Genomic DNA, 115343 nt, shown 5'->3' with positions numbered 1-115343 from the left:
CAATAATAATACTCTGTATAAGGTGCAAGCTTTTTACACCAGTCCACTAAATGCCGAGAACAAAAGTAATCCTATTACCACTACTATTAATTTTGAAAACACCCTTAAAAATCAAGTGATATTTGCGCGGGTAGAAACGGCAAGAGGATGTTATCATATTTGTGAATTGCGCCTTGAAACTACAGAAAATCCTAAAACCAAAATCAACTTAATTAATTGTCCTGATACCGAGGGTTTTGTAAGATACAATTTAGTAGATGCCACTACCCAAATTGAAAGCATGTTTAATGCGCCAGGAAAACGGATCAACTACTATCAAACTGCAGAAGATGCTTTAAAAGGAGAAAACTCCTTACCCATTAATATCCAATTTAATGCTGAAGAATTGCCTTTAATTCTATTTGCGAAAATTGAAAACGCAACAACTTGTATTGGCATTATTGAAGTTGAATTATTAGCTGCTCCTCAACCAAAAATTAAGGCATATGAAGAAATTGTACTATGCGAAGCGGTAGATGAAATCACGCTAACGACCAAACTAAAACCTTCTAATTCTTATCGGTTTTTATGGAGTACAGGAGAAACGACGCCACAAATAAAAATACAAGAAATTGGTGAATATTGGGTAGAGGTTTCTCAAACCACTAGTATTCAAGAAGAAGAATTTATTTGTAAAAAAATAAAAGAATTTAAGGTAATCCCTTCTAGCCTTCCTAGGTTGAGTTATGAGCTGCTACCTCCATTTGGTAGCGGCAGAATAGCCATTAAAGCTTCTGGAACGGGCAGCTATGCGTTTGCTATTGATCAAAATCAAGACTTCTCCACTCAATCAGCCTATACGCTTAGCTTGGGAGAGCATATCATTTATGCTCGTGATCTTTACGGATGTGGTACAGCAAGCATAAAAGTTAATATCCCAGGATTTATGGCATTTTTTACTCCCAATCAAGATGGGGTCAATGACGTTTGGCGCTTACAAGGTATAAGTCGGCAAGACCCAAACATCGAGTATGTTTTGATATATGATCGTTATGGCAAGCTAATTCATCAAATGAATCCTTATCAATATTGGGATGGTAACTACAACGGCAAACCTATGCCCTCTAATGATTATTGGTTTATAATACGATTTAAAAATTCACGTAGTTTTAAGGGGCATTTAACGCTAAAACGTTAGCGGTTTTAGTATGTTTGAAGTGAATGAGATTTAAAAAATCCGCTTGACGGAAAAACAAAAAAAGGGTGAAATTTAATATAAAATCAGATTTTAAACCGACTGGAGATCAGCCTCAGGCGATTAAGCAATTGGTAAATGGCTTAGAAAATGACGAAAGATACCAAACCTTGCTAGGTGTAACTGGATCTGGAAAAACATTTACAGTGGCCAATGTGGTTGAGCAGGTACAAAAACCGACTTTAGTTTTGGCGCATAACAAAACCCTAGCGGCGCAGCTTTATAACGAGTTTAAAACTTTTTTCCCGAATAATGCGGTTGAATATTTTGTATCGTATTACGATTATTATCAGCCAGAAGCATACATTCCAACCTCTGGTACCTATATAGAAAAAGATTTATCTATAAATGAAGAGATTGAAAAGTTGCGGTTAAGCACAACTTCTTCTTTGCTATCAGGTAGACGAGATGTACTCGTGGTGGCATCGGTAAGTTGCTTGTACGGTATTGGTAACCCAATTGAATTTCAAAAGAATGTTATCTCGCTAGAACGCGATCAAGAAATATCGCGAACCAAATTGTTGCAGCGATTGGTTCAAAGTTTATACGCACGAACAGAAGCGGATTTTCAACATGGTAATTTTAGAATTAAGGGGGATACAGTTGATGTTTTTCCTGGTTATGCCGATAATGCCTTCCGGATTCATTTCTTTGGTGATGAAATTGAGGAAATTGAGGCTTTTAACCCTGTAAATAATGAGATACTAGAAAAATATGAGCGGCTTACTATTTACCCCGCCAATATGTTTGTTACCTCACCCGATGTTTTGCACAATGCGATAGACCAAATTGCTTTAGATTTAGGAAAACAAGTGAGCTATTTTCAAGAAATTGGAAAACCTTTGGAAGCAAAAAGATTAGAAGAGCGTACTAATTTTGATTTAGAAATGATAAAAGAATTGGGGTATTGCTCTGGAATTGAGAATTATTCGCGCTATTTAGATGGAAGACAGCCAGGGACCCGCCCTTTCTGCTTACTGGATTATTTTCCTGACGACTATTTAATGGTTATTGATGAAAGTCACGTAACGGTACCCCAAGTTGGTGCAATGTATGGTGGAGATCGATCGAGGAAAGAAAACCTGGTTGAATATGGATTTCGTTTACCAGCAGCCATGGACAACCGCCCGTTAAAGTTAGAAGAGTTTGAAGCCTTACAAAACCAAGTAGTATATGTTAGTGCTACACCTGCAGATTATGAATTACAGAAATCTGACGGTGTATATGTTGAACAGGTTATTCGACCTACTGGTTTACTCGATCCTATAATCGAGGTGCGCCCCAGTTTAAATCAAATTGATGATTTGATAGAAGAAATTCAGGAACGCGTAGAAAAAGATCAGCGTACCTTAGTTACCACCTTAACCAAACGAATGGCTGAAGAGTTAACCAAATACTTAAGCCGAATTGATATTCGCTGCCGCTATATTCATAGTGATATAGACACCCTAGAGCGAGTAGAAATTATGCAAGATTTACGAAAAGGTCTATTTGATGTTTTAGTAGGCGTAAATCTTCTTAGAGAAGGATTAGATTTGCCAGAGGTTTCACTGGTAGCCATTCTTGATGCTGACAAAGAGGGGTTCTTAAGAAGTAATCGATCGCTTACGCAAACCATAGGACGCGCAGCGCGACACCTAGAAGGCAAGGCGATAATGTATGCCGACAAAATTACCCGAAGCATGCAAGAAACAATTGATCAAACCGAATACCGTCGCACCAAGCAAATCAATTATAATAAAAAGCATAATATAACTCCGCAAGCACTGAATAAATCATTAGACAACACCTTAGCTGGTAAAAAGGTAGAGCCGTACAGCTTTAAACCAGCTGAAAATTTAAAAGCGGCCGAAGAAGAGGTTATTTATTTTAGTGAAAACCAGCTAGAAGACCGTATTAGAAAGGTAAGAAAAGAAATGGAAAGCGCAGCTAAAGAATTAGACTTCATGGCTGCAGCACGATTTAGAGATGAACTTAAAATGTTACAGCAAAAATTAAAGGATAAAAAAGAATAACCCTCAAAATTTCATTTTTGAGGGCTATTATTATTGGTAACCTTGAAAATTATGCAACTTCTATTAATCTCTTGCCCGAAATTGTTGATTCTTCTTTTTTAGGTAGGATCACACGTAGAATTCCTTGTTCATATTTTGCTTTGATCTTACCAACGTCAATAGAATCTGGTAGAGTAAAAGACCGTTTAAACTGACTATAATTAAATTCCCTACGCGAATACTTTGGCTTTTCGGGTTTCTCGATGGTCTTTGTTTCTGATTCAATGACCAATAAATCTTGTTTCAATTCTATTTTAAAATCTTCTTTAACTTTTCCTGGAGCAGCTAATTCAATTTCAAATTGATTTTCATCATCGATAATATTTACTGCTGGAATTTGAACTCCCAAACTTTTTGCCGCACTTGAACTGAATCTGTCTTCTTGAAATAAATCTTCAAAGGCTGTCTTTAACCAAGGATTTGTCTGCTTTACTAAACTCATAATGTATTTATTTATTTTTCTTGTAAGTAGTCAAATTAAATACCAATTGCTATAACCTGCCATTTTGTCGTTAAAACTTTTTAATTAATGTCATTTTGTCATTACTATTGAAGGTTTATGTAAAAATTAAGAAGTCCCCTACCAAACAAATTGTATATTTCTATTACAAACTTCACCTATGCGTAATCTTTATAATAAACTAGTTGCTTTCTTTCACCGTATTGAAGAGAATATAGCTTTTTACCCCTCTATTATTAGTTTCTTAGGCTTCAATTTTGCTATGTTGATGCTTTATTTAGAGAAAAGGGGAGTTTCAAGCTTTGTGATCAAGTATGTTCCAGAGTTGGTGATCAACAATGCAGATACCGCCAAGACTCTTTTAAGTTTTTTAACAGGAGGCATAATATCCATTATGGTTTTTAGCTTCTCAATGGTTATGGTTTTATTAAATCAAGCATCTAGTAATTTTTCTCCTAGAGTTCTTCCTGGGTTAATATCGAAACGTAATCATCAATACGTCTTAGGTTTATATGTTGCTACTATTTTATACAATACTTTTACCCTTGTAGGCATAAACCCCAAGGAAGACAGTCAATATCAATTACCTGGCTTTTCGGTATTATTAGGAATCATATTTACAGTAATATGTTTTGCTGCATTTTTATATTTTATTCATTCTATCTCGCAATCAATTCAGGTAAACCGCATTTTAGAAAACATATTTAATGACGCTAAAAACAGATTAAACCGGTTAATCGAGGGAGAACAAAAAAATCATAAAAGCAGCTTTCCAAACACCGACAGTTGGCAAAAGTATTATAGTACAGAAACGGGCTATTTGCAAACCTTTGCATTAAACAATTTAAAGTTGCTTTGCTTAGAGAATGAAATTAAACTTAAAATATTACCGCTTAAAGGCGCCTTTGTTTTGGAAGGAGTCCCCTTATTTCAGGTAAACAGATCGATAGACGATGAATTAAAAGAAAAAATATTAGAGAACTTCAACTTCGCTCGAGGCGAAATTGTTTTAGATAATTACGCATTGGGCTTTAAACAAATAACTGAAATTGGTGTCAAGGCCATGTCACCAGGCATCAATGATCCAGGAACAGCTCTAAATACCATAGACTATTTAACCGAGCTATTTGCTTTACGGATGAAAAAGCGAGATGAAACCATAATATACGAAAGTGATAAGGCATTGGTTTTTTTAACCACGGTAAATTTCGCTGAGTTATTATACCAGGTACTGGCGAGTTATAGAACTTATTGTAAACATGATATTACTTGTGTACAAAAGCTTTTAATTATGCTTAAATACCTTCTCCTTCAAAAAAATGAAGACAATTGCTTCAAAGAAAATCTTTTAAAGGAGGCTAAAAATATTTACCAAGATGCGCAAGAGGCTCTCACAAATGATACCGATAAAAATCGTATAGGAGAACTTTACCAAGATATCGTTAATATATCAAAAGAATAAAGTTATTTTTGCGTTTCAAGAAACTAAACCTATGGGACTAACAAATAATGACGTTTTTAAAAAACTAAGAGTAGCACATAAATTAAGAGATGATGATATTATTAATATTTTCAAGCTTGTAGATTTTAAAGTATCCAAGAGTGAATTGAACGCTATTTTCAGAAAAGAAGACCACCCAAAATATATGGAATGTGGTGACCAATTTTTACGAAATTTTTTGGACGGACTTATTATTCATCTTAGAGGTCCGTTACCCCCAAAGCGTCCAAATAAATCTGAAAAAAGAAAATAGAACTTATCCTTTTTTATACAAACCGAATTTTATAGCGAATTTTACACCTAAATTGAATTCAGTTTCTATAAATTTTAATTAAAAAAAACCTCAATGTTTGCATTGAGGTTTTTTAATACGTTTTAAAAATCTTTAGCTTAGTACTTGTTGTACTTTATCTGCGGCTTCTTTAAATTGTACAGCACTCTGTACGTTTAATCCGCTACTATCAATTAATTCTTTAGCAATATCGGCATTAGTACCTTGCAATCTTACAATAATTGGCACATTAATGGCGTCTCCCATATTTTTATAGGCATCTACAACTCCTTGGGCCACACGGTCACAACGAACAATTCCACCAAAGATATTAATGAGTATAGCTTCAACTTTCTCGTCTTTCAAAATTAATCTAAAAGCTTCTTCTACTCTCTTAGCATCTGCTGTTCCTCCTACATCAAGGAAATTAGCTGGCTCTCCACCTGCGTGCTTGATCAAGTCCATTGTTGCCATAGCAAGTCCAGCACCGTTAACCATGCACCCTACATTACCATCTAAATCAACATAACTTAATCCTGCCTTACGCGCCTCAACCTCTGTTGGGTTTTCTTCGCGCTCATCACGCATAGCTGCGTAATCTTTGTGACGGTATAAAGCATTGTCGTCTAAAGTTACTTTGGCATCTACTGCCATAATTTTGTCGTCACTGGTTTTTAAAACCGGGTTGATTTCAAATAATGAAGAGTCTGATTTGTCATAAGCTGTATACAAAGCCGTAACAAATTTGGTCATTTCTTTAAAAGCAGCTCCAGACAAACCTAGGTTAAAGGCAATTTTTCTAGCTTGGAAAGGTAAAATTCCTGTGGCAGGATCAATTTCTTCAGTAAAAATTAGATGCGGAGTTTCTTCTGCTACGGTTTCAATATCCATACCTCCCTCTGTAGAATACATAATCATGTTTCTACCATTAGCACGGTTTAGCAACACAGACATATAAAACTCATCTGGTTCATTATCTCCTGGGTAATAAACATCTTCTGCAATCAATACCTGATTTACCAATTTACCTTCTGCAGAGGTTTGCGGAGTAACCAAGTGCATTCCTAAAATTTCATCAGCAATATTTTCAACTTCTTGAAGGTTTTTAGCTAATTTAACTCCACCTCCTTTTCCACGACCACCTGCGTGTACTTGAGCCTTAATAACGTGCCAGCCTGTTCCTGTTTCTTCGGTTAGCTTTTTAGCTGCGTCAACAGCTTCTTGAGGTGTATTGGCTACTATCCCGCGCTGTATGCGCACGCCAAAACTATTTAGTATTTCTTTTCCTTGATATTCGTGTAAATTCATAATCAGGTTTTTCTTATCGTTCGAATTTTGTTTAGCAAAAATAACAAAAACAAACAGCATGTAGAAATATTTTTTTTACAAAGAAAAATAATATTCTTAACTGCTTAATTTTGCTTTCATGTACTTTTGATTTATGAATGATTTCAACACAAAAGAATTGCTTTTTCTAGCCTATGCTAAAATGCATTTTGGAAAATACAAAGGTTTCTTTTTGTCTGATATCCCCGAATCTTATTTCGTTTGGTTCGCACAAAAAGGATTTCCTAAAAGCAAATTAGGCCAACAAATGCAAGCCGTTTATGAGATAAAAATAAACGGATTAGAACATTTATTAAAAAATTTAAGGGCCCGTTACCCCAATCCATATAGATAAAAAAAGACTCGGGAAACCGAGTCTTTTTTTTAGTTTAATTATTTTTTCTTGGCCTGCTGCTGTTGACGCTCAGCTTCCTCCATCATCTCCTGCATTTTCCTCGCAAATTTACCTTTCTTTTTGGCTGGCTTCTTTTTGTTTTCTTGGATTTTAGCATGAATTTTATCCTCGTCAATTATGAAATTTTTAATTACAAGCATAATTCCTATTGTAATTAAGTTTGAGGTTAAATAATACAATGATAGCCCACTTGCGTAGTTGTTAAAGAAAAACAACATAAACAAAGGAGAGATATACATTATAAACTTCATATTCGGCATTCCTGGTTGAGAAGCTTGCATAGTCTGCCCAGTTGTCATCATCATGTAAATGAAGATGGCAATAGATGCAAGTATAGGAAATAAGCTAATGTGGTCTCCATAAAATGGAATATGGAAAGGCAATTCGGCTATAACATCATAACTCGAAAGGTCATCTGCCCAAAGGAAACTTTCTTGACGAATACTAAACGCACTCGGAAAGAAATTAAATAAAGCATAAAATACAGGAATTTGTAACAAACCAGGTATACAACCGCTCATTGGGCTAGCCCCTGCTTTATTATACAACTTCATTGTTTCCTGTTGCTTTTTCATAGCGTTGTCTTTATACTTCTCATTAAGCTCGTTGATTTCGGGTCGTAGCACTTTCATCTTTGCTTGAGAAACATACTGCTTATATTGTACTGGAGACAATAATATCTTAATCGCTATGGTTAAAACTATAATGGCAATACCTGCCGGTAAAAATCCGCTAAGGAGATTAAAAAAACGTATAATAAAATACTTGTTAATCCATCCGAAAATACCCCAACCTAAAGGCACAATTTCATCCAAGTTACGCTGATAATTGTCAAGTATTTTATAATCGGTAGGACCGAAATACATATTCATGGTCTCATTAAATTCTCCCCCTTTTAACGCAATAGGAAATTTAGCTTCAAATGCTTTAGTGTAAACGGTATCTATTTCTTCATCTTCTACCAAATTTTTCGAAATAAAAGTCCCGTTTTGAAAAGGATCATCAGTAAGTAAGATAGAAGAGAAGAAATGCTGTTTAAAAGCTACCCATGAAATTTGTTTATCCTCTTCTTGCTCATCTTTTCCTTGCCCGGCATAATCTGTATTGCCATCTTCGAACTCCCATAAAATCTCGGTATACCTGTTCTCATAAGAAATGCTTTTTGCACGTCGGTAAGCGGTTAAAGACCAATCTAGTGCAATATCTTTATTTTGAACTACCTGATTTAAACCTTGTGAGCGAATAGCAAAATCTAACATATACTCTCCTGGTTTCAAAGCATAGTAATACTCTAAGTATTGATTTTCTGACACCTTTAACCTAAAAGATGCTTGTGCATCATTTTGGCTTTTTTGAGGCTCAAAAAACATATCTTTAGTATTGATGTTACGATTGTCTTGAGTGGTAAACGAAAGATTAAACGCACTATTCCCGTCTTTGATTAAGTGTACTGGAATAGAGTCATAGGTTTTAAAATTTTTCAGTTTAGCTGATACAATTTGTCCACCTTTGTTACTTATGATTAATTTTAAAACATCATTCTCTATGGTGGTAGTTCCCTCTTTTGCCTTAGCCGCGGCATAACCAAAAGCACCTAATTTTTCTTTAGCTTGTGCGATAGCTAATGAATCTTGGCTTTTTGGTACAATTTCTTCAACAGCTTCTGATTTTTGATTTTCGTTCTGGGTTTGCTCCGTTACTTCTGGTGTTCCTTCTGTGGTAATAGTAGTTTGCTCATCACTATTGTAATAAAGCATCCATAGCAAGATACCTCCTATTAGAAAAAAACCGATAAGCGAGTTTAAATCAAATTTTTTATTTTCCATACATTACATTTAAATCTTGTTCAATCTGTGAACAGTATCTATATTTTTTAATTCTTTTTTGTTGCAAAATTCTTTGCCGCTTCTACAAAATGAACAAAAAGCGGGTGAGGATTGGCCACGGTACTTTTATATTCGGGATGGTACTGCACCCCAATAAACCAAGGGTGATCTTTTAGTTCGACAACCTCTACAAGACCTGTCTTAGGGTTTATCCCTGTGCTTAACAAACCGGCTTCTTCGAGCGCTGCTTTATACTGGTTGTTATATTCATAACGATGTCTATGCCTTTCGCTAATCTCTTCTTGTTGGTAAACCTTATATATAAGTGAATCTGGAGTTAAAGCACAATCCCACGCTCCTAATCGCATAGTTCCTCCCATTTGTGAGATATTCTTTTGATCTTCCATTATATCAATTACAGGAAATTTCACATCTGGCTCCATTTCTGTGCTATTGGCTCCTTCTAGATTTAATACATTGCGCGCATACTCGATTACGGCCATCTGCATACCCAAACAAATTCCTAGGAAAGGGATTTTATTTACTCGCGCATATCTAACCGCCTCGATTTTCCCGTCAATTCCTCGTTCTCCAAAACCTGGAGCTACCAAAATACCGTCTAATGATATGTTTTTATCCTCGTATTCTTTTGAGAAAAATTCAGCGTGAAGACTTATTACATTTACTTTAACCTCATTTTCGGCACCAGCGTGTATAAAAGCCTCGAGAATAGATTTATAAGAATCTTGTAATTCTACATACTTACCCACTAGACCAATATTTACTTCACTTTTCGGATTTTTATGCCGTTGCAAAAAGGCATTCCATTGCGTTAAATCTGGTTCAGATTTTAAAGGAAGCGCCAATTTACTTAAACTGATTTTATCAAGACCTTCTTCTAGCATATGATTAGGAACATCATAAATAGTTGAAGCATCTATAGATTGGATAACCGCCTCTTCTTTTACATTGCAAAACAATGCCAATTTTCGTTTTAGGTCATCTCCTATCTCGTGTTCTGTACGACAAACTAAAATATCTGCATTTACACCACTCTCCATCAAGGTTTTTACACTGTGTTGTGTGGGCTTAGTCTTAAGTTCTCCTGCAGCAGATAGATAAGGAATTAAAGTTAAATGAATTACCAATGAATTGTTATCGCCTAATTCCCAGCGTAACTGGCGTACACTTTCTATATAAGGCAAAGACTCAATATCGCCTACGGTTCCTCCTATTTCTGTTATCACAATATCGTAATCTCCAGAGTTACCGAAAATTTTGATACGTTCTTTAATTTCATTAGTGATATGAGGAATTACTTGGACGGTTTTACCCAAAAACTCACCTCTTCTTTCTTTGTTAATTACGCTTTGGTAAACACGACCCGTAGTAACATTATTGGCCTGTGAAGTATTGGTATTTAAAAATCGCTCATAATGCCCCAAATCAAGATCTGTTTCCGCTCCATCTTCAGTAACAAAACACTCACCATGTTCATACGGATTCATCGTACCCGGATCTATATTAATATAGGGGTCTAATTTTTGGATAGTAACTCGGTATCCTCGTGCTTGTAAAAGTTTTGCTAATGATGCTGCGATTATTCCTTTTCCTAATGACGAAGAAACACCCCCGGTGACAAAAATGTACTTGGTTTGTGCCATGATAAATTGATTAAATAATGTCTATACGGGGCGCAAAAATACAAATATTATTGACAATATGGCTTTATATTTTATCAATAAAACAAAAAAGGAGGCCTACTGGGCCTCCTCTCATTTTGCAATCTTCTGTATACTTATGGTAAAGCAGGTAAAATTACTTTATCAATGGCGTGAATTACTCCGTTACTTGCTTGAACATCGGTCACAATAATATTACTTACTCGACTATTAGGGTCGGTTATCGTGGCATTACTTGCATCGATTGTAATCATCTCACCTCCGGCTGTAGTAACAGCTCCTGAAGTTAAGTCTGAAGCAGTTACATTGGCCCCTGTGATAACGTGCATATTTAAGGTAGCTTCAAGCGTAGCTGTATCTATATCGGCTAGGCTATCAGCTCCCAATTCGGTTAATAAATCTGCAAAAGCATCATTGATAGGTGCAAAAACAGTGAAAGGAGCAGGATTCGTTCCATTCTCTGTGCTTAACAAATCCACGTAAGTGAAACTAGTTTCTCTTGTTAAAGCTGATACTAAGGTCTCAAAAGTATTATCTGCAGTCGCAAAAGTTCCTATAGTTGGTAATGCGACCACTGCATCAACAGCATGAATAATTCCATTTACCCCTACTACGTCAGCAACAATTACATTTGACTGTCCGTTTAAGGTTACCCCGTCTTCTGTGTTGATATACATACTCAACTTATTAGAAGTAGCGTCAAAAGTAGCCTCTGTATTTACATACATTGTGGAAAGCTGTGTTGAGGCAACCGAACTTGCTACCACATGATTTCTTAAAAGATTATCTAGCACAGCGCCACTAACATCGGGAAGTGTTACCCCTAAATCATTTAAAAAGGTATCAAAAGCGTTATTAGTAGGTGCAAATACAGTGATATCTGCAGATGGATCTGAAGCTAGTCCAAGAAAGTCGGTAGTATTACCTCCGTTTCCTAAAGCAGTAACTAAGGTATTAAAATTATCATTGTATATTGCCAAATCAGCAACAGTGGGCAGAGATAATACGGTTTCAATTCCATGAATTACACCGTTATCAGCTTCAATATTTGGGGTAATTACGGCTGTTGCTCCGTTTAATTCTACACCGCTACTTGTATCGGCATACAAACTTAAATAGGCTTGAGAATCTTCTTCTAAACTTAAAGTTGAATAATATTGCGTTTGTAAATCTGCCGCTTGCAAGCTTCCTGGTACAACGTGATATAATAGTACTTGGGTTAGCACATTGGTTGGAACATCATCTAAGTTTGCAAAACCATTATCGCTCAAAAAGTTTTGAAAAGCTTGATCGTTGGGAGCAAATACGGTATACTCTGAGCTACCTTGAAAGGTACTTACTAAATCTGTTTTGATCAAAGCGGCTTCGAGTACAGAATAATTTTCATTGGCTATCACCACATCGGCAATAGTATTGTTCATTTCGGGCGGTAAATTTCTTGAGCCATCGTCATCGTCACTACACGAGTAAAAGGAGAAACTAAGCGCCAGCATTAAGAGGGGTAGTAAACTGATTCTCTTCATAGTATTTTTGATTTAAATTGATTAATAATTCAAATCTAAAACATTAAAAAAAAGAATAGTGTTTAACTTTTGTTAATAAACATTAAACAAAGTTAATTGTTTAATAAAACACTGTCAATTGTATGAATAAACCCATTTTTACTATTTATATCTTGCTCAATAACAGAAGCTTCCATTCCATTTTCATCGGTTAATTTACAAGTTGATATAGATTTATTGATAGTAATTACTCCTTGATTATTTGCAATCGAACTGGGTAATTCTTCAATTTTTAGTGCTGTATTCTCAAATAAGTGCGTCATTAAGAGAGTTTCTAAAGTACCAGCATCAATATTATCAATATTTAGTATACCAGTTGCATCTTGGTTACTGAAAAAAGTATCAAATGCCAAATTATTAGGTATAAAGCACGTAAAGTTAATATTGTTTGTGCCAGATAATAGTGATTTATAATCGCTTAAAGCGGAATCGGTTCTAGTTGCACCTTGTACAAAGGTAGCTAGATTTGGATTAGACTCAATTAAGCTCCAAAGACTTGGTAAGGCTAAAATATCTGAGCAGATGTGCATTACACCATTTTTCCCTACAATATTTTGCGTGCTTACACTAGTTTTATTATTTATAAGTATTCCCGTGGTAGTATTAAAAAAATTACTTATCATAGTATTGTCCCGATTGGCTTCGCTATATCTATATCCCATTGTTATGGCGTCAGTATGTAAAAATCCCTGATAGAGATGATTCTTGGCAAATTGTTCTTTTTCTTGTGCATTTAAATTTTGATTTTGTAGAAATACAGCAAGTTTGTCGGTATCTGGTGCAAATAAACTCTGTAGCGCTTCTTGTTCTAAAAGTGGTAATAAACCTAAATCATCCCATAAATTAAAAAAGCCCACGCTTTGCTCATCAAAACTTAAAAGATCTGCTAAACTAGGTACTATTAAAACTTCATTTAAGACGTGAAGTACACCGTTATCTACTTCAATATTGGCCTGCACCAGTTGTGCAGAAGCATTAAATGATAAGTCTGTATCTTTTTTAAGGTGCAAACTTAATGGATAGCTGACACTATCGTTCAATCTCAATTGTGCAGCCGTGGTTAAAAATCCAGTAGTAGTTTGACTCGTATCTACCTTTTCCAACAACAAATGGTAATCAACTATTTCTTGGGCTTCTTGTTGCGTAAGCGCAGATAAATCATTCATTCCATTTTTGGTCAAAAATTCATTTATAGCTTGATTGGTTGGAGCTAAAAAGGTATAGTTCCCCGAGTTTCCATCTAATTTACCTTGGTAATCTGCTTTAAAAATTAACTCAGTTAACTGAGAAAATTCTTGATTTTTGCTCAAATAATTGATTATTGAGTTGGTGCCTTCGATAACATTATCATTGTCATCTTCATCACAAGCCAAAAAAAATACGCTTAATAGAAAAATTGGCAGTACTTTTGCAAACCTAAAGGAGAAACTAAATCGATTCATTTATAATTTTTTTTAAAGAGCAAGATACAAAAAAGAAAACTTATGAATTTAAGTATTATTCCATTCTATATATTGGTTTTTTTATCCTTTACGGATTCAAGCTTTGCCCAAGAGAAAATCAATCAATTTGATCAAAACGGAAAGCGTCACGGTCGCTGGATAAAAAAATATGAAAAATCAGATCAAATCAAATACGAAGGACAGTTTGAACATGGTAAAGAAATTGGTGTGTTTAAATTTTACAAACCCAAAAGTGGCACTCAGCCTGTGGCTAGCAAGACTTTCCAAGCCCATACCGATACCGTAATTGTTGAATATTTTAACCGATACGGAAATACAGTAAGTAAAGGGAATATGATTGGTCAGAAAAGAGAAGGTATCTGGTTATACTATCATAAAAATTCCGATCAACTTATGCTCGAAGAACATTATAAAAACAATCAGCTTCACGGGCTAAAGAAAACCTATTTTAATACGGGAGAATTGGCTCAAATAGAAGAATATAAATATGGTAAATTAAACGGTGAGCTTAAAATCTTTGGTGCCAATAAACAATTGCTTCAACATTACACTTATAAAGACGGTAAATTACACGGTAAAACAAGAATTTACGATGCCGCTGGCGAGCTTATCTCAAAAGGAAATTATAAGCATGGGAAGAAAGATGGCATTTGGCTTGAACGGCAGGATGATGGTAATTACAAAGAAATCCAGCATCCTTTACCTCTTTTTAAGAACACAAAAAAATAAAACACTCAACAAAAAATGCAAAATAAAAAGAAAGCACGCGTTATCGTAGGCCTTAGCGGAGGAGTTGATTCTAGTGTAACCGCTTACTTGTTAAAAGAGCAGGGCTATGAAGTAATTGGCCTTTTTATGAAAAACTGGCACGACGATAGCGTTACCATAAGTGATGAATGCCCTTGGTTAGATGACAGTAATGACGCCATGCTTGTTGCAGATAAGTTAAATATTCCATTTCAAACTATAGATCTAAGCGAACAATATAAAGAACGTATTGTAAACTATATGTTTAAAGAGTATGAGGCTGGACGTACTCCAAACCCAGATGTACTGTGTAACCGTGAGATAAAATTTGATGTTTTCTTAGACATTGCTCTTTCCTTGGGTGCAGATTATGTCGCAACTGGGCATTATGCGCGAAGAGCAACCGCTTCGGTTAATGGCAAAACCACTTACAAATTGTTGGCTGGAAAAGACAATAATAAAGACCAATCTTATTTTCTTTGCCAATTATCTCAGGATCAATTAGCCAAATCTCTCTTCCCTATTGGCGACTTACAAAAAAGCGAGGTACGTGCCATTGCTAAAGAACAAGGTTTAATAACAGCTAATAAAAAAGACTCACAAGGTTTATGTTTTATTGGTAAGGTAAGACTGCCAGACTTTCTTCAGCAACAGCTAAAACCAAAAACAGGAGATATTGTTGAAATTCCTAGCGATTCACCCCTATATCAAAACCAAGGTTTAGAAAATCAAGAATTGACTTATTTAAGCGAGAAATATAATTATACTACAGAAAATGGAAAAAAGGTGGGCGAACACAACGGTGCGCATTTCTTTACCAAAGGTCAGCGCAAGGGTCTTGCCGTAGGAGGAACACCAGAACCGCTATTTGTTTTGGAAACAGATGTCAATAAAAATATTATTTATGTGGGGCAGGGTAAAAATCATCCTGGGCTTTATCGCCGTGGTCTTTTGGTAAAACCTCAAGACATTCACTGGGTTAGAGAAGATTTGAAATTAGGCTTGGGTGAAAGTTTGGCGGTGAAAGCACGTATTCGGTATAGACAACCTCTTCAGGAGGCTAAATTACATCAAACGAAAGAAGGACTTTATGTTGTTTTCAAAGAAGCGCAATCTGCTATCACAGAAGGGCAATTTGTAGCTTGGCATATGGATGATGAACTACTAGGGTCGGGAGTTATCGGATAAGATGGTGTACCTATAAAATTCTAAGTATATTTAGCAAATTTTAAAAATTAACCGAATGCAGATTCATAATAATAGAATAACCAAACTATTTAATATAGAATTACCCATAATACAAGCCGGAATGATCTGGGCCAGCGGCTGGAGATTGGCCAGTGCCGTTAGCAATGCAGGTGGTTTAGGAATAATAGGGGCTGGTTCTATGTACCCAAATGTACTTCGTGAGCATATCTTAAAATGTAAAGCAGCAACCGATAAACCTTTTGCGGTAAATATGCCTATGCTTTACCCCGACTTGGAAGAAATAATAAACATTATTATTGAAGAGAAAGTACCAATTGTTTTTACCTCTGCTGGAAATCCCAAGACATTTACTCCATTGCTTAAAGAAAAAGGAATCACCGTGGTTCACGTAGTGAGCAGTGTGAAATTTGCGCTTAAAGCGGAAGCCGCCGGTGTAGATGCAGTGGTTGCAGAGGGTTTTGAGGCTGGAGGCCATAATGGTCGTGAAGAAACTACCACTTTTACTTTGATCCCTATGGTGAAAGAAAAATTGAATATCCCGTTAATAGCAGCAGGAGGAATTGCCACAGGATCAGGAATGTTGGCGGCTATGGTTTTGGGTGCAGATGCCGTACAAATAGGAAGTAGATTTGTAGCAAGTGAAGAGGCTTCTTCACATCAAAATTTTAAAGATAGTGTGGTAAATGCGCAAGAAGGTGACACCGAACTAACCCTTAAAGAGCTAGCCCCAGTACGTTTATTAAAAAATAAATTTTACGAAGATGTGAAATCCCTTTATAGCAAATCGCCAAGTAAACAAGAATTAATTGATTTACTAGGTAGAGCTAGAGCTAAAAAAGGAATGTTTGAGGGAGATTTAGAAGAGGGTGAATTAGAAATTGGTCAAATAAGTGGTCTTATTAATGATATACTTCCTGCAAAAGAAATTGTAGAACAAATATGGACCGATTATCAAAAAGCCAAACTCGCAGTTAAAGACCATTTTATATAAAAAAAAGCCTGGTAATTAAAACACCAGGCTTTTTTATTATTTTCTTTAAAATAACTAGGCATATTCAAAAGTAATTTCCTTTTTCAAATCGGGATGTAGGCTGTGGTAAACCGGACAGGTATAACCGATGCGTTCTAATTTTTTAGTCGTTTTTTCATCAAACTTCTTATTAAAAATAACCTTTACTTTTATACAATCAATACGCCTAGGATTGCTTTCCATAAATTTTTCAACCTCGGCTTTGGTTCCGCTTAAATCAATATTGTTTTCATTAGCATAAATGCCCATAATAGTTAACATACAACTAGCTAGTGCGGAAGCTACCGTATCGGTGGGTGAAAAAGCTTCGCCTTTTCCTTGATTATCTATTGGGGCATCGGTTATCAACTCAGAATTACTTTTGAGATGAATACTATTTACCCTCAAGTTTCCTAAATAAGTTAACGCTATTTTTGTCATTTTAATTCTCTACAGATTGAATTTGTAACTCCTTATTGTATTGTAAAATATAAACCGCGTTATTAAAATACCCGCCAATCAATTTTTTGTTATAATTAAACTGATTTTCCACATATTCTGTGGTTTGATCAAGGCTTAGCGATTCATAAAAATCAGAGAAGTTAGCTTTTCTTAAAATTGCATCTAATGTTACATCATACCCACGAATAACATATTGATTGGGAGACAAACCATAATCTTCCCGATATATTTTTACAAACTCATCTAAAGGATCTTGATTGTACTCTTTATTAATAGCAGCGTAAGTGAAGTTTAAATTTCCTAAATAAGTGCTAGGTACTTCACTATCGTATAAATCATTTTTATTGGAAGTAAACAGTTGAATGTCAAAAGTTGAACGCAGTGTATTTAGATAAGACGCGGCATTACTTACAGTGGCCATATCATCTGATTCAAGAATAAACCAATTTGTTCTATTCTTATCTAAAACACGTGCTAGATCACTTTGCTGTAAATACTCTTTTTGCAAGTTTACTAGTTTTGCCTCAGGCAATGTATAGAGTATTTTTGATTCTAAATACCCCTTACCCTTATCAGCTAAAACGACAACATTTTTATCTGCACCATGCAATTTAATAAAGGAAATTATAGATTGCTGCATCATAATATCTGTTGGGCGGGTTTGAATTAAATTTACACCACCATTAATTTCACCGCTAGAAATAGGACTTAAAACAGGGATTTTTTTTGATTCTAATAGCTTGGACGCTGTTTCAACGGTTTTTGTAAAAAATGGTCCAACAACAAAGTCAACTTGATCAAAATCATTATTGTTTATAATACTCGCCACCTTTTGCGAATTTCTCTGGGTGTCATACACTTTAGCCTCAACTGTAATCCCGAGTAATTCGGCTTTACGGATGGCAGCCTCAACCCCACTATAAAAATCTAAGGCAATACGCAATACTTTATCTTTCTTTAATACATCAGCTTTATTACCATCGTTAATGTTATCTAAACTTAAGGGCAACATAACAGCTACCTTTTGAGTAGAATAATCACTAATGTTCTCTGCTAGGTTCACTTTGTCTGTAGATAAACCGGCAACTTGCACATTCACTTTCTTAGGTAATTTTATTTGCATACCTTCTTTCAAACCAGACTGTTTCAATTGAGGATTCCAAGCATAAAGTGAATCGGCTGGTACATTAAACATTTTGGTTAACCTAAAAATAGTCTCTTTTGGTTTCACCTCATAATTAAAAAAGTTTAAAGGCGCTTCATTTTTATTAGTTAGTGCCTCTTTATTCTTGTTCACAATGGTAAGCAACTGTCCGGCCTTTAAGTCTAACAATGTGGGATTAAGTGCTTGCAATTGCTCAACACTTAATCCATATTGCTTGGCGATCCTATATTTTGTTTCACCTGGCAAAACAATATGTATGATATTACTAAAACTAGAGTTAGTTAAGGATTCATTGAAATTAGGTGTGCGCTTATCTTTCCTAAAAATAGGAATTTTAATGGTTTGCCCGATAGCTATATCGGTTTCAACCAAATCGGGGTTGTATTGTTTAAGTTCATCAATACTTAAATGATTTGCTTTTGCGATGCTATATAAAGTTTCTTTAGCTTGAATTTGATAGCTTTTAAAACTTAGTTGTTTGCTTTCTTCATTTAGTTTAACTTTAGGTTCTTGCGCAGGAATTACCAACACCATATGGTTGATATTTCGCTTTTTGGCATCTGGATTTAATTTATAAATCTCATCGACACTCACCTGATAATGGTTAGCAATTTGCTCCAAGCTTTCTCCTTTTTTAACCTCATGCGTACGAAAACCTTGAGCCACAGCTGAAGGGAAAATCAGTAATAAAACAAACAAAAAAAACATATTAAATCTAGTCATAACACAGGTAAAATTTATTCCCATTCTATTGTAGCAGGTGGTTTTGAACTAATATCGTAAACTACTCTATTAACGCCTTTTACTCTATTTATTATGGTGTTTGATATTTTTTGTAAAAAATCATAGGGTAAATTAACCCAGTCGGCTGTCATACCATCGGTTGATTCTACCGCCCTTAAAGCTACAACTTTTTCGTAGGTGCGCTCATCACCCATTACTCCAACAGAATTTACTGGCAGCAAAATAGCTCCCGCCTGCCATACTTTGTCGTAAAGATTCCAGTCTTTTAATCCTTGAATAAAAATATAATCAACTTCTTGCAAGATTCGTACCTTTTCGCCGGTAATATCGCCTAAAATTCGAATAGCCAGTCCGGGACCGGGAAATGGATGTCTTCCCAACAATTCTGGATCTATGCCCATTTCGGCCCCCACCCTTCTCACTTCATCTTTAAATAGCATGCGTAGGGGCTCAACGATTTTAAGTTTCATAAAATCGGGTAAACCTCCCACATTGTGATGCGATTTGATGGTAGCTGAAGGTCCGTTTACCGAAATAGATTCAATTACATCTGGATAGATAGTACCTTGCGCCAGATAAGTAACGTCGGTAATTTCATGTGCTTCGTCGTCGAATACATCAATAAAAGTATTTCCTATTTTCTTTCTCTTTTCTTCAGGATCACTTATACCTGCCAAAGCGTCTAAAAATCGTTTTGATGAGTCGACACCTTTTACATTTAAGCCCATACCCTTGTATTGATTCAATACATTAGAAAACTCATCTTTACGCAGTAAACCGTTGTTTACGAAAATGCAATATAAATTTTTTCCAATTGCTTTATGCAGTAATACAGCGGCTACAGTTGAATCAACACCTCCACTTAAACCAAGTACTACTTTATCTGAACCTATTTTCTCCCGCAGTTCATTCACTGTCATATCGACAAAAGCCTCTGGAGTCCATTCTTGAGCAACTCCTGCTATTTTTACCAAAAAGTTTTCAAGTAATTGTTTACCATCTTGTGAGTGGTAAACTTCGGGATGAAATTGAATGGCAAATGTTTGTTCGCCCTCAATACGATAGGCAGCATTTAAAACATCTTGCGTACTGGCTAACCTTACACCGCCTTGGGGTAGTTCTTTAATAGTATCGCTGTGCGACATCCAAACTTGTGAATTTTCGGGAATTTCATCAAAAAGCAGTTCTTGGTCTTTAATTACCGCTAAGTTTGCGCGGCCGTACTCCCTGATCTCTGATGCCTCTACCTTACCACCGTTAAAATGTGCTAAATATTGTGCGCCATAACACACCGCTAACATGGGTACTTTACCTCTAAGTTGAGACAAATCTGGGTGTGGTGCATCTTCTGCCCGAACTGAAAATGGACTACCCGAAAGGATAACTGCTTTAAAGGTATTTACATTTTCTGGCACTTTATTGAACGGATGTATTTCACAGTAAATGTTTAATTCACGCACACGTCTGGCGATTAATTGCGTGTACTGCGAACCGAAGTCGAGAATAAGTACGTTATTTTGCATAGCTAAAAATAAAAATTAAGGCCTAATTTAAAATCCTTAAATATTTAAGTATTGGTTTTAAAGTTTATACTAAGCCATTGTGGCTAAAATTTCTTGAATATCTTCTTCTGTTGTATCTGGATTTATAAAGCAAAATCTAGATATGGTTTCACTCTCTCCATTTTTAGTCCATTTTGTTGGTGTAACCAAAGCTAATCCAGCTTGGTGGTTGGTATAGGTCCAGTCTATATAATCATCTGGAGACCAACCTTTTCTTCTAAACAGCACGCACGAAAGGCCTGGTTTTCTCACCAACTCTAGGTTGGGATGTGCTTCTATTTGCTTGGCTGCGGCTTTTGCTAAAAACAAGCCTCGCTCTATTGCTTCTGTGTATTTTGCCGTTCCATGCATAGCTAAGGAAAACCATAAAGGCAATCCGCGTAAGCGACGCGTAAGCTGAATTTGATAATCGGCTGGATTAAATCCTTGAGCACCTTCGTCTTTAAAAATATCTAAATAAGCCCCTTTTTGTGAGTGCGCATTTTTGGCTAAAGACAAGTCTTTATAAATTACCGCTCCGCAATCATAAGGTGAGAACATCCATTTGTGCGGATCTATTGTAATACTATCGGCACGTTCAATACCCTTGAACAAATGACGAACAGATGGTGCGGCAAGGGCTCCACCACCATATGCTGCATCTACATGAAACCAAAGATTTTCATCTTCACAAACTTGCGCCACACCAGCAAGATCATCTATTATTCCTGCGTTGGTAGTTCCTCCCGTGGCAACTACGGCAAAAAGTCTTTTACGGTCGTGTGGCGATAAACTTTTAATTTTCTCTTTTAACCAATAACCTGTTAAACGATCTTCTTCATCGTCATCTACCAGAATAATATCGGCATCTATGACCTTGGCCATTGATTTTATAGAGGAATGCGCTCCATTAGAAGTAATTAAAAGCGCTTTTAAATTTTCATGCTCTTTGTTTTGATCTCGCCAAGCTTCTCTGGCGGCAATCATAGCTGATAAGTTAGCCGATGTTCCTCCACTGGTAAACACCCCAAAAGCTCCTTCGGGTAGGCCCGTTAAGCTTACTAACCACTTCATAGCCTCGTTTTCACAGAAAATACCGCCACCACCTGTCATCCAATATGCGCCGTGAATACTAGCCGCAGATGTAACTAAATCAAACAAAACAGCAGCTTTAGTTGGCGCTGCTGGTACAAAGGCTAGATGCCTTGGGTGATCTACAGGAACGGTTGCTTTTGCAAAAACGTCTTTAAACAAATTGAAAGCGTATTCTCCGCCTATTCCTTCTTCCGTAATGGTATCGCCCGCAAGTTCTTTTAGAACTTCTTCTTTTTTAGGGTGACCCAACTCAGGATCATTATTAGAAATCCTATTGATGGCATATTTCATGATATCTAGCGTCATTTCGACGGTATTGATATCAATGCTGTGCATACTTTTCATATGAAATATTTAGTACGGCAAAGTTATTATTTTAAATCGTAGGTCTAAAGGCTTTAGTTCATTTTGTAAACGTTTTATTAGAAGTTCTCCATTTTCTTCGTAAAATTGAGCAAAATTAAGTTGACGCTCTTGTAAGCTTTCTTGTGGGAATAAAGCGTTTTGCAATTTAGTTATGCGCTCTAAATTATCTTTTAGTTTCCTTTTTTGGGCTTTTAATAAGCGTTTTTCTAAATGCACCAAGCCATTTATTTGTTTTTGCTCTTGGGCGGCTACAGCTCCCTTAAACGATTTATCGGTTTTATTTGCAAGCCTATACAAATCTTCAAACTGCTTTTTCAAGAACTCTTTTTGTGAAGAAAAATCAATCTGTATTGACGAAAGTTGTTTTGTTTTCTGCTTTACCAACTCATTTTGATCTAAAAATAAATCGGCAATAGCCAAATTGAGCTCTTTGCGTTTGCGTTGCTGTTTTTCAGAGACAATTAATGCAGAATTTCTGAGCAATAGTATGGGAAATGTGACTTTTTGCGATTTAAAATAAGACTTTAATTGAAACCAATAGGCCAACTCACCGCCTCCACCTATATAACATAAATTGGGTAATAGGGTCTCTTGATACAATGGACGCATGATTACATTTGGCGAGAATCGCTCTGGGTGTTCTTTTATTTCTTTACGGATTTGATTTTCGGTAAATATAATATCTGTATTATTTACCTTAAATTTACCGTCTTCATAAATAATACGCTCCCGTACATTTGGTTTTAGATAAAAAAGATTGATCCCACGCGGATTTACCTGCGTTTTATAATTAGCTTCCTTCAACTGTTTAGAGGTTTGCTCAATGTGCTTATGTGCAGTTTGGTTGAACACCTCATCTTCTATATGAGGAATAAATGTTTCTTTTAATTTTTTAGTATTGGCATCTAATATAACTAAACCAGTGTCTTGAAAAAGTTCATGAACAATGTAACGGGTAGCATCTGCTAAAGTTTCCTGCTGAGTGTAGGCTTTTTTAAATAAATTAATCAAGTATTGCGCGTTCTCTGAATCGCCTAGAGCCGATTGAAAAGACTGTAAAACTTCATCAAATTGCTTTGTTATTAGCTCGCCCACAGCGCCTGAGCTATTAATATCCCAACTAATTTTGTTGTCTCGATAATTGAAGAAATTAATTTCGGCAAAGTCATGATCTTCGGTGGCCATCCAATAAATGGGAACAAATTTATAAGATTTATACGTATTATTTAGCTCTTCCGTGAGGTTCACGGTAGAGATAATTTTATAGAGAAAGTATAACGGGCCCGTAAATAAATTTAACTGATGCCCAGTAGTAATGGTAAAAGTATTGTCTTTTTCTAAAGCTCTTATATTGGTCTCTACTTTTTTTGAAACCGTTAAATTTTTATATTGTTTGTGAAGTGCTCGCACTAGAATTTTACGATCTTCAGCTTTATAATTTTTTTGTTTCTCTTCTATTTGCTTTTGAAAATTTCTTAAATCGGGAAACCGGTTGTAAAAGACATCAAGCGTCTTTTTTTTATTCAGGTAGTCTATAATTAGGGAAGAAAAGTAATTGGTTTCTTGATAAGCAATACAGTCTGACATAAATTACACTTTATAAGTACAAAGATACATTTGTTAAGCTTTTAATCTACTAATTTTTAGTTAACAAAAAAACGCGAACTGTAAAGTAAACTATAGGATAGGTAACTTTATTCTGAATCAAAGATATATTGAAAAATAAAAAACTTGGATTAAAAATTAACACAAAGCATAATGGTAATAAAAAAACCTTGGAAATTACCAAGGCTTTTTATTATTTAAGCGGTTACGGGTTCTCCGTACAAATCAAAATCGGCTGCTTCTGTAATTTTCACTTCGGCAAAATCGCCTGTTTTTAAATAAAATTTCGTTGCATCAATAAGCACTTCATTATCAACATCGGGTGAATCAAATTCTGTACGGCCCACAAAATAATTTCCTTCTTTACGGTCAATTACGCATTTAAAAATTTGGCCTATTTTTTCTTGATTAAGTTCCCACGATATTTGCGATTGAATTTCCATAATCTCATTGGCGCGCTGTTGTTTTATATCTTCTGGCACATCATCAACTAAATTAAAAGCATGGGTGTTTTCTTCGTGAGAATAGGTAAAACAGCCTAAACGTTCAAAGCGCATAGCTTTTACCCAGTCTTTCAATTCTTGAAAATGTGCTTCTGTTTCACCAGGATAACCAACAATTAGTGTGGTTCTAATAGCCATTGCTGGAACTTTTTCTCTGAATTTGTGAATGAGTTCTGTTGTCTTGGCGTGAGTTGTTCCACGACGCATAGATTTTAATAAATCATCTGAAATATGTTGCAAAGGTATATCTAGGTAATTACAGACTTTGGGTTCATTTTTAATTACATCGAGCACATCCATAGGGAAGCCCGTAGGAAAAGCATAATGCAATCTTATCCATTGAATGCCATCCACCTTCACTAATTCTTTTAGTAAATCCGCTAAAGCGCGCTTTTTATAAAGATCTAAACCGTAATAAGTTAAATCTTGTGCAATTAAAATAAGTTCTTTCACGCCATTTTTGGCTAGGTTTTTAGCCTCTTGCACAAGGTTTTCTATAGGTGTTGATTTATGTTTGCCACGCATTAATGGTATGGCACAAAAGCTACACGGACGATCACAGCCTTCTGCAATTTTTAGGAATGCATAGTTTTTTGGTGTGGTTGTTATACGTTCCCCGATTAACTCATGTTTATAATCTGCACCCAATGCCTTAAGTAATGCCGGTAACTCGGTTGTACCAAAATATTGGTCAACATCTGGAATTTCTTCTATTAAATCTGGCTTATAACGTTCTGAGAGGCAACCCGTCACAAAAACCTTATCTACCAAACCTTCTTGCTTACGTTGTACAAAATCTAGTATGGTGTTTACAGATTGTTCTTTAGCATTGTCTATAAACCCACAAGTATTTATCACAACAACATTACCTTCTTGCTCATGAACTACTTCTTTCTTATTGGCTTTGAGTTGACCCATAAGTACTTCTGAATCATAAAGGTTTTTGCTACAACCTAGGGTCACAACGTTTATTTTATTTTTCTTTAGAGATTTTGTACGCATAGCTATTTAAAATGTGTGCAAAGGTACAATCTAAAAATTAAAAATGGGCAAATATATACTAATTAACTTGAGTATAATAAGCTACAAAGTCGGCTTCAAAATAATGGATTGCAGCCATAGCAAGAATACTTATTAAAAGAAAAGTCCAATTTATTTTGTGAGTTGTATAAAGCCAATAGCCTAACATAAGAATTATAAAAAACGGGAGGGCAATGAGCAAGTTTAAACCCCAATCGTACCCCTGAAAACCTGCCACAATTTTCATGATAACAAAGAATAAACAATACAGCAGTACTACCTTTGTAGTGTTCCCCTTGGCTCTCTCGGAAAATAAAGGTGGCTTTTCTTCCAAATTATCTATAAATTTTGTTTGAAAAATGAATCAACAAATTCGAATTTATTAAAGACTTGCAAGTCATCAATTCCTTCTCCTACCCCTATATATTTAACAGGGATTTTAAACTGATCGCTAATACCTATTACTACCCCACCCTTAGCTGTACCATCAAGTTTGGTTACTGCTAAACTACTCACCTCGGTGGCAGCTGTAAATTGTTTAGCTTGCTCAAAAGCATTTTGGCCTGTGCTACCGTCTAAAACCAGCAATACTTCGTGTGGGGCATCTTGCACTACTTTTTGCATTACCCGCTTTATTTTGGTAAGCTCATTCATCAAGTTGATTTTGTTATGCAATCTTCCTGCGGTATCTATTATTACCACATCGGCATTTTTATTTACACCACTTTGAAGGGTGTCAAAAGCAACTGAAGCCGGGTCGCTACCCATTTTTTGTTTAACAATAGGAACTTCTACGCGATCTGCCCAAATTTGAAGTTGGTCTATAGCGGCCGCCCTAAAAGTGTCTGCTGCACCCAGCACAACACTTTTACCCTGACTTTTAAATTGATGTGCCAATTTACCTATGGTTGTAGTTTTACCTACTCCATTTACCCCAACAACCATAATTACATAAGGTTTTTTATCGGGCAAGTTAAAATTGGCTTGGTCTTCTGTTTCGCTTAACAATCCGGCAATCTCTTCTCTTAAAATTTGATCAAGTTCATCTGTGCCTAAATATTTATCTTTGGCAACTCGAGCTTCAATGCGATCAATTATTCGTATAGTTGTTTTTACCCCAACATCACTGCTAACTAGAACTTCTTCTAAGTTATCAAGAACCTCATCATCTACTTTTGATTTACCAGCAACGGCCTTGCTTAGCTTACCAAAAAAACTAGATTTTGATTTTTCTAAGCCTTTATCTAGGGTCTCTTTTTTTTCTTTAGAAAATATCTTTTTAAAAAAATTCATGACAGAATTATTAGAGGTGTAATTTTAAAAACTCAAAGTTAGCTTTTTTATTCAATGAAAACCAAAATAATGCTAAAATATACGAGTTACATAAATTAAAAAAACCGTCTTGATTTAGCAAGACGGTTTATATATTGTGTTAAGTTATTCTTATTTCTTAAGATAATCTTTCACTTGTTCTGGCGCCATAATTGCCTCAACAAAAGTATATGCTCCTGTTTTTGGAGACTTAACCATTTTTATAGCTTTGGTAAGTCTTTTTGATCCTGTTTGTAACGATGCTACCGATTTCTTTGCCATAACTTATTACTTTATTTCTTTATGAACCGTCATTTTATTTAAAATAGGGTTAAATTTCTTTAACTCCATTCTATCCGGCGTGTTTTTTTTATTTTTAGTTGTGATATATCTAGATGTACCTGGCTTACCAGTTGCTTTATGCTCTGTACATTCAAGAATTACTTGTACTCTATTTCCTTTCTTTGCCATTGCTCTATGATTTTAAAGATTCAAGATTACTTGGTTAAGAAACCTTTTTCTCTAGCTTCTTTAATGACAGCAGAGATTCCTCTTTTGTTAATATTTTTTAATGCAGAAGTAGACACTTTCAAAGTAACCCACTTATCCTCTTCTGGGATGTAAAAACGTTTTTTAACCAAATTGGCTTTAAATTTACGTTTTGTTTTATTCATAGCGTGAGAAACGTTATTTCCTACCATCGCTTTCTTTCCCGTAAGTTCACAAACTCTTGACATGTTTTCTAATCTTTATCGCGTTATTCAAAACAGGTTGCAAATTAACAACATTATCTCGAAACAAACAACAATTTCAAAGATTTAATTCCAATTTTCTTCTAATAATATTTGTTGGGCCTTAACCACTGCCTTTTCAATAACCTTTTCTCTATTTTTTTTCCAAAGAAAACTAAATACTTTTTCTACTCCAGGTGCAACTAAGGCAATATAAACTTGACCGATATCAGCTTGACTATCTCCTTTGGTTGGCCCTGCATTTCCTGTAGTAGCCAGAGCGACATCAGCCCCTGTTTGCTGTTTTACTTTTTTAGCCATTTCTAAGGTCACCTCTTTACTAACTACGGAGTACTTTTGAATTATCGACTCTTCTATCTTGAGTAAGTCTATTTTCATTTGGGTAGCATAGGTTACCAAACCCGCTAGAAAGTAAGAACTAGCACCTGGGACATTTACTAAGCTTGAGGCTATTTGACCACCTGTACAGCTTTCTGCCAGCGCCAAATACTGATTTTTCAGATTGAACTTACTCGCTATTTCTTCTTCGATACTAGTTTCTCCTTCAAATCCTTTTATATATCCGCCAATATAGCTTTTTAAATTTTTAAATGCCTCCTCTAGTGTTTGTTCTAAAATTTCTTTATTTCCTCCTCTAGCACTTAAACGCAAGCGAACTTTTCCTAAACTTGGCAGATAAGCCAATTTAATAAAAGAAGGTAAATTGTTTTCCCAATCTTCAATTAGTTTAGCTAATGTACTCTCGCCTACTCCATAAGTTAAAGCTGTTTTATGTATAATATAGGGGCGTTCAAAAGTTTTAGCCAATCGAGGCAAAGCTTCTTTAGTGAAAATATTTTTCATTTCATACGGTACCCCTGGCATTGAAATGTAAACTTTTCCATTTTCAAAAAACCACATTCCTGGTGCTGTACCAAATTCATTTTTTAAAGCAATTGCCTTTGACGGTATATAAGCCTGATCTCGGTTAAGTTTTGAGATTGAAGAAGTTTCAATATATTTTTCAAATAGATCCTCTATATGGCTAAGCATCTCATGATTTTCGACCAGTTCGTCTTGAAAATAATTACAGAGCGTCTCTTTGGTTTTATCATCTTTAGTTGGCCCTAAACCTCCTGTAATAATAATTATCTGGTTATAGGCTTCGGCTTTTTTAAGCGCATTAAAAATATGGGTAGGATGATCTTGAATAGAAGTAATTTGAGTTACCTCAACACCAATTTTATTAAGTTCTTGAGCTAAGAAAGCGGAGTTGGTATCTGTGATTTGACCTATAAGAATTTCGTCTCCTATAGTAATAATCTCTGCATTCATAAAATTTAATCTAACTCTTTATGGAGTGCTTCGGTAGCCATTAATACCGTGTCTTTCACCCTTCTTGCGATGGCCAAAATTTCATCTTCACGATAAGACTCTTGCTCCTTACCCCAACCTTCAAGTTGTTTAATTTCATGACTTAATCCTAAACCAAACAATTGAAGATTTGGTTTAACTTTATGGGCAATCGCATACACCATGGGTTTATTTTCATTTTGAACGGCCTCATAAAGTTGGGTAATATCAATAGGGACTTCCTCGAGAAAAGCGTGTACAATTTCTTTAATAAAATCGCTATCTCCAGCGGCCATTTCCCGCACATCGTCTAAATTATATAATTTCATGTTACTTGATATTTACCTTAAAAAAGGACATTTTTTCTAGGAATCCTTCGAGGGTATCTCCTGGATTTACCTTACCAACCCCCGCAGGAGTTCCTGTAAAAATAATATCTCCAATTTTTAAAGTAAAATAACTTGAAATATATTCGATTAACTCATCTATTTTATAGAGCATCTGCGCCGAATTACCCTCCTGAACCGTCTCGTTATTCTTCTTTAGCTTAAATGAAATTTGATCAAAATTTTTAATCTCAGCTTTATGCATCCATTTTTCTGCGATTACAGCTGATCCATCGAAGGCTTTTGCTTTTTCCCAAGGTAAACCTTCTTTTTTTAGTTGTTTTTGTAAATCCCTAGCAGTAAAATCTATTCCCAGACCTATTTCATCATAATATTTATGTGCAAACTTTTTTTGTATGTGTTTACCTACTTTTTTAATTTTAACCAATAGCTCCACCTCATGGTGAATTTCATTAGAAAAATCTGGTATAAAAAAAGCTTGTTTTTTGAGTAGTATTGCCGAGTCTGGTTTTAGAAATAAAACCGGAGCAGCTGGCCTTTGATTCTCCAACTCTTGGATATGATCTGTATAATTTCTGCCTACACAAATAATCTTCATACTTAATTCAGTTTTTGAGTCAGTTTGCGCAATTTAATGGCGGTAAGAACTTTCTTGGTGTATAACGGGAAATCAGCATTTTGAATCCACCCGTAATATCCTGGTTCTTTCTCAAAAACCTCTTCTACCTTTTTACCTTTATGTTTACCAAATGTAAAAACCTCCTCTTGTTTTTTATTGTAAGCTATAAACCCAGCAAAGTCTACAAATTTTTTATGTGCGCTAAAATTAGCTAACCACTCAGTGTTATTCTCTAAATCTGGATAACGCTCTAATTGAGATTCTAGCACTTCAAAAGTTGCTAAGGTATCAGCCTCGGCACTATGAGCATCAATAAGTTCTTTATTGCAATAAAATTTATAGGCTGCTTCTAAGGTTCGCTTCTCCTTTTTATGGAAAATGGTTTGCACGTCTATTGCCAAGGAACTTTTTATATCGAAATCGACGCCTGCCCGCAAAAACTCTTCAGCTAATAAAGGTATGTCAAATCGATTACTGTTATAACCGCCTAAATCACAACCTCTTATCATGTCATATAATGCTTTAGCTCTTTCTTTAAAGGTGGGTTCATTAACTACATCTTCATCAGAAATACCATGTATTTTAGTAACTTCTGCAGGAATAGGCATTTCTGGATTAACACGCCAACAAATACTTTCTTTATTAGAATTGGGATAAACCTTTAAAACTGCAATTTCTACAATTCTATCTTTTGCTATTTGCGTTCCTGTAGTTTCTAAATCAAAAAAGCAAATGGGTTTTGTTAACCTTAAATTCATAGTCTAGTGTTTATTTTCAAAAATAACAATATTAAAAATAAAAGTGCTATTAATGGGTTTAATTACTTTTATAATTTATTCATTTAAACAAAAAAACCGCTTGCCAAAGCAAACGGTTTCTTTTATAATATTAATTAAATTTATATACTTCTATTTTCATCAAAACCTTCTAGATATTGCGCTACCCTTTGCACAAACTGCCCACCTAAAGCTCCATTTACTACGCGGTGGTCATAGCTATGCGACAAGAACATCTTATAGCGAATACCTATAAAGTCACCGTCTGGTGTTTCAACAACAGCAGGCATTTTACGGATTGCTCCCAAGGCCAAAATAGCAACTTGAGGTTGATTGATTATTGGGGTCCCCATGATGCTCCCAAAAGTACCTACATTAGTAACGGTGTAAGTTCCACCTTGGGTGTCGTCTGGTTTTAATTTACCTGCTCGAGCGCGGTTGGCTAAATCGTTTACAGCTTTGGCCATACCAACTAAGTTTAATTGATCGGCATGTTTGATTACTGGCACAATAAGGTTACCATCTGGTAAAGCGGCCGCCATACCAAGATTGATATTTTTTCTTTTGATAATTTTATCTCCATCTACAGAAATATTAATCAACGGAAAATCTTTAATTGCTTTTGCAACTGCTTCCATAAAGATTGGAGTAAAAGTTAGCTTTTCACCCTCACGTTGTTGGAAAGCATCTTTATTTTTCTTACGCCAATTCCAGATCTTCGTCACATCCACTTCGATAAATGATTGTACGTGAGCAGAGGTTTGAACGCTTTGCACCATATGGTGAGCAATCATTTTACCCATTCTAGTCATTTCAACAATCTCATCACCGTCTTGACTTGGAATAGGAAGGCTGGTTTTTGGTGCAGAAGCTTGGGCACTAGTATTCTGTTTTGAAGATGTAGCTGCCGGTGCAGATACGGCACTCGATCTATTCTCGATATAAGCTAATATATCATTTTTTGTAACACGACCCTCCAAACCGGAGCCTTTAATTTTATCTAATTCGGCAACACTTATTCCTTCTTTTTGAGCAATGCTTTTTACCAAAGGAGAGTAAAATTTATCGCTCTCGGCAAAGTCGGTCGCCAATGAATCTTGAACTTGATTAATTTGCTCTTGCACCTGTTCACTCTCAGATGAACCTTCTGATTGGTTATTCTCGGGTGAAGACGGTGCTTCATCGGCTACATCGGCATCGGTCTCTATAATTGCAATGGTTTGCCCGACTTGGACAACATCATCTACATCAAACAATTTTTCTACAATTGTACCTTCTACTTCACTAGGCACCTCACTATCTACTTTATCTGTTGCGATTTCTAAAACTGCTTCATCTTCTTCTATCTTATCGCCTACTTCTTTTAGCCAATTGGTAATGGTTGCCTCTGCAACGCTTTCTCCCATTTTCGGAAGTTTTAGTTCAAATTTTGCCATATCTTTTTTCTAAAGATGATTTTGTTATTAATGGTTGCGAATTTACTCAAAATAAGTCTATATGAATAATTGTTTTTCAAAATTTTATAATTTCACCCTGAGTGAAACTTGAATCGCTTCCTAGTGCAAAATTAAAATTTGAGGGGATTAGTCTAAAACGGTTTTGTTTAGCTTTTTGTTTTTGGATTAAATAAATAATTTCTTCATAAGCCAATGCTTTTGCTTCTATTACTATAAGGCTAGCATAAAAATCTTTCTTTAAAATCAATTTTTTATCGGCTAGGTGCAGTGGTAAATCCACTTGTTTTGATATTGCCCGATTGTGTTCTGCCTCGGTTTCAATGCAGAGTATCTGTTTTAGGTTTTGAGGCTTGTTTCTTTGTTGTGTTTTCATAACATAAAGACCCTCAAGTAGTTTTAAGCCAGGTTTTATCAAGCCTAAACTTTTTTCTTTAAAATGCTTTTTATAAAACAAATGCATCGCCCCAAAAAAACGCTCCCTGTATTTTTTATCTTTTACGGTACTTTCTCCTTTAAAGTGAATTACGCGCTCACTACCTAAATAATAATTTTGATAGCCCTTCTTTAAAAACTTATAGCTCAAATCAATATCTTCTCCATACATAAAATAATCTTCATCAAGTCCACCCACTTCCCAGTACCGATCTTTTCTCATGAGCATAAAAGCACCTACCAAAACCTGAACTTTTCCGTTTTTGGCAAAATGCAACCAATGATAATAATTCTTATCATAACCCACCATCTTTTCGAGGGCCACGCGTGGCGTGGGTACTTGTCGTTTACTTTCTTTTAAGTATTCTCCCGTCCCGCTAATTAAACGCACTCCTAATGCTCCTAAATCATCATTCTTTTCAGCGTAAGCTAAAGCATTTATAAAGCAATTTTCTCCCACCACCGTGTCTGGATTTAATAAGCAGATATAAGTACCTTTTGCTTGTTTAATTCCTAAATTATTGCCTTTGCTAAATCCTGAATTATTAGAATTCTCAATACAAATCACATTAGGAAAATACCGCTTTACCCAAGCCACACTTTCATCTTTTGAGTTATTGTCAACTACAATAATTTCTGCATCTAGGTTTTTAATGGCTCTTTCTACACTATCTAGGCACAGCATTAAATGGTAAGGCACCTTATAGTTTAAAATAACTACAGAGAGTTTCATTTACACTTAGTTTTTAAGAGAGTTTTCAAAAGGTATGCGGTGTAAAATACTTCTTCCTAGTGTAATTTCATCGGCAAATTCTAATTCGTCTCCTACGCCAATTCCTCTGGCAATTGTAGAGGTTTTTACCGATTCATTTTCGAGTTGTTTATAGATATAAAAATTGGTAGTATCGCCTTCCATAGTACTTGAAAGCGCAAAAATAACTTCCTCTACCGTACCGTTTTTTACTTTTTGCACTAAAGAAGATATGTTTAATTGGCCAGGACCAATACCTTCAATAGGATTTATCTTTCCTCCTAAAACATGGTAAACACCTTGATATTGACTGGTATTTTCAATAGCCATTACATCACGAACATCTTCTACAACACAAACGGTCGATTTATCTCTTTTAACATTGGCACAAATCGAACAGATTTTTGTGTCGCTCACCATATGACAATTTTCACAAAATACAATTCGCGTTTTTAAATCTAACAAGGCTTTAGACAAGTGCACGGTTTGCTCCTCGGGTTGCTTTAACAAGTGAAGTGCTAACCGTAACGCTGTTCTCTTCCCTATTCCTGGCAACAAAGCTATTTCTTCAACAGCTTTCTCTAGTAACTTTGATGAAAAATCCATAGGTCAAAAATACAATTTATTTTTATTGTTAATTGCCAATAATCCGCTTAAAGCGAAGTAAAGTGAATAATTAATTTAAACAACAGCTTTGTAATTTGCAGAAAAAACTAAGTTTGTAAGAAAAAACATGCAGCCAACCACAATTTTGTTTTTAATTCTAGCCTATTTTGGGGTGCTAATTTTAATTTCTTATCTCACAGGTAAAGATGATAGTAACGAGACGTTTTTTAAAGCAAAGGGTCAATCTCCTTGGTATGTTGTAGCTTTTGGTATGATTGGGGCTTCACTTTCTGGAGTAACTTTTATATCTGTGCCTGGGTGGGTTAAAGATGCCCAGTTTAGTTATTTACAGGTGGTAATGGGCTATTTATTTGGTTACTTAGTTATTGTATATATTCTCTTACCTATTTACTACCGGCTCAATGTCACTTCAATTTATGAGTATTTATCTCAACGATTTGGAGTGGTTAGCTACAAAACCGGAGCGTTTTTTTTCTTTATTTCTCGCGTATTAGGTGCCGCTTTTAGACTTTTTTTGGTGGCCACGGTCTTGCAGTATTTCATTTTTGAAAAATGGGGGGTTCCTTTTATTTTCACGGTTTCCTTATCTATTGCATTTATTTGGATATATACCGCTCGAGGCGGAATAAAAACTATTGTTTACACCGATACGCTACAAACCCTGTTTATGTTACTGGCCGTAGGTATTGCAATTTTTACAATTATCTATGAAATGAATTGGACTTTAACCGATTTATTCTCTTCTACACAGCTAAAGAGCTATTCTAAAACTTTCTTTTTTGATAGTTGGCTAGAGCGAAATTATTTTTGGAAATCATTTTTAGGAGGTATGTTTATTACCATTTGCATGACAGGGTTAGACCAAGACATGATGCAGAAAAACCTGACTTGCAAAAGCCTTAAAGACGCTCAAAAAAACATGCTGTCTTACAGTTTAGTATTTGTCCCTATTAATATTTTGTTCCTCTTACTAGGAGCACTTTTATTTATGTATGCTGAACAAAATGGTATTGCTGTACCACTTCTAGATGGAAAAGAAAAAACAGATTTACTTTTTCCTGAAATTGCGCTCAACGGCGATTTAGGATTAGGTTTAGGAATTGTTTTTATATTAGGTTTAATTGCAGCCGCCTACTCGAGTGCAGATAGCGCGTTAACTTCATTAACCACAAGTTTCTGTGTAGATTTTCTCGATATAAAGAAAAAACAGGCCATGCAGCAAAAAAAATTGAGAAAAAAAGTACACCTACTCATCAGCCTACTACTCATTTTAGTTATTGTAGCCTTTAAATATTTGCTAGATTCTAGTGTAATTGATCTTTTGCTTAAAGCGGCTTCTTATACCTATGGACCCTTATTGGGACTGTTTACATTTGGCATTTTTACTAAGCATCAAGTAAAAGATAAGTGGGTGGCACTTGTTGCTGTGCTTTCGGTTATTACCACCTATGCCATTGGCAGTATTCCTGCCGAACTTATAGGTGGATATCATTTTAATTATGAATTATTGATAGTAAATGGTTTGCTCACTTTTATTGGCTTAATATTGATTCGTCGCAAGTAAAACCAATGTACAAGCTACCTCTACTTTGATGCTCTCATCACGTAACAACCGATAGAAATCTGGATTTTCTGTACCTGGATTAAACAAAACACGTTTTGGTCTTAAGTCCAGAATATAGTCATAAAAAGCGGGTTGACGTTTTGGGTTCATATATAAGGTAATTGTATCTATATTTTCAAAATTTTGCGGCTCCGTTTCTATCTTTACATCGGCTACATTACCGGGACGTAAACCAATGGCGCAAGTAGGTATATTTGATTTTCTTAAAGCTTTTATTGCTTTATTAGAATATCTGTTTTCTTTTAGTGAAGCTCCTAGTACTAAAGTTTTTTTTTGGTCTTTCATAATATATATTTTTAAAATTCAGTTCATATACTGCGGTTATTTAAAACACTAGTATAAAATTGAGTTTAATTGAAGATACAAAATGAAGCGACTCAAAAAATTTTTTTAAAAATTTTGTAACATCTCTATCTTTTTAAAGTCATTTAAACAGTATGCTAGAATAAGTAACTTGATGACTTATAAATGGAAATGCGTTTTTTCTTTACATAACATTAAGAGCTCATTATCAAAATGTTAAACTATATTAAAGCATGCAACTTTTTAATTTTTTATTCGTCTTATAGATAGAGTATGTTGGTAATTTATTTGAATTAGCCTTTAAAAAATGACCGCAGTATAAAAACGCCACGATAATTATCGTGGCGTTCCTTTTTAAATTGAAATATAAATTATCTACCAATTTATTATAGCACTTCCCCAAGTAAATCCGCTACCAAAGGCAGCTAAAACAACTTTGTCACCAGATTTGATTTTTCCTTCTTCCCAAGCTTCAGTTAGCGCAATAGGTATTGATGCGGCTGTAGTATTCCCGTATCGTTCAATATTATTATAGACCTGATCATCACTTAATTTGAACTTTTTTTGGATAAATTGAGAAATTCTCAAATTAGCTTGATGCGGAATTAGCATATCTATATCGCTAATCTCTAAACCATTATGTTGGAGTCCTTCATTTATAACCTCTGAGAAACGCTGTACGGCATTTTTAAAAACGAATTGTCCGTTCATATAAGGGTAGTAAGGAATATCTTTTACTTTCCCTGATTTTTGATCCTCAATTATCTCGGGTACCCAATGCATAGTACTTGGCCCTTCTAAAGCTAACTCTAACGCATGTTTTCCTTGAGAATGTAGGTGAGTAGACAGAATCCCCTCTCCTATATGGTTACTTCGGGTTAACACGGCCGCACCAGCACCATCACCAAAAATCACTGACACCCCGCGACCACGTGTACTCATATCTAAACCTCCACTATGATTCTCACTTCCAATAAGCAGCACATTTTTATACATTCCAGTTTTAATGAATTGATCGGCTACTGAAAGCCCATAAATAAATCCGCTACATTGGTTTCGCACATCTATGGCGGGGCAGGTATGAATGTCTAACATTTCTTGAACCTGAACACCACAGCCAGGAAAATAGTAATCTGGACTCAAAGTTGCAAAAATAATTAAATCGATATCATCTTTACTTACATTTGCTCTTTCTAAAGCTATTTTGGCTGCTTTAACACCCATAATAGCAGTAGAATTACCATCATCTTTTTTAATATGTCTACGTTCTTTTATACCTGTACGCTCTTGAATCCAAGCATCATTGGTATCCATCAATTTAGAAAGATCGTCGTTAGTGACTACATTTTCAGGGACGTATTTCCCTATTCCAGCAATTTTTGTTTGATATAGCATGTGATGTCTTTTGATTTTTCAGGTGGCAATATACATAATATGGGCTTCGAACGAAAAAAACTTAAATGGTTAAACAGCAATTAAACTGAAAATACTTTGCAACACCTCAATTAGTTTTTACGGTGCATTTAAACCAAAACATTATTTTCTTTAAGAATTTCTCATATATTTAAAAAAAAGTGCGATAGCAATAATCCAGAACAGGCTCATTAATCCGTAAAAAAAATAACGTAAGAAATTTCCAGGTTCAAAAAATGCCCCTACGAATGCAGTAATAAATGCACCGGCTATAAAATATATAGGTAAAAATCTGTTGCTTTGCATTTTATTTAAATAGGTTTTACAGAATACTATTTTGCCTTTATTCTTAAATTTAAGAAATTAAAAGCAATTAAGCTAGCTAAGTCTTGCTCTAATTTTTAGCAGTTAATAGTTAGCTTTTTTAAAAAAATAAAAAAGGCTACTTAATTCGAAAATTTAGTAGCCCAAACACATAACAATTAACCAAATATTATGAAATTACAACTTTTTAAAATTATTAATTTTCACCTCCGCTTTTAAGTCGTGAAGCAAATTATATAGGCCAAAGAAAGTTCTATTAATATATAAAAAGTGCTTACTTCCTCGGTTTCCATTCATTTTTCTTAATTCAGTATCTTTGCTATACTTTTCACTAAGGTCGGTTATTTTACTCCAAAATGTTTCATCGCTAAAATCAAATGAATCGTTATGAAAAGGCGATGTAAACAAACTCAGCATTTCATAAAATAAATTTGAAAAGAAATCAATCTCACGCTTGGTATCGGTTTCCACAATAATTTCTAATTCTTTTAACTTTTGCAGAAAAAAATCTTTGTTATTAATATTTTCAGGAACTGCCAATTCAAAATAAGGCTTATAAAACTCCTCTGGCACTTGTTTAATACATCCAAAATCAATAGCAATTAACTTATTTTTGGGCGTTATTAAAAAATTACCCGGGTGCGGATCGGCATGAACCGCTTTTAGTTCGTGCATTTGATACATATAAAAATCCCATAAAGCTTGCCCAATTTGGTCGCCATGCTCTTTTGAGAAATCTGTTTTGGTAAACTCACTTAGGTGTAAGCCTTCTACCCAATCCATAGTAATAATTTTTTCACTTGATAAGTCAGGATAGTATTTTGGGAACCCTAAATTAGGTATGTGCTTACAGGCTTCAGAAATTTCTATACTTTGCTTTACTTCAAGCAAATAATCTGTTTCTTCAATTAATTTACCTTCAACTTCTTTAAAATATTTATCTGAATCTTTTCCTTGCAAATTAAACATTTTCATCGCAACAGGTTTAACCATAGCTAAATCTGAGCTAATACTATTGGCGACTCCCGGATATTGAATTTTCACAGCAAGTTTTTTCCCATCTTTTTGTGCCCGATGAACCTGACCTATACTCGCAGCATTTACAGAGTTTAAATTAAATTCATCATAGATGTTTTCTGGGTAGTCGCCAAGGTATTTATGAAAAGTTTTTCGAACTAAAGGAGCAGATAAAGGAGGTACACTAAATTGCGCCAAAGAAAACTTCTCTACATAAGCATTAGGAAGTAAACTTTTCTCCATAGATAACATCTGTGCCACCTTGAGGGCACTACCTTTAAGATTTTTTAAACCATCATAAATATCGGCAGCGTTATCTTCATCGAGCTCATCGCGAGAAAGATCTGGATTAAAAGCTTTTTTACCGTAATGCTTTAGGTAATTTCCTCCAATCTTAATACCTGTTTTAACCAGTTCTGTAGTTCTACCTATTTTCCCTGTAGGGATTTTATCTATTGTTTTCATAGGCTATACCTTTTGCGATTGGTAAATAAATTTTCCAAAATCAATAACTCGCTCTAATGGCGTGTTATTAAATACGTCAAATATGGTATTTACAGATTTTTCAATCGCTATATCTGTTTGTTCAAATTGTGGCGAATTGTCATCTAACCAAAACTTCATTAAAAATACAGTTTGTAACCAAGCTCCTTCTGTGAAAATCGTTTTATTGTGCCTAAGTAGTTTAATTTTTTGCCCTTCGTTCTTATCTTCAATAAGTTCACCAGCAAATTGTTTAATATGCTTACGCAATCCGGCAAGTTGTTCAAGATTTTTCAGGGCAGAATTGTGTTCTCTTAAACTATAAGTCACATAACTTCTATTGGCTGTCAAGAGTTCAAAAAAAGTAAAAAAGAAAGTTAGCATTTTTTCTCTGTTTGAAAAGTTACTTGTTTCTTCGGCTTGATTCATCAAATCTATACTCATTTGATAAAATTCTTCCCAAATACTACGTTGTAAGGCATCTAAACTACCAAAGAATTGGTAAAAGTCTGCTTCTTCTTCACCTAAGTTTTTAGCAAATTTATATACGCTTTTGGGGCGTTTTTCTTCCTCCAAAACATATGTCATGTAGGCTGAAATCCAATCTGTCTTTTGCAACTTTTTTACTTTGGGTTTTACCGTCTTGCTTTTTGTACTTGTGTTCTTTTTTGCTGCCATAGCTCATATTTTTATCAAATATACAACTTTGTTTAATCTTTTATCGAATAAATTAAACAAATAAATTGTTAATATTTTCACCATAACGTTCAAATAATGTGCCAGTTTGTCAGATATCTAGAATTGGTATTTTTTTTGACTTGCTTGAAGAAACGATTTTAAAATTTTAAAAAATGGCAACAGGAAAAATAAATGTATCGGTAGAGAATATATTTCCGCTTATCAAGAAATTTTTATACAGCGACCACGAAATATTCTTACGTGAGTTAATTTCAAATGCAACAGATGCAACCTTAAAACTAAAGCACCTTACCCGCATTGGTGAGACCGATGTAACTTATGGTAAACCCGTGATTGAGGTGAAAATTAACAAAGAAAACAATACCTTGCATATTATTGACGAAGGTGTAGGAATGACTAAAGATGAAGTAGAAAAATACATCAACCAAGTAGCTTTCTCTGGTGCCGAAGAATTTTTAGAAAAATATAAAGATTCGGCAAAAGATAGCGGTATTATTGGTCATTTTGGTCTGGGATTCTATTCTGCCTTTATGGTGGCCGATACAGTGGAAATTATCACCAAATCATACAAAGATGAGCCCGCAGCACATTGGACTTGTGAAGGAACCACCGAGTTTACTTTAGAAGAAACCACAAAAGAAAATAGGGGGACAGAAATCATCTTACACCTCAACGAAGAAGAAAAAGAATTTTTAGAAGAGCAACGCATAGAAAACCTATTGACAAAATACAATAAGTTTATGCCTGTGCCCATTAAGTTTGGTACAAAAGAGAAAACTTTACCTAAGGCAGAAGATGCTCCAGAAGATGAAGAAGCAAAAACAGTTACTGTAGATAACATAATCAATAATCCAGATCCGGCCTGGACCAAGCAACCCACAGATCTTGAAGAAGAAGATTATAAAAGCTTTTACCGGGAGCTCTACCCAATGCAGTTTGAGGAACCACTTTTTCACATTCATTTAAATGTAGACTATCCTTTTAACCTAACCGGTATTTTATACTTTCCTAAACTCTCTAATGACTTGAGTATGCAGAGAGATAAAATACAGCTTTATCAAAATCAAGTTTTCGTTACAGACAATGTAGAAGGAATTGTACCAGAGTTTCTTACCATGCTTAAGGGAGTAATTGACTCACCAGACATTCCGTTAAACGTTTCGCGCTCTTACTTACAAGCCGATGGAGCAGTTAAAAAGATTTCAAGTTACATTACTAGAAAAGTAGCCGATAAATTAAAATCTCTCTTTAACCAAAATCGTGAAGATTTTGAGAAAAAATGGAACGATATTAAGGTGGTAATCGAGTATGGTATGCTTTCTGAAGACAAGTTCTTTGAAAAGGCAGACAAATTTGCATTATACCCCAGTGTAGACGAAAAGTATTACACCTATGATGAACTGATAGAAAAAATTAAAGCCAATCAAACCGATAAGGACGGTAAAACGGTTGTACTTTATGCTTCAAATAAAGATGAGCAACACAGCTATATTCAAGCGGCAAAAGAGAAAAACTATGAGGTGTTATTATTAGACTCTCCTATTGTAGCACATTTAATTCAAAAATTAGAAAGCAGTAAAGAAAACATCTCCTTTGTTAGGGTAGATAGCGATCATGTTGATAACCTAATTAAAAAAGAAGAGAACCAGGTTTCTAAATTATCAGACGAGGAAAAAGAAAAGCTTAAAGCGGATTTTGAAGCCATTGTACCCAAAGAAAAATACACCGTTCAATTAGAACCTATGGATAGCAATGCGGCACCATTAATGATTACCCAGCCCGAATTTATGCGAAGAATGAAGGAAATGCAACAAACTGGTGGTGGGGGCATGTTTGGCATGGGCAATATGCCAGATATGTACAACTTGGTGGTAAATGTAAATCATCCGCTCATGAGCGATCTAATAAACCAAGACAAAGAAGTCCAAGAAAAAACGATAAAACAAGCTTTAGATTTGGCTAAACTCTCTCAAAATCTTCTAAAAGGAGAAGAGTTAACCAATTTTGTAAAACGCAGTTTTGAATTGATGAAATAATCATTTCAAATTTCAACTAAAGAGCCTGGTAGTTTTCTTATTATGGGACATTAGAAAACTACTGGGCTTTTTATTTAATATTAGATAACATAGGACTTGCAAAAATTAGCTAAGCGTTTATCTTTGTAACATAATATAAAACTATGATAAAAATAACCCTACCCGACGGAAGCGTAAAGGAGGTCCAACAAGGAACAACAGTCTTAGAAGTGGCTAAAAGTATTAGCGAAGGTTTAGCGCGAAATGTTTTATCGGCCCAATTTAATGGGCAAACGGTTGAAACATCTACCCCATTAAACCAAGACGGCTCTTTAGTGCTTTTTACTTGGAAGGATAAAGAAGGTAAAAAGGCTTTTTGGCATAGCTCATCTCACGTTATGGCACAGGCCCTTCAGGAGCTTTTTCCAGGAGTTAAACTCACTATTGGACCGGCTATTGAAAATGGTTTTTATTACGATGTTGATTTTGGAGAACATAAAATTTCAGATGCCGATTTTCCAAAAATTGAAAAACGAATGCTGGAAATCGCCCGTGGAAAACACGACTTCTCACTACGTGAAGTTAGTAAACAAAGGGCTTTAGATTTTTATAAAAAAGAACAAAATCCGTTCAAGGTTGAATTAATAGAGAATTTAGAAGACGGTGATATCACATTTTGTGATCACGATAACTTTACGGATTTATGTCGAGGAGGGCACATACCCAATACAGGCAATATAAAAGCGGTTAAAATAATGAATGTCGCTGGAGCTTATTGGCGAGGAGACGAAAACAAGCCGCAATTAACCCGTGTATATGGTATAAGTTTTCCTAAACAAAAAGATTTAAAAGAATATTTGGCTCTTTTAGAAGAAGCTAAAAAAAGAGATCATAGAAAGTTAGGCAAAGAATTGCAGCTTTTTACTTTTTCTCAAAAAGTAGGACAAGGTCTACCCCTCTGGCTACCAAAAGGTGCTGCACTAAGGCAAAGACTTGAAGATTTCTTGAAAAAAGCACAACATAAAGCAGGGTATGAGAGCGTGGTAACACCGCACATTGGACAAAAAGAACTGTACGAGACTTCTGGGCACTATGCCAAGTATGGTGAAGATAGTTTTCAACCTATCTTGACCCCACACGAAAATGAAGAGTTTTTATTAAAACCAATGAATTGTCCGCATCACTGCGAAATTTATAATGCCAGCGCCTGGAGTTACCGTGACTTGCCCAAACGATTTGCCGAATTTGGTACCGTTTACCGTTATGAACAAAGTGGCGAACTACATGGCTTAACCCGAGTAAGAGGCTTTACGCAAGATGATGCACACATATTTTGTACACCAGATCAATTAGATCAGGAGTTTAAAAATGTAATTGACCTGGTACTGTATGTATTTGGTTCTTTGGGTTTTGAAAATTTCACTGCTCAGGTTTCCCTCAGAGATCCTGAGAATAAAGAAAAATACATCGGTAGCGATGAAAACTGGGAGAAAGCCGAACAGGCTATAATTAATGCTGCAAAAGAAAAAGAACTCAATTATGTTATCGAAACTGGAGAAGCTGCATTTTATGGACCAAAATTAGATTTTATGGTTAAAGATGCTTTGGGTCGCAGTTGGCAGTTAGGAACAATACAAGTTGACTATAATTTGCCAGAACGTTTTAATTTAACCTACAAGGGTAGCGATAATGAAGAACACAGACCCGTAATGATACATCGAGCTCCATTTGGAAGTATGGAACGCTTTGTAGCTATTTTATTAGAGCACACGGCAGGTAATTTTCCACTTTGGCTAATGCCACAGCAAGCTATTATCTTGTCTTTAAGCGAGAAATATGAAAAATACACCAAAAAAGTTTTAAATTTATTAGAAAATCACGAAATTCGCAGCGCGTTAGATAACCGTAGTGAAACTATGGGTAAGAAAATTCGGGAAGCCGAAATGAACAAAATACCCTATATGCTCATAATTGGTGAACAAGAAGAGCTGAATGGCACGGTATCTGTACGTAAACACGGCGGTGATGATTTAGGAGAAATGACAATTGAAGATTTTGCTCAATTGATTTCTAATGAGATAAATAAATCGCTAAAAACATTTGAAGTTTAATTTAAAATAGATAGTCATAGCAATTCGTAGAAAAAAATCAAGAGGATCAAGGCAGATCAAAGAAGATCAGCACAAAATCAATGATAAAATTCGTGCTAAAGAAGTTCGTTTAGTAGGTGATAATGTAGAGATGGGTGTATATCCTATCGAAAAAGCTTTAGCCAAAGCTGAAGAACTGGGTGTAGATTTGGTTGAAATTTCGCCAAATGCAAAACCTCCCGTTGTAAAAGCAATGGACTATAAGAAATTCCTCTACGAACAGAAGAAAAGAGAAAAAGCTTTAAAAGCAAAAGCAACCAAAGTTGTGGTTAAAGAAATTAGGTTTGGCCCTAATACCGATGACCACGATTACGAGTTTAAGAAAAATCACGCAATCGGGTTTCTTAAAGATGGTGCTAAACTTAAAGCCTATGTTTTCTTTAAAGGTCGTTCTATTGTTTTTAAAGATCAAGGTGAAATTTTACTGCTTCGTCTAGCACAAGATTTAGAAGAATATGGTAAAGTAGAGCAAATGCCTAGGTTAGAAGGAAAGCGTATGAATATGTTCATAGCGCCTAAAAAATCAAAATAAGATATTATCATTAGAGAGATAATAATTAATAAGGATATATTATGCCTAAAATGAAGACTAAATCTAGTGCTAAAAAGCGTTTCAAGCTAACCGGTACTGGAAAAATTAAAAGAAAGCACGCGTTTAAAAGTCACATCTTAACAAAGAAGTCTAAGAAACGTAAGCTTAAATTAACTCACTCGACTTTAGTACATAAAGCCGATGAGGACAACATTAAATTGCAATTACGTTTAAAGTAATAGCCATTTAATTGGTTAAAAATAGTTAATAACCCTGGAGTTGGGCCCAAAAAAGAGCTATTTAAGTATAGACGCCTACTACAAAATCATTTAAAATATGCCAAGATCAGTAAACTCAGTAGCTTCAAGAGCCAGAAGAAAAAAGGTGATGAAGCAAGCAAAAGGATACTTCGGACGTCGTAAAAACGTTTGGACAGTAGCCAAAAATGCGGTTGAAAAAGCAATGTTATATGCTTATAGAGACCGTAAAGCAAAGAAAAGAACATTTAGATCATTATGGATCACACGTATAAACGCGGGTGCTCGAATGAACGGAATGTCTTATTCTCAATTTATGGGTAAATTAAAAGCCAATGAAATCGAATTAAACCGTAAGGTTTTAGCAGATTTGGCTATGAACCACCCAGAGGCCTTTAAAGCCATTGTTGAGAAAGTAAAATAATTTGCAAAACCCTATTATCTCTCTATATAAAACCACTTTAGGAAGCTAAAGTGGTTTTTTTATGTATTATCAGCTTAAAGTATCGCTAAAAGAATAGCCAAAAAATGGTATCTTTAAGCTATGAAAAACATTAAGCTAATTACCCTTTGTTCTCTTTTATCTTTTTTTTGGAGCGCGTCTCAGGTGCCATTAGATCATATTAAATTTAAGCAAATGTACCGCTTAAAGAATAATACAGAAATTTATGTACCCCTAGGCAACGTAGCTTTTGCAGATGCTATTATCTCTTTTAAGGAAGGCGAACCTAAAGCCTTAAAAAAATACACCAACCCAAAAGCAGCCCTTGGAGAACCAGATTACAAGAAGTATCTAGATCAATCCTATGTTTCAATAGGTTGTAAAGGAGAATTAATCGTTGCATTTACAGATAATGGTTTTATTGATATAGAAGGTCCCGATTTATATTTTTTTGAAATAGGCCCTTCTGTAGAAGCTTTTGAAGTCGCCATTTCTAGCGATGCAAAAGAATGGATAAATATTGGGCGCATAGAAGGTGGAGCCTCGCAAATAGATATTGCTTCAGCACTAGAAAAAGAAGAAGAAAAAAAGATTTATTATTATGTAAAAATTAAAGATTTAGCCTCTTTTTGTAGTGGCCCAACGGCCGGTGCAGATATAGATGCAGTAGGAACTATTGGAGCTGTTTTAAAATTGAATGTAAAGGCACATCTACTATTTGATATAGATTCCCATAATCTAAAAAACCAAGCACTAGATAAACTTAGCGAATTTATAGATATCATTAGAAAAATACCTAAAGCACAAATCGTAATTGTAGGTCATACTGATAGTGATGCTAGCAGCAGGTATAATCATAATTTAGGATTAAATCGAGCTCGAGAAGTAGAAAAATTTTTAAAATCCAAACTAAACCTCTTAGGCGCTTACCGTTTTAAAAGCGAAAGTTATGGAGAGCAAAAACCGGTGGCACCCAATGACACCCCTACCAACAAACAAAAAAATAGGCGGGTAGAAATTATTGTTTTACCCCACGAATCTTTTTATAAAGCTCCTTAGGTTTTTTGTTTTTTCTTCTTTGCCGCAGGAAAAAGTATATTATTTAAAATAAGACGATAACCTGGAGAATTGGGATGTAAAGACAACTCTGTTTTAGGATCTCCTACCTTATGCTGGTAATCTTCGGGATCGTGGCCACCATAGAACGTAAAAAAACCCTTTCCTTTAATACCGTGAATGTAACGCGCCTCATTGTTTACCCTATTTTTCCCCATCACTAAAACATTTGATTTTATCGTGTTTGGGTCAAAAGAAGTAGTTTGCCCCATAAATCCCTTAACTAAGGCGGTATGATTTTGGCAAAGCATACTCGGAATAGGATCCCATTTAGCCGAAAAATTCATCAAACTAAAATAATCTACCTCTTTTTGTATTTTACGCTTGCTAGTCATGTCTATACTTGAAAATTCATACACCATTGGGCTACGCTCCAAAATAAAATCCGTAAAGGCAAAGGTATTAGAATAGTTGATTTTACTTTGATAGGCAGGGTCACTCGGGTCACCGTCAAACATAGGTTCACAAATATCTATTCCTTCGGCAGACAGGGCTATATCAAAACTATCTGTTGCACTACACATGGCAAACATAAAACCTCCCCCCACAACATAATCTCTAATTTTTTTAGCGACCGCTAGTTTAGCTTGAGAAACCTTATTAAAACCTAATTTAGTCGCTAGAGCCTCAGCCTGTTTCTTTTCCTCTATATACCAAGGTGTTGCCCGATATGCCCGATAAAATTTACCAAACTGCCCTGTAAAATCTTCATGGTGCAAATGCAACCAATCGTATAGTAACAGTTCATCTTGCAGCACTTCTGTATCATAAACTGTTTCGTAAGGTATTTCGGCATATGTAAGCACCATGGTAACGGCATCATCCCAAGGCGCTTGGCCCTCTGGAGTGTATACAGCAATTTTTGGTGCCTTCTCCAATACCACGGCATCCATATTTTGTGAAGGACTGTCAATAAAATCAAGAATAGACTGGGTTTTTGCGTCACTTAACAATTCAAAAGAAACACCACGAATTTGACATTCTCGTCTTATTTCTTCTAAATCGGGAATTAAAAAAGAGCCGCCTTTGTAATTAAGTAACCACTTCACCTTAATTTGCTGCTCCAAAACCCAATAGGTTAAGCCATAAGCCTTTAAGTGATCTTTTTGCCCCATATCATCCATAGGGATTAAAAGGTAGCTCGCTTTCGCGGAAAAGCATAAACTAAAAAATATAAGTAATAATAGCATCTTTTTCATAGCGCAAAAGATACAAAGAAAAGCGTATTAATAATTAAAAAGGTACTGAATCTTCGTCGTCTTCTTCTAAATCGGGTGAACCGAAAGCTGCAGAGGCAGATGGAAAATTCCCGCCAGGAAAGTTATCCTCATCAGATTCTGTATTCATACTCGAGGGTATCTCAGATGGAAAGTCGAATTGATCTAGGTTATCAAACTTACCTAATTCTCCGATAAACTTAAGTCGGATGTTGTCTAAGCCCCCATTACGATGCTTAGCGATAATAAATTCGGCTTGACCTTCTGTAGGCGATTGCTCTTCATCATCCCATTCATCTATTTTGTAGTACTCAGGTCTATAGATAAACGAAACTATATCTGCATCCTGCTCAATAGCTCCAGACTCCCTTAAATCAGACAGTAAAGGCCTTTTACTCCCGCCACGAGTCTCGACAGCACGCGATAACTGAGATAAAGCAATTACCGGTACATTAAGTTCTTTTGCTAGAGCTTTAAGGTTACGTGAAATGGTTGAAATCTCTTGCTCACGGTTTCCTCCTTTTTGCGTACCTCCTGCTGTCATTAGTTGCAAATAATCAATTACAATTAATTTAATACCGTGCTGAGAGGCCAACCTTCTGGCTTTAGCACGTAAATCAAAAATTGATAGCGAAGGGGTATCATCTATAAAAAGCGGAGCTTTCTCTAAGGCCTTTACCTTTACATTAAGCTGCTCCCATTCATGCGTTTTTAACTTACCCGTTCTTAATTTTTCTGATGAAAGTCCTGTTTCTGAAGATATTAATCGGGTGATCAATTGAACAGATGACATCTCTAATGAAAAGAATGCCACAGGAATATCTTGACCTACCGCAATATTTCTAGCCATAGATAAGGTTAACGCCGTTTTACCCATACCAGGTCTAGCTGCCACGATAATAAGGTCTGAAGGTTGCCAGCCTGAGGTTAGCTCGTCTAACTTGGTAAATCCTGTAGGAATACCACTTAGGCCTTCACGGTTTGAAATTTCTTGAATTCGGCGTTTAGCTTGAATAACTAAACTTTGCGCAGTTTCTGATGATTTTTTAATATTGCCTTGAGTAACCTCATACAATTTAGATTCAGCTTTATCTAGTAAATCAAAAACATCTGTACTTTCTTCATAAGAATCTTCAATGATCTCACTTGATATTTTTATAAGACTACGTTGTATATATTTTTGTAGTATTATGCGTGAATGAAACTCGATGTGGGCAGAAGAAGAAACTTTTTGCGTTAACTGAATCAGGTAATAATCGCCTCCACAAACTTCAAGTCGCAAATCTTTTTTTAACTGGTTAGAAACTGTTAATAAGTCAATAGGTTGACTGTCTTGAAACAATTTAAAAATAGCCTCAAAAATGTATTTATGCGCTTCTTTATAGAAAACATCAGGGTGTAAAACATCAATAGCCTCGTCTACACCTTTCTTATCAATCATCATAGCACCCAACACAACCTCTTCTAAATCAACTGCTTGAGGAGGTATTTTTCCTTTTTGCAGTGATATAATATCCTGGTTTTTTTGGGTATAAGGTTTATTTTTCTTGACGTTTTCCATAGGTGCGAATGTAACAAAAATTATAAGGCTAATAGGCTAAATTGTATTTTCTAAAATCAACAGGTTATCAACGAATCGCCTGTTAATAACTTTTGTTTTTTGTTAATAAAGGTAAAAAAATCCGAAGAGAAAAACTTCGGATTTAGTCATTACTATGTATATGGGTGTTTAGTCTTTATATGTACCCATTGCCAAATATTTATCCATTCTAGATTTCACTAAATCTTTTGGGGATAACTCTTTTAGTTCGGCATAAGATTCTAAAATTATCTTTTTTAGTGTTTTTACCATTTCAACTCGATCGGCATGTGCTCCGCCTAAAGGCTCTTTAATAATAGAGTCAATAACTTTAAGTCGTTTGGCATCTTTAGCGGTTAATTTTAGGGCTTCTGCGGCTTGCTCTTTATGATCCCAGCTGCGCCATAATATCGAACTACAATTCTCTGGAGAAATTACCGAATACCAAGAGTTTTCTAGCATCATCACCTTGTCACCCACACCAATTCCTAAAGCTCCACCGCTGGCTCCTTCTCCTATAACTACAACAATTACAGGAACTTGAAGTCGTGTCATCTCTAAAATGTTACGCGCAATAGCTTCACCTTGTCCGCGTTCTTCGGCTTCTAAACCGGGGTATGCTCCTGGAGTATCAATAAAAGTAACCACCGGTAAGTTAAACTTCTCTGCAGACTTCATTAAACGAAGCGCTTTACGGTAACCTTCTGGATTGGCCATTCCAAAATTTCTATACTGTCTAGTTTTGGTGTTGGTTCCTTTTTGTTGCCCGATAACCATAAAACTTTGCTCGCCTATTTTACCTAGACCGCCTACCATAGCTTTGTCATCGGCTACTGTACGGTCTCCATGTAACTCTAAAAAGGTATCGCCACAAAGTGCTTGAATATAATCTAAGGTGTAAGGACGATTAGGGTGTCTCGAAAGTTGAACCCGCTGCCAAGCGGTTAAATTTTTATAAATTTCTTTCTTTTTTTCTTTGAGTTTTTTCTCTATTTGCTGACAGGTTTCAGAAACATCTACGTCATTATCTGTTCCTATTTTGCAAGCTTTATTAAACTCTTCTTGCAAAGCCTGTATCGGTTTTTCAAATTCTAAATATTCCATAATCGGGTATGGCTTTTGTAGTTTTTAGTAAGCAAATATATAAAACTTCTACGATGCACTTCGGCTTAACCGAAATTAATTATAAACTTTATCGTTTTGCTTTTTGCAGCAAAAAGATAGCTAAGATTCCAAAGACAATATTAGGTAACCATACGGCGAGCAACGGGCTAAAGGTTGACCGCTCTGCAATAGTACCAAAAACCTTATCAAAAAACACAAATATAAAAGCTATTGCGATTCCTATAGCCAGATTTACGCCCATCCCCCCTCTTCTTTTAACCGAAGATACCGATACCGCTATAATGGTTAAAATATAGGCAGAAACAGGTAAGCTTAAACGTTTATATGCCACTACTTGATACCGATTAATGTTGGCTGAACCACGTCTTCTCTCCTGCTCTATGAATTCATTAAGCTCATTAAAATTTAAAGTCTCGGCAATGTATTCTACGGGTGTTAGCGCATCAAACTCAAATGGCAACAACGTGTCTAATTTGGTTTTACTTATCAACCGGTCGTTGGGCTGCCCAACAATACGTTTTTCATAGTTATTAAGTACAAAAATACTATCGTCAAACTTGAGCCTACTGGCACTTATTTTAAATTTTAATTGGTTGTTTTCAAAATGTTCTAAGGTAAAATTACGTGCCGTTTGAGTAGCCGGATCAAAATTGGTAGCATAAATAAATTCATTATCATTAATTTGTCGGAATACATCTTGGGTTTCTTGAGCTGATTTACCACGCTTTAGATACTTCCATTTAAACTCATTAAACCCTTGGCTTGCATTTGGTGCCAAATACATACTTAAAACCAAAGCGCTTATGCAAACAATGGTAGCCCCAATGAGATAAGGACGCAAAAAGCGAGTAAATGAAACACCTGAACTTAAAAAAGCTACTATCTCTGTATTATTAGCCAGCTTTGAGGTGAAAAATATTACCGACAAGAATAAAAATAAAGGGAAAAGTAAATTGGCAAAATAAACGGTGAAATCAATATAGTAATAAAGCACCTCTATAAAAGGCACTTCATTTTCTAGTATTTTATCAATTTTTTCGGCTAAATTTACTGTTATTCCTATGGGGATAAACAATAAGAGCAACATAACAAATGTGCCTAGATAACGTTTTAGTATGTACCAATCTAATATTTTCACTCGCTTATAATCTTTTATCCATTTGCTTGACCATTTGATTTTTCCAACTTGTAAAATCACCGGCTAAAATATGCTTTCTAGCTTCGCGTACCAACCACAAATAGAATCCTAAATTGTGAATAGTTGCAATTTGCCTGCCAAGCATTTCATTCACACTAAACAAATGCCTAACATAAGCTTTAGAGTATTCCTTATCTACCCAAGTAATACCCATTTCATCTAAAGGAGAGAAATCGTCTTCCCATTTTTTATTTTTAATGTTTATGGTTCCGTGTGCTGTGAATAACATACCATTTCTACCATTTCGCGTAGGCATCACACAATCAAACATATCTACTCCTAACGCAATATTCTCCAAAATATTAATAGGCGTACCTACTCCCATTAAATAGCGTGGTTTATCTTCGGGTAAAATGGCGGTTACCACCTCGGTCATCGCATACATTTCTTCGGCAGGTTCACCAACCGACAGGCCACCAATTGCATTTCCTGGAGCACCGGCATTGGCAATATATTCTGCAGATTGCTGCCTTAAATCTTTATAGGTACTTCCCTGCACAATAGGAAATAAGGTTTGCTCGTAACCATATAAAGGCGGAGTATCGTGAAAACGCTTTAAGCAGCGCTCTAACCAGCGGTGTGTCATGTGCATAGACCGCTTAGCATAATTATAATCGCAAGGGTAGGGTGTGCATTCATCAAAGGCCATAATAATATCGGCCCCTATTTGGCGCTGAATATCCATTACCCCTTCTGGAGTAAAAAAGTGGTATGAGCCATCTATATGCGATTTAAACTTTACCCCTTCTTCTTTTATCTTTCGGTTGGCCGACAAAGAATAAACTTGATACCCACCACTATCGGTAAGAATGTTCCTGTCCCAATTCATAAATTTATGCAAGCCCCCTGCCTTTTGTAAAATATCAGTGTGTGGACGCATGTACAAATGGTAGGTATTTCCCAATATGATATCGGGATTTATTTCTTCTTTTAATTCACGTTGATGCACCCCTTTAACTGTAGCAATGGTGCCTACAGGCATAAAAATAGGCGTTTCTATACTTCCGTGATCTGTGGTTATTGTTCCGGCTCTAGCCTTGCTACCCACATCATTCGCTTCAAGCTTAAATTGCATGCATAAAATTTTAGATGGGCAAAGGTAATTAATTTCTTAAAAGCAAACAGATGCTAGTTTCATTTATTAACTTTTATCGCTGTACGGATTGCCTTCCGTAAAGAAAACCAAAACCAAACTTACATTTATTTACTTTTATTTTCAATTGCCTACAAATAAAAGTATTTTTGCGCAAACAGATTTTAAACCACACAACAATGGCAAACACAACACAATTAGAAGATTTTGTTACGCAAGTAAGAAGAGATATTCTTAGGCAAGTACATAAGGTAAACTCGGGGCACCCTGGCGGTTCTCTAGGTTGTGCAGAATTTTTTACGGCGCTGTACCAAGAAATTATGGACTATACCACCGATTTTAAAATGGACGGCAACAACGAGGATCTTTTCTTTTTATCAAACGGACATATCTCGCCTGTATTCTACAGCGTTTTAGCTAGAAGCGGATTTTTTCCTGTTGATGAATTAAACACCTTTAGACTAATAGATTCTAGATTGCAAGGACACCCTACCACCCACGAAAATTTACCGGGAGTACGCATCGCATCGGGATCGCTTGGTCAAGGAATGTCTGTAGCCATTGGAGCAGCTCAAACTAAAAAATTAAATAAAGACAAACATTTGGTTTACTCTCTACACGGTGATGGCGAATTACAGGAGGGGCAGAATTGGGAAGCCATAATGTATGCGGCCGGTAACCAAGTTGATAATTTAATTGCAACCGTTGACCTAAACGGACAGCAAATAGATGGCTCTACAGATCGTGTGTTACCTTTAGGAAATTTAAAAGATAAGTTTGAGGCTTTTGGCTGGGAAGTTTTAGAGGTTAAAAATGGAAACAACATTACCGAAGTAATTCAAGGGTTGCAAGATGCAAAAGAAAAAACAGGTCAAGGAAAGCCGGTTTGTATTTTGTTGCATACAGTAATGGGTAACGGGGTTGATTTTATGATGCATACGCACGAGTGGCACGGTAAAGCTCCTAATGATGAGCAACTTGAAATAGCCCTTGCGCAAAATCCAGAAACTTTAGGCGATTATTAATTTTTAAAAAGGACAAAATCATGAAAAAATATATAGACACTGGCAAAAAAGACACCCGTTCTGGATTTGGAGCCGGTTTGGAAGAATTAGGAAAAAAGAATGAAAATGTGGTAGCCCTTTGTGCAGACCTTACGGGTTCACTTAAAATGGATGCATTTAAAAATAACCACCCAGAGCGCTTCTTTCAAGTAGGTATTGCCGAGGCAAATATGATTGGAATGGCTGCAGGTATGACCATAGGGGGTAAAATTCCTTTTACTGGTACTTTCGCAAACTTTTCAACAGGACGTGTGTATGACCAGATTAGACAAAGTGTGGCATACTCGGGTAAAAATGTGAAAATTTGCGCTTCGCACGCTGGTCTAACGCTTGGCGAAGATGGCGCCACTCATCAAATTTTAGAAGATTTGGGGCTTATGAAAATGTTACCAGGTATGACGGTAATTAATACCTGTGATTATAATCAAACCAAGGCAGCAACTTTAGCTATTGCTGATCACGACGGTCCTGTTTATTTGCGTTTCGGAAGACCAAAAGTAGCTAATTTTACTCCAGAAGACCAAAATTTTGAAATTGGTAAAGCCGTACAATTAACCGAAGGAAACGACGTTACAATAGTAGCAACAGGTCATTTAGTTTGGGAAGCACTACAGGCAGCCGAAACCTTAGCAGAAGAGGGAATTACCGCAGAAGTGATTAACATACACACTATAAAACCGCTTGATGCAGATGCCATTCTTGCATCAGTTAAAAAAACGGGATGTGTAGTCACCGCAGAAGAGCATAATTATTTAGGTGGTTTAGGAGAAAGTGTAGCTCGTGTTTTAAGCACAGAACACCCAAGCCCACAAGAATTTATCGCCACTAAGGATACTTTTGGAGAAAGCGGAACTCCCGAGCAATTAATGGAGAAATACGGACTTAATGCTAAGTCTATTGTTGCTGCAAGTAAAAAAGTAATCCAAAGAAAATAAAACCATGTTTAAAAATTTTGTAAGCCTTATCATAATTTTGCTATGCCTTAGCGGATGGGCACAAACCGATGAAAACGGATGGGGAGTAAAAGCCGGTCTAAGTCATAACACGAATGGTGAATTAAAAAACCTGAGCAATGATGCCAAATTTGAAGCCGAAGCAGGCGTTGGGTACCACATTGGGGTTTTTGGAAACATTAACCTAAGTCCGATTTACTTAAGACCTGAGCTAATTTACACCAAAACACAAAGTGAATATGAGGGGGTAGACTTTGAATTACAACGTCTTGACGTTCCCGTTTTAGTAGGCATAAAACTGATTGGCCCATTGCATGTTTTTGCGGGTCCCAATTTACAGTATAATCTAGACAGTAAATTTGGTAATAAAGATTTAGAAAAACCTAATGAAGATTGGAGCTTAGGCTTGCACGCTGGTGCTGGGGTGCAGTTGGGAGATTTTGGTATAGATTTGCGTTACTCTCGTGGCTTTAGCGACAATGAGGTTGAGTTTTTACAAAATAACTTTAACAATACACCAGAGTTAAATCGCTTAAATATTGATCAAAGTGAATTAATTCTAAGTTTATCCTTTAAGTTTTAAAGCTAACAGGCTACAACTAAATTAATGAATAGGCTCAAATTGCACCTTCAATTTGAGCCTATTTTTTTACTGGATTTTGTACTTAGGAATCAATTGATAATTTAAAAAATTGATTATAACTATTCGTCATACTAACTTATAGCTTTCCATTTTCTTGACCCATTAAAAAAAGAGGTCTAAAAATCAAAACCAAGCTCAAGACATTTATTTTCTATTAAGAATTACAATAAAACAAAAAGGGCTGCTTTAAAATAAAGCAGCCTTTTTATAAAAGATCAATTTAGAAATTAGCCCCGTGTTAATCGTTTGTATTTTATACGTTTTGGCATTAAGTCTCCGCCTAGACGTTTTTTCTTATTTTCTTCATAATCAGAGAAGCTTCCTTCAAAGAAATATACTTGAGAGTCACCCTCAAAAGCTAAAATATGTGTACAAATTCTATCTAAAAACCAACGGTCGTGTGAGATTACTACGGCACAACCTGCAAAATTTTCTAATCCTTCCTCAAGCGCACGTAAAGTATTTACATCTAAATCGTTGGTGGGCTCATCTAATAACAAAACGTTCCCCTCTTCTTTTAGGGTCATAGCCAAATGCAAACGGTTACGTTCACCACCAGAAAGCATATTAACCTTTTTATTTTGCTCGCTTCCACTAAAATTGAATCGGCTCAAGTAAGCTCTAGAGTTCACCTCGCGACCTCCCATCATAACTAATTCTTGCTCATCGCTAAAGTTTTGCCAAATGGTTTTCTCGGGATCAATATTAGAATGACTTTGATCAACATAAGCAATTTTGGCCGTCTCCCCTACTTTAAAAGATCCTTTATCTGGTGTTTCTTCACCCATTATCATTTTAAAAATAGTAGTTTTTCCTGCCCCATTAGGACCTATGATACCCACAATACCAGCCTGGGGTAAATTAAAGTTCAAGTCTTCATACAACAATTTATCTCCATAAGCTTTGCTTACACCATTGGCTTCTATCACGTTTGTACCTAAACGCGGACCGTTTGGAATGTAAATTTCTAATTTTTCATCCATTTGCTTTTGGTCTTGACTCAGCAACTTATCATAATTATTTAAACGTGCTTTTTGCTTGGCCTGTCTACCTTTAGGCGCCATACGCACCCATTCTAACTCACGCTCAAGGGTTTTTTGACGTTTCGAAGCAGCTTTTTGCTCTTGCGCCATTCGTTTAGACTTTTGGTCTAACCACGACGAATAATTCCCCTTCCAAGGGATACCCTCACCACGATCTAATTCTAATATCCATCCGGCCACATTATCTAAGAAGTAACGGTCGTGGGTGACAGCAATCACCGTGCCTTTGTATTGCTGTAAATGGTGCTCTAGCCAATGTACCGACTCGGCATCTAAATGGTTGGTAGGCTCGTCTAGCAATAGCACATCGGGTTCTTGTAACAGCAAGCGGCAAAGAGCCACGCGGCGGCGTTCACCACCAGAAAGCACCCCTATTTTTTTATCAGAATCTGGGGTTCTTAAAGCATCCATAGCAATTTCTAGCTTAGTATCAATTTCCCAAGCGTTGCTTGCATCTATCGCATCTTGTAACTTGGCTTGCTTATCCATTAACTTTTCCATTTTTTCGGCATCTTCATACACCTCTGGCAAAGCAAATTGATCATTGATTGCGTTATATTCATCAAGGATTTTCACCGTTTCGGCAACCCCTTCTTTTACCACTTCAAGCACGGTTTTATCTTCATCTAACTCGGGTTCTTGGGGTAAATAACCCACCGAGTAGCCCTGAGAAAATACCACATCACCTTGGTAGTTTTTTTCTTCGCCAGCAATAATGCGTAGCAAAGTAGATTTACCCGAACCGTTTAAACCTAAAATTCCGATTTTAGCTCCGTAAAAGAAGCTCAAATAAATGTTCTTTAATACCGGTGTATTCGCATTTTTATAGGTCTTGGTTACCCCAGACATAGAAAAAATCACCTTTTTGTCATCTGCCATGATAATATATTTAAAGCTGTTAATTTGGGCGTTACCCTATTTAGGGTCGCGCTATTCGTTGTATCTTTTTAGGTAAAATACCTAAAAAGGATGTCACTGCTATCGCTAACGCAAATATCTAAAAAATAAGTTGATGAAAATAATAAAGCCTTCAAGAAAAGAAACTTTATTTTTGTAGTAAAAATAACGCTATGCGGTTAGTTGATATAAAACAAAAGATAGATAAAGGGCAGCCGCTATTATTTTATTTTAGCGGAAAACAATGCAGTGTTTGCCACAGTCTTAAGCCTAAAATTAGAGCTGCGGTAACCGAAAACTTTCCTAAAATGGAGTTTCTTGAAATAGCTGCCGAAATGCACCCCGAAATCGCTGCCCATTTTCAGGTGTTTCAAGTTCCTTGTTTATTGGTTTTCTTAAACCAAAAAGAATACATCCGTAAAGGAGGAAATGTTAGTGTACACGTTTTTATAAACGAAGTGAAGCGCTTATATACTTTATATGAACAAATGAAAAGCGACTAATGTTTAGATATACCTCTCCCACATTAAATAAAGACTTTTAAGTCTCTCGATTTAAGTTATACCGTTCTAAGCCTAACGTACAAAGGATTTAATAATTTCAACCGATTTAGGATAAACAATACGCCGCTCTTATCTAGTCTCTTAAATTACTTTAGGCTTTTGAATTACGTGCTTAGCTTTATTATGAACTAAGTGTAATTCGGAAACAAATAGAAAAACAGCTTAAAAGAAATAGTTGTATTTAGTAGATGTTAAAAGAGTGAAAGGTTGTCCTTAACTATTTACTAAGCATCGTCATATCCGCTCATTCCTCCAGTTTACGGGATACTTCACATACTTTTTATCTGAAATCACCTCAATCACATAAGTTTGGAAAACGCCATTTCTACTGGCTGGAGGCCTTTTATTGTCAAAAATCCAACGGTTTCTTTTTTCATTGATTTCTTCCAAATCAGAAAAATGATAATCTTTCAGCTTTTCTATACAAAGTGTATCTGCTTTTTCTGAATAAGAATAATATACCCCTAGATTTTTAAAATATAAATTTTTACCCCTTTGCGGGTGATTTAAAATCTTTTTTGAATGTATATCTTTATTATAGCGGATAAAGATTGTGTCTTTCGGATATATCGATTTTTGCCCGAAATAAAGTATCGGGCATAAAATCAATAGTAAATTTAAAATTTTAATTGCAGCCATTGGGAAAAGTGTTTTTCATATTGGTAATTTGATCTTTTATAGCTTGTTGCTTCTGAAGCGTTTTTAGTTGCTAAGCTTTTATATCAGCAGTATTTAAACCTATCCAAGAGAGCGCTTCTTTTTGTGCGGATGTAAGGCTTGGGTCATAATCGGTCAAAGCTTGTTTTATAATATCCCGATAATGCTGTGCCAACTGTTGGTGTTGATAATCATTAGGATTGCTGCCAACGGGTATACCATAATTATATCTCGTAAAATAATCAAATATTCCAAAATATTTATTTTCCAAACTGTTTAAAAAATCGTTATAAAATTGTTCACTCGTCCAAGAAGTTCAGTTTAAATTGTTACCACTTATTTCGGCTGCTCTTACTGCATCCAGCATTTTCCGGTACATTTCTGCGTGTAATACCTCGTGAATCAGGGAAACTGCTTTAAATACATCTGGTTTGTTTAAAATATTACCGCTGGTAGAAGGATCTGTATTAAAATCTATATTGATCATATTGGAAGTCAATGGTGGGTTGGTTATCGCCATAGCGTTGGTGTAATCTACATAATCTGGATTTTGGGCAAAATTAGGATCTGCTCCAAATTTTAAATTCGCCACAGACATTTCACTGTCAAAATTTTTGAGGTAGTTATCAAAGGTGGGTGCTTTTCCCATCGCGGTATATACATTCATAAGACAAGGATTATCCTTAAAAGATTTATCTACTATAACTTGATAAGCAAAATCCACTTCTGCATCGGGTTGTCCATCACCATCATTGTCTTGCAGCGCTGGCATAGCTTCGCGTAAAAAAGCAAATGCTTAATCGCTATAATTGTTTTGAACTAAAAAATCTATAACGTTTTGCTTTTGTGCATCCTCTTCAAGCATATCATCAAAACTGCTATAAACAAATTCTAAATCGGTTATAGGGTTTTGGGAATCTCTATAGTTTTGCAATGCCTCATGAAAATGATTGATCGCATTGGTGCTAAATGAAGATTCATATAATAAAGATAATGAATTTATAAAGAACTGTAGGTGTTCTGGTTTCATTAAGTAATTTAAATCGGCTAAACTAATACCTAAGAAGTCACTTATGTGCTGCGGACTGTATTCATCGGCTAAAATACCCATTAATATCCTATCACAAGGGTCAGTTATAGGTTCATTCGCATCTACCGGCTCTGTATAAATTATTAAATTACCCGGTTCTGTGTTTGTAGAAACGACCCATTTGTCTATGCTAAAAGGAAATTCAACACCAGCTTTAAATCTACGCCCAGGTGTGTGTGTGTGTGTGCAAGCAATTGCTTGCTTTTTACTTAAATACATAGTTTAATTGTTAATATTTTCTCACACTTACCTATAATCCTGTAAAATTGCAAATAATCTAAAAAATATAATGAAATATACCCAATACTGGGTAGGTAAGAAAAAACATAGCAATCTAGACCAATTTACAGGAAGGGCTTACAGCATCAAGCTTAGAGGAAAGAAAACTATAAAAAACAGCCTACTCCTTTATAAAACGAAGAACTTGAAGATCATTTAAATCATATAAAGTTAAAGCTTCTTCCTGTAAAGCATATTTACGTGCTTTTAACAGGGCTCTAGTGTAATTTTTAGCTAGGTCTTGTTTTTCTTCTGGGCAGGCCTTTCTAGTTTGTGCAATGCTATTTATATGAAAACTAGTGGCATCTAATTTTTTTATGCTTCCGTTATATGCGTTGCATAGGTTGTTGCCATATACTTTTTGGGTTGCCAAATCAATTTGTAAACGGGGGCTATCGTCGAGACCGTCTAAAGGTTCTTCATTTAAAGTAGAAAGCTTCCAATTGCCGTGTAGTTGAAATAGCTCATCTTGCTTTTCTTGTATAACCTCAATCAACTTATAGTTTAAGTTAGAAACATCGGCGGGTAAATTATTCGCCTCTTTTTTAATCACCTTCACTTTAATTTTCTGAAAATAACCCGGTTTAAACTCAAAGCCCTCTATAGCGTTGTAAAAGTAGGTATAACTCAACGTATCACTCCACTGGTCGGCATCGCTCACCATTAAACAATTTTTGGTGCCAGCACCTGCATCGCAATTGCTTCGGTAAGCATTCACCCAAAACACGGCTATATCTTTTTCATTTTCTAATTTTTTATCAGACCGGCAAGCTGTCAGTGAAAACAAAAAAATTAGCGTTAAAACTGAGAATAACTTGTACTTCATAAAATTTAAGGGGCTAAAGAAATTTTGGTAATTAAAACTAAACGCGTCCTTTCAAAGCATTGAAAACCCATGCAATGGCAAAAAAACCAATACCAACGGCTGCAAAACCATATCCGGCTACATCATTGTATCTAAATGCGCCTAATGCAATTAAAGCTACACCTACAATAATCATAATAAAAGTTGCCCAAGCTAATACTGTATTTTTATTCATCGCCATGAAATCGAATTTATAATTTAGATTAACAAAAATACAATCAAATTATAGAATAATCCAATTTTATAGGCGAGCATTGGTTTATTAGCCGTAGTATTTTTGTATTTTCGTGGCTTTAGTCGGCTTTAAGCCGAACGAATAACCCACTAAGATCAATTATTTGAAATAAAATGGATATAAAATTCAATAAAAACGAAGACCATAACAAATTACTCGTTGCAGACCTAAAACATAAACTTAAAAAAGTGTATTTGGGTGGCGGTGAAAAACGAATAGAAAAGCATCACGCTAAAGGAAAAATGACGGCGCGCGAGCGTATAGATTTCTTGTTAGACCAGCCTAAAGAGGCAATAGAAATTGGAGCTTTTGCCGGTGAAGGCATGTATGCAGAACACGGGGGTTGCCCCAGTGGTGGTGTTGTGGTTAAAATAGGTCACGTACAAGGTAAACAGGTTATTGTGGTTGCCAATGATGCTACTGTAAAAGCTGGCGCTTGGTTTCCCATTACCGGAAAGAAAAACTTACGTGCTCAAGAAATCGCAATAGAAAATAGATTACCTATTATTTATTTGGTAGATAGTGCCGGGGTTTACCTGCCTATGCAAGATGAAATTTTTCCCGATAAAGAGCATTTTGGAAGAATTTTTAGAAATAATGCGGTTATGAGCAGTATGGGTATTACTCAGATTGCTGCGGTTATGGGTAGTTGCGTAGCAGGCGGTGCCTACTTGCCTATAATGAGCGACGAGGCTTTAATCGTAGATAAAACAGGAAGTATTTTCTTAGCAGGTAGCTATCTAGTGAAAGCAGCCATTGGTGAGAGTATAGATAATGAAACCCTTGGCGGAGCTACCACTCATTGCGAAATAAGCGGCGTTACCGATTATAAGGCTAGCGATGATAAAGATGCTTTAACCAAAATAAAAAATATTGTTGATAAAATAGGAGATTTTGATCAAGCCGGCTTTAACCGAAAAAAAGCCGCTCCGCCAAAATTAGATGAGCAAGAACTTTTTGGACTCTTACCTGCCAAGAGAAGCGACCAATATGATATGATGGATATCATTAAACGTATAGTTGATGATTCTGCTTTTGAAGAATATAAAGCTGGTTATGGGCAGACCATAATCACCGGTTATGCTCGCATAGACGGTTGGGCCGTAGGTATTGTAGCCAATCAGCGTAAAATTGTTAAAACCAAAAAGGGGGAAATGCAATTTGGCGGCGTAATCTATTCTGATTCTGCCGATAAAGCTACGCGTTTTATCGCCAATTGTAACCAGAAAAAAATCCCGCTGGTATTTTTGCAAGACGTTACAGGATTCATGGTAGGAAGTAAAAGCGAACACGGCGGAATAATTAAAGACGGTGCCAAAATGGTTAATGCAGTGAGCAACTCGGTGGTACCCAAGTTTACCATCGTAATAGGTAACTCCTACGGTGCAGGAAATTATGCAATGTGCGGTAAAGCCTATGACCCCCGACTTATAGCGGCTTGGCCTAGTGCAGAATTGGCGGTGATGAGTGGCAATTCTGCGGCCAAAGTATTGCTACAAATAGAAACGGCATCGCTTAAAAAGAAAGGAGAAGAAATTACTCCTGAAAAAGAAAAAGCTTTGTTCGATAAAATCAAAGCAGATTATGACAAGCAAATTAGTCCGTATTACGCCGCAGCCAGAATTTGGACCGATGCGGTAATCAACCCGTTAGATACGCGTAAATGGGTGTCAATGGGTATTGAAGCGGCAAACCATGCTCCTATTACCAAAGATTTTAATCTTGGCGTAATTCAAACTTAATAAAGTTATCAACTTATAATTCACCGGAATGCAAATCGATAGGGTTATTTGCATTCCGGTTATTTTTTTAAAAAAGTTGTATCTTCCCTATAGTTAATTTAGTAAATAGTCATCTTAAATGCGTTTGTTTTCAATTCTTTGTTTTATTCTACTCGGCTTCTCGATGCAAGCACAATTACTCGATTCTAAACCATCAAACTTTACTCGTGCCGACAGCTTACGCGGAAGTTTACGCCCGGAAAGATCTCATTTTGATGTGCTAAAGTACAATCTAGACATCAGCTTAGACATTAAAAATAAAAGCATTCGAGGGTTTAATGAAATTACAGCAAAAGTACTTTATGAGCAACGCTTTATGCAGCTTGATTTATTTAAGAATATGCAAATAGATTCGGTAATTTATCAAGGGAGAACTCTAGCTTATGAGCGTGAAGGAAATGCTTTTTTCATCGATTTTGAAAAAAAATTACCAGCGAAAAAGCAAATCGTTTTTAGCGTATATTATAGCGGTAAACCTAAGGTAGCGGTTAATGCTCCTTGGGATGGTGGATTTATTTTTTCAAAAGACAAAAATGGTAATCCTTGGGTAAGTGTGGCCGTACAAGGCACAGGAGCCAGTTTATGGTATCCCAACAAAGATCATTTAAGCGATGAACCCGAAAGTGCCCGCATCCACGTAAGTGTACCTAATGGATTAATGAATGTCTCAAACGGTCGGCTGTTGGGTAAAAAAGCAATTTCACCCGATCTCACACGTTGGAGCTGGGAGGTTAAAAACCCTATTAACAATTACAATATTATTTTAAATGTAGGAGATTATACATTGATAAAAGACGAGCATAAGGGGTTAGATTTACATTATTATGTGCTTTCTTATAACGAAGATAAAGCCAGGCAACATTTTAAGGAAGTTAAACCAATGATGGATTGTTTTTATGAGAAATTTGGCGCCTATCCATTTATTGAAGACAGTTACAAATTGGTAGAAACGCCCTATTTGGGTATGGAACACCAAAGCGCTGTAGCCTATGGCAATCAATTTAACAATGGTTACTTGGGTAGAGATTTATCGGGAACTGGTGTAGGTTTAAAATGGGATTTTATCACCATTCACGAAAGCGCGCATGAGTGGTTTGGCAACTCTATAAGCGCCAGCGATATAGCCGATTTATGGATTCACGAAGCTTTTACAACCTATGCAGAATCAATTTATGTGGAGTGCCGTTGGGGTAAAGAAGATGCGCTAAAATACCTTTACGGAATTAGGGCAAATATTAAAAACCAGTCTCCTATTATTGGCACCTACGGAGTAAATCATGAAGGATCTGCAGATATGTACTATAAAGGAGCTAATATGCTAAATACGCTACGTAGTATAATTGGTGATGACAAAGAATGGTGGACTTTGTTGAAAGCCTTTAGTCTCAACTTTAAGCATCAAGTAACCAACACCCAAGAGGTAGTGGACTTTTTTGAGGTGCATACGTCTGTAGAGGTTAGTCCTATTTTTCTTCAATACCTCAATTATCCCGACTTACCTGAATTGCAAATTAAAGAAAAGCAAGGTAAATTATTCGGTCGTTGGGTAGCCGATGTTCCTAATTTTTCTATGCCCATTCGGCTAGGTAACCAACAGAAAAATAAAGTTTTTGATTTAAACACCCAATGGCAAACTATTGATTTTGATTTAAGCCTTGATGAAATTGGCTATCCCCGTGCGGAGTACTACATCCGCTTTAAGCGAATAAAAAAATAAAAGTTTCTTTAAGTATTATGCGTTTTTATTTAGATAGCTGGCTAAGGTTTGTTGTCTTTGCACTTTTCCTGTGTGGGTTTCGGTAAATTTTGCAACGCATAAAATTTTCTTGGGTAGTTCATATTTTTCCAAGTTCTTCATATTATTCAACCTATTATAAAGATCTTGTTCGGTTACTGCTGAGGGAGCGGTTTCAACTACCAAAACTACTTGTTCGCCCAAATCCTTATGCGGTAAACCAGCAACAAAGAATCGTTCTGGAAGCAAATTACTCAACTTACGCTCAATAACTTCGGGAAAAACCTTAACACCTCCGGTATTAATCACTCGATCATACCTACCCTTCCAATAAAAACTATGCGCATCGAGCAGCTGAACAACATCATTTGTTTGTATTTTAGTTGGTGAAATTCGCGGCGCATCAATTTGCAAACAATTGCGTTGATCTACGCTTAAACTAACTTGAGGCAGTGCCGTAAAAGCCACGTTTTTTTGCGGGGCTTGATTCACTGGTCGGGCTGCAATATGGGTAATGGTTTCGGTCATTCCATAAGTTTCAAAAACTTGGGTTTTTAAAGCTTGAACAGCCTGTACTTGTAAGTTAGACAAAGCGCCACCGCCAACAATCAATTTATTTATGTGATGCAAATCATCAAGGCTATGACTCACTTGAAAAGGGGTCATAGCAGAAAAATCATATTGTTTGGTGTTAGCGTCAAGCGGATTTGATTTTGGTAAGCCCAAATCTAGATGCCAGCCCAGATGCATGGCCCTTACCAACATCATTTTACCAGCTATATAACTCACTGGTAAGCACAGAAAAGCCGAAGTTTGCGCAGGAAGATTAAAATACTCTCCTGTTGCCTCTGCCGAAGCCCGCATAGCGGTCTTACTTAATTTAATACGCTTTGGTTTTCCTGTAGAGCCAGAGGTTTGCACTTCGACCTCAGCACGGCCCGACAGCCAATCGGTGATAAAATCATTTACTGCTGAATAAAAAGCTTGTTCTTCTTCAGTTAGTTCATTTAAAATTTGGGTTTTAAAAGCAGTATAATTTAATCCGTTAAGTTTAAAATCGGGGTGCATATTGCTAATTCTAATTAAATTGATGGATTTTGTTCGGGTACAGGTACTTGAATTTTTCCGGTTAGCTTTTCTTTCCAGTTTTTCCATTTATAGACTTTTGCCATAATTATAAAATAAATAGGATATAAAATAATCAAGGGTAAAAAGGTATCCCAAGTAACGGTGGGATCTGCAATATCTATAAGCACCGACTCACTTTGAAAGGCTGTCCAGTCTGCAGTAACCAACAAGATGGCAATTAAATTATTAGCTGCATGAAAGCCTAAAGCAAGCTCTGTACCTTCATCCATAAGGGTTATTATTCCTAGAAATAATCCCGTGCCGATATAAAAAATCAAAATACTATACCCCATTTTACCAACTTCTGGGTTGGCAATGTGTAGTAAACCAAAAATTAGGCTGGTCATTATTAAAGGAAACCACCTGTTTTTAGCTAGTACTCCAAAGCCTTGCATAAGATATCCACGAAAGATAAATTCTTCTAGACTGGTTTGAATAGGCACTAACACAATAGCCATCACAAACAGTATTAAGAACTTATCGGGTTTAAAATTCCATATATAATTTTCGGGTGTCATTTGGTAACTCACCAAAACACTTACCGATGTAAATATTCCTACCAATGAAAAACCTAGCAGAACGCGTTTCCAGTCCACTTTTTTTCGGGTGGTCGTGATGGTTTTTAGATTAATTTCATGCAGAAATTTAAGTGCTAGCCATAAACCAATAAAACCAATAGCAAAAGAGATTAAAATAAAAAAAGTGGTCGAGTTTTTATCTAAGGTTTGCATTAAGCGATCGGCTTGCAAAGCCATAGGATCAAAACCACTTTTTAGCAGCACGGCGAAAAGTAAGGGCAATTGCCCAATTGAAGCCACAATTGCAATAATTAAAGACCCGATGAGGTACCGCCAAAAATCGGTTTTACCGCGAAAAGCTTGCTCTATAAACATATAATTTAAGATAAAAGGGTTAAATCCCAATCTTGGTTAGGATTATAAAATAATTGATCTTTTTTAACGTATAACGGACTAGCAATATTATTGGTAAACAAGCTACCTGTGCCCAAGCCTTGCGGCATTTTATTGTTTAATTGATAGGTAAATTGTGCAATAGCATTTAGTCCTACATTGCTTTCTAAAGCACTGGTGATCCACCATTTAATATTTTGCTGCTCAGCGATTTCAATCCATTCACTTGAACCAGCAAAGCCTCCTACCAAGGTAGGTTTTAGAATGATGTACTGGGGTTGAATGGTTTTTAGCAACTCTTCTTTTGCAGGCCTTTGGGTTACTCCAATAAGCTCTTCATCTAATGCAATGGGTAAAGGAGTGGCAGCACATAGCGAAGCCATATCTTCTATTTGTTTCGCTTTTATGGGCTGCTCAATACTGTGCAGTTCATAGTCGCTCAATCTTTTTAGTTTTTCTAGCGCCTCTGTTGGTGAAAACGCCCCATTAGCGTCTACCCGAAGCTCTACATCGCTGGCTGTAAATTCTGATCGAATGTACTTAAGAAGTCGCAATTCTTCTTGAAAGTCTATTGCTCCTATTTTTAATTTTATACAGTGAAAACCTTGGTTTAATTTATCGGTGATTTGCTTTCTCATGAAGTTTTTATCACCCATCCAGATTAAACCATTTATGGTTATTCCTTGCTCTTTTTGCGTAAAGGCCGAAGGGAACAATTCAAACCCCGTCTTTGATCGCAGCGAGGCAAATGCCATTTCTACACCAAAAAACAGTGCGGGGAATTCGCTGAGTTGTGCTAAAAGTTGCTTTTCACCTAGATGAATATGCTCACAAATCCACTGTAATTTTTCTTCAAATTGCGGAACATCATCATAGCTTAACCCTTCAAACATTCCGCATTCTCCATAACCTCTTTTACCCTGATGTTCAAGTATCAAAAACCAAGTATTTTTGATTTTTAAAACCCCACGAGAAGTGCCTCCTGGGGTTTTAAATTGTAATGAATGTTTTATAAATCTTGCTTTCAATGAGATTACTTTTAAATGCTTACACTTTCACCAATGGGCAACAAAATCAATTCTTTTTTCTTCATTTTAAATTTTTCAAGCGCTAAGTCATGGTCAATTTTAATCGCATCAAAAGTATCATAATGACAACCTAGAACTCTGTTGCATTCAATAAAATCGCTTGCTAAAATAGCGTCATCTACGCCCATTGTAAAATTATCACCAATAGGTAAAACAGCTAAATCTACTTGATGCCTCAATGGGATTAATTTCATATCGGCATGCAATGCAGTATCTCCCGCAATGTAAAGACATTTTTCATTGGCTTCAATGATAAATCCTCCGGGTTGCCCTCCATAACTACCATCTGGAAAAGAACTGGTGTGTATGGCATTTACATATTTTACAGTTCCAAAATCAAATTCCCAGCTACCACCGTGATTCATAGGGTGCACGTTAATGCCTTTTGCTTGGTAATGATTGGCAATCTCAAAGTTACTCACCAAGGTGGCTTCATTTTGCTTAGCTATTGCCTCTGCATCTAAGGTATGATCTTGATGCGCGTGGGTTAGCAACACATAGTCGGCTTTTAAATCTTGTATATCTACTTTCTCATTTGCCAAAGGATTACCTGTAATAAAAGGATCTACAATGATATGTTTACTATTGATCTCTAACGCTAGGGTATTTTGCCCGTAAAATGTAATTTTCATATTTTTTTGTTTTTTATTGTCTTAGTTGATGGCTAAAAATAAGCAATAGCACTTAAAATTTATATGAATTAAAAAATTTATAACAAATTAAATCCACGCCAGTAACAAATATATTAAGGCAATTATAAAGGTGCTTAAAGCAACTTTCTTTAATTCTGGATCTAAAGTTTTTGGCTCTTCGTGTTGTATCACGGTATTTAAATGCTTAAATAGAAGTATAAATGGAATTAAAGCTAAATTATATTGAATAGGTAAATTGTAATTAAACAACAAAAGGCACAAAAAGGCTAACAAAATTAGACCAATATGATAGTTTGTTGCTTTATGGATGCCCCATTTAACCACCAAAGTGTTTTTCTTGGAATTGGCATCACTCAAACGATCTCGCATATTATTAAGGTTTAGTACAGCTACACTCATAGCTCCTACCGCAATGGCTGGTAAAAAATAAGTGAGTTTTATTTGATGCGTAAATAAAAAGGCACTACCTACCACGGCTACCAATCCAAAAAATAAGAATACAAAGACATCTCCTAAACCTCTATAACCGTATGCACTTTTACCAACGGTATATTTTATAGCAGCGGTTATAGCAGCTATTCCCAAAAGGAAAAAGAAAATGCTTAAGGCGAAATTTTCGCTTCCGAAAGCTGAGTAAATCAGTAAAACTGCAAAAGCTAAAGACAAAAGGCTACAAAAAATCATTCCTATCTTCATTTGCTTGTCGGTAATGATGCCACTTTGTAGGGCTCGCATTGGCCCTACCCGTTCTTCATTATCGGTGCCTTTAACACCATCACCATAATCGTTGGCGAAATTAGAAAGTATTTGTAAGCACAAGGTGGTACACAAAGCATAAATAAAAATAGAAAGTTGAAAATCTTGTTCAAGGTGAGCCAATACTGCTCCCAATAAAATTCCAGAAATGGATAAGGGCAAAGTACGCAAACGAGCGGCTTTTACCCAAGTGATAGCTTTTTGCATCAGGCTCTTAATTTAATTAGCAGTTCTTTATATAATTCGGCTGCCGGTAAATTTTGTGCTCCTACTCCCTTGGCCTTCAAGTCGAGTTCTCGCAAACTCGCCACAATAGCACTTACACTTTTCATAGAGTAAGCTTGAGCTCCCAAAGTAAAATCTTTGACAAAAAAGGGCGAAATTCCCAATGCACTAGCCACCTCATTGCGGTTACCTTTATTTTTTAGACCATGATATAGCAATAACTTTGAGAAGAAATTATATAAAACAGGAATGGTTTTTAATATGGGGTGCTCTTTACTATTTTGAGCATAATAATTTATAATTCTAAAAGCTTTTTTTTGGTCTCTACTAATCAGCGCTTTTTGAAGTTCAAAAGAATTAAAATCTTTACTTATCCCTATATTCTCTTCAATTACGGCAGGAGTAATTAAACTGCCTTCTGGCAAAATAAGGCAAAGTTTATCGAGTTCATTATTAATTTTACCCAAGCTAGTTCCTAAAAACTCAGCTAGAAGCATTGCCGATTTGGGTTCTATGCGGTAGCCTCTTCTCGCTACTTCCTCAATTATCCAGCCCGGCACCTTATCTTCATACAAGGGTTTACTTTCAATTACAACTCCTTCTTTTTTAATGTTTTTATATAACGCCTTGCGCTTATCGATGCTTTTGTATTTATAGCATAGTACCAATATGGTGCTTTCTTGCAATTGCGGTATAAAACTATCCAGGTTATATATGCTCTTATTTAACTCTTGTGCCTCCTTAATTATAACCACCTGATGTTCTGCCATCATTGGGAAGCGCTTCGATTCACTAATAATTTGATCTACCTCAATATCTCTTCCGTATAAAACCACTTGATTAAATGCGCGTTCTTCTTCGGTAAGGGCATGTCGAGCTATATATTCGCTTATTTTATCAATATAATACGTCTCTTCACCCATAAGCAAATAAACCTTTTTGAACTTTCTTTGCTTTAAATCGCGAAGTACCGCGTTTATTTCTTTCATTCTCTATAAATTAAAATTTGTTGCTGGCTTTTGCCGGATTTATTAAGCGATTAATAAGCAATGCACAGGCAAATTATATATTTTTGCTGCTATGACAGCCTTAAATTTTCCTGCCTATTCATTTAGGTTCAAAAATAAACAAAATAAAACAGCTATTTTTGATAGCATTCGTAAAAAGTTTATAATACTTACACCCGAAGAGTGGGTTCGGCAACATGTGGTTCATTACCTTCACTATGAAAAAAATTACCCCTGGTCAATGATCAATGTAGAAAAGCAAGTATTAGTAAACCAGTTGCCAAAACGCTATGATGTAGTAGGTTTTAAAACCACAGGAGACTTACAATTAATTGTAGAGTGCAAAGCACCTAAGGTAAAAATCACCCAAGAAACTTTTGATCAAATTGCTCGCTATAACTTGAGTCTAAAAGCAGACTTTTTGATGGTAACTAACGGGTTGTCGCACTATTTTTGTAAGATGGACTACAACAAACAGCAATATAATTTTTTACCCGAACTTCCTCTCTATTAATAAAAATAATGAAAAAAGTAGCTGTAGCTGTGCTAAACTGGAATGGTCGTGATTTATTAAAGCGGTTTATACCCAATTTAATAAAGCACTCACCCGAAGCCACTATTTATGTTATTGACAATGCGTCTACAGATGATTCTGTTACCTTATTAAAAACCGATTTCCCGAGTGTAAAATGCATTCAACTCAGCTCAAATTTAGGATATGCAGGTGGTTATAATTTAGGTTTAAAACAAATTAATGAAGAAATCTTGGTTTTACTCAATAGTGATGTTGCGGTTACTCCTAATTGGTTACAAGCCTTTTTAAGTAGGTTTGATGAGGATGAACGCGTTGGTATTCTACAACCTAAAATTAAAGATTTAAAAAATCCTACATATTTTGAGTATGCCGGAGCAGCAGGAGGTTATATAGACCAATTGGGCTATCCTTTTTGTAAAGGAAGAATTTTTAACACTTTAGAAAAAGACCAAGGTCAATACAATTCAAATTATCCAATTTTTTGGGCAAGTGGTGCGTGTTTGGTAGTACGCAACAATCTTTTTAAACGCCTTGGTGGTTTTGATGAAGATTATTTTGCCCATCAAGAAGAGATAGATTTTTGTTGGCGTGCACAATTGCAAGGATTTTTAGTGGAGTACTGCTACCAAAGCGAAGTATACCATTTAGGCGGAGCCACCTTAGCAAGTGCAAATCCTAAAAAAACATTTTTAAACTTCAGAAATTCTTTATACAATTTACTAAAAAATCAATCCTTACCACAAGCCTTAATCACCATTTTTATTCGAATGATACTAGACGGATTGGCAGGAATTCAATTTTTAATGCAAGGTAAAATTCATCATTTCAAAGCTATATTACAGGCACATTTTAGTTTTTATAAAAATTTTAATCACATCAACAAAAAACGTAAAAACATTCGGCACACCCACCAGGTTAAACCTAGTAATTTCTCTATAGTCTTCAAGTACTTTATACAAAAAAAGAATAAGTTTAACCAGTTGTAAGTTGCCATTAAAAATTTGTTAATCCGCTTAAAAGACTCGGTAAAATAATTAACTTTGGCTTTTAAATTATACACAAACAAACATACTATGAAACGTATTTTTTTAGCTACAGCAGCCATTACATTATTGTTTTCTTCTTGTGTTTCTAAAAAGAAATATGCAGAATTAGAAGCCAAGCAAAAAGAAACTAAAGATTTATTAAACACAGCAACTGTTAAACTTAATTCTTGCCTTGAAGATAAAGAGTCTCGAATTAGTTCTTTAAATGAGCAAATTAGCATTCTGAAAAATACTAACTCTGCATTATTAAATAATCAAGGCGATCTCGCCACGCTGTCTAAAAAAGGAGCAGAAAATTTAGAGCGGTCATTAGAAAGCATTAGAGAAAAAGATTTGCAAATCAAGACGATGCGTGATGCAATCAACAAAAAAGATTCTGTTACCTTAGCTTTAGTTACCAGCCTAAAGGGAGCATTGGGCGACTTGAACGATGAGGATATCCAAATAAACGTAGAAAAAGGAGTAGTATTTGTTTCTATATCTGACAAACTTTTATTTAGAAGCGGGAGTTACCAAGTTTCTAATCGTGCAAAAGAAGTGCTAGGAAAAGTTGCTAAAGTGGTTAAAAACAAACCAGATTTTGAATTTATGGTTGAAGGTCATACCGATACCGACCCTATTAGTAATTCTTGTATAAAAGACAATTGGGATTTGAGTACAAAGCGTGCTACTTCTATTGTTAGAATTTTACAGAATGAATTTGGTGTAGATCCGGCTAGAATGACAGCCGCTGGTCGTGGAGAATACGTGCCTGTTGCAGGAAATGATACAGCAAGCGGTAAAGCTGCTAACCGTAGAACCCGAATTGTAGTACTTCCTAAGTTAGATCAATTCTATAGTATGATTGAAGAAGGAATGAAAAAAGCAAAATAAGCTAGAATAGCTGAAAACGTAAAAATCCTGAGTCAAAAAACTCAGGATTTTTTTTTGTTTTTTTACATTATTCCAGTCAAGAATAAACACTGCTGTGGTTTTTAAAATCTGTTATCACCGTCAAGCAGATTTCCTAAACCACCTAAAATACTTCCTTCTCCTTTATCTTTTCCTCCTCCTTGTGGCGCTGCAGCAAACACACGACTGGCTAATCTGCTAAAAGGTAAAGACTGGATGTAAACTGTTCCTGGTCCTGTGAGTGTAGCGAAAACCATTCCCTCTCCTCCAAATAAAGTATTGCGTATACCTCCAACAAATTGAATATCATAGTCTACACTAGCATCAAAGCCTATGATGCAACCAGTGTCTACTTTTAATTTTTCACCGGGAGCAAGTTCTTTAACTGCTGTAGTTCCCCCTGCGTGTACAAAGGCCATCCCATCACCCTCTAATTTTTGCATTATAAAACCTTCACCACCAAAAAAGCCTCTTCCTATTTTTTTCGAAAATTCAATTCCAACAGAAACACCCTTGGCCGCACATAAAAAAGCATCCTTTTGGCATATAAACTTATGATTAAAACGGTTAAGATCTATAGGTATAATTTTCCCTGGATACGGAGAAGCAAAACTCACCTTTTTCTTTCCGGTAACAACATTTTGAAAAGCGGTCATAAATAAGCTCTCCCCAGTCAAGAGTCTTTTACCGGCTCCTAGTACTTTACCAAAAAAACCATTGTTTTTATCAGAACCATCGCCAAAAATGGTATCCATCTGAATTCCCTCATCCATCATCATAAAAGAGCCAGCTTCGGCAACGACCGCTTCTTGCGGGTCTAGCTCTATTTCGACATATTGCATTTCTTCTCCAAAAATTTGAAAATCGATTTCATGCGCGTTTCTTATCATAATAGTTAATTTTTAAATATAGAATAGTATTAAATAAACTTGAGGCTTTTTCAGCATAAATCATAGCAACTTACCAACATCATTACAAACCTTAAATACCCATAAAAATACAAATAATTTAAAAGAAAATTAATCGTATTTGATATTTAGCCCTTAAAATTTAAGAGTTAAATAAAAAACCTGCCGATTGGCAGGTTTTTTTAATCATTGATTTTAAATAATCTATGCTAATTCTAATGCAATTTCTATCATTTGATTAAAACTACTGGCCCTATCTTCTTGAGAGGTTTCTGCTTTGGTAACCAAGGAGTCTGAAATGGTAAGAATAGCCAAGGCTTGAACATTAAATTTGGCTGCTATGGTATATAATCCGGCGGTTTCCATCTCTACACATAAAACTCCGTATTGCGCCCATTTTTTATAAAAGTTAGGGTCATCGTCATAAAAAACATCGCCAGATAAAACATTACCGGCTTTAAAAGCAATATTTTTTTGCTTAGCTACTTCAACCGCTTTCAGAAATAAATCGGCGTTTGCTGTAGGAGCAAAAGTAGCCTCACCAAAGTTACTTTTGTTCATTCCAGAAGTAGTAGAAGCCGCCATGGCTATTACAATATCACGCAAATCAATATTTTCTTGATAAGCTCCAGCCGAGCCTACCCGTATAAGTTTTTTAACCCCATAATCGCGAATCAACTCTGTACAATAAATCAAGGCCGAGGGTATACCCATACCTGTGCCTTGCACCGAAATTCTTTTTCCTTTAAAAGTTCCTGTAAAACCTAGCATTCCCCTAACCCGGTTATAACATACTACATCTTCTAAAAAGGTTTCGGCAATCCATTTTGCTCGTAAGGGGTCTCCTGGTAGGAGAACAGTTTCGGCAATATCCCCTTCTTTTGCCTCTAAGTGAATACTCATAATTTAAATATCGGTTACTATTTTAATCCCTGAAGAAGTGCCTATTCGTGTTGCTCCCGCTTCAATAAACTTTACGGCCGTGGCTCGATCTCTTATCCCTCCACTTGCTTTTACTTCAGCTTGTTTTCCTACACAAGATTTCATTAATTTTACGTGCTCTAAGGTAGCTCCCGCACTTCCAAAGCCCGTTGAGGTTTTCACAAAATCTGCTTTAGCAGCCACAGCTAACTCACAGGCTTTTACAATTTCTTCTTCTTCCAAGTAGCAAGTTTCTAAAATAACCTTTAACGTGCAATCACCTATAGCCTCTTTTACGGCGGCAATATCTTCTTCTACGGCATGATAATTTTCAGATTTAAAATTGCCCAAATTCAGCACCATATCAATTTCCTGTGCGCCATCTGCCACAGCCTGCTTGGCCTCAAAAACTTTGGCTTTGGTATGCATTGCCCCTAGCGGAAAGCCTACAACTGCTGCCACCTTAACATCTGAATCTTTTAAAAAACTTACGGCTTGTTTTACCCAACAACCGTTAACACAAACAGCAAAAAATTCATTTTCTTTGGCTTCTTGACACAGTTGTTCAATTTGCTGTAAGCTTGCCGTTGGTTTTAATAATGTATGATCTATAAATTGTTTCATGCTTATGAGTTAGATTGAATTAATTGTTTTAAATCGTTTGCAGGTACTACCCCAGATTGACGCCAAACAGGTTGAGCATTTTTAAAAAGAATTAAAATAGGTACTCCGCGCACTTGAAACTTTTGAGCAAGATTTTGATTCTTGTCTACATCTATTTTTATTATTTTAACCGCTTCACCAACCTCCTTTTTAACCTCTTGTAAAATGGAATTCAAGGCTTTACACGGCCCACACCATGTGGCATAAAAATCTACTAAAACAAGTTGTTTACCTTGTAGTAGCGAATTAAAATTAGTTTTCATAAATTTACGTGCTTATAGACAAAGTTACTTAAATTAGTAGGTTTCTCCAATGACAAATATCAACTAAGCTTTCTAATTTTTTTCTACAACTGTTTTATGGAAAAATTTGCATCACAAAACAAAGATATTTTCAAGTTGCTTTTTGAAACGGTTTCGGAAGGTATTGTAGTTGTTAATAAAAATCGAACCATCGTGGCTAGTAATACTTCTGCCAACGAATTATTTCAATACCAAGCTGGAGAACTTAAAGGTAAATTGTTAGAAATATTGATACCAGATCGTTATAAGCACGCCCATACCAAGTATGCTAGTAACTTCATGAAAAATCAAGAAAAGAGACGAATGGGCTTTGGTAGAGATCTTTATGGCAAAAAGAAAGACGGTAGCGAATTCCCTATTGAAATTGGCCTTAATCCCATTCAGTTAGATGGCGAAACCTACATTATGGCTATGATAATCGATATCAGTGTCCGTAAAAAAACGGAGTTAGAGATCAGGGAGTTAAATTCTCGTTTAGAGGATATGGTAGCCAAGCGGACTTTACAGCTACAGGAAACAGTAAACAATCTAAAATCTGAAATTACAAAAAGACTTGAGGCCGAAAATAGAATAAAAAATGCTCTGAACAAAGAGCGAGAATTAAACGATTTAAAAACCAAATTCTTATCTATGGTTTCGCACGAGTTTAAAACTCCATTAAGCGGTATTTTAACCTCGGCAACCTTAGCGGGAAAATACACTCAAGAAAATCAACAAGATAAAAGAGATAAACACCTAAAAACGATAAAATCAAAAGTAAAATACCTCAATGATATATTGACTGATTTTCTTTCTTTAGAAAAAATTGAATCTGGTAAGGTAAGTTACTCCTTTACTCAGTTTCCTTTAAGTAAAGTTATCAATGAGGTAATTTACGAATCAAACATGGTTCTCAAGAACGGTCAAAATATCATATATCCAGAAAACATCGATGGTATAGAAATCAATTTTGATGAAAAAATTCTAACCCTAGCTTTAACCAATTTGGTAAACAACGCTATAAAATATTCCGAAGAGAATTCTGAAATTAATATTCAATTGGGTCAAGATGAAACGGATTTCTATATAAATATTATTGACGAAGGTATCGGGATTCCAAAAGAGGAACAAAAGTTTATTTTTGACCGCTACTTTAGAGCAGAAAATGCTTTGATGGCAGAAGGAACAGGAATCGGATTAAATATTATTAAAAATCACTTGGAACATTTACAAGGTAAAATATCCTTTAAAAGTATTGAAAATAAAGGAAGTACATTTACCTTAAAAATACCTAAAAACCCACTAAAAGCCAGATGAAAAAAATTTTATTAATTGAAGATGATCAAGCTCTAAGAGAAAATACAGCAGAACTTCTAGAATTATCTGGGTTTGAAGTTATAACGGCTAAGAACGGTAAAATAGGCCTTGATTTGGCTCAAAAAAGTCTTCCTCAAATTATTGTTTGTGATATAATGATGCCAGAGCTTAATGGGTATGAAGTTTTAAAAGCCTTAGGAGAACAAGAAGAGACAAAATCAATTCCATTTATATTTTTATCTGCAAAGACAGACCATACCGAAGTGCGTACAGGCATGAATCTTGGAGCAGACGACTACCTTACCAAACCTTATGAAGAAGAAGATTTATTGGCAGCCATTAATAGTCGTATTGCTAAATCTAAATTATTAGAAAATAAAACTTCTATAGATTTACCCCAAAAAGCTCAAGATTTACGGAATTTAAATGAACTGAAAAATTACTTTTACGACTTTGGTGAAGAATTAGAGGTAAAGCGAGGTAAACCTATATATCAAGAAGGAGAACATGCCAATTTTGTTTTCCTTATTATTAAGGGTGTGGTAAAAACACAACGTATGGCGGTAAATGGGAAAGAGCTTATTACTGCTCTTTATCAAGCAGATGATTTCTTAGGTTTTTCTTCTTTTGATGAAACCACTGCCTATGAAGAATCGGCTACAGCTGTAGAAAACTGCCTACTTACCCGAATTCCCAAAACAAAACTTAAAGAAATATTGGTGGTAAATAAAGAGCTAGCTTTAGAATTGATGAATGTTATGAATGAAAATTTATCACATACGAAATTGCAACTTTTACAAATGGCTTATGGCTCTGTAAGAAAGAAAACAGCACAAACTATCTTACAGTTTTTAGAAGTTTTAAGTCCTAAACAAGGAGAGACTATAAAAATCTCACGGGGTGATCTAGCGAGTGTTGCTGGTATTGCCACTGAAAGTTTAATTAGAACTTTATCACAATTTAAAAAAGACGGATTGATAGATATTGATGGAAGAAATATTAAAATATTAGATAAAAAAGGGCTTTCTACTGTAGAATAATACAAAACTGATTTTTGTCATTCTTTAACTTGTCTCATCCTCATACTTTTGCTATCAAATAAATTGAGTGATGAACATTTTAATCCCAACAGATTTCTCTGAAAATTCCTGGAACGCTATACAGTATAGTTTAGCATTCTTTAAGGAGGTAAATGTTGTTTTTCACGTGGTTCACGTTGAATCTTCCACTCAAGAAGAGGAAAGCCTTGAGTTTTCAGGAAATATAGCTATTGATAAAAAAATATCTGTTGGCGAAGATAAATTAAAGCAGCTTAAAGAAAAGATTGCCAAAAATTTTCCGCTACAATCAGAACAAATAAATTTTCATATAGAAACTGGTTTTTTAATTGAAACACTACGACAAATCATAAATCAGTTGAAAATAACCTATATTGTAATGGGTACAAAAGGTGTTTCAAATAATGAAAAGTGTCTTATTGGCACCAACACGGCAGATGTAATTAAGCGTATACAATGCCCCATCTTGGTGGTACCAGAAAAAACTAAATATAAAAAACCCGAGCAAATAGTTTTTCCTACAGATTTTTCGAATTTTAGCAAAGAAAGAGTGTTTAGAAATCTAGCCGAAATTCTTCATTTAAATCATTCGACTTTAAGTGTACTATATGTAGCAAAAAATAACGACTCGCTTACACCTTTCCAAACCAGCAATAAGGCACGTTTGAAAGAATATATTAAATATTTACCCCATAGTTTTCAGTTTACAGTAAAAAACTCACTCTGTAAGGCTTTGCAAGAATTTATTACTTTGGAAGACATACAAATGATCGCGCTTCCTGCTAAAAATGTCTATCTTTTTCAAAACCTGCTTTTTCAACCTATAGAAAAAAACATCAGCTATCCTAGAGAAATACCATTTTTGGTTTTACACGAATAAAGATGGAAACACATAGCTTAATACAAAAGTACAATATCCCTGGCCCTAGATACACGAGTTATCCTACTGTACCTTACTGGGACGAGTCAAGTTTTACTGCTAAAGCCTGGGAAAGTACATTTATAAAATCTTTTAAAGAAAGTAACGTACAAGAAGGAATTAGTATTTATATACATTTACCCTTTTGTGAACAACTTTGCACTTTTTGTGGATGCCATAAAAGAATTACCAAAAGACACGAAGTAGAAACTCCATATTTACAAAGTGTTTTAAAAGAATGGCGTTTATACTGTAATTTACTTCCAGCCCGGCCAATTATTAAAGAATTGCATCTAGGTGGAGGAACTCCAACCTTTTTTTCGCCAGAGAACTTAAAGCAACTTATAGAAGGTATTTTTAAACTTGCTTCACGAGCTGAAACTTATGAATATAGTTTTGAGGGGCATCCTAACAACACAACCAAAGCACACTTACAAACCTTATATGATTTAGGTTTTAGACGTGTTAGCTATGGGGTACAAGATTATAATCTTACGGTACAAAAGGCCATTAATAGAATACAACCTTTTGAAAATGTAAAAAAAGTTACAGAATGGGCGCGCGAAATAGGCTATACTTCGGTAAGTCATGATATTATTTTTGGTCTTCCTTTTCAAAGTACAAATGCAGTTAAGGAAACTATATTGAAAACTAAAGAACTATTACCAGACCGTATCGCATTTTACAGCTATGCTCACGTACCTTGGATAAAAGGGAATGGACAGCGTGGTTTTAATGAAAACGATTTACCAAAACCAACTGTTAAGAGAGAGCAATATGAGTTAGGTAAGGCTTTGTTAGAAGAAATGGGATACATTGAAATTGGAATGGATCATTTTGCGCTTAAATCTGACTCTATGTATCAGGCAATGCAAAATCATAAATTGCACCGCAATTTCATGGGGTATACTGCTTCAAAAACACAATTAATGATTGGTTTAGGAACATCTTCTATAAGCGACAGTTGGTACGGATTTGCCCAAAACGAAAAACGCGTTGAAAAATACCAGGCTATGGTTGAAGAAGGAATATTACCCGTGGTAAAAGGACATATATTAAATCAAGAAGACTTGGTTATTCGCAAGCATATTTTAAACCTTATGTGTCAATTAAAAACCAATTGGCAACAGCAAAAGGATTATTTTGAAAAACTGCCTGAAAGCTTGCAGCTTCTAGATGAAATGATTAGTGATGGATTAATTTGTATTACTGGAAAAGAGTTGGAAATCACACCAGCTGGTCGCGCTTTTGTACGCAATGCTTGTATGGCTTTCGACTGGCGCTTACAACGTAACAAACCCGATACAAAATTGTTTTCTATGACAATATAGATTTTATATTTTTGAGTTAAGTTGAGTTTAATTAGTTTGAAAAAAAAGCCAGTTTTATGCAAAACGGGCTTTTTTATTTGGTATTAAATTAAGATTCAATTTCATCTAGGGATTCTAGTGTTTCTTCAAATTGTTTAAGATTTAATTTTATATCTCCATTTTCTAATTTCCCTACCAGCTTCATTAGCTCGCCAACATTCATCTTTTTACCCAAAACCCGAGCCACAATAAATCCTTTTTCGCCATCATTACCAAAAAAAACCACCTCATCAATAGCTTTTTCTTCTCCCAAATAAGCTATTCGCATACCTTTAGTAGTATTTCCAATTTTCATAAGTAATTTATATTTCTCTTGGGATAATATTTTGTTTAAAATAGCAACCTCAGTTTCATAATTAGCCGTATTAGTTCCGTTTAACGGATAGGCTAATACACTAACTTTTTTTACGCTCTCTATCGCTTCTTGATCTGCGCTGGCCAACTCATCGTTGAAACTCAAAAACATACTAGCTGGTAAATCTACCATTACATAGCCTTCATCATTTTGATGGTTTACAAAATACTTTTGCAAAGTAGGTTCTTGATTACAGCTACTAAGTTGTACGCCTAAAAACAAGAATAAGAATATTTGAAAAACTACTTTCATATTATTTAATATTTTTTAATTGCTTAGCCCCAGGAACCTTTAGATCATTGGCTAATTTTGAAACTTGTTTTAAATCTATGTCTCCTTGAATACTCATTACTACAGTAATAGGCTCTCCTTCTTCCTGCCCTGTCATAAGCATTAATAACTCACTTACAAAACCCTCTTGACTTCCTGGTTTAGAGTAAAACTTTACTTGCATACTCTTCTCTTTAAAGCGCATAAGTTCCTCTATCTGGCTGGATTCAACATAAGTATTGAAATCAGTATTCATTTCTGTACCAATTTCTACATTGTTAGTGGTTAACACTTTAATATCATTAAGGTTTTCAATTAAATCAATATAAGCTTGGGTTTCTTGATCTTGCGTATCTAAGTCTATTTCAGATAGCAGTTTAAACATATTCTGGGTAATCACCATAGCGCTTACCTCTTTCATCGATTCATACTTGGTAAAGTTGGCTTGTCCCCAATTTAAGATAGGGTAAAAACAAAAGGCCAATAGAAATACAGTTTTAGTTTTCATAGTTTCTTTAATCTTTAATTTTAATAATTTTTTCTGTGGTTGTTGGCAATACTTTAATATAATTCAATTTTGTTCGACTAGCTTTGAGCGCTTCAGGCAGCAAAGCCAATAAATCTTTTGAATTTTCGTAGGCCAATTTCTGATTAGCATAAGGCACTTTTTCTTTTTGGGGTTGTGGCCAGAAAAAAAAGCCTCCCAACGCCATAAAACCAATAATAAGCACCGCTGCAATCTGATGGTAATACCACTTTTTCTCTACCTTCAGTTGCGGTAATGGTTCTATATATTTCTCTTGCCTTGTCACCTCCTGCCAGCTAAAAATAGGCTTATATTCAACTAAGTGTGGCGCAACCGATTCTTCTTTAAAATATGCTCTTAAAACCGATTCTTCTTCAAGGCTTGTTTCGGCTTCTAGATATTTATCAATCAATTCTTCTATCCTATTTTCTGACTCCATATTCATGTTGCTTTAGCATTGCAGTTCTTATTTTTTTTCTAGCACGCGATAAACATACGCGCATAGCCGTAGGCTTTAAACCGGTTATTTTTTCCATTTCATCATAGCTATATTGTTCGACATCGCGCAATTGAATTAAAGTTTGCTCTTGTTCATTTAGATTACTAATAATTTTTTGAACCTGCCTGAGTTCATCTTTAGCCTCTATTTGGCACTGCAAAGAACTCTGTTGGTTGTTTTCATAATTGGTATGCACCAGGCGTACTTGATTATTGCGTTTAGCCTTTAATTGATCATAACTATAATTCTTGGTCATAGTCATTGCAAAAGCCTCAGGTGATTGATACTCTTTTAATTTAGTCTTGATTTTCCACAATTTCAAAATCACCTCTTGAGTAGCATCTTGAGCGGCATCTTTTGATATTAATAGGCGTAGCGATAGGCGGTACATTTTATCTTTAACGCTAGTAATAAATTCTAAAAATTCTCTTTCGCTCAAAATACTTTGCTTTGTATAGTTGTAACGATTCGCTATATTTTTTGTTACAAAAATCTATTTGTTTTTAATTTGTAGCTATCTTTAGACATAAAATTAAAGCTAGCTATGAAAAGAAACCTTTATTTCCCTCTATTTTTACTAAGCCTCTTCACAAGCTTAACCGGCTGTTTTTCAGATATAGACGACGAAGTGATTCCAGCTTCTAGCGTAGAGATAAATGACTTTATTTACAAAGGATTAAATCAATTTTACTTATACAAGCCAGATGTGCCACAATTAGCCAACAATTACTTTAATGATAATGCCAGTTATCGCACATTCTTAGAAGGTGATGCTAATCCTATCCAATTTTTTGAAAGCTTATTGAGTAACAGAGATCGCTTTAGTTTTATAGTTAGTGACTTTAGAGCATTAGAAAACAGCTTTAACAACATTAGCCTAACCACGGGTATGGAATACGGATTGGTTAGAATCTCAGAAACAAGCAGTGTATTTGGATATGTGCGCTATGTTTTACCCAATACTCCCGCTGCCAATCAAGGTGTTTCTCGAGGAATGCTTTTTGACAGGATAAATGAAACTGAATTAACTGAAGACAACTACCTTGAACTTCTAAACCAAGATAGCTTTACTATAGGACTAGCAGCAATAAATCAAGGCCAGTTAGTGCGTTTAGACCAACAAATAAAATTGAATAAAATAGAATTTACCGAAAATCCAGTTTTTTTAACTAAAATAATCAATAGCGGTCAGACCCCAGTAGGCTATCTTATGTATAATGGTTTTGTTACCAGCTTTGAAAATGAACTAAATACAGCTTTCGCGGAATTTAAAGCGGCTAATATTCAAGAATTGGTGGTTGATTTAAGGTACAACCCAGGTGGAAGTATTGAAATGTGTAATGATTTGGCCAGCATGATTACCGGTCAATTTAACCAAGAACTCTTTATTACTCAACGTTACAATAGTAATTTTGAAGATGTACCACGGTTTTTCAACAATAAACTTAGTAATGACGCTAGTATAAACAGCCTTAATTTAAATCAAGTATACGTGCTTACCACAACCAACTCGGCATCGGCAAGCGAATTATTAATTAGCGGCTTAAAGCCCTATATAAATGTTAAACAAATTGGCGATCGTACCCGAGGAAAATTTGAAGGTTCAGTAACCTTATACGATTCTGATAACTATTCCAGAAATGGTTCTAATCTTTCTATTAATCACAGTTACGCTATGCAACCTTTAGTATTAAAATCTATCAATAAAAACGGTTTTACCGATTATTTTAATGGTATAGAACCACAGCTTTTTATTGAAGAAGATTTTGGGAACTTAGGCGTCTTAGGAGATGAACAAGAACCACTTTTAAAAGCAGCTTTAGATGATATTTCTGGTGTTGGAAAACCGACTCCTATTGTAAGAGAATTTGACGTAAAACATTTGTATAATAGTAACCAAAAATCAAACTACTATAATAAAATGTTTATTGGCGCTCAAGAACTCCCGTAACGAACTTTTAATAGCCTTATTTAAGTAAAATCCCCTTCTTAGCCATAAACTAAAAAGGGGATTTTTATGCATTACAATTTACTTGCAAATGTTATTTAAGCGAACTGGATATTATTAATCATTAAACTCAACTCCATTTGCCCCTATTCCTGTGGTTATACTTTGAATAAGCTCACCTTCTAGGTTGTAAATCATCACATCACTATTTTCGGTAAAACCATTAACATCGGTATAAAAAATATGATCTTCTTCTACGGCAAATCCATAACCAACACCCCAACTTGCTCCGTCTGCATTGGTATCAACCAAGGCGGTTGCGGTCATTATATTTGCATTGGTGGCATTCTTGTAAATGCTGCTCCCTTGTGTGAAATAAATAAAATTATCTTCAACATCAAATTTTGAAACCCCGGTGAAACCATCTGCAAAAGGAATGGTAGTAATTTTTTGTTTTGAATTAATATTAAACTTGCTTACCCCTGATTGGTGCAAAACATAAAGAATATCGTCTTCCTCTTCTATGGCATTGATGTTATCGGGTAAATTTATGGCCTGCTCAACACTAAAGTCTGATACTTTTATTGGTGTTATTTCTTTCCCTGTACCAAAAGAAGCGTTTTGAACAAATAAATAGTTGTCTGTTAGTTCTAATTGCTCTACACTCTTGTTCAATTCTATTTTACGCAATAAACTAAAATCAGTTAAAGAATAAACCGTAATCGACTGTGAACCGCTGTTGCTTATATACAATACATTATCATTTGCCGCAGCAAATCGTGGTAATTCAATTTCTTCACTTATCGTGGCTACTTTTTCAAAAGTAAATCGGTTAACCACCTCTATTTTATTGCTATTGTTAAGTACTAAAAATGCGAAGTTCTCATTGGTAGTAAAATGATTGAGTACATCACCTAAAGAATTCCCGTTATTTGCATTGGCGTAAATACCATTTTCTAAAGTTGCAAAATCGGCACTTAGAAAACTTACACTAGCGGTGGGCGAACCAAAATTACCTTCGTTTGAAATAATATAGCCCAAATCGTACTTACCTTGTGGGGTAGGCAAACCCGAGTTATCGTCGTCGTTGTTACAAGAAATGATAGTTAAACTTACCGCAACTAGCAGTATCCAAGATTTAAAAAAATGCTTCATAAGATTTGTATTTATAAAATTAAATTAAAAAAAAGTTCAAAATTTCTTCCTGGCATTGGCTTATAATTAACCACAAAATAATTTTCATTGCTAAGGTTGCGCACCCGTGCCCCTAACTCCCAATTAAAAGTATTTGAATAGGTATAACTTAAACTGGTTTGGATAATAGGATAAGCCTTAAGAGCTGTTTTTTCGTTATTATTGGTTTGGGTATATACTTTACCAGTATAAATGGTTTGAGCAATGAAATTCCAGTTTTTATAAATTAGGTCTAACTTAGCGGTTAACTTATGCTTAGGAACATAAATAAGGGTGTTTCGTGTCACTAAATTTGTAGCATCGGTAAAGGCATAGATACTTTTTACTTGAACATCTAATTTTTTAAAGGTAGTTTTATAGGCTGCATTTCCTTCAATCCCTCTTGTGCGTACTTTATGCGTATTTATAGGTTTCCATATCGAAGCTTCGGCTGGCAACCACCTAATCATATCGCTTATTTTAATGTTATATCCGGTTAAACCGAATTGCCATCTTTTGTGTTTAAAACTATAACTCGCTTCAAATTGTCTTGAGGTCTCTGGTTTCAAATCTAAATTACCAGCACCGGGCCAAAATAAATCGTTAAAAGTAGGTATTCGGTAATTTTTTGAAAAACTAGCTTTTAAACTATGGTTTTTGTTTAATTGAAAATCGGTCCCTATTTGATAAAGTATTGGCATATTAAAATCTTCTGTGTGCTGCAAGCTTACTTGAGCTTGATAAATCCAATTCGCAGTAAGATGTTGTTTAAGAAAAAGATGAGCCTTGCTAATCTGGCGCGAAGCGGCAGAAATAGCTGTACCTTCTGCCCAATCTTTACGTAAATTTAAACGCACCTCTGTATACAAGTTTTTAATCGGTTTAAAACCAGTTTGAAGTATACTCACTAAAGATTTGGCGGTGCCGTGATCTTTTAAATTTGGCCGCTCTATGTTTTGAAAATAGGTATACTTTTCTTGTAAATATGCACCGCGAGCTTTGGCACTCCATTTACCTTTTACATACTCCCAAGCAATTTGGCTTTTATAATTTTCATCCTGATATTTGGTTCGGATTTGTGTAGATTCTAAAATAGGAAAATGTCGTTCGCTATCAAATGCATTTGCATAAAAAGTAAATTCATGAAAATTATTAAGCTTGACAGAAGCGTTGAGATATAAATTTAAATGATTAAAAGCTGCATTTTCATTCTTTGCATTAGAATTTAAAAATGGATAATCATTTTCAGATCGCACATAATTACCTCCTACTTGTACACTAAATTTTTGATTGGACCACTGGTAATCTAAACTTTGGTTAAAAGTAGTAAAACTGCCTAATGCCGAATTTAAAGAGAATTGATGGCCTTTATCAAAATCAAGTTGATTTTGCAGTAAAACACTTCCTCCAATTGCACCCGAGCCTAATTGCGCCGAACCACCACCAGATCGAACCAAAATATCAGAATATCCATGTGCCGAAAGAGTATTAAAGTCCACTTGCCCCAAAAAAGTAGAATTTACGTTTATACCATTCCATAAAACCGCTGTTTGCTGCGCCGTTGTACCCCTAAAACTAGGCGAAGAAACCATACCTAAACCATTCTCTTTAAAAAAAATAGGCGTTTCAAAATTTAGTACATCTGTGAGTTGCGGGCGGTACTTCTTTATCTCATTACCCTTGATTTCGACAATATTTTGGCCTACAGATTGGGTTCTAATATTGCTTGCTTTAAGCACAACAGAATCGAGAAGTTCTCGTTTTTGCGCTTGACCAGCATAACCTAAAAATAAAAGTAAGATTAAAAATAAATTTTGCCTCATAACCTATACTTGCTTATCCCGAGCAAATTGATTTAAAAAATTACTTTTGGCAGGTCTCCTGGCTTGCGTCTTTATAAAAAACCTTCCCATCTAAACGACAGTGGTATTGAAGAAATATTTATAAAGCGTTAAAAAACTAAGCTTACAGTTGCGGGAACAGCTTCCGATTCTAACGGAATTCCCTTTTAATAAAACCGGATTGATATCTCGATTTTAACCAAAATTTGGGCAAATATAAACATTTTTTAAAGCGAGGTGTAGTTAAAATTAAATAATATTACTTTTGCATAAATTTCAAAACTATGCGTCAATTCTTTTTTTGTGTTTTAATTCTTACAAGCCTATTAAGTTGTAAAAAGCAAACTTCTGCTTCAGCTACTTTTACCCCACCGCTTCAGAACAAAAACGAAACTTTAAAATTAAAGTATGCTAGTGGATTTGCTGTAAATAAATACGAAAATTACACCTTGCTATCGGTTAGTCAACCATGGCCCGACGCGCAAAAAGATTTTATTTATGCTATAGCCGAAAATAAAATCAATATTCCAGACAGTGTAGTTTATGATGCTTTTGTACCGCGTACATTAAATCGGTTAATCGTTACCTCTACTACTCATATTCCTGCACTAGAATCCCTAAAACAATTAGACAAACTCATTGCTTTTCCTAACTTAAATTATATTTCTTCGCCGGCGGTACGAACAAAAATAGAGAATGGTGAGGTCTTAGAGGTAGGAAATAAAAATCAGTTAAATACAGAGCTTGTATTAGCTTCACAACCAGACGCAGTTGTGGCTTCGGCTATCAATGCCAACAATAAATCATTCAGTACTTTAGAACGCAATGGGATTCCTGTTATTTATAACGGAGACTGGGTAGAAGAAACCCCTCTTGGTAAAGCCGAGTGGATTAAGTTTTTTGGGGTTTTATTAAATCAAGAGCAACAAGCCGACTCTATCTTTAATCAAATTGAGACAAATTACCTTAACGCTAAAAAAATAGCTAAAAAAGCCACTTCAAAACCCTTAGTTGTAAGCGGTAGTTTATATAAAGATGTTTGGTATGCGCCTGCAGGAGACTCGTGGCAGGCACAACTAATTCAAGACGCTAACGCCAATTACGTCTATGAAAAAACCAAAGGAAAAGGAAGCCTCTCGCTGGCTTTAGAAGAGGTTTTAGCAAATGCGCAAAATGCCAACATTTGGATTTCTCCTGGTAGTTTTACAAGCTACAAGGCCTTACTTGAAAGTAATCAACATTACAGTCAGCTTAGCGCGTATCAGAATAAAGAAGTATACACTATTGCTTTAACTACTGGGGAAACAGGTGGGGTGCTATTTTATGAATTGGGCCCCAACCGACCCGATTTAATCTTAATGGATTTGATTAAAATATTTCACCCAAATTTAGCCAATTATGATTTTACATTTTTTAAGCCTCTAAACCCTTAATATTTTGCAAAAACCTAAACGCCTGCTTTTTTTGGGTATACTACTCGTTTTAACTTTCTTCTTGATCAATATTAGTTTTGGTTCGGCTGCTATTCCTTTTGAAGAGGTACTCAAAATTCTTTGCTTTCAAGCCGAAGATTCGGTTGAGAAGTACATCGTACTCTCTTATCGTCTCCCAAAGGCAATTACAGCAATTTTAGTAGGTTCTGGTTTAGCTTTAAGCGGATTATTGATGCAAACCCTATTTAGAAATCCACTGGCCGGGCCGTATGTATTAGGATTAAGCAGTGGCGCCAGCTTGGGAGTAGCTTTGGTTATTTTGGGAAGCCAATTTTTGGGTGGTTTATTAACCATAAATTTATTTAACAACACGAGTATTATCATTGCCAGTAGTTTAGGGAGTTTTCTGGTTTTATTGGCTGTATTAATCGTAGCCAGGCGGGTACGAGATACCATGGCTATTTTAATAATTGGTCTTATGTTTGCGAGTTTTACTGCAGCGGCGGTTAGTATTCTTTCTTACTTTAGCAACGCCGAAAAACTGCAACAATATATTTTTTGGTCATTCGGAAGTTTAGGAGATTTAACCTGGGAAGAGGTAATTTGGCTTGCTTCTAGTTGGTTTATAGGACTATCGCTTTCTTTGCTTACCATTAAACCATTAAACGCTTTATTATTGGGCGAAGCCTATGCTCAAAGTGTGGGTACACAGATTAAAAAAAATAGAATTTTAGTTATTTTAGCAACAAGTATTTTAGCAGGTTCAATCACTGCATTTGCGGGACCCATTGCATTTATTGGCTTGGCAATACCCCATCTCGCAAGACTCATTATAAAACAAAGTAACCATGCATTTTTGTTTCCTGCTTGCATAATTCTAGGAAGTTTACTAATGTTAATAAGTGATTTAATAGCACAAATGCCCAGTTTCCAGTTTACCTTACCTATTAATGCTGTAACTTCGATTTTTGGAGCTCCAGTAGTAATATGGCTATTGGTGCGCAAAAAGAAAATGAGTTTTTAAGCAATGACCAAGCCGATTTTACATACAACAAACCTAAGTATTGGCTACCACCAAGAATGCATCGCTCAAGTAGATGATTTGAACATCAACAAAGGTGAGCTCGTAGCCATTATCGGTAAAAACGGAGCGGGAAAATCTACTCTACTAAAAACGCTGTCAGGAAACTTATCTCCTCAATCAGGAAAGGTAAGTATTAATAATACCCCTGTTTGCCAATTATCTGCTCTTGAATTAGCTAAGAAAATTGCCATTGTATTAACCAAAACCGATTTTTCAACCCACCTGAGTGTTCAAGAACTAGTGGCTTTAGGAAGACAGCCCTATACCAACTGGCTAGGGAATCTTACAAACCAAGACAAAAAAAAAGTTATTGAAGCGCTTAATTTGCTCGACATAGCTCATAAAAAGCGTGCTTCGTGTTCCAATTTAAGCGACGGCCAACTGCAAAAAGCTATGCTTGCCCGGGCGATTGCTCAAGACACGCCACTCATTATTTTAGACGAACCTACCTCCCATCTTGATTTATATCATAAGGTATTTGTTTTAAAAACTTTGCGCTTTTTAAGTAAAAAAACCAATAAAGCAATTGTATTTGCCTCGCATGAAATTGATCTAGCCCTACAATTGTGCGATAAAATTATTCTGGTACATCAAGCCAAAGTCAAACAATACGAAACCCATCAAGTTATAGAGAGCAATATTTTAAATCAAATGTTTCCATCAGAACTTATTTATTTTGACAAAAACAGTAAAAGTTTTAAAATTAAAGATACTATCATTAAATAATGTAATATGAGTAATGAGATTATTATTATCATTTTCGCTTTAAGCGGATTTTTTTTAGGTGCTTTAATTCTATTCATACTGTATAATCAAATCAGTAAAAGGCAAATAGAAAATTTGGTAAAACAACACCAAACCCAACTTGAAAATCAAGAGATCAATTACAAGACCAGAATAGACAGATATGAAGAGCAAATTATTGATCTGCAGGCCGATTATAAGAAGGCTGAGAAGGAATTATTTGAAACCAAATCAGACCTGCGCCAGAGTCTTTTTATGGAGCAAAATTTACAGCAAAAATTAAATACTCAAAAAACAGAACTAACCGATTTACAAGCAAAATTTAAAACCGATTTTGAAAACTTAGCGCAAAAAATTCTAGAACAAAAATCTGAAAAGTTTACCAAACAAAATCATGAACAAATCAATCAATTGCTTAACCCGCTGCAAGAAAAAATCAAAAGTTTTGAAAACAAAGTTGACCAAACCAATATTAATGCGGCCAAGCAATATTCTGCGCTAGAAAAGCAACTGCAGTTTTTAAATCAGCAAAACATAAAGATAAGCGAAGAGGCTACTAATCTAACAAAGGCCCTCAAAGGAAATTCTAAAATGCAAGGAAATTGGGGTGAGATGATTCTAGAACGCGTATTAGAGCGAAGCGGATTACAAAAAAATAGTGAGTACTTTGTGCAGCAGCATTTTACCACAGACAAAGGCAAGCGTTACTTCCCCGATGTGATTATTGCTTTACCAGGAGAAAAGAAAATGGTGGTTGACTCAAAAGTTTCGCTTACCGCTTATGAAACTTATTGCAATACGCGAGAAGAATCTGAAAAGAAAGTAGCCCTTAAACAACACCTGCTATCAATTGAGAAACACATTTCAAGTTTAAGCGAAAAAAATTACCAAAAACTATATCCAGAACAAAGTCCAGATTTTGTTTTATTGTTTATTCCTATAGAAGCTGCATTTGCCTTGGCGAGTCAAGAAAATCCGCAATTATACGGTCAAGCCTTTGATAAAAATATCATTCTTGTTACGCCTACTACCCTCTTAGCTGTACTGCGAACAATTGATAGTATGTGGCAAAACGAAAAGCAGCAACAAAATGCAATTGAAATCGCTACCCGAGCGGGTGCCTTGTATGACTCGTTTCATTTACTAATTGAAGAATTAGATAAACTAGGCCAACAGATTACTACAGTACAAAGAACTTACGATCGTGGTATGAAAAAATTAACGGGAAAAGGCAACTTGATTTCAAAGGTCGAAAAGCTTAAAAAACTAGGAGCAAAAGCCAATAAACAATTAGAAAAACAGTAACTTTCGTTAAATTCAAACTTATGAAGAAAACATTAAGTATTGTACTTTTAGGTATTAGCGTTTTAGCTGTAGCCTACTATGCTTTTATTTATTTTGTGCCTTATAGCGAAGGTACACGAGCGGGTGAACTTATAAAATTTAGTAACCGTGGGGTGATTATCAAAACATGGGAAGGTGAAATAAGTCAAGGTATAAGCGGAGCTCAGATATTTCAGTTTTCGGTTTTAGATCAAAATAAAGAGGTAATTGAAAAACTAAAAGAATACCAGGGAGAATATGTTAAACTTACCTATATAGAAAGATTTGGCACCTTTGTATTCTGGGGAGATACAAAATATTTTGTAACTAAAGTTGAACGCTCATCTTCTCCCCATTTTAGACGTTAATTCAGTAACTAAATATGCAAACAAGATATAAAACAATTAAAGAGTCTCAAGTTACCTTTTCAGAGCTTATGCTCCCTTCTCACTCCAATTTTAATAACAAAATACATGGAGGCTATATTTTAAATTTATTAGACCAAATTGCGTTTGCTTGTGCCTCAAAACACAGCGAGGCATACTGTGTGACGGCAAGTGTAGATAAGGTGAATTTTCTAAACCCAATTGAAATTGGTGAGTTGGTTACCATGCGTGCTTCTATTAACTACGTAGGTAGAAGCTCAATGGTTATTGGTATTCGCGTTGAAGCCGAAAATATTAAAACCCAACAGAAAAAACATTGTAATTCATCCTACTTTACTATGGTAGCTAAAGATGAAACTGGTCAAAGCGTTGAAGTTCCTGGACTAAGATTAAAAACTGAAAACGATATACGCCGTTTTGTGCGCGCAGTACAGCGCCGAAAAACAAAATCTGAACATAAGGAAAGCTTTAGTGAACAACACTTTTCTAGTGCTCTTTACTTAGAATTATTGAAAGAGGAAAAGGTTCAAATGGCACTTTAAGCAAACTTTATATAGATTATTATAAGATTAGAGTGAGGTTTTAAAATGGATTAGAAATTACAAAAGATATTTTAATCCCAACAAAACCCATCCTACTATTAGAAACAATCCTCCTAAGGGGGTAATTGGACCTAGAAACTTTTTAGGCTTCTGCTTATACCCCAAGTATATTAAACCGTAAATACTTCCTGAAAAAAGCAGAATACCTACTACAAAGCAACAAGTTAAGGCGACGCTTAAGGAATCTTCCCACGATAAACTGCTACCGCACCACAATAGTGCTAAGGCGTGAAACATTTGATAACGAATTGCCGTTTCTAAACTATGAAGCTGGTCTATAGTCAATTTACTCTGTAGTACATGGGCCCCGAAAGCTCCCAATATAACTGCTGTCCCGCCAAGAATAGCAGCAAAACTAATAACGATATCTTGCATTTTTTTGCACAAAGCTATTCTTTTTTTCTTAGAAAATATGGTATTTTAGATTTACGATAATATTGTCTCGGTATAAAATATCGTCTTAAAGAACGATAATTAATAATATCAATAATATTAACGATATTTGAAAAAGATAATTTAGTAATGGTAGCCACACTAACAGGCGATATTGTAAAATCGCAAAATTTAAAAGACCCTCAGCTTTATATAGGTGCTCTCAGCTCTATTTTTAATCGTTTAAATTTAAATTATGAGTTTTTTGGTGGTGACAGTTTTCAAATTGAATTGGCCGAACCGGAAAATAGTTTTGCTTTAGCGCTTCAAATTAAGGCGCACTTAATTGAAAAAGGTCAAATTAAAACCCGCATCGCTATAGGTATAGGCGAAATTACTTTTCAAGGCGATAGCTTGCTGACCCGACAAGGAAGTGCTTACTTGCGTTCTGGCAGATTACTTGAAAAGATTAAAAATTCTAAACAAAATCTAGCTATACGCACGGGGGATGAAAAATTTGATTCTGAAATTAATATAGGCTTTAAACTTTGCGAAATACCCATTTCACAATGGACTAAAAACACAGCCGAGATCGTGAGCCTTCTCTGTACTTATCCTGATTTAAACCAAGAGCAATTGGGCAAGAAAATAGGCATAAAGCAAAATACAGTGAGTGAGCGTATTAAACGTTCACATTGGGGCGTATTAAAGGAATTTGATACTTTATTTAAAGAAAAAGTAAAGGCTTTAAACCTATGATTTTACTATTTATAAAATTATTTCTGGCTCATCTTTTAGGTGATTTTTTACTACAACCTAATGCATGGGTAGCCAGCAAGGAAAAGAAAAAAATAAAATCGGGTAAATTTTATCTGCACCTGGCGGTACATGCTGGTTTGTCCTTACTTTTCTTAGCACATTGGCGTTATTGGTATGTCGTTTCACTAGTGGTTTTGGGCCATGGGTTCATTGACCTATTAAAATTATATCGGCAGAAAAAACACAATCGGCGCTTTTGGTTTTTTACCGATCAGACTTTACATTTGCTATCTATTTTTTTAATTACCTTACTTTACGGATACCATCATAAAATTCTTTCATGGAAAGACTTTACTTTACCTGATGTATTTTGGCTTTATGGTACGGGGCTATTTTTTCTTAGTTTTCCTTGTGCGTTTGCCATTAAAACAGCTTTGGCCTATTACACCCCTAAAACAGAGATTAAAAAAGATGAAAGCTTACATAAAGCCGGTCTATATATTGGTATGCTAGAAAGAATTCTGGTCTTTTTATTTGTTATTACGCAACACTGGGAAGGCATAGGGTTTTTGCTTGCTGCAAAATCGATTTTTAGGTTTAGTGATCTTACCAAGGCAAAAGACCGTAAATTAACCGAATATATACTTATAGGAACCTTGTTAAGCTATGGTATTGCTATATTAATGGGGTTACTTTGCAATTTTATAGCTTATCAACTTTAAAAGTAATCTTGTATTAGGGATTGAACGGCATGTTTGAGCTCTTGTTTTTTATGAAAAAATAAAGCGAGTAGTGAAAGCCCGGCCTGTTTTAGATTAAAACAGGAATACCCAAAAAAATAACCCTAGTCATTAAAAACTAGGGTTATTCTATAAGTGGAATTACTAATTACTGGTTAGCGAGAGTAGTTAGGCGCTTCTTTTGTTATGGTGACGTCATGCGGATGACTTTCAAAAACACCGGCAGAAGTAATTTTTACAAATTTTCCATCTTCTTTTAAGGTATTGATATTTTTTGCTCCACAATACCCCATTCCTGCGCGCAAACCTCCAATAAATTGGTTCATACTTTCAACCAATTCACCTTTATAAGGTACTCTACCTACAATGCCCTCTGGTACTAATTTTTTAATATCATCTTCGACATCTTGAAAATACCTGTCTTTAGATCCTTTTTGCATAGCCTCAACAGAACCCATGCCGCGATAAGATTTGTATTTTCTACCTTCATAAATAATTGTTTCTCCTGGTGATTCTTTAGTTCCTGCTAATAGAGAACCCAACATAACGCAGTCTGCCCCGGCCGCAATAGCCTTAGGAATATCTCCGGTATAACGAATTCCGCCATCGGCAATAACCGGTATGCCCGACCCTTTTATGGCCGCTGCTACTTCTAGAACAGCCGAAAATTGTGGAAAACCAACTCCTGCGACAACGCGGGTTGTACAAATAGATCCTGGTCCTATACCCACTTTAATTCCATCTGCACCCGCATTGACCAAATATTTAGCTGCACTAGCGGTGGCGATGTTTCCTACTACCACGTCTAAATTTGGGAAATTAGACTTTACTTGTTTTAAAACCTCAACCACACCTTTTGTATGTCCGTGAGCCGTGTCAATAATTACTGCATCTACACCGGCGTTTACCAAAGCCTCGGCACGGTCTACCGCATCCTGTGTAACCCCTATGGCTGCTGCAACGCGTAGCCTACCGTATTTATCTTTATTGGCAATAGGTTTTTGGGTTAATTTTGTAATATCTCTAAAGGTGATTAAACCTGCGAGTTTATTTTGCTGATTTACTACAGGTAATTTTTCTATTTTATTTTGCTGTAATATTTCTTCGGCATCCTCTAGCGAAGTACCCTCTGCAACTGTTACTAGATTTTCACTAGTCATAACCTCTTTTATGGGGCGATCAAGATTTTTCTCGAATCTTAAATCGCGATTAGTAACTATACCTATAAGTTCGATAGACTCGTTTACTATAGGAATACCACCAATACTATGTTCGCGCATTTGATTTTTTGCATCGCGAACGGTAGCCCAGAGTGGTAAAGTTACCGGATCTATAATCATTCCGCTTTCTGCCCGTTTAACCTTTCTTACTTTTAATGCCTGCTGTTCAATGGTCATATTTTTATGTAATACACCAATACCACCCTCCCGAGCCATGGCTATTGCCATTTGTGACTCGGTTACAGTATCCATCGCAGCAGAAGCGATAGGTACATTTACCTTAATATTTCTTGAAAAATTTGATTGAGTACTTACTTCGCGCGGAAGAACTTCTGAGTAAGCAGGAATCAACAATACATCATCATAAGTTAATCCTTCGCCTACTATTTTGTTGTTGTGTGCAGTCATCGCAATTAGAGTTTAATTGCATGCAAAAATACGTTATTATGCTTACTTATAATGAATCATGTCTTTTTTTTTCTGAATAAATATCAGCAACCTGAATAAACTGAAATTAATTTTACACTAGCCCTATTGATTTATTATTATTTAAGTACAATATTAATGAATAAGAAATAGGCTTTTTTTACGGTATTTAATTAAAGAAAATTATAGAATAGTCTTTAAGAATAGTAAATACACTATGCTTCATACGAACTTTAAAAATTTAATTTATTTCTAAACTAAAAGTTAATTTTTATTTCTGTTCCAGTAAAGCTATTGGGTATTATTTCTAAACTTCCGTTATTTTCTAGCACGTATTTTTTAACCAATTTTAACCCCAAACCAAAACTATTGGCGCTAGGTTTAACATTAACTGGCTCTAAGTGATTTATGTTTTGTATAGTAGCAATTAAATCTTGATGCATTACCTCACCTTCATTCAATATCGATAGGGTGATCTTGTCTTTGTCGCTAGTATCATAATCAATAATAACACGGCCTTTTTCATGCGTATGCTTAAGCGCGTTGGTTAAAATATTATGCAAGATTACGTGAAGTTGAGCCACTTGCATTTTTACAATTGGCTTTTGTTCTATACAATTATGAATTATTTGAACCTCTTTATATTTTGCAGGAATTTTATAAATACTTAAAACATCCGTCATCTCCTCCTGAATATCTAATGACTCAAATGTGCTTTTTATCTGGCCATTAATCTGACTATTCGCCCAAACCAGTAAATTGTTTAACATTTCGAGAAGTTTGAGTAAGCTGTAAGCGTATTTCTTTAAATGCCTCTTCTTTTTCATCATAGCTCAAGCTGCTTAGTACGGTATCATCCATTAATTGCGTCATAGCAGCGATAGGTGAACGTAAATCATGTGAAACGATAGAGAATAGTACATTTTTATTCTCATCTATTTCTTTTAAATGCCTATTTTTTCGATTCAATTCAGTGATAAGCCTCGCTATTTGTTTACCAATTTTTCTGTATTTAAACATAAAAAACAAAATCAACAATAAGAATAGGCCACCGCCGATAAGCAAGCTATTTCTCCATTTAATTTGATTTTGAGAAGCCTTATTTTTTTCTTGTAGTAATTGGTTCTCTTTTTCCTTTAAATCTAGCTCTAACAAACCAACAATTTGTGCTTGTTCTTTGTTATAAAGCGAATCGCTCAATTGTGAATGAAGCGTTAAATTTTCTATGGCTTTTGGTTATATTTCAACGACTCATCATAGTCGCCTCGAATATAACTTAAAGAACCTCTAATTTTGTAGGTAAGTCCCCTTAAACTATCGTTAGGGAACCGTTCTAAAAATGCTTCTGCTTTCCGGATTAAAGAAGCTCATTCAAATACATCGTTTTTGTAGATTTTTTTTGCCTCGTTTAAATAAAAACTACTGAAATCTTGAATCTGACTTATACCTTTTGCAGATATAAAAAGCGTAAAAAAAAATAGAGTAAGCCGTACACTGTAGTTTTATTAACCAGAAACTTAGCTTTAATGATAGGTTTTGAATATTTGAGTAGCCATATTATACGCCGATTCAAAACTCGTCATCTTAACATTAAACTCGGTCTTTTGTTGGTTAAAATAGCTTAACATTTTTTCTGTAGGCATATTTCCTGTTAACTTGTCTTTAGCCATTGGGCAGCCTCCAAAACCTTGTATAGCGCCATCAAAGCGCTTACACCCCGCTTTAAATGCGGCATCTACTTTGTTATGCCAGGCGTCTGGGGTGGTATGCAGGTGTGCTCCAAATTCAATATTAGGATAAGCCGGAATTAAATTAGAAAAAAGATAAGAAATAGTTTCTGAATTAGAAGTGCCAACTGTATCAGATAATGATAAAATCTCTACACCCATCTGGGCAAGCTTTTCTGTCCATTCTGCTACAATTTCAACATTCCACGGGTCGCCATATGGGTTTCCAAAACCCATAGAAAGATAAGCTACTACTTTTTTATTATGTTGATCTGCCAAGTTTATTATTTCTTGTAAAAGCTTAACCGATTCTCCAATGGTTTTGTGCGTATTACGCATTTGAAAATTCTCGGAAATAGAAAACGGGTAGCCTAAAAAATCAATTTCGGGATGTTGAACGGCATCCTGGGCTCCGCGTAAATTGGCAACAATAGCCAATAGTTTTGTTTTTGTGTTATCCAAATCAAGTCCGGCAAGTACCTCTGCCGTGTCTCGCATTTGTGGTATAGCTTTGGGGGAAACAAAACTTCCAAAATCTAAGGTATCAAAACCACAGCGAAGTAACGCCTGTAAATAATCGATTTTTTGGCTTGTAGGGATAAACGATTTTATGCCTTGCATGGCATCTCTAGGACACTCAATAAGCTTAATTTCTTTCATAAGCTCAAAGATACATGTTCTGTTTAAAATAAACAGCCTATGCTACAAATCCGTAAAGAAAAATCAAACAAATAAAAATAGGGCTATTCCTACAAAAACTACAATTTGAAGATAGTTTAGGTATTTAAAGGATTTGTTATTTTCATTAAATCGTTTAGAAATTGCTGCAGCAAGTAATGCAAAAGATGAAAAGACAAAAAAAGAAACAACAATAAAAAGCAAACCCAGTGTATAAATTTGCACTATAAAACTCCACTTTTCATTAAACAAAAACTGGGGGAGTAAAGCTAAGAAAAACAAAGCCACCTTGGGATTTAATATGTTCATTATAAAACCTTGCTTAAAAAGTGCCGTTGTTGATTTAAAAGTTACTTCTTCTTTCTTTAGCTTGATAGGTGCACTATGCTGATAAATTTTATAGGCTAGATAAAGCAGATAGGCTGCACCAAAAACTTTTACCATAAACAAAGCTTCTGGATACTTCTTTAGTAGCCCGGCCAATCCAAAAGCTACCAGACTAGTATGCACTAAACATCCTGTCATTAACCCTAAAACTGTAGCAATACCATATTTGCGGCCATAAACCAAACTTTGCGTGAGTACAAAAATATTATCGGGACCTGGTGAAAGTGCAAGTAAAAAAACTATTGCGCAAAATGACAGCAGGGTTTCAATCATTTATTTTAGCGCTTAGTTTTTGGTTTATTTCTTTAATCAAACGCGGCCCCTCATAAATAAAACCGGTATAAAGTTGAACCAAACTGGCTCCGGCTTCTAATTTTTCCAAAGCATCATTGGCAGAATGAATACCTCCTACCCCAATTATTGGGAAAGACTGCTTACTATTTTGAGAAAGAAAGCGTATAACTTCAGTCGATCTCGATTTTAAGGGCTTTCCGCTAAGACCACCTTGTTCTTTTCTATTTTCAGATTGCAACCCTTCTCTAGAAATTGTAGTATTAGTAGCAATTACTCCGCCTATATTGGTTTCTTGTACAATTTCAATAATATCCAGTAACTGCTCGTCGCTCAGATCTGGCGCTATTTTCAGCAATATGGGTTTAGGTTTTGGTTTTTGCTTGTTTTGTTCTTGTAAAGCAAAAAGTATTTTCTTTAATGGCTCTTTATCTTGCAATGCTCTTAAGTCTGGTGTGTTGGGCGAACTTACATTCACTACGAAATAATCTACAAAATCAAAAAGTTGCTCAAAACCTTTTTGATAATCTAAAAGAGCTTGATCGTTTGGGGTAATTTTATTTTTACCAATATTACCTCCTATGATAACTTGCTTTTTATTCTTTTTTAATCGCTCTACGGCGGATGCTAAGCCTTGATTATTAAATCCCATTCTATTGATAATAGCATCATCTTCTTTAAGCCTAAAAAGTCTTTTCTTAGGGTTACCTTCCTGGGGTTTCGGGGTTAAAGTACCAATTTCAACAAAACCAAAACCTAATGATCCTAATTCATTAAAAAGCTGAGCATCTTTATCAAAACCCGCAGCTAATCCTACAGGATTTTTAAATTTTAAACCAAATACCTCTCGCTCTAAACTTATATCATTTACAGCAAAGCGCTTTCTAATAAGGGGCTCCACTCCTGGAATTTTAAAAGCAAACTTTAGTGTTTTAAAAGTAAAATGATGAACTTTTTCTGGATCAAATTTAAAAAGCAAAGGCCGTATTAAAGAGGTATACATGGTAATGATAGGTTTATGCAAAAATAATTTAAATTGAAAAACGGCAAGACTAAATGCAATAAAAAACCAATGTTTTTTTATGAAACTTAAGGAGCTAAAATTGCTTTCGGCTAGTTGATTATGTACTTTTACCAAAATTTATGCTTTATGATTAATAGAGAAGAACTAATAGAAAGATTTGTAAGCTATGTTACCATAGATACCGAGAGTGACCCAAATTCTGAAACCACCCCAAGCACCCAAAAACAATGGGATATAGCTAATAAACTAGTTCAAGAGTTAAAAGATATGGGCCTTAAAGATGTTAGTATAGATGAGCACGCCTACATTATGGCAACAGTACCCAGTAATGTGGAACATCCCGTGCCGAGTATTGGCTTTATATCACATTTTGATACCTCACCAGATTTTACTGGTAAAGATGTCAAACCCCAGATAATAGAAAATTATGATGGAAAAGATATTTTACTAAACAAGGAACAAAACATTGTTTTGTCGCCCGATTATTTTGAAGATTTATTGATGTACAAAGGTCAAACTTTGATTACCACAGACGGTACTACATTACTAGGTGCAGACGACAAAGCGGGAGTTACCGAAATTATGACTGCAGTAAAATATTTAGTAGAACATCCAGAAATAAAGCACGGAGATATCAAAATTGGTTTTACTCCAGATGAAGAAATAGGTCGCGGTGCACATAAATTTGATGTTAAAAAATTTGGTGCGGAGTGGGCCTATACGATGGATGGCAGCCAGGTAGGTGAACTTGAATATGAAAACTTTAACGCTGCTGGCGCACAGGTTAAAATTACTGGTAAAATTGTACACCCTGGTTATGCCAAAGGAAAAATGATTAACAGCATGTATATTGCTCAAGATTTCATCAATTCCTTACCAAGATTAGAAACTCCTGAACACACAGAAGGACGCCAAGGCTTTTTTCACTTAACCAAAATTGAGGGTGAAGTAGATGAAACACGTTTAAATTACATTATACGCGATCATGATAAAGAGCACTTCGAAGCTAGAAAAAAGGTTATGTTAGATCTAACCAAAGAAATAAACGAGCAGCACGGCCGGGAAGCAGTAAGTATTGAGATAAAAGACCAATACTTTAATATGCGTGAAAAAGTAGAACCCGTTATGCATATTGTTGATATTGCCGAACAAGCGATGAATGAATTAGACATTGAACCGCTTATAAAACCTATTAGAGGAGGTACAGATGGCTCTCAACTATCATATATGGGATTACCTTGCCCTAATATTTTTGCAGGCGGACATAATTTTCATGGTCGTTATGAATATGTACCCGTTGAAAGTATGATTAAAGCTACACAAGTAATTCTCAAAATTGCAGAGTTGACCGCCCAGCAGTACAAAAAATAAAACCGGTCAATTCATTCAACACAAAAACAACCAAATTTATAATATTAAATTTGGTTGTTTTTTTATATCAAATTTGAAGTATGTATTTATTTTACCTGAAATGGGGCCAATTGAAGATTATATTACCAAACATAAAAATTGGAGTAAACAACTTCAACAATTACGAATGCTTTTATTAAAGACTCCCCTTGAAGAAACGATTAAATGGGGTTCTCCCGTTTTTATACATTAAACAATAAAAATGTAATCGGGTTAGGTGCTTTTAAAAGCCATTGTGCGCTATGGTTTTTTAAAGGCAGTCTATTGCAGAAAAACCAGTCTTTACTCATCAACCCTCAAGAAGGTAAAACAAAAAATCTGCGTCAGATTCGCTTTAAAGCAGGAGATCAGATTCCTTAAAAGGAAATAAAAGCCTATATCCTGGAAGTTATAGCTATTGAACAAACTGGAGTAAAAAGCAAGACCAGTCTAAAAACAACTATTACGATTCCTCCAGAACTTCAAGCTGCTTTTGATAGCAATACCTCACTAAAAACAGCTTTTGAAAAACTAAGCATTGGAAAAAAACGGGAATATTGCCAGTACATTTCCGAGGCTAAACGAGCTTCTACTAAAATTTCGAGATTAGAAAAAATAACTCCAATGATTCTAGCCTTAAAGGGGCTGTACGATAAATACCGAAAGTCATAAAAAAAATCCCAAATTTAAATTTGAGATTTTTTTTACTATAGAAAGCAGTAGTTACTTTTTAGTTTCTTTCTCAGGGCTTTGAACTAATTTACTTAGTTCCATTGAGATAGAAGCTTTATTAACGGTTATTTTTCCAGCACCGGTTTCAATAATTACTGCATTTAGCTTATCGCTAAAATCTACTACCTTGCCGTGAATACCACCGCTGGTTACAACTTTGTCACCCTTTTTAAGGCTTTCACCAAAGTTCCTTTCTTCTTTTTGCCTCTTTTGTTGTGGTCTTATCATGAAGAAATAAAAAACGATGATAATCGCAATAAAAGGTAAAAAACTAGATATTTGATCCATTATAAAATATTAGTGATTATGTCCTTCGTGACCAGCTGCTGCATTTCCTGCAGTCTGTTGAGCTGCTCCTCCATTTTTAGGAGTTACAAAAGTTCTAATTCTCAATGTTTCTTGACCGCTTGCCGTGTTAGCGCTTATGCGGATAGATTTAGATTGATTATTTGGTCTACCCGATGAATTAAATTTAACTTTTATTTCACCAGCTTCACCCGGAGCTACAGGGGTTTTTGTCCATTGAGGTACAGTACATCCACAGCTAGCCTTTGCATTTGAAATTACCAAAGGAGCATCTCCAGTATTCGTAAACTTAAATGTATGTTCTACTATATCTCCTTCGTTAATGGTACCAAAATCGTGTGAATCTGATTCGAATTGCATTACTGGTGTTCCAGTAGCTTTTGCATCACGCTCGGCAACTTCTTTTTGGTTTTCTTCTTTAACTTTGTCTGCGGCATTCTCTTTACAAGAAGTAAAAGTAATTCCCGCTACAGCGGCAAGAATCAATAATCCTTTTTTCATTGTGTTTAAATTTTTAATTGTTGAAATATAATTTTTACGGAGCTAAAATTAAGAAAAAAGTTTCAACTACATCAAGCCTCTACCTACTTTATTTAATTCTCCTTTTTCTTTTAATTCTTTAGATAGTTTATCTAAAATACCATTGATAAATATACTGCTTTTAGGGGTGCTATATTCCTTAGCAATCTCTAAATATTCGTTGATGCTCACTTTTACAGGAATAGATGGAAACTTCAAAAACTCACATAAAGCCATTTTTAATAAAATGCTATCAATATCTGCTATACGGTCTTTATCCCAATTGGGGGTTTTATCTTGAATTAGATTACTATAATATTCTTGATTCAATAAGCATTTTTCTAGCAAATCTATAGCAAATTCTTCATCTTCTTCATTTTTAAATAAAGCAGGGATTCTTACTTGTTCTTGCGTTTCCTTGGTCTTGTTTATCAACTTAAGTACCGCAGTATTTACCAAAGGTAAATCGTCTAACCAAGTTAATTTCTTATCTTCTAAATATTCATAAAGCTTATCATTGGGTGCAATTATTTCTTTAAAAAGATAGGTGACAATTTTTTTATCTTCTTTATAGGTTGTGGCTTCTTGATCTAAGTATGCTATAAAGCGTTCATCTTCTTTGATTAAATCCCACAGTATGGCAACATATTCGTCATCTTGATGCCAATTATTCAATTTATGGTCTTCTAAAAGCTCATCTAACTGTCCACTTTGTTCCAATTGCTTGAGGAATTTATTGTTAACAAAATTTAAGCTAGGATTGATGTCCTTAGCGGTGGGTAAATATTTCTTTTGTGATTTTTCTATAAAATCTTGGGCCTTGTTTCTTATTTGAAGAAGCAAATCTAAATTAAGTAAGAATAGATCGTACATATCTTCCATACTCTTATAGATAAACTTTTTTTCTGCACCTAAATTTTGATTTTTAGATTGGGTAAATGCATAGAAGGATTGCATTACTTTTACACGAATATGTCTTCTTGTTAACATAGATAAATAAAGAACTTAATTTATAAGATTAAAAAAGGGCGAATAAAATTCGCCCTGCAAAAATAAAACTTATTTATTGTAATTAGGTATTTGATTTACTTTTCTTGCCTCTTTTTTTCAATGCGCTCTTGCGCAATTTTTAAGGCCGCTTGATGGGTTGTCATCTTGCTTTCTTCGGCCTTATTAAGAATTTCTAAAGTTGTGTTATAGATGTTTTCGGTTTTGGCCATTGTTTCTTGACGGTTATAACCTTTTAACTCGGCGTAAACATTAATCACACCTCCAGCATTAATCAAGAAATCGGGTGCGTAAACTATTCCTTTTTCCTGAAGTAGTTTCCCGTGCTTTGCCTCATTTTCTAATTGGTTATTTGCTGCCCCGGCTATTACCTGTGCTTTTAATTTACCTATCGTTTCATCATTCACTGTGGCTCCTAAAGCACAAGGTGCATAAATATCAACATCTGCAGTGTACAAATCTGAACCAGTATAAATTTTGGCTCCATATTTTTGTTGTACTGCTTCTAAACGCTCCTGATTGATGTCTGAGATAAATACTTCTCCTCCTTCTTCACGAATATGTTTCACCACGGTTTCACCCACATTTCCTATTCCTTGAACAAGTACTTTTTTACCTTCTAGGTTGTCTGTTCCAAATTTATATTTAGCAGCAGCCTTCATACCCATATAAACACCGTATCCTGTAACTGGTGAAGGGTTACCTGATCCTCCCAAATGCTCAGAAATACCGGTTACATATTTAGTTACTTCGCGAACGGTATCCATATCCTCTGTTTGCATACCTACATCTTCTGCCGTGATGTATTTACCACTTAAAGAATCAACAAATTTACCAAAACGACGCATCAACTCAGGAGACTTTTGCGTTTTAGCATCACCGATGATAACCGCTTTTCCTCCTCCTAAATCCAATCCAGAAATAGAGCTTTTAAAGGTCATTCCTCGAGAAAGACGCAACACATCATTTAATGCTTCCCACTCACTGCTATAATTCCACATTCTAGTACCTCCTAAAGCAGGTCCTAAAACTGTGTTATGTATTCCTATAATCGCTTTTAAACCTGTATCTTTGTCATAGCAAAAAACCACCTGCTCATGTTCATCAAAAGAAAGCTGACCAAAAACTGGCGCTACCTTTTTAATTTCATCGGCATTCAATATTTCAGCATTCATAGTATAAAATTTAAATTATTAATGTCTTAATTTTGTAGCGCAAAAATACATATTGTTTATAGATTAATTAGGTTTTTAATCTAAAAATAAAAATCTTTTAAAATTCACTTTACAAAACGGAATGAAAGAGTTACGATACCTGAATAAATATTTTGTCAAGTATAAATGGAGTCTATTACTAGGACTTGTGATAACGGTAGCTGCCCGTATATTCGCGGTTTACGTTCCACAATTTATAGGAGATTCTACTCACGTAGTTGAACAATATGTGAACGGCGAGGTAACCGATTTAGCATTGGTCAAAAAAGAACTTTTACACAATATCTTAATAATTCTAGGAGCTACCTTGCTCTCTGCGCTTTTCACTTTTTTAATGCGGCAAACCTTTATAGTGGTCTCTCGACGAATTGAGTTCGATTTAAAAAACGAAGTGTACACACAATACCAAAACTTATCGATCAATTTCTATAAAAAAAATAGAACAGGAGATTTAATGAACCGCATAAGTGAAGATGTTTCTAAAGTTCGTATGTATGTAGGCCCAGCTTTGATGTACAGCATTACCACTATTACCTTATTTGTGGTGGTTATTACCTATATGATCAAAACCGCTCCTCTACTTACTCTTTATACCCTGGTCCCATTGCCTTTTTTATCAATCGCCATTTATAAAATAAGCCGAACAATCAACAAACGCAGTAGCATTGTGCAGTTGTACCTTTCTAAACTTAATACCTTTACCCAAGAAAGTTTTAGCGGAATTAGTGTGATTAAAAGTTATGGGTTAGAAAATCAAGTCAATGAAGACTTTGTTTCTTTATCCGATTCTAGTAAAAATAAAAACCTTGACCTAGTTCGGGTTCAAGCTTTCTTTTTTCCGTTGATGGTTTTATTGATTGGTTTTAGTAATCTTATAGTAATTTATATCGGTGGAAACCAAGTAATTAGTGGGGAAATTGAAAATTTTGGGGTTATCGTTGAGTTTTTAATGTATGTTAATATGCTCACCTGGCCAGTAGCAACAGTAGGTTTTGTGGCCAATATGGTTCAACAAGCAGAGGCTTCCCAAAAACGAATTAATGAATTCTTACAACAAGAGCCATCCATAAAGAATTATAATGAAGGTAAAACTCCCATAGATGGCAATATTGAGTTTAAGAACGTTAATTTCACTTATGAAGAAACCAATATTGAAGCATTAAAAAATATCTCATTTAAAATTAATAGTGGAGAAACCTTAGCTATAATAGGTAAAACTGGCTCGGGTAAATCTACCTTATTAGAATTAATTGCTCGGGTATATGATGCCACAGAAGGAACTATAACCATAGATAAAGTTCCTATTAAAAAACTAAATTTAAACAACCTACGCGAAGCCATTGGCTACGTGCCTCAAGATGCTTTTTTATTTAGCGATAGCATTGCCAATAATATTCAGTTTGGAAAAGTGGATGCAACGAGAGAAGAAATTATTGAAGCGGCTAAAAACGCTTATGTACACAAAAATATTATTGGTTTTAGCAAAGGCTATGAAACTGTTTTGGGTGAAAGAGGAATTACTCTATCTGGTGGTCAAAAACAAAGGGTTTCTATTGCACGTGCCATAATTAAATCACCTAAAATCTTACTCTTTGACGATTGTCTTTCGGCGGTAGATACTGAAACAGAAGAAATAATACTAAATAATCTCTACCGCGTTGCCAAAAATAAAACTATGATAATGGTTAGTCATCGCGTATCGACTGCTAAAAATGCCGACAAAATAATTGTGCTAGAAGATGGTAAAATTGTTCAAGAAGGGGTACATCAAGATTTAATGAACCAAAATGGTCCTTATTTAGACCTTTACAACAAACAATTGGCCGAAAAAGAAAAGTAACTTTTATTTGCCGGTTGTTAATTTTTTTAAGATTTTTGACAGCAACTATAACGTATAACCAAATTAAATTTGACTATGAGTGATAACGGAGCGATGCCGAAAGAAGAAATTTTTTCAAAAGTACTAAGAGCAGGAAGAAGAACTTACTTTTTTGATGTTAGAGCAACTAAAGCCAATGACTACTACTTGACCATCACCGAAAGCAAGAAATTCACCAATGAAGATGGGTCTTTTCATTACAAAAAGCACAAGATTTATTTGTACAAAGAAGATTTTGCTGGTTTTGAAGAAATCTTAAAAGAAATGACTCAATACATAATTGATGAAAAAGGTGAAGAGGTGATTAGTGAGCGTCACCAAAAAGATTTTAAGAAAGAATATGAGAACGAGATAGAGAATAATGTAGCCCCAAAGCAATTTACAGATGTAAGTTTTGACGATATATAACAAAGGCTACACCCTTATAAAAAAGAGCATTGATCACCAATGCTCTTTTTTTATTCTAGCTGCTAGCTTACTTGCCAATAAGTCATTTTTGTATACGCTATTTTCAATAGCAAATTAATTCTGATTTCATTAAAGGAAATAATAAAACACTTCTAAAGCATTTTACTAAAAATGGTTTTTGTTGTATTTTGAAAAAATGAATAATTCAACTCATTTCGAAACAATTTATACGTTTACAGCAGTCTCAAAATTAAATAATTGGAGAACAGTTAATGATACCGTTATGGGGGGAGTATCTTATAGTCACATCAAAGTTAACGAAGAAGGCAACGGAGTTTTCACAGGTAAAGTCTCCTTAAAAAACAACGCCGGATTCTGTTCTGTGCGCTACCCACTTCCCAGAAAGCCAATCGGTAAATTTCATAGTTTCGTATTAAAAGTTTATGGAGATGGCAAAGCATATCAATTCATTTAGCCGTGATTGCCAATGCAACTTGAATAACTTAACTGTTTAATCCCCCAAATTGTATTAATTATCAAATATCTCGAATTAAAAATACTGTCTACTAAATCTTTATTGTATAATCTAGGTTTTTATGATTTAGCAACTTAAATAAAGCATTCATCCCTTATATGTAATAAGTTAAAAGATTTTGGTTTCAAATTCATCCGATTCGGTTATATTTATCACTTAAATAATGCCGTGAAAAAAACAATTGTATTAATAACTTTCTTCTTTTCAATAATTTTGGTTCAGGCTCAAGAACCAAGCTATTTTTCGCTGCAAACCCTTAACACATTACCCGATCAAACTTTTTATGACATTATTGAAGATGATGAAAAGAACATTTGGCTATCGGCTAATAAAGGACTTTATAAATTAACAGGTAAGAATCTCGACTATATTAATTCTAGTCAACAAAAGGGCAAGACCGTTTTTAGTTTAATTCAATCTAACAAAAGCGTTTATGCCATAAACCTTTACGGACAATTGTTACGCACGCAATACGACAGTTTAATGGTCGTTGCCGATTTAAGTGACAAGTTAAAAGGAAAACTAGCCCAATTATATGAACATCAGCAAAATGTTTATGCCGTGAGTCAAGCGGGGCTCAGCAGTTTACATTTACCTACCCAAACGCTTGAACAAATCAATCTAGACTTTATTTTAACTTCGGCGCAAAACCCTAACACCAAAACAATTTATTACCTAACCAATACCCATCAGCTTAAAGCAATTAAAAACAACCAACTTAAGGTTATTCCTCACCTACCTATTTCAAACGATCAAAGCAACATCAAAAATTTAGGCTTATTTTTTATCAAAGATAAATTGTATTTATTTTATGTACAAAATCGTAAACTCAGCTACTTGAGCTATGACGAAAGCCAGCAAGCTTTTATCAATAAAATAAGCATAGAAGGACTTGAAAATTTAGAAATTCGTCATATTAATAGTATCAATAATGATATTTACTTAAGCACTAATCGCGGTTTATTTATTGCTCAGTCATCAAAGAAAGGATTTAAGCTTAAGCAGCATCTATTTAGAGATTTTTCATTAAGCAAAACCCTACTTGACTTTCAAGGTAATATTTGGGTGACCACTCTTAAAAATGGCGTATTTATTATTCCGAAGAATCATTATTATCAATATGATTTAAAATTAAAAAATAGAGAATACATAAGTGCATTGGCTAAAGCTAAAGGCGAAAATCTTTTTGTGGGTACTAATTTTGGGAAAATTTTCTTTGGCAACATACAAAATGGTTTTAATCGGCTCAACATTAAAAACACGCATAAAGTTGAAGCTATTTTCTATGATGATCTTAGCGATAAGCTCGTTGTGAGTTTGAAAGATACCGATGGTTTCGTATACCAGCTTAAGTCTGCTCAAAGAAAAAACCTTAAAAATCAAATTAAAAGTTCTAAAGGCTTATTAAAAGCTTTTAACGGATTGGTAAACCTGAGTTTTAAAGCCTCCTACTTCTATAAAGATCTTACTCAACCTGACCAAAGACTTATTTTAAATGACAAACGGGCCAAAACAGCAATTTTTGATAGTATTAATAAGCGGCTTTACATAAGTTATATAGATGGTACACGAGTTTATGACCACAATTTTAACAGTGAATATCTTAGTTACAAAAATAATACAATCTTTACATCAGCCTTTAATAAATATAATAACAATATATTAATGGCTACTAATCAAGAAATACTAAAAGTAAATCAGAACCAACTTGAAGCTTTTATAAGCCAAGAACAATTATTTTTTAAGAATGGAATTTTAGATTTTGCGGTAGACAGTGAAGACCGCATCTGGATTTTAGGTCTAGAAGGTTTACAATGTTACCAAAACAAAGAAATTCTTTATGAAAAAACCTTTTTTAATGATTTTCACGGCCATAGTTTAAACAATTTATTTTACCTCGACAATCATCTTTATTTTAAAGGCAACCAAAAGCTTATTTACCTACCCACCAATGTAAAAAGCCATTATGCCTCCTTGGAGTCTCCCCGCATTAAAAGCCTCAAAATAGATGGAAAAAATCAAGCTATAACCCACGAAATTGAATTAGAGCCTGAAGCTCAATTACTCGAAATTCAATTGTATACACCAGGCTTACAACTCACTCAAGAAACCAATTACCTGTACAACATCAACCAAGAAAAAGCTGTTTGGCAGGAAACATCATCGGGATCTAATAATTTAAATTTTAGCAACTTACCCACAGGTAGCTACCAATTAAGTATAAAATCTAAAGATCAGTTTGGCCGGGTGAGTCAAGAGGAATTATGCCTAAATTTGCTCATAAAACCACATTTTTATGAGCAAAACTGGTTTTATGCGTTTTGCATTTTGGTTTTAGGATTTTTCCTTTACGGATTACATCGTTGGCAATTGAATAAAAAAGCTAAAAAGGCACACAAGGAAATAAAATCTTTAAAAATACAAAACAAAATTAATGCCTTAAGCCTAGAGAATTTGCGCTCGCAAATGAATCCGCACTTTATCTTTAATGCGCTTAATGCCATTCAAGAATTTATCGTATCTAACGAAAAAAAATTAGCCAGCAATTATTTGGTAAAATTCTCTAGGTTAATTCGTTTATACTTAGAGCACGCCCAGCAGGATAAAATCAGTTTAACTGAAGAAATAGAAGCCTTAAAACTTTATATTGCTTTAGAAAAACTAAGGTTTGAGGATGAAATTGACGTACAGATAGAAATTGACTATAGTCTAAATTTACAAACCATTCAAGTACCCTCAATATTTATTCAACCTTATGTAGAAAATGCTTTTAAACACGGATTATTACACGTTTCGGGACCAAAAAAATTAAAAATTGTTATCAAGAAATTCAAACAATCATTTATTTCTTGCACCATTGAAGATAACGGAATTGGTCGTGCTGCTGCCAGCAAAATGTATGTTAATAAAACCAAATCGCATACTTCTTTTGCTTTAAAAGCTAACCAGAGAAGAGTTGCCTTATATAACCAAATAAACCCCTACCCCATTACAGTAAAAATAACCGATTTAGGAAGCTCTGCGGTCCCAAAGGGAACTCGGGTAGAAATCCTATTTCCTATAAATAATTAATATGCGCGTATTAATCATAGACGATGAGCCTAGAGCCAGAACCTTATTAGAAAAAATGCTTTTGGGCTTAGATGCTCATACTTTTGACATACAAACTGCCAAAAATTTACTAGATGGACTAGAAATTTTAAAACAGGAACCCATTGATTTACTTTTTTTAGATATTGAAATGCCGCAGCACTCCGGATTAGAGCTTTTTGATATGCTGCCTCCACCCTATGCGTTTCAAATTGTATTTACCACAGCTTATAATCAATATGCTGTAGAAGCTTTTAAAAAAAATGCCATCGATTATTTGCTTAAACCTATAGACTTAGATGAGTTAGAAATAGCGGTTTCAAAGGCCAGTACTGCTAATAAAGGTGCGCATTTAGAAGCAAAATTAGAAGATTTGGCGAAGGCGTTAAAAAAGGTAGCCATAAATAAAATTGCTTTAGAGGTAGCGAAAGGTATCCTATTTGTAGAGCATAAAGACATACTTTATTTTGAGGCAGATGGGATGTATACGAATGTTTTCTTAAGAGATAGCACCAAAAAATGTATTTCAAAACCGCTTAAAAATTTTGTGGAACAATTGGAGCAAGATTCTTTATTTTTTAAATGCCATCGCTCTTTTTTAGTGAATTTGCAATATGTAAAAGAATTTTCACGCAAAGATGGAGACCAGTTGATTATGGAAAATGGCAAATCTGTTCCTATCTCAAAATCTAATAAAGAGTCGTTTTTAAAACTCATTCAACAGGTGTACCAATAAAAAAAGAAGCGGGTTTGTTAACCCGCCTTTTTTTTGTATTTAAGAGTAATAAATTCTTACTTATCTTGGTTCATTGCAATCTGAATAAGAATAATTAGTTTGCATATCGCTTATCCAATTTGATCCCGGATTAAAATCTTGATCTATTTGAATACAATTTAAATTAGCATTGCCTTGTGCCTGCATTCGGCTAAAAAAGAAATTATTGCCATTGGCCACATTCAAGCTGTTCAAGTTATTAGTGTGTACTTTTAAATCTTCAACCTCGGGTAGCATACTAATATCTAAAGCAACTAATTTATTATTTTCAAGTAAAATTTGCTTTAACTTAGAATTTTTAGATAAATCTACTTGAGTTAATTGATTATTAAATGCTGATAAGGTTTTTATATTTATGAAAGCCTCTATACCCGTTAGATCTTCAATCCCTAGATTTTCAAGACTCAATATTTCAGTAGCTAATTCTGCTTCTTGATAACTTATTTCTTCATCGTTATTAGTGTTGATAGCCGAGTTGTCGATCAACGCTTGTTTAAAAATCGCATCATTAAATTTTACGTATTGACTTTGATCTACATTTGTGTTTGTATCATCATCAGATGAGCAGCTTGCCAATGTTGCAAAAGCGATTATAGCCAGACTTCTTAATGTTTTTTTCATTTTTTTATTCTTGATTATGGTTGTGCATTTTTACAATCTATTTTTTGACCATAAGGCATTTGTCCGTGTATAACCCCACCAAAGATGGTATTGCTATAACCACTACCGTTATATTGCTGCTTTAAAATAAAGCCTTGAAGTTTACAATCTCCTTGTCGTGTAGTTTCTGTAAAAGCTCCTTTTATCCAACGGTACAATGGTCTCCCTGTTATTTTATGATGAACAATGCTCCAGTCATTAGATTCAATTCTGTGGTACCTTAATTTTGCACCATCCTTGTTGATTACTTTATTTATTTCCGCTTTAGCGAAATTCTTTAAACTGGTGTTGGTATCTAACTTACCAGCTTTAGGAATTTTAATACCAGCTAAATCAGCCGCCGCAGCTTCTTCATAATTGGCTTTAAATTTTGCTTCAATCGCTAAGGCCATTTCCTTAGCTTTTTCTTTGCTAAATAAATTTAGTTTTTCGGGAGGTGCAATGATATTGGTGATGACTAAATCGTCTGGTTTTACGTATGAAGGTACATTATAGCTGTGACCTCCCTTAGATGCACCAGCGTATAAAACAAATACATCTTCGTCTAGTTTTAGCATACGGGTTAATATTAATCCGCCGGTACCTAAGTTTAGTTGGTGGTTAGGATCTACTGGGTGCTTAATAGCATAAGTTCCGCTTGTCATCTCATATACCCTCACGCCATCTAGCGCAAAAGCATCTAAGACTGGGGGAGAAATGAATTCCAACCACGCAAAGTCTAAATCAAAGTCTGGGTAAATTACAACAGCGTGACCTTGTTCTGCTTCTCCTTGACGATAATTAGCGGCTTTTATTATATGATTGCTTCGACCAGAACTGTAGCCTATTATATCTTTAAATTGTAAACTTAAGGTAGCTTTTTCACTACTGGCTTGGGGTCCACGTGGTACGCTGCCTGGCATTCTACTTTTTCTACCCGATGGTCCAGGTTTAGCTGTATTCGCGTCACCACTTGAAGCATCGTTAGATACAGCTTCTTGTGCTGCTTTTTTTACTTTATTTTTTAACATTTTACCCAGTTGCGCTTCCGCCGGAAGGCTAACTGCCAAAAATAAAATGGCGAACAGATAAGTTAATTTTTGTTTAAACATTGTTTTAGATTTTTAGTTGATATTAATTAGGCGCATTTTCACAAGCGATATAGGAACCGTAAGGAACTGGAGCAGTTCTGCTTATTCCAGCAAAATAAGCCTTGTTAAAACCACTGCCGTTAAAATCTTGTTTTAAGATATATTGAAACAGCATACACTTACCATCAGAATTTTTCTGTATTAAGGCACCAACGGCCCATTGATATAATACCGCTCCTGTAGTTTTATGGGTAACCACCTTCCAGTTGTCTGAAATAATATTAAAGGCTACCAATTGCATACTTTTACTGGCATAATAGTTCTCTAATGCTTTTGAGGCTACCTGATGCAAATCGGTATCTTTATTAAGTTCTCCAGCTTCAGGAAAAGCAATAGCCTTTGCAGCTTGCTGCTCTTTTTCTTTATTGGCTTTTGTTGGTAGGTTTAAACTTTCTGAAGCTTTTTCTTTTATTTTTTTAAAAAACTGAGCCTGAACAGTTGCACTGCTACCTAATAAAAATAAGCAGATCAAGCATTGTAATATAAGTCTCATAGCTTAAATGAATTTAAAAAGCATGCACCCAGCTGATTAAGCTGGATGCACTGCAAATAGATTGGATTAGTTTTTAATGAATTTAAAAGTTTTATTTTGCTGATTTGCTCTTACCTGAATAAAGTAGACACCAGTTGACAGATGATTTAAATTCATCTTTAACTCTTTAGTGGTATGCACCTTTTTACCGGCCATAGAAAAAACGTTTATTTCGTCAACTTCTTCTATTCCATTTAGATTAAGGATACCTGCCGAGGGATTTGGGTAAATAGAAATGGCATCTAAAATATTTTGCTCAATTCCTAAAGTACAAGTAGTATATCCATAAATGGTGTTTGGGTCTTTATCTGAATCTATCATCCAAAATATACCAGGGCTTGCCGCAGGAGGTGTAAAACCGTTATCTAATTGCACACAAGAAAGATTAGGACAATTAGTTGCATTAAATTCATTAATTGAAGCATTATTGCCGTTAGCCATATTTATAATTTGTAAGTTAGCGTTATCTGAAACATACAAAGTGTGAAAAGATGGCAACATCGAAACATCTATACTAGAGAAAAGATTATCTTGTAGATATAAGTGATTTAAATTTAAATTAGTTGTAACATCTAAAGAAGTTAAATCGTTATCTCCTAAATACAATTGTAAAAGTCCCGGGTTGTTAGATAAGTCTATACTGGTAAGATCATTTTCTTCTAATTTTAAACTTGTAAGCTGAGCTAATGAAGAAAGATCTATAGAAGTAAAATTATTAGTATTTGCCTCTAATTCTTCTAAAACGGTATTGCTAGAAAGATCTATCGTGTTAAGATTGGTATTGTTAACTATTAGTTTTTCTAAATTAGTAAAATTACTTACATCTATACTTCCTAATGGATTATCACGCAAATCAGCAGTAGTAACAGTTGATGTGTTAGGTAAGGTTAAGCTAGAAGCAGTTAAATTATTAGAATTAACAGCAAACCAAATTAAATTTGTTTGATTGCTTAAATCTAAACTACTCAAGTTATTTTGGGACAAGGTTAAGTACTCTAAATTTACATTGGTACTTAAATCTATCGTTGTTAATTGATTAAGTCCAGCCGAGAAATTAACCAAATTAGGATTGTTAGAAACATCTAAAGAGGTTAATTGATTGTTATTTAAGTTTAAGACCTCTAAATTTACATTGGTACTTAAATCTATCGAGGCAAGACTATTAGTAAAATCTGCTACTAATGTGGTAAGATTGGTGAGTCCTGTTACATCTAAGGTTGTTAACGGGTTTATGCCTATATTAATTTTAGTTAAAGCTGTATTAGCAGTAAAATGGGCAAAATGAATATCGTTATTAGGCAAGTATACTTCTGTAATATTTGTAAAAGCATCTAAACCAGTTAGATCTTGAATATTTAAATTAGGAGCAGAAATTATACCCGTATAGGCCATTGCTTCGGGATAGCTAATTTCGTAGTCTCCATTGGTATTTATTGCCGTATTAGTAATTAAAGCAATTTTTAAATTTGTATCGGGTATGTATACATTTTGAGCAAAAAGGCTAGCACTAGCTAAGCAAAATAATGAGAGTAATGTTTTTTTCATTTTGAGATGTTTTTAATATTCACCCCAAAAATCTGATAATGATTAGTTTAATTTAATCAAAAATTGCTGAATGCCGTTAT

At 35.2% G+C, this 115343-nt stretch carries 115 protein-coding genes and 1 riboswitch (1 of these 116 running past the window's edge); of the genes, 45 read left to right on the top strand and 70 right to left on the bottom strand.

Going from position 1 to position 115343, the window contains the following annotated elements; genetic code table 11:
- Nucleotides 1–1177, top strand: the 3' portion of a protein-coding gene (locus FT993_RS02555; protein ID WP_147860975.1) for a T9SS type B sorting domain-containing protein. It extends 1145 nt beyond the left edge of the window; only the last 1177 of its 2322 coding nucleotides appear in the window; the start codon falls outside the window, past its left edge; the stop codon is at nucleotides 1175–1177.
- 65 nt (nucleotides 1178–1242) lie between these two features.
- Nucleotides 1243–3249, top strand: a complete 2007-nt coding sequence (gene uvrB / locus FT993_RS02550; RefSeq protein ID WP_147860974.1) for an excinuclease ABC subunit UvrB — start codon at nucleotides 1243–1245, stop codon at nucleotides 3247–3249.
- Nucleotides 3250–3298: 49 nt separating this feature from the next.
- On the opposite strand, the gene FT993_RS02545 is transcribed toward uvrB, so the two are convergent.
- On the bottom strand, nucleotides 3299–3730 hold the full coding sequence (locus FT993_RS02545) for an Hsp20/alpha crystallin family protein (RefSeq protein ID WP_147860973.1): 432 nt from the start codon (nucleotides 3728–3730) through the stop codon (nucleotides 3299–3301).
- Nucleotides 3731–3908: 178 nt separating this feature from the next.
- Here FT993_RS02545 and FT993_RS02540 point away from each other — a divergent pair, with 178 nt between their 5' ends.
- Both FT993_RS02540 and FT993_RS02535 read left to right on the top strand, forming a co-directional pair.
- Nucleotides 3909–5210 carry a DUF2254 domain-containing protein gene (locus FT993_RS02540; RefSeq protein ID WP_147860972.1) on the top strand — a complete coding sequence of 434 codons (1302 nt, stop codon included), beginning with the start codon at nucleotides 3909–3911 and terminating at the stop codon, nucleotides 5208–5210.
- Between the two features lie 31 nt (nucleotides 5211–5241).
- The gene (locus FT993_RS02535; protein WP_147860971.1) at nucleotides 5242–5502 is read left to right on the top strand and encodes a DUF1456 family protein; all 261 of its coding nucleotides are present in this window, start codon (nucleotides 5242–5244) and stop codon (nucleotides 5500–5502) included.
- 132 nt (nucleotides 5503–5634) lie between these two features.
- Here the strand turns inward: FT993_RS02535 and sucC are convergent, their stop codons facing one another.
- Nucleotides 5635–6828: an ADP-forming succinate--CoA ligase subunit beta gene (gene sucC / locus FT993_RS02530; protein ID WP_147860970.1), complete on the bottom strand. Its 1194-nt coding sequence runs from the start codon at nucleotides 6826–6828 to the stop codon at nucleotides 5635–5637.
- A gap of 133 nt (nucleotides 6829–6961) precedes the next feature.
- Between sucC and FT993_RS02525 the strand changes: the two genes are divergently transcribed.
- On the top strand, nucleotides 6962–7201 hold the full coding sequence (locus FT993_RS02525; protein WP_147860969.1) for a DUF3820 family protein: 240 nt from the start codon (nucleotides 6962–6964) through the stop codon (nucleotides 7199–7201).
- 38 nt (nucleotides 7202–7239) lie between these two features.
- Here the strand turns inward: FT993_RS02525 and yidC are convergent, their stop codons facing one another.
- The 4 genes from yidC to FT993_RS02505 all read right to left on the bottom strand — a co-directional run bounded on the left by yidC (nucleotide 7240) and on the right by FT993_RS02505 (nucleotide 13773).
- Nucleotides 7240–9087 (bottom strand): membrane protein insertase YidC, encoded by a 1848-nt coding sequence (gene yidC / locus FT993_RS02520; protein WP_147860968.1) that lies wholly within the window; start codon nucleotides 9085–9087, stop codon nucleotides 7240–7242.
- 47 nt (nucleotides 9088–9134) lie between these two features.
- Complete coding sequence (locus tag FT993_RS02515; protein WP_147860967.1) at nucleotides 9135–10751, bottom strand: CTP synthase; 1617 nt, start codon at nucleotides 10749–10751, stop codon at nucleotides 9135–9137.
- 134 nt (nucleotides 10752–10885) lie between these two features.
- Entirely contained in the window at nucleotides 10886–12292 is a 1407-nt protein-coding gene (locus FT993_RS02510) for a fasciclin domain-containing protein (RefSeq protein ID WP_147860966.1), read from the bottom strand.
- 92 nt (nucleotides 12293–12384) lie between these two features.
- On the bottom strand, nucleotides 12385–13773 hold the full coding sequence (locus tag FT993_RS02505; protein WP_147860965.1) for a fasciclin domain-containing protein: 1389 nt from the start codon (nucleotides 13771–13773) through the stop codon (nucleotides 12385–12387).
- 42 nt (nucleotides 13774–13815) lie between these two features.
- Here FT993_RS02505 and FT993_RS02500 point away from each other — a divergent pair, with 42 nt between their 5' ends.
- Genes FT993_RS02500 through FT993_RS02490 form a run of 3 tightly spaced genes read left to right on the top strand, consistent with a single transcriptional unit; the run spans nucleotide 13816 to nucleotide 16741 of the window.
- Nucleotides 13816–14523, top strand: a complete 708-nt coding sequence (locus FT993_RS02500; RefSeq protein WP_147860964.1) for a toxin-antitoxin system YwqK family antitoxin — start codon at nucleotides 13816–13818, stop codon at nucleotides 14521–14523.
- 15 nt (nucleotides 14524–14538) lie between these two features.
- Nucleotides 14539–15729 carry a tRNA 2-thiouridine(34) synthase MnmA gene (mnmA, locus tag FT993_RS02495; RefSeq protein WP_147860963.1) on the top strand — a complete coding sequence of 397 codons (1191 nt, stop codon included), beginning with the start codon at nucleotides 14539–14541 and terminating at the stop codon, nucleotides 15727–15729.
- A 55-nt stretch (nucleotides 15730–15784) separates the two neighbouring features.
- On the top strand, nucleotides 15785–16741 hold the full coding sequence (locus FT993_RS02490; protein ID WP_187240738.1) for a nitronate monooxygenase family protein: 957 nt from the start codon (nucleotides 15785–15787) through the stop codon (nucleotides 16739–16741).
- A 54-nt stretch (nucleotides 16742–16795) separates the two neighbouring features.
- On the opposite strand, the gene FT993_RS02485 is transcribed toward FT993_RS02490, so the two are convergent.
- The 17 genes from FT993_RS02485 to recR all read right to left on the bottom strand — a co-directional run bounded on the left by FT993_RS02485 (nucleotide 16796) and on the right by recR (nucleotide 33643).
- Nucleotides 16796–17200, bottom strand: a complete 405-nt coding sequence (locus tag FT993_RS02485; RefSeq protein ID WP_147860962.1) for an OsmC family protein — start codon at nucleotides 17198–17200, stop codon at nucleotides 16796–16798.
- Nucleotide 17201: 1 nt separating this feature from the next.
- The gene (locus tag FT993_RS02480) at nucleotides 17202–19109 is read right to left on the bottom strand and encodes a LysM peptidoglycan-binding domain-containing protein (RefSeq protein WP_187240737.1); all 1908 of its coding nucleotides are present in this window, start codon (nucleotides 19107–19109) and stop codon (nucleotides 17202–17204) included.
- A 14-nt stretch (nucleotides 19110–19123) separates the two neighbouring features.
- Nucleotides 19124–20653 (bottom strand): glutamine-hydrolyzing GMP synthase, encoded by a 1530-nt coding sequence (gene guaA, locus FT993_RS02475; RefSeq protein ID WP_147860960.1) that lies wholly within the window; start codon nucleotides 20651–20653, stop codon nucleotides 19124–19126.
- A 69-nt stretch (nucleotides 20654–20722) separates the two neighbouring features.
- Complete coding sequence (locus FT993_RS02470) at nucleotides 20723–22102, bottom strand: aminotransferase class V-fold PLP-dependent enzyme (RefSeq protein WP_187240741.1); 1380 nt, start codon at nucleotides 22100–22102, stop codon at nucleotides 20723–20725.
- A gap of 18 nt (nucleotides 22103–22120) precedes the next feature.
- Nucleotides 22121–23719, bottom strand: a complete 1599-nt coding sequence (bshC, locus tag FT993_RS02465; RefSeq protein ID WP_147860958.1) for a bacillithiol biosynthesis cysteine-adding enzyme BshC — start codon at nucleotides 23717–23719, stop codon at nucleotides 22121–22123.
- Nucleotides 23720–23934: 215 nt separating this feature from the next.
- Nucleotides 23935–25242, bottom strand: coding sequence for a 30S ribosomal protein S12 methylthiotransferase RimO (gene rimO / locus FT993_RS02460; RefSeq protein ID WP_147860957.1), 1308 nt, complete (start codon nucleotides 25240–25242; stop codon nucleotides 23935–23937).
- A gap of 357 nt (nucleotides 25243–25599) precedes the next feature.
- The gene (ftsY, locus tag FT993_RS02455) at nucleotides 25600–26553 is read right to left on the bottom strand and encodes a signal recognition particle-docking protein FtsY (RefSeq protein ID WP_147860956.1); all 954 of its coding nucleotides are present in this window, start codon (nucleotides 26551–26553) and stop codon (nucleotides 25600–25602) included.
- 150 nt (nucleotides 26554–26703) lie between these two features.
- Nucleotides 26704–26853, bottom strand: coding sequence for a DUF4295 domain-containing protein (locus tag FT993_RS02450; RefSeq protein WP_147860955.1), 150 nt, complete (start codon nucleotides 26851–26853; stop codon nucleotides 26704–26706).
- A gap of 6 nt (nucleotides 26854–26859) precedes the next feature.
- The gene (rpmG, locus tag FT993_RS02445) at nucleotides 26860–27042 is read right to left on the bottom strand and encodes a 50S ribosomal protein L33 (protein ID WP_141422429.1); all 183 of its coding nucleotides are present in this window, start codon (nucleotides 27040–27042) and stop codon (nucleotides 26860–26862) included.
- 26 nt (nucleotides 27043–27068) lie between these two features.
- The gene (rpmB, locus tag FT993_RS02440) at nucleotides 27069–27308 is read right to left on the bottom strand and encodes a 50S ribosomal protein L28 (RefSeq protein ID WP_147860954.1); all 240 of its coding nucleotides are present in this window, start codon (nucleotides 27306–27308) and stop codon (nucleotides 27069–27071) included.
- An 81-nt stretch (nucleotides 27309–27389) separates the two neighbouring features.
- On the bottom strand, nucleotides 27390–28637 hold the full coding sequence (locus tag FT993_RS02435) for a CinA family nicotinamide mononucleotide deamidase-related protein (RefSeq protein WP_147860953.1): 1248 nt from the start codon (nucleotides 28635–28637) through the stop codon (nucleotides 27390–27392).
- 5 nt (nucleotides 28638–28642) lie between these two features.
- The gene (locus tag FT993_RS02430) at nucleotides 28643–28984 is read right to left on the bottom strand and encodes an Hpt domain-containing protein (protein ID WP_147860952.1); all 342 of its coding nucleotides are present in this window, start codon (nucleotides 28982–28984) and stop codon (nucleotides 28643–28645) included.
- Nucleotide 28985: 1 nt separating this feature from the next.
- Nucleotides 28986–29600 carry a fumarylacetoacetate hydrolase family protein gene (locus FT993_RS02425; RefSeq protein ID WP_147860951.1) on the bottom strand — a complete coding sequence of 205 codons (615 nt, stop codon included), beginning with the start codon at nucleotides 29598–29600 and terminating at the stop codon, nucleotides 28986–28988.
- Nucleotides 29601–29602: 2 nt separating this feature from the next.
- Complete coding sequence (locus FT993_RS02420; RefSeq protein WP_147860950.1) at nucleotides 29603–30379, bottom strand: 3'-5' exonuclease; 777 nt, start codon at nucleotides 30377–30379, stop codon at nucleotides 29603–29605.
- Nucleotides 30380–30519: 140 nt separating this feature from the next.
- Nucleotides 30520–31833, bottom strand: coding sequence for a dihydrolipoamide acetyltransferase family protein (locus FT993_RS02415; protein WP_147860949.1), 1314 nt, complete (start codon nucleotides 31831–31833; stop codon nucleotides 30520–30522).
- Between the two features lie 76 nt (nucleotides 31834–31909).
- The gene (locus FT993_RS02410; RefSeq protein WP_147860948.1) at nucleotides 31910–33019 is read right to left on the bottom strand and encodes a glycosyltransferase family 2 protein; all 1110 of its coding nucleotides are present in this window, start codon (nucleotides 33017–33019) and stop codon (nucleotides 31910–31912) included.
- Between the two features lie 6 nt (nucleotides 33020–33025).
- Entirely contained in the window at nucleotides 33026–33643 is a 618-nt protein-coding gene (gene recR / locus FT993_RS02405) for a recombination mediator RecR (protein ID WP_147860947.1), read from the bottom strand.
- A 127-nt stretch (nucleotides 33644–33770) separates the two neighbouring features.
- Between recR and FT993_RS02400 the strand changes: the two genes are divergently transcribed.
- Entirely contained in the window at nucleotides 33771–35228 is a 1458-nt protein-coding gene (locus tag FT993_RS02400; protein WP_147860946.1) for a sodium:solute symporter, read from the top strand.
- Here the strand turns inward: FT993_RS02400 and FT993_RS02395 are convergent.
- The 4 genes from FT993_RS02395 to FT993_RS02380 all read right to left on the bottom strand — a co-directional run bounded on the left by FT993_RS02395 (nucleotide 35205) and on the right by FT993_RS02380 (nucleotide 39506).
- Nucleotides 35205–35573: a CoA-binding protein gene (locus tag FT993_RS02395; protein ID WP_147860945.1), complete on the bottom strand. Its 369-nt coding sequence runs from the start codon at nucleotides 35571–35573 to the stop codon at nucleotides 35205–35207. The two genes, FT993_RS02400 and FT993_RS02395, sit on opposite strands and share 24 nt — an antisense overlap.
- Nucleotides 35574–35966: 393 nt before the next feature.
- Nucleotides 35967–36986 (bottom strand): 3-oxoacyl-ACP synthase III family protein, encoded by a 1020-nt coding sequence (locus tag FT993_RS02390; RefSeq protein WP_147860944.1) that lies wholly within the window; start codon nucleotides 36984–36986, stop codon nucleotides 35967–35969.
- Between the two features lie 519 nt (nucleotides 36987–37505).
- Complete coding sequence (locus FT993_RS02385; protein ID WP_147860943.1) at nucleotides 37506–38810, bottom strand: AarF/ABC1/UbiB kinase family protein; 1305 nt, start codon at nucleotides 38808–38810, stop codon at nucleotides 37506–37508.
- A gap of 3 nt (nucleotides 38811–38813) precedes the next feature.
- Complete coding sequence (locus tag FT993_RS02380; RefSeq protein ID WP_147860942.1) at nucleotides 38814–39506, bottom strand: TetR family transcriptional regulator C-terminal domain-containing protein; 693 nt, start codon at nucleotides 39504–39506, stop codon at nucleotides 38814–38816.
- 173 nt (nucleotides 39507–39679) lie between these two features.
- Here FT993_RS02380 and htpG point away from each other — a divergent pair, with 173 nt between their 5' ends.
- From htpG to FT993_RS02350, 6 genes are all read left to right on the top strand, one after another.
- Nucleotides 39680–41563 carry a molecular chaperone HtpG gene (gene htpG / locus FT993_RS02375; protein ID WP_147860941.1) on the top strand — a complete coding sequence of 628 codons (1884 nt, stop codon included), beginning with the start codon at nucleotides 39680–39682 and terminating at the stop codon, nucleotides 41561–41563.
- A 143-nt stretch (nucleotides 41564–41706) separates the two neighbouring features.
- Nucleotides 41707–43653, top strand: a complete 1947-nt coding sequence (thrS, locus tag FT993_RS02370) for a threonine--tRNA ligase (RefSeq protein WP_147860940.1) — start codon at nucleotides 41707–41709, stop codon at nucleotides 43651–43653.
- Nucleotides 43654–43708: 55 nt separating this feature from the next.
- Entirely contained in the window at nucleotides 43709–44224 is a 516-nt protein-coding gene (gene infC / locus FT993_RS02365) for a translation initiation factor IF-3 (protein ID WP_255504408.1), read from the top strand.
- A 41-nt stretch (nucleotides 44225–44265) separates the two neighbouring features.
- The gene (gene rpmI, locus FT993_RS02360) at nucleotides 44266–44463 is read left to right on the top strand and encodes a 50S ribosomal protein L35 (protein WP_147860938.1); all 198 of its coding nucleotides are present in this window, start codon (nucleotides 44266–44268) and stop codon (nucleotides 44461–44463) included.
- 97 nt (nucleotides 44464–44560) lie between these two features.
- The gene (gene rplT, locus FT993_RS02355; RefSeq protein ID WP_147860937.1) at nucleotides 44561–44905 is read left to right on the top strand and encodes a 50S ribosomal protein L20; all 345 of its coding nucleotides are present in this window, start codon (nucleotides 44561–44563) and stop codon (nucleotides 44903–44905) included.
- A 120-nt stretch (nucleotides 44906–45025) separates the two neighbouring features.
- Entirely contained in the window at nucleotides 45026–45982 is a 957-nt protein-coding gene (locus tag FT993_RS02350) for an OmpA family protein (protein WP_147860936.1), read from the top strand.
- Here the strand turns inward: FT993_RS02350 and FT993_RS02345 are convergent.
- The 5 genes from FT993_RS02345 to tgt form a co-directional block, all read right to left on the bottom strand.
- The gene (locus FT993_RS02345) at nucleotides 45979–47229 is read right to left on the bottom strand and encodes an asparagine synthetase B (RefSeq protein ID WP_370450881.1); all 1251 of its coding nucleotides are present in this window, start codon (nucleotides 47227–47229) and stop codon (nucleotides 45979–45981) included. The genes FT993_RS02350 and FT993_RS02345 overlap by 4 nt on opposite strands.
- A 43-nt stretch (nucleotides 47230–47272) precedes the next feature.
- Nucleotides 47273–48817: a replicative DNA helicase gene (gene dnaB / locus FT993_RS02340; protein WP_147860934.1), complete on the bottom strand. Its 1545-nt coding sequence runs from the start codon at nucleotides 48815–48817 to the stop codon at nucleotides 47273–47275.
- A gap of 168 nt (nucleotides 48818–48985) precedes the next feature.
- Nucleotides 48986–49939 (bottom strand): acetyl-CoA carboxylase carboxyltransferase subunit alpha, encoded by a 954-nt coding sequence (locus tag FT993_RS02335; RefSeq protein ID WP_147860933.1) that lies wholly within the window; start codon nucleotides 49937–49939, stop codon nucleotides 48986–48988.
- Between the two features lie 88 nt (nucleotides 49940–50027).
- The gene (locus tag FT993_RS02330; RefSeq protein ID WP_147860932.1) at nucleotides 50028–51098 is read right to left on the bottom strand and encodes an LptF/LptG family permease; all 1071 of its coding nucleotides are present in this window, start codon (nucleotides 51096–51098) and stop codon (nucleotides 50028–50030) included.
- A 4-nt stretch (nucleotides 51099–51102) separates the two neighbouring features.
- Nucleotides 51103–52233: a tRNA guanosine(34) transglycosylase Tgt gene (gene tgt, locus FT993_RS02325; RefSeq protein ID WP_147860931.1), complete on the bottom strand. Its 1131-nt coding sequence runs from the start codon at nucleotides 52231–52233 to the stop codon at nucleotides 51103–51105.
- Nucleotides 52234–52430: 197 nt separating this feature from the next.
- Here tgt and FT993_RS02320 point away from each other — a divergent pair, with 197 nt between their 5' ends.
- Genes FT993_RS02320 through FT993_RS02310 form a run of 3 tightly spaced genes read left to right on the top strand, consistent with a single transcriptional unit; the run spans nucleotide 52431 to nucleotide 54851 of the window.
- Entirely contained in the window at nucleotides 52431–53276 is an 846-nt protein-coding gene (locus FT993_RS02320; RefSeq protein WP_147860930.1) for a transketolase, read from the top strand.
- 20 nt (nucleotides 53277–53296) lie between these two features.
- Nucleotides 53297–54250: a transketolase family protein gene (locus FT993_RS02315; protein WP_147860929.1), complete on the top strand. Its 954-nt coding sequence runs from the start codon at nucleotides 53297–53299 to the stop codon at nucleotides 54248–54250.
- A 4-nt stretch (nucleotides 54251–54254) separates the two neighbouring features.
- On the top strand, nucleotides 54255–54851 hold the full coding sequence (locus tag FT993_RS02310; RefSeq protein WP_147860928.1) for a porin family protein: 597 nt from the start codon (nucleotides 54255–54257) through the stop codon (nucleotides 54849–54851).
- A 287-nt stretch (nucleotides 54852–55138) separates the two neighbouring features.
- On the opposite strand, the gene ettA is transcribed toward FT993_RS02310, so the two are convergent.
- Nucleotides 55139–56833, bottom strand: a complete 1695-nt coding sequence (ettA, locus tag FT993_RS02305) for an energy-dependent translational throttle protein EttA (RefSeq protein WP_147860927.1) — start codon at nucleotides 56831–56833, stop codon at nucleotides 55139–55141.
- Nucleotides 56834–57024: 191 nt separating this feature from the next.
- Here ettA and FT993_RS02300 point away from each other — a divergent pair, with 191 nt between their 5' ends.
- Nucleotides 57025–57354: a co-chaperone YbbN gene (locus tag FT993_RS02300; RefSeq protein WP_147860926.1), complete on the top strand. Its 330-nt coding sequence runs from the start codon at nucleotides 57025–57027 to the stop codon at nucleotides 57352–57354.
- Between the two features lie 294 nt (nucleotides 57355–57648).
- Here FT993_RS02300 and FT993_RS02295 read toward each other — a convergent pair whose 3' ends face one another.
- The 6 genes from FT993_RS02295 to FT993_RS12250 form a co-directional block, all read right to left on the bottom strand.
- Nucleotides 57649–58053 carry a hypothetical protein gene (locus tag FT993_RS02295; RefSeq protein WP_147860925.1) on the bottom strand — a complete coding sequence of 135 codons (405 nt, stop codon included), beginning with the start codon at nucleotides 58051–58053 and terminating at the stop codon, nucleotides 57649–57651.
- 70 nt (nucleotides 58054–58123) lie between these two features.
- A complete protein-coding gene (locus tag FT993_RS02290) occupies nucleotides 58124–58342 on the bottom strand; it encodes a hypothetical protein (protein WP_147860924.1) in 219 nt (72 codons plus the stop codon).
- Nucleotides 58343–58387: 45 nt separating this feature from the next.
- The gene (locus tag FT993_RS02285; protein ID WP_147860923.1) at nucleotides 58388–58843 is read right to left on the bottom strand and encodes a hypothetical protein; all 456 of its coding nucleotides are present in this window, start codon (nucleotides 58841–58843) and stop codon (nucleotides 58388–58390) included.
- Between the two features lie 24 nt (nucleotides 58844–58867).
- A complete protein-coding gene (locus FT993_RS02280; protein ID WP_147860922.1) occupies nucleotides 58868–59380 on the bottom strand; it encodes a hypothetical protein in 513 nt (170 codons plus the stop codon).
- Nucleotides 59381–59561: 181 nt separating this feature from the next.
- Nucleotides 59562–60227, bottom strand: a complete 666-nt coding sequence (locus tag FT993_RS02275) for an META domain-containing protein (RefSeq protein WP_187240736.1) — start codon at nucleotides 60225–60227, stop codon at nucleotides 59562–59564.
- Nucleotides 60228–60303: 76 nt separating this feature from the next.
- The gene (locus tag FT993_RS12250) at nucleotides 60304–60480 is read right to left on the bottom strand and encodes a CAL67264 family membrane protein (RefSeq protein ID WP_255504407.1); all 177 of its coding nucleotides are present in this window, start codon (nucleotides 60478–60480) and stop codon (nucleotides 60304–60306) included.
- A 173-nt stretch (nucleotides 60481–60653) separates the two neighbouring features.
- Between FT993_RS12250 and FT993_RS02270 the strand changes: the two genes are divergently transcribed.
- Nucleotides 60654–62282, top strand: a complete 1629-nt coding sequence (locus FT993_RS02270) for an acyl-CoA carboxylase subunit beta (RefSeq protein ID WP_147860920.1) — start codon at nucleotides 60654–60656, stop codon at nucleotides 62280–62282.
- Nucleotides 62283–62400: 118 nt separating this feature from the next.
- Nucleotides 62401–64038, top strand: coding sequence for a M1 family metallopeptidase (locus tag FT993_RS02265; protein ID WP_147860919.1), 1638 nt, complete (start codon nucleotides 62401–62403; stop codon nucleotides 64036–64038).
- Between the two features lie 15 nt (nucleotides 64039–64053).
- Here FT993_RS02265 and FT993_RS02260 read toward each other — a convergent pair whose 3' ends face one another.
- The 6 genes from FT993_RS02260 to holA all read right to left on the bottom strand — a co-directional run bounded on the left by FT993_RS02260 (nucleotide 64054) and on the right by holA (nucleotide 69806).
- The gene (locus FT993_RS02260) at nucleotides 64054–65211 is read right to left on the bottom strand and encodes an AMP-binding protein (RefSeq protein ID WP_255504404.1); all 1158 of its coding nucleotides are present in this window, start codon (nucleotides 65209–65211) and stop codon (nucleotides 64054–64056) included.
- On the bottom strand, nucleotides 65139–66077 hold the full coding sequence (locus tag FT993_RS02255) for a CPBP family intramembrane glutamic endopeptidase (protein ID WP_147860918.1): 939 nt from the start codon (nucleotides 66075–66077) through the stop codon (nucleotides 65139–65141). Before FT993_RS02255 ends, FT993_RS02260 begins: the two co-directional genes overlap by 73 nt.
- A gap of 5 nt (nucleotides 66078–66082) precedes the next feature.
- Nucleotides 66083–67123, bottom strand: a complete 1041-nt coding sequence (locus FT993_RS02250) for an o-succinylbenzoate synthase (RefSeq protein ID WP_147860917.1) — start codon at nucleotides 67121–67123, stop codon at nucleotides 66083–66085.
- An 11-nt stretch (nucleotides 67124–67134) separates the two neighbouring features.
- Complete coding sequence (locus FT993_RS02245; protein WP_147860916.1) at nucleotides 67135–67815, bottom strand: metal-dependent hydrolase; 681 nt, start codon at nucleotides 67813–67815, stop codon at nucleotides 67135–67137.
- Nucleotides 67816–67902: 87 nt separating this feature from the next.
- Nucleotides 67903–68799 carry a 1,4-dihydroxy-2-naphthoate octaprenyltransferase gene (gene menA, locus FT993_RS02240; RefSeq protein ID WP_147860915.1) on the bottom strand — a complete coding sequence of 299 codons (897 nt, stop codon included), beginning with the start codon at nucleotides 68797–68799 and terminating at the stop codon, nucleotides 67903–67905.
- Nucleotides 68799–69806: a DNA polymerase III subunit delta gene (gene holA / locus FT993_RS02235; protein ID WP_147860914.1), complete on the bottom strand. Its 1008-nt coding sequence runs from the start codon at nucleotides 69804–69806 to the stop codon at nucleotides 68799–68801. Before holA ends, menA begins: the two co-directional genes overlap by 1 nt.
- Before the next feature lie 91 nt (nucleotides 69807–69897).
- Between holA and FT993_RS02230 the strand changes: the two genes are divergently transcribed.
- The 3 genes from FT993_RS02230 to FT993_RS02220 all read left to right on the top strand — a co-directional run bounded on the left by FT993_RS02230 (nucleotide 69898) and on the right by FT993_RS02220 (nucleotide 72278).
- A complete protein-coding gene (locus FT993_RS02230) occupies nucleotides 69898–70338 on the top strand; it encodes a type I restriction enzyme HsdR N-terminal domain-containing protein (RefSeq protein ID WP_147860913.1) in 441 nt (146 codons plus the stop codon).
- An 8-nt stretch (nucleotides 70339–70346) separates the two neighbouring features.
- A complete protein-coding gene (locus tag FT993_RS02225; RefSeq protein WP_147860912.1) occupies nucleotides 70347–71345 on the top strand; it encodes a glycosyltransferase family 2 protein in 999 nt (332 codons plus the stop codon).
- Nucleotides 71346–71432: 87 nt separating this feature from the next.
- Nucleotides 71433–72278 (top strand): OmpA family protein, encoded by an 846-nt coding sequence (locus FT993_RS02220; RefSeq protein WP_147860911.1) that lies wholly within the window; start codon nucleotides 71433–71435, stop codon nucleotides 72276–72278.
- A gap of 101 nt (nucleotides 72279–72379) precedes the next feature.
- Here the strand turns inward: FT993_RS02220 and FT993_RS02215 are convergent, their stop codons facing one another.
- From FT993_RS02215 to trxA, 4 genes are all read right to left on the bottom strand, one after another.
- Nucleotides 72380–73186, bottom strand: a complete 807-nt coding sequence (locus FT993_RS02215) for a TIGR00266 family protein (RefSeq protein ID WP_147860910.1) — start codon at nucleotides 73184–73186, stop codon at nucleotides 72380–72382.
- A 222-nt stretch (nucleotides 73187–73408) separates the two neighbouring features.
- Entirely contained in the window at nucleotides 73409–74107 is a 699-nt protein-coding gene (gene deoD / locus FT993_RS02210; protein ID WP_147860909.1) for a purine-nucleoside phosphorylase, read from the bottom strand.
- 3 nt (nucleotides 74108–74110) lie between these two features.
- Nucleotides 74111–74749: a deoxyribose-phosphate aldolase gene (gene deoC / locus FT993_RS02205; protein WP_370450880.1), complete on the bottom strand. Its 639-nt coding sequence runs from the start codon at nucleotides 74747–74749 to the stop codon at nucleotides 74111–74113.
- Nucleotides 74750–74751: 2 nt separating this feature from the next.
- Nucleotides 74752–75051, bottom strand: a complete 300-nt coding sequence (trxA, locus tag FT993_RS02200) for a thioredoxin (protein ID WP_147860907.1) — start codon at nucleotides 75049–75051, stop codon at nucleotides 74752–74754.
- A 96-nt stretch (nucleotides 75052–75147) separates the two neighbouring features.
- Between trxA and FT993_RS02195 the strand changes: the two genes are divergently transcribed.
- The 4 genes from FT993_RS02195 (at nucleotide 75148) to hemN (ending at nucleotide 79694) form a co-directional block, all read left to right on the top strand.
- Nucleotides 75148–76386: a PAS domain-containing sensor histidine kinase gene (locus FT993_RS02195; protein WP_147860906.1), complete on the top strand. Its 1239-nt coding sequence runs from the start codon at nucleotides 75148–75150 to the stop codon at nucleotides 76384–76386.
- Nucleotides 76383–77426: a response regulator gene (locus tag FT993_RS02190; RefSeq protein WP_147860905.1), complete on the top strand. Its 1044-nt coding sequence runs from the start codon at nucleotides 76383–76385 to the stop codon at nucleotides 77424–77426. Before FT993_RS02195 ends, FT993_RS02190 begins: the two co-directional genes overlap by 4 nt.
- 70 nt (nucleotides 77427–77496) lie before the next feature.
- Nucleotides 77497–78324 carry a universal stress protein gene (locus FT993_RS02185; RefSeq protein ID WP_147860904.1) on the top strand — a complete coding sequence of 276 codons (828 nt, stop codon included), beginning with the start codon at nucleotides 77497–77499 and terminating at the stop codon, nucleotides 78322–78324.
- Between the two features lie 2 nt (nucleotides 78325–78326).
- Nucleotides 78327–79694, top strand: coding sequence for an oxygen-independent coproporphyrinogen III oxidase (gene hemN / locus FT993_RS02180; RefSeq protein WP_147860903.1), 1368 nt, complete (start codon nucleotides 78327–78329; stop codon nucleotides 79692–79694).
- Between the two features lie 88 nt (nucleotides 79695–79782).
- Here the strand turns inward: hemN and FT993_RS02175 are convergent, their stop codons facing one another.
- Genes FT993_RS02175 through FT993_RS02160 form a run of 4 tightly spaced genes read right to left on the bottom strand, consistent with a single transcriptional unit; the run spans nucleotide 79783 to nucleotide 81822 of the window.
- Nucleotides 79783–80340, bottom strand: a complete 558-nt coding sequence (locus FT993_RS02175) for a DUF4252 domain-containing protein (protein ID WP_147860902.1) — start codon at nucleotides 80338–80340, stop codon at nucleotides 79783–79785.
- Nucleotide 80341: 1 nt separating this feature from the next.
- Nucleotides 80342–80866 (bottom strand): DUF4252 domain-containing protein, encoded by a 525-nt coding sequence (locus FT993_RS02170; protein ID WP_147860901.1) that lies wholly within the window; start codon nucleotides 80864–80866, stop codon nucleotides 80342–80344.
- Between the two features lie 7 nt (nucleotides 80867–80873).
- Entirely contained in the window at nucleotides 80874–81323 is a 450-nt protein-coding gene (locus FT993_RS02165; protein ID WP_147860900.1) for a hypothetical protein, read from the bottom strand.
- Nucleotides 81307–81822, bottom strand: coding sequence for an RNA polymerase sigma factor (locus tag FT993_RS02160; protein WP_147860899.1), 516 nt, complete (start codon nucleotides 81820–81822; stop codon nucleotides 81307–81309). The genes FT993_RS02165 and FT993_RS02160 overlap by 17 nt, the downstream gene beginning before the upstream one ends.
- A 105-nt stretch (nucleotides 81823–81927) precedes the next feature.
- On the opposite strand from FT993_RS02160, the gene FT993_RS02155 reads away from it, so the two are divergent.
- On the top strand, nucleotides 81928–83334 hold the full coding sequence (locus FT993_RS02155) for a S41 family peptidase (RefSeq protein ID WP_147860898.1): 1407 nt from the start codon (nucleotides 81928–81930) through the stop codon (nucleotides 83332–83334).
- 114 nt (nucleotides 83335–83448) lie between these two features.
- Here the strand turns inward: FT993_RS02155 and FT993_RS02150 are convergent, their stop codons facing one another.
- Nucleotides 83449–84486 (bottom strand): YncE family protein, encoded by a 1038-nt coding sequence (locus FT993_RS02150; RefSeq protein WP_147860897.1) that lies wholly within the window; start codon nucleotides 84484–84486, stop codon nucleotides 83449–83451.
- An 11-nt stretch (nucleotides 84487–84497) separates the two neighbouring features.
- Complete coding sequence (locus FT993_RS02145; protein WP_147860896.1) at nucleotides 84498–86327, bottom strand: TonB-dependent siderophore receptor; 1830 nt, start codon at nucleotides 86325–86327, stop codon at nucleotides 84498–84500.
- Nucleotides 86328–86357: 30 nt separating this feature from the next.
- Nucleotides 86358–86564: riboswitch (cobalamin riboswitch) on the bottom strand.
- A gap of 65 nt (nucleotides 86565–86629) precedes the next feature.
- Here FT993_RS02145 and FT993_RS02140 point away from each other — a divergent pair.
- The 6 genes from FT993_RS02140 to FT993_RS02115 are packed head-to-tail and all read left to right on the top strand — an operon-like array spanning nucleotide 86630 to nucleotide 91857.
- Nucleotides 86630–87778 (top strand): ABC transporter substrate-binding protein, encoded by a 1149-nt coding sequence (locus tag FT993_RS02140; RefSeq protein WP_147860895.1) that lies wholly within the window; start codon nucleotides 86630–86632, stop codon nucleotides 87776–87778.
- Between the two features lie 4 nt (nucleotides 87779–87782).
- Complete coding sequence (locus FT993_RS02135) at nucleotides 87783–88802, top strand: iron ABC transporter permease (RefSeq protein ID WP_147860894.1); 1020 nt, start codon at nucleotides 87783–87785, stop codon at nucleotides 88800–88802.
- A 3-nt stretch (nucleotides 88803–88805) separates the two neighbouring features.
- Nucleotides 88806–89588 (top strand): ABC transporter ATP-binding protein, encoded by a 783-nt coding sequence (locus FT993_RS02130; RefSeq protein WP_147860893.1) that lies wholly within the window; start codon nucleotides 88806–88808, stop codon nucleotides 89586–89588.
- A 6-nt stretch (nucleotides 89589–89594) separates the two neighbouring features.
- The gene (rmuC, locus tag FT993_RS02125; protein ID WP_147860892.1) at nucleotides 89595–90911 is read left to right on the top strand and encodes a DNA recombination protein RmuC; all 1317 of its coding nucleotides are present in this window, start codon (nucleotides 89595–89597) and stop codon (nucleotides 90909–90911) included.
- A 20-nt stretch (nucleotides 90912–90931) separates the two neighbouring features.
- Nucleotides 90932–91297, top strand: a complete 366-nt coding sequence (locus tag FT993_RS02120; RefSeq protein WP_147860891.1) for a 6-phosphogluconate dehydrogenase — start codon at nucleotides 90932–90934, stop codon at nucleotides 91295–91297.
- Between the two features lie 14 nt (nucleotides 91298–91311).
- Nucleotides 91312–91857: an acyl-CoA thioesterase gene (locus FT993_RS02115; RefSeq protein WP_147860890.1), complete on the top strand. Its 546-nt coding sequence runs from the start codon at nucleotides 91312–91314 to the stop codon at nucleotides 91855–91857.
- 57 nt (nucleotides 91858–91914) lie between these two features.
- Here the strand turns inward: FT993_RS02115 and FT993_RS02110 are convergent, their stop codons facing one another.
- Nucleotides 91915–92292: a DUF423 domain-containing protein gene (locus FT993_RS02110; protein ID WP_147860889.1), complete on the bottom strand. Its 378-nt coding sequence runs from the start codon at nucleotides 92290–92292 to the stop codon at nucleotides 91915–91917.
- 147 nt (nucleotides 92293–92439) lie between these two features.
- Between FT993_RS02110 and FT993_RS02105 the strand changes: the two genes are divergently transcribed.
- Both FT993_RS02105 and FT993_RS02100 read left to right on the top strand, forming a co-directional pair.
- The gene (locus tag FT993_RS02105) at nucleotides 92440–93048 is read left to right on the top strand and encodes a SatD family protein (protein ID WP_147860888.1); all 609 of its coding nucleotides are present in this window, start codon (nucleotides 92440–92442) and stop codon (nucleotides 93046–93048) included.
- Nucleotides 93045–93770 (top strand): DUF3307 domain-containing protein, encoded by a 726-nt coding sequence (locus FT993_RS02100; RefSeq protein WP_370450879.1) that lies wholly within the window; start codon nucleotides 93045–93047, stop codon nucleotides 93768–93770. Before FT993_RS02105 ends, FT993_RS02100 begins: the two co-directional genes overlap by 4 nt.
- Nucleotides 93771–93943: 173 nt before the next feature.
- On the opposite strand, the gene guaB is transcribed toward FT993_RS02100, so the two are convergent.
- From guaB to FT993_RS02070, 6 genes are all read right to left on the bottom strand, one after another.
- Entirely contained in the window at nucleotides 93944–95416 is a 1473-nt protein-coding gene (gene guaB / locus FT993_RS02095) for an IMP dehydrogenase (RefSeq protein WP_147860887.1), read from the bottom strand.
- A 275-nt stretch (nucleotides 95417–95691) separates the two neighbouring features.
- A complete protein-coding gene (locus FT993_RS02090) occupies nucleotides 95692–96204 on the bottom strand; it encodes a HAMP domain-containing sensor histidine kinase (RefSeq protein WP_187240735.1) in 513 nt (170 codons plus the stop codon).
- Nucleotides 96173–96634, bottom strand: a complete 462-nt coding sequence (locus tag FT993_RS02085; RefSeq protein WP_147860885.1) for a hypothetical protein — start codon at nucleotides 96632–96634, stop codon at nucleotides 96173–96175. The genes FT993_RS02090 and FT993_RS02085 overlap by 32 nt, the downstream gene beginning before the upstream one ends.
- A 323-nt stretch (nucleotides 96635–96957) precedes the next feature.
- Nucleotides 96958–97821 carry a hydroxymethylglutaryl-CoA lyase gene (locus FT993_RS02080; protein WP_147860884.1) on the bottom strand — a complete coding sequence of 288 codons (864 nt, stop codon included), beginning with the start codon at nucleotides 97819–97821 and terminating at the stop codon, nucleotides 96958–96960.
- A gap of 63 nt (nucleotides 97822–97884) precedes the next feature.
- Nucleotides 97885–98499, bottom strand: coding sequence for a LysE family translocator (locus FT993_RS02075; RefSeq protein WP_147860883.1), 615 nt, complete (start codon nucleotides 98497–98499; stop codon nucleotides 97885–97887).
- Nucleotides 98492–99520: a quinone-dependent dihydroorotate dehydrogenase gene (locus tag FT993_RS02070; RefSeq protein WP_147861057.1), complete on the bottom strand. Its 1029-nt coding sequence runs from the start codon at nucleotides 99518–99520 to the stop codon at nucleotides 98492–98494. The genes FT993_RS02075 and FT993_RS02070 overlap by 8 nt, the downstream gene beginning before the upstream one ends.
- A gap of 147 nt (nucleotides 99521–99667) precedes the next feature.
- On the opposite strand from FT993_RS02070, the gene pepT reads away from it, so the two are divergent.
- The 3 genes from pepT (at nucleotide 99668) to FT993_RS12390 (ending at nucleotide 101602) form a co-directional block, all read left to right on the top strand.
- Nucleotides 99668–100912, top strand: coding sequence for a peptidase T (gene pepT, locus FT993_RS02065; protein WP_147860882.1), 1245 nt, complete (start codon nucleotides 99668–99670; stop codon nucleotides 100910–100912).
- Nucleotides 100913–101116: 204 nt separating this feature from the next.
- Nucleotides 101117–101311 (top strand): DUF1801 domain-containing protein, encoded by a 195-nt coding sequence (locus FT993_RS12395; protein ID WP_255504403.1) that lies wholly within the window; start codon nucleotides 101117–101119, stop codon nucleotides 101309–101311.
- Between the two features lie 6 nt (nucleotides 101312–101317).
- Nucleotides 101318–101602, top strand: a complete 285-nt coding sequence (locus FT993_RS12390; protein ID WP_222708295.1) for a YdeI/OmpD-associated family protein — start codon at nucleotides 101318–101320, stop codon at nucleotides 101600–101602.
- A gap of 51 nt (nucleotides 101603–101653) precedes the next feature.
- Here the strand turns inward: FT993_RS12390 and yajC are convergent, their stop codons facing one another.
- The 4 genes from yajC to FT993_RS02040 form a co-directional block, all read right to left on the bottom strand.
- On the bottom strand, nucleotides 101654–101950 hold the full coding sequence (gene yajC, locus FT993_RS02055; RefSeq protein WP_147860881.1) for a preprotein translocase subunit YajC: 297 nt from the start codon (nucleotides 101948–101950) through the stop codon (nucleotides 101654–101656).
- Between the two features lie 9 nt (nucleotides 101951–101959).
- Nucleotides 101960–102469 (bottom strand): DUF1573 domain-containing protein, encoded by a 510-nt coding sequence (locus FT993_RS02050; RefSeq protein WP_147860880.1) that lies wholly within the window; start codon nucleotides 102467–102469, stop codon nucleotides 101960–101962.
- Between the two features lie 66 nt (nucleotides 102470–102535).
- Nucleotides 102536–103477: a transcription antitermination factor NusB gene (gene nusB / locus FT993_RS02045; RefSeq protein WP_147860879.1), complete on the bottom strand. Its 942-nt coding sequence runs from the start codon at nucleotides 103475–103477 to the stop codon at nucleotides 102536–102538.
- Nucleotides 103478–103572: 95 nt separating this feature from the next.
- Nucleotides 103573–104670 (bottom strand): Glu/Leu/Phe/Val dehydrogenase, encoded by a 1098-nt coding sequence (locus tag FT993_RS02040; protein ID WP_147860878.1) that lies wholly within the window; start codon nucleotides 104668–104670, stop codon nucleotides 103573–103575.
- Nucleotides 104671–104791: 121 nt separating this feature from the next.
- On the opposite strand from FT993_RS02040, the gene FT993_RS02035 reads away from it, so the two are divergent.
- The 5 genes from FT993_RS02035 (at nucleotide 104792) to FT993_RS02015 (ending at nucleotide 111357) form a co-directional block, all read left to right on the top strand.
- Entirely contained in the window at nucleotides 104792–106549 is a 1758-nt protein-coding gene (locus tag FT993_RS02035; protein ID WP_147860877.1) for an ABC transporter ATP-binding protein, read from the top strand.
- Between the two features lie 75 nt (nucleotides 106550–106624).
- Nucleotides 106625–106996 (top strand): PUR family DNA/RNA-binding protein, encoded by a 372-nt coding sequence (locus tag FT993_RS02030; protein ID WP_147860876.1) that lies wholly within the window; start codon nucleotides 106625–106627, stop codon nucleotides 106994–106996.
- Between the two features lie 196 nt (nucleotides 106997–107192).
- The gene (locus FT993_RS02025) at nucleotides 107193–107471 is read left to right on the top strand and encodes a CIA30 family protein (RefSeq protein WP_147860875.1); all 279 of its coding nucleotides are present in this window, start codon (nucleotides 107193–107195) and stop codon (nucleotides 107469–107471) included.
- 228 nt (nucleotides 107472–107699) lie between these two features.
- On the top strand, nucleotides 107700–110603 hold the full coding sequence (locus FT993_RS02020) for a histidine kinase (RefSeq protein WP_147860874.1): 2904 nt from the start codon (nucleotides 107700–107702) through the stop codon (nucleotides 110601–110603).
- Nucleotide 110604: 1 nt separating this feature from the next.
- Entirely contained in the window at nucleotides 110605–111357 is a 753-nt protein-coding gene (locus FT993_RS02015; RefSeq protein WP_147860873.1) for a LytTR family DNA-binding domain-containing protein, read from the top strand.
- A 60-nt stretch (nucleotides 111358–111417) separates the two neighbouring features.
- On the opposite strand, the gene FT993_RS02010 is transcribed toward FT993_RS02015, so the two are convergent.
- The 4 genes from FT993_RS02010 to FT993_RS01995 all read right to left on the bottom strand — a co-directional run bounded on the left by FT993_RS02010 (nucleotide 111418) and on the right by FT993_RS01995 (nucleotide 115263).
- Nucleotides 111418–112017, bottom strand: coding sequence for a hypothetical protein (locus tag FT993_RS02010; RefSeq protein ID WP_147860872.1), 600 nt, complete (start codon nucleotides 112015–112017; stop codon nucleotides 111418–111420).
- Nucleotides 112018–112031: 14 nt separating this feature from the next.
- Nucleotides 112032–113147 carry a hypothetical protein gene (locus FT993_RS02005; protein WP_147860871.1) on the bottom strand — a complete coding sequence of 372 codons (1116 nt, stop codon included), beginning with the start codon at nucleotides 113145–113147 and terminating at the stop codon, nucleotides 112032–112034.
- Between the two features lie 22 nt (nucleotides 113148–113169).
- Entirely contained in the window at nucleotides 113170–113679 is a 510-nt protein-coding gene (locus FT993_RS02000; RefSeq protein WP_147860870.1) for a hypothetical protein, read from the bottom strand.
- A 66-nt stretch (nucleotides 113680–113745) separates the two neighbouring features.
- Nucleotides 113746–115263, bottom strand: a complete 1518-nt coding sequence (locus FT993_RS01995; protein ID WP_147860869.1) for a T9SS type A sorting domain-containing protein — start codon at nucleotides 115261–115263, stop codon at nucleotides 113746–113748.
- Nucleotides 115264–115343: the final 80 nt, after the last annotated feature.

The organism is Mesonia sp. HuA40, from assembly GCF_008017835.1.
Classification (GTDB): Bacteria; Bacteroidota; Bacteroidia; order Flavobacteriales; family Flavobacteriaceae; genus Mesonia.
The sequence above is the reverse complement of the archived record's forward strand: the minus strand, read 5'-3'. Positions and strand labels throughout refer to the sequence as shown.

Coding starts and splice junctions, on each gene's coding strand:
- FT993_RS02545 (WP_147860973.1), bottom strand. CDS start 3,730: ATGAGTTTAGTAAAGCAGACAAATCCTTGGTTAAAGACAGCCTTTGAA.
- FT993_RS02540 (WP_147860972.1), top strand. CDS start 3,909: ATGCGTAATCTTTATAATAAACTAGTTGCTTTCTTTCACCGTATTGAA.
- FT993_RS02535 (WP_147860971.1), top strand. CDS start 5,242: ATGGGACTAACAAATAATGACGTTTTTAAAAAACTAAGAGTAGCACAT.
- sucC (WP_147860970.1), bottom strand. CDS start 6,828: ATGAATTTACACGAATATCAAGGAAAAGAAATACTAAATAGTTTTGGC.
- FT993_RS02525 (WP_147860969.1), top strand. CDS start 6,962: ATGAATGATTTCAACACAAAAGAATTGCTTTTTCTAGCCTATGCTAAA.
- yidC (WP_147860968.1), bottom strand. CDS start 9,087: ATGGAAAATAAAAAATTTGATTTAAACTCGCTTATCGGTTTTTTTCTA.
- FT993_RS02515 (WP_147860967.1), bottom strand. CDS start 10,751: ATGGCACAAACCAAGTACATTTTTGTCACCGGGGGTGTTTCTTCGTCA.
- FT993_RS02510 (WP_147860966.1), bottom strand. CDS start 12,292: ATGAAGAGAATCAGTTTACTACCCCTCTTAATGCTGGCGCTTAGTTTC.
- FT993_RS02505 (WP_147860965.1), bottom strand. CDS start 13,773: ATGAATCGATTTAGTTTCTCCTTTAGGTTTGCAAAAGTACTGCCAATT.
- FT993_RS02500 (WP_147860964.1), top strand. CDS start 13,816: ATGAATTTAAGTATTATTCCATTCTATATATTGGTTTTTTTATCCTTT.
- mnmA (WP_147860963.1), top strand. CDS start 14,539: ATGCAAAATAAAAAGAAAGCACGCGTTATCGTAGGCCTTAGCGGAGGA.
- FT993_RS02490 (WP_187240738.1), top strand. CDS start 15,785: ATGCAGATTCATAATAATAGAATAACCAAACTATTTAATATAGAATTA.
- FT993_RS02485 (WP_147860962.1), bottom strand. CDS start 17,200: ATGACAAAAATAGCGTTAACTTATTTAGGAAACTTGAGGGTAAATAGT.
- FT993_RS02480 (WP_187240737.1), bottom strand. CDS start 19,109: ATGACTAGATTTAATATGTTTTTTTTGTTTGTTTTATTACTGATTTTC.
- guaA (WP_147860960.1), bottom strand. CDS start 20,653: ATGCAAAATAACGTACTTATTCTCGACTTCGGTTCGCAGTACACGCAA.
- FT993_RS02470 (WP_187240741.1), bottom strand. CDS start 22,102: ATGCACAGCATTGATATCAATACCGTCGAAATGACGCTAGATATCATG.
- bshC (WP_147860958.1), bottom strand. CDS start 23,719: ATGTCAGACTGTATTGCTTATCAAGAAACCAATTACTTTTCTTCCCTA.
- rimO (WP_147860957.1), bottom strand. CDS start 25,242: ATGCGTACAAAATCTCTAAAGAAAAATAAAATAAACGTTGTGACCCTA.
- ftsY (WP_147860956.1), bottom strand. CDS start 26,553: ATGAATTTTTTTAAAAAGATATTTTCTAAAGAAAAAAAAGAGACCCTA.
- FT993_RS02450 (WP_147860955.1), bottom strand. CDS start 26,853: ATGGCAAAGAAATCGGTAGCATCGTTACAAACAGGATCAAAAAGACTT.
- rpmG (WP_141422429.1), bottom strand. CDS start 27,042: ATGGCAAAGAAAGGAAATAGAGTACAAGTAATTCTTGAATGTACAGAG.
- rpmB (WP_147860954.1), bottom strand. CDS start 27,308: ATGTCAAGAGTTTGTGAACTTACGGGAAAGAAAGCGATGGTAGGAAAT.
- FT993_RS02435 (WP_147860953.1), bottom strand. CDS start 28,637: ATGAATGCAGAGATTATTACTATAGGAGACGAAATTCTTATAGGTCAA.
- FT993_RS02430 (WP_147860952.1), bottom strand. CDS start 28,984: ATGAAATTATATAATTTAGACGATGTGCGGGAAATGGCCGCTGGAGAT.
- FT993_RS02425 (WP_147860951.1), bottom strand. CDS start 29,600: ATGAAGATTATTTGTGTAGGCAGAAATTATACAGATCATATCCAAGAG.
- FT993_RS02420 (WP_147860950.1), bottom strand. CDS start 30,379: ATGAATTTAAGGTTAACAAAACCCATTTGCTTTTTTGATTTAGAAACT.
- FT993_RS02415 (WP_147860949.1), bottom strand. CDS start 31,833: ATGGCAAAATTTGAACTAAAACTTCCGAAAATGGGAGAAAGCGTTGCA.
- FT993_RS02410 (WP_147860948.1), bottom strand. CDS start 33,019: ATGAAACTCTCTGTAGTTATTTTAAACTATAAGGTGCCTTACCATTTA.
- recR (WP_147860947.1), bottom strand. CDS start 33,643: ATGGATTTTTCATCAAAGTTACTAGAGAAAGCTGTTGAAGAAATAGCT.
- FT993_RS02400 (WP_147860946.1), top strand. CDS start 33,771: ATGCAGCCAACCACAATTTTGTTTTTAATTCTAGCCTATTTTGGGGTG.
- FT993_RS02395 (WP_147860945.1), bottom strand. CDS start 35,573: ATGAAAGACCAAAAAAAAACTTTAGTACTAGGAGCTTCACTAAAAGAA.
- FT993_RS02390 (WP_147860944.1), bottom strand. CDS start 36,986: ATGCTATATCAAACAAAAATTGCTGGAATAGGGAAATACGTCCCTGAA.
- FT993_RS02385 (WP_147860943.1), bottom strand. CDS start 38,810: ATGAAAACAATAGATAAAATCCCTACAGGGAAAATAGGTAGAACTACA.
- FT993_RS02380 (WP_147860942.1), bottom strand. CDS start 39,506: ATGGCAGCAAAAAAGAACACAAGTACAAAAAGCAAGACGGTAAAACCC.
- htpG (WP_147860941.1), top strand. CDS start 39,680: ATGGCAACAGGAAAAATAAATGTATCGGTAGAGAATATATTTCCGCTT.
- thrS (WP_147860940.1), top strand. CDS start 41,707: ATGATAAAAATAACCCTACCCGACGGAAGCGTAAAGGAGGTCCAACAA.
- rpmI (WP_147860938.1), top strand. CDS start 44,266: ATGCCTAAAATGAAGACTAAATCTAGTGCTAAAAAGCGTTTCAAGCTA.
- rplT (WP_147860937.1), top strand. CDS start 44,561: ATGCCAAGATCAGTAAACTCAGTAGCTTCAAGAGCCAGAAGAAAAAAG.
- FT993_RS02350 (WP_147860936.1), top strand. CDS start 45,026: ATGAAAAACATTAAGCTAATTACCCTTTGTTCTCTTTTATCTTTTTTT.
- FT993_RS02345 (WP_370450881.1), bottom strand. CDS start 47,229: ATGCTATTATTACTTATATTTTTTAGTTTATGCTTTTCCGCGAAAGCG.
- dnaB (WP_147860934.1), bottom strand. CDS start 48,817: ATGGAAAACGTCAAGAAAAATAAACCTTATACCCAAAAAAACCAGGAT.
- FT993_RS02335 (WP_147860933.1), bottom strand. CDS start 49,939: ATGGAATATTTAGAATTTGAAAAACCGATACAGGCTTTGCAAGAAGAG.
- tgt (WP_147860931.1), bottom strand. CDS start 52,233: ATGCAATTTAAGCTTGAAGCGAATGATGTGGGTAGCAAGGCTAGAGCC.
- FT993_RS02320 (WP_147860930.1), top strand. CDS start 52,431: ATGGCAAACACAACACAATTAGAAGATTTTGTTACGCAAGTAAGAAGA.
- FT993_RS02315 (WP_147860929.1), top strand. CDS start 53,297: ATGAAAAAATATATAGACACTGGCAAAAAAGACACCCGTTCTGGATTT.
- FT993_RS02310 (WP_147860928.1), top strand. CDS start 54,255: ATGTTTAAAAATTTTGTAAGCCTTATCATAATTTTGCTATGCCTTAGC.
- ettA (WP_147860927.1), bottom strand. CDS start 56,833: ATGGCAGATGACAAAAAGGTGATTTTTTCTATGTCTGGGGTAACCAAG.
- FT993_RS02300 (WP_147860926.1), top strand. CDS start 57,025: ATGCGGTTAGTTGATATAAAACAAAAGATAGATAAAGGGCAGCCGCTA.
- FT993_RS02295 (WP_147860925.1), bottom strand. CDS start 58,053: ATGGCTGCAATTAAAATTTTAAATTTACTATTGATTTTATGCCCGATA.
- FT993_RS02285 (WP_147860923.1), bottom strand. CDS start 58,843: ATGCCAGCGCTGCAAGACAATGATGGTGATGGACAACCCGATGCAGAA.
- FT993_RS02280 (WP_147860922.1), bottom strand. CDS start 59,380: ATGTATTTAAGTAAAAAGCAAGCAATTGCTTGCACACACACACACACA.
- FT993_RS12250 (WP_255504407.1), bottom strand. CDS start 60,480: ATGAATAAAAATACAGTATTAGCTTGGGCAACTTTTATTATGATTATT.
- FT993_RS02270 (WP_147860920.1), top strand. CDS start 60,654: ATGGATATAAAATTCAATAAAAACGAAGACCATAACAAATTACTCGTT.
- FT993_RS02265 (WP_147860919.1), top strand. CDS start 62,401: ATGCGTTTGTTTTCAATTCTTTGTTTTATTCTACTCGGCTTCTCGATG.
- FT993_RS02260 (WP_255504404.1), bottom strand. CDS start 65,211: ATGGAAAAACTGGAAAGAAAAGCTAACCGGAAAAATTCAAGTACCTGT.
- FT993_RS02255 (WP_147860918.1), bottom strand. CDS start 66,077: ATGTTTATAGAGCAAGCTTTTCGCGGTAAAACCGATTTTTGGCGGTAC.
- FT993_RS02245 (WP_147860916.1), bottom strand. CDS start 67,815: ATGAAAATTACATTTTACGGGCAAAATACCCTAGCGTTAGAGATCAAT.
- menA (WP_147860915.1), bottom strand. CDS start 68,799: ATGCAAAAAGCTATCACTTGGGTAAAAGCCGCTCGTTTGCGTACTTTG.
- holA (WP_147860914.1), bottom strand. CDS start 69,806: ATGAAAGAAATAAACGCGGTACTTCGCGATTTAAAGCAAAGAAAGTTC.
- FT993_RS02230 (WP_147860913.1), top strand. CDS start 69,898: ATGACAGCCTTAAATTTTCCTGCCTATTCATTTAGGTTCAAAAATAAA.
- FT993_RS02225 (WP_147860912.1), top strand. CDS start 70,347: ATGAAAAAAGTAGCTGTAGCTGTGCTAAACTGGAATGGTCGTGATTTA.
- FT993_RS02220 (WP_147860911.1), top strand. CDS start 71,433: ATGAAACGTATTTTTTTAGCTACAGCAGCCATTACATTATTGTTTTCT.
- FT993_RS02215 (WP_147860910.1), bottom strand. CDS start 73,186: ATGATAAGAAACGCGCATGAAATCGATTTTCAAATTTTTGGAGAAGAA.
- deoD (WP_147860909.1), bottom strand. CDS start 74,107: ATGAGTATTCACTTAGAGGCAAAAGAAGGGGATATTGCCGAAACTGTT.
- deoC (WP_370450880.1), bottom strand. CDS start 74,749: ATGAAACAATTTATAGATCATACATTATTAAAACCAACGGCAAGCTTA.
- trxA (WP_147860907.1), bottom strand. CDS start 75,051: ATGAAAACTAATTTTAATTCGCTACTACAAGGTAAACAACTTGTTTTA.
- FT993_RS02195 (WP_147860906.1), top strand. CDS start 75,148: ATGGAAAAATTTGCATCACAAAACAAAGATATTTTCAAGTTGCTTTTT.
- FT993_RS02190 (WP_147860905.1), top strand. CDS start 76,383: ATGAAAAAAATTTTATTAATTGAAGATGATCAAGCTCTAAGAGAAAAT.
- FT993_RS02185 (WP_147860904.1), top strand. CDS start 77,497: ATGAACATTTTAATCCCAACAGATTTCTCTGAAAATTCCTGGAACGCT.
- hemN (WP_147860903.1), top strand. CDS start 78,327: ATGGAAACACATAGCTTAATACAAAAGTACAATATCCCTGGCCCTAGA.
- FT993_RS02175 (WP_147860902.1), bottom strand. CDS start 80,340: ATGAAAGTAGTTTTTCAAATATTCTTATTCTTGTTTTTAGGCGTACAA.
- FT993_RS02170 (WP_147860901.1), bottom strand. CDS start 80,866: ATGAAAACTAAAACTGTATTTCTATTGGCCTTTTGTTTTTACCCTATC.
- FT993_RS02165 (WP_147860900.1), bottom strand. CDS start 81,323: ATGGAGTCAGAAAATAGGATAGAAGAATTGATTGATAAATATCTAGAA.
- FT993_RS02155 (WP_147860898.1), top strand. CDS start 81,928: ATGAAAAGAAACCTTTATTTCCCTCTATTTTTACTAAGCCTCTTCACA.
- FT993_RS02150 (WP_147860897.1), bottom strand. CDS start 84,486: ATGAAGCATTTTTTTAAATCTTGGATACTGCTAGTTGCGGTAAGTTTA.
- FT993_RS02145 (WP_147860896.1), bottom strand. CDS start 86,327: ATGAGGCAAAATTTATTTTTAATCTTACTTTTATTTTTAGGTTATGCT.
- FT993_RS02140 (WP_147860895.1), top strand. CDS start 86,630: ATGCGTCAATTCTTTTTTTGTGTTTTAATTCTTACAAGCCTATTAAGT.
- FT993_RS02130 (WP_147860893.1), top strand. CDS start 88,806: ATGACCAAGCCGATTTTACATACAACAAACCTAAGTATTGGCTACCAC.
- rmuC (WP_147860892.1), top strand. CDS start 89,595: ATGAGTAATGAGATTATTATTATCATTTTCGCTTTAAGCGGATTTTTT.
- FT993_RS02120 (WP_147860891.1), top strand. CDS start 90,932: ATGAAGAAAACATTAAGTATTGTACTTTTAGGTATTAGCGTTTTAGCT.
- FT993_RS02115 (WP_147860890.1), top strand. CDS start 91,312: ATGCAAACAAGATATAAAACAATTAAAGAGTCTCAAGTTACCTTTTCA.
- FT993_RS02110 (WP_147860889.1), bottom strand. CDS start 92,292: ATGCAAGATATCGTTATTAGTTTTGCTGCTATTCTTGGCGGGACAGCA.
- FT993_RS02105 (WP_147860888.1), top strand. CDS start 92,440: ATGGTAGCCACACTAACAGGCGATATTGTAAAATCGCAAAATTTAAAA.
- FT993_RS02100 (WP_370450879.1), top strand. CDS start 93,045: ATGATTTTACTATTTATAAAATTATTTCTGGCTCATCTTTTAGGTGAT.
- guaB (WP_147860887.1), bottom strand. CDS start 95,416: ATGACTGCACACAACAACAAAATAGTAGGCGAAGGATTAACTTATGAT.
- FT993_RS02090 (WP_187240735.1), bottom strand. CDS start 96,204: ATGTTAAACAATTTACTGGTTTGGGCGAATAGTCAGATTAATGGCCAG.
- FT993_RS02080 (WP_147860884.1), bottom strand. CDS start 97,821: ATGAAAGAAATTAAGCTTATTGAGTGTCCTAGAGATGCCATGCAAGGC.
- FT993_RS02075 (WP_147860883.1), bottom strand. CDS start 98,499: ATGATTGAAACCCTGCTGTCATTTTGCGCAATAGTTTTTTTACTTGCA.
- FT993_RS02070 (WP_147861057.1), bottom strand. CDS start 99,520: ATGTATACCTCTTTAATACGGCCTTTGCTTTTTAAATTTGATCCAGAA.
- pepT (WP_147860882.1), top strand. CDS start 99,668: ATGATTAATAGAGAAGAACTAATAGAAAGATTTGTAAGCTATGTTACC.
- FT993_RS12395 (WP_255504403.1), top strand. CDS start 101,117: ATGGGGTTCTCCCGTTTTTATACATTAAACAATAAAAATGTAATCGGG.
- yajC (WP_147860881.1), bottom strand. CDS start 101,950: ATGGATCAAATATCTAGTTTTTTACCTTTTATTGCGATTATCATCGTT.
- FT993_RS02050 (WP_147860880.1), bottom strand. CDS start 102,469: ATGAAAAAAGGATTATTGATTCTTGCCGCTGTAGCGGGAATTACTTTT.
- nusB (WP_147860879.1), bottom strand. CDS start 103,477: ATGTTAACAAGAAGACATATTCGTGTAAAAGTAATGCAATCCTTCTAT.
- FT993_RS02040 (WP_147860878.1), bottom strand. CDS start 104,670: ATGAATGCTGAAATATTGAATGCCGATGAAATTAAAAAGGTAGCGCCA.
- FT993_RS02035 (WP_147860877.1), top strand. CDS start 104,792: ATGAAAGAGTTACGATACCTGAATAAATATTTTGTCAAGTATAAATGG.
- FT993_RS02030 (WP_147860876.1), top strand. CDS start 106,625: ATGAGTGATAACGGAGCGATGCCGAAAGAAGAAATTTTTTCAAAAGTA.
- FT993_RS02025 (WP_147860875.1), top strand. CDS start 107,193: ATGAATAATTCAACTCATTTCGAAACAATTTATACGTTTACAGCAGTC.
- FT993_RS02015 (WP_147860873.1), top strand. CDS start 110,605: ATGCGCGTATTAATCATAGACGATGAGCCTAGAGCCAGAACCTTATTA.
- FT993_RS02010 (WP_147860872.1), bottom strand. CDS start 112,017: ATGAAAAAAACATTAAGAAGTCTGGCTATAATCGCTTTTGCAACATTG.
- FT993_RS02005 (WP_147860871.1), bottom strand. CDS start 113,147: ATGTTTAAACAAAAATTAACTTATCTGTTCGCCATTTTATTTTTGGCA.
- FT993_RS02000 (WP_147860870.1), bottom strand. CDS start 113,679: ATGAGACTTATATTACAATGCTTGATCTGCTTATTTTTATTAGGTAGC.
- FT993_RS01995 (WP_147860869.1), bottom strand. CDS start 115,263: ATGAAAAAAACATTACTCTCATTATTTTGCTTAGCTAGTGCTAGCCTT.